The following is a 95076-nucleotide window of genomic DNA, read 5'->3' as shown; positions in this document are numbered from 1 at the left end:
GGGACTGAGCCTCTTTCTTGGGGCTTTGGTCAGCGTAACGTCGTGGGGTGGGTCCCCCCCCCCCCCCCCCCCCCCCCCCCGGCCCGGTGGTCTCAGGCGCTCACTTCACCGGCGTGAAGTCCCGCGCCCCGATGAAGCCCGGCCGGCGCACCGGCGCCGCGAACGGCTCCACCGCCGTGTTCTCCACACTGTTGAACACGATGAAGACGTTGCTGCGCGGGAACGGCGTGATGTTGTCGCCGGAGCCGTGCATGCAGTTGCAGTCGAACCAGGTCGCCGAGCCGGCCTTTCCGGTGAACAGCCGGATGCCGTGCTCGCTCGCCAGGTCGGTCAGCGCCTCGTCGGACGGCGTGCCCGCGTCCTGCATCTGCAGCGACTTCTTGTAGTTGTCCTCGGGCGTGGCCCCGGCGCAGCCCAGGAACGTCCGGTGCGAGCCCGGCATGATCATGAGCCCGCCGTTGGTGTCGAAGTTCTCGGTCAGCGCGATCGAGACGGACACCGTGCGCATGTTCGGCAGGCCGTCCTCGGCGTGCCAGGTCTCGAAGTCCGAGTGCCAGTAGAAGCCGCTCGCGCCGAAGCCCGGCTTGACGTTGATCCGGGACTGGTGGACGTACACGTCCGAGCCGAGGATCTGCCGGGCCCGGCCGACCACCCGGGGGTCGCGCACCAGCTCCGCGAAGACCTCGCTGATCCTGTGCACCTCGAAGACCGAGCGGATCTCCTTCGACTTCGGCTCCACGATGGAGCGCTCGTCGGCGCGGATCGCCGGGTCGGTGACCAGCCGGTCCAACTCATTCCGGTAGACCTCGACCTCGTCCGGGGTGATCAGCTGGTCGACGGCGAGGAAGCCGTCCCGCTCGTACGCCTGGAGATCGGCCGTCGGGATCGGGCCCGGTGTGTCCGGGGAGCCCCAGACGACCGGGTCCTGGCGGGGGACGGTCACCTCGGCGGTGCCGCGGGTGGGGTACAGGTCGGTGACGGTGGTCGTGGTGGTCACTGGTCGTCACACCTCCTCGGGCTCGGTGAGCAGCGGGTAGACGCCGTTCTCGTCGTGGTCCTCCCGTCCGGTCACGGGCGGGTTGAAGACGCAGATGCAGTGGAAGTCCTCCTTGACGCGCAGCGTGTGCCGCTCGTGCCCGTCGAGGAGGTACATGGTGCCGGGGGTGATCGTGTACGTCTTCCCGGCCTCGTGGTCGGTGAGTTCGGCCTCGCCCCGGGTGCAGACGACGGCCTCGATGTGGTTGGCGTACCACATCGACGTCTCGGTCCCGGCGTACAGGATGGTCTCGTGCAGGGAGAAGCCGACCCGCTCCTTGGCGAGGACGATCCGCTTGCTCTCCCAGGTGCCGGACTTCGCCTTGACGTGCCGGTCGGTGCCTTCGATGTCCTTGAACGATCGGACGATCACGGTGCTGTTCTTCCTCCTGGCTGTAGGGAGCTGGTCAGACGGTTTCCCGGACGGCACGCGCGAGGATGCGCAGGCCCTCGTCCAGCTCGTCGGGGGTGATGGTGAGTGCGGGCAGCAGCTTGACCACCTCGCTCTCCGGGCCGGACGTCTCGATGAGCAGCCCGAGTTCGAAGGCCCGCCGGGCGATCCGCGAGGCCCGGTCCTTGGCGTGGAACTCAAGGCCCCACACGAGCCCGCGTCCGCGGTACTCCCGGACGTCGGCGAGGTTCTCCTCGGTGATGGAGATCAGCGCCTGCTCGACCTGCTCACCGCGGGCGCGGGTCTGCTTCTCCATCGCCGAGCCGTCGGTCCAGTACGTCTCCAGGGCCGCGGTGGCCGTGACGAACGCCGGGTTGTTGCCGCGGAAGGTGCCGTTGTGCTCGCCGGGCTCCCAGACGTCCAGTTCGGGCTTGAACAGGCACAGGGACATCGGCAGGCCGTAGCCGCTGATGGACTTCGAGACCGTGACGATGTCGGGCGTGATGCCCGCCTCCTCGAAGGAGAAGAAGGCGCCCGTACGGCCGCAGCCCATCTGGATGTCGTCGACGATCAGCAGCATGTCCTGCCGTTCGCACAGTTCCTTGAGCGCGCGCAGCCATTCGGGCCGGGCGACGTTGATGCCGCCCTCGCCCTGCACGGTCTCCACGATGACGGCGGCGGGCTTGTTGAGTCCGGAGCCCTGGTCCTCCAGCAGCCGCTCGAACCACAGGAAGTCCGGGACCGTGCCGTCGAAGTAGTTGTCGAACGGCATCGGCGTGCCGTGCACCAGCGGGATGCCGGCGCCGGCCCGCTTGAAGGCGTTGCCGGTGACGGCGAGGGAGCCCAGGGACATCCCGTGGAAGGCGTTCGTGAACGACACGATCGCCTCCCGGCCCTTCACCTTGCGGGCCAGCTTCAGCGCCGACTCGACGGCGTTGGTGCCGGTCGGCCCCGGGAACATGACCTTGTACGGCAGGTCGCGCGGGCGCAGCACCAGGTCCTGGAAGGCCCGCAGGAAGGACCGCTTGGCCGTGGTCGACATGTCCAGGCCGTGGGTGACCCCGTCCCGTGACAGATAGTCGATCAACGCCCGTTTCAGCACGGGGTTGTTGTGGCCGTAGTTGAGTGAGCCGGCACCGGCGAAGAAGTCGAGGTACGCGTGCCCGTCCTCGTCGTACATCCGGCTGCCCTGCGCGCGGTCGAAGACGGTGGGCCAGCCGCGGCAGTAGCTGCGCACCTCGGACTCGAGGGTCTCGAACACGCTGAGGTCGGGCTGGGTGATGGTCACGGTGATTCGCTCCTCAGTGGGGGGTGGAGTCGGTCAGCGGGCCGATGCGATAGAGCACTTCGGGTTCGTGCGGGCCGTCCGGGAACAGGTCGGCGCCGAACAGCACCTCACGGTCGACCTGTGCGCCGTGCCGGGCGGCGAAAGAGGTGAACAGGCGCTCGGAGGCGGTGTTGCCCGGGGTGATGGTGGTCTCCACCTCGGTGATGCCGTGCCCGGCGGTGAGCCGTGCGGTCAGCCCGTCCAGCAGGGCGGCGGCGATGCCGAGGCCGCGGTGGGCGGAGTCCACGGCGACCTGCCAGACGAGCAGGGTGTGGGGGCGGTCCGGCCGCACATAGCCGGTGACGAATCCGACCGGCTCCCCGTCCGCACCGCGCGCCACCGCCGAGGTGCCGGCGAAGTCCCGGCACCACAGCAGATAGCTGTACGAGGAGTTCAGGTCGAGGGTTTTCGAGTCCTTGGCGAGACGCCAGAGCGTGGCTCCGTCGGTCATCGCCGGTCGGTCGATGAGCAGGTCTGCTGGTGCGGCAGTCATGCGGCACGAATTTAGCGAGGCGAATTAGGAAATGCACGGGCGCTGTCGCTGTGCCGCACAGGGGGCGGCGGAGAATGTCCGAAATACCCCCTGGTAAATCGGTACAAAAGTATGCCGTTGTGGAGTGCGTCACAAGGTGGAAACCGACGGAAACAGACCGGAAAACTTGCCCGTTTAGCCTTGCAAAAAGCGGGCAGAAGAAGACGGGAAGCTATCGTCCAGTGAATTGGGCGGGAATTGTGAAGCTAAATTGAATTCAGATTCCGGCGACTCGGCCGATGCGTTCAGGCGGAATGTGCACGCGGCCGCCCGTCCGTGCCGGGCGGCCGCGTCCCTGTGGTGGTCGGCTTGGTGGTCAGCGCCAGGCGGCGTCCACCGCTCGGCCGGCCGCCACCACGTCCACGGCGGCCCCCGCTTCGGCCAGCGCGGCGCCCAGCGCCGTCAAGGACCCCCGCACCGCACCCGGCGTCGCGTCGGCCCCGTAGTGGTTGACCCGGATCATCTCCCCGGCCAGCGCACCCCCGCCCGCGGCCAGCGGCAACGCCGGGTCGCTCGCCAGGGCCCGCGCCACCAGCTCGGAGGCCACCACGCCCGGCGGCACCCGAAGGGTCGTGGCGACCGGTGCCGCGTCCTTCTCCTCGTACACGTACGGCTCGAGCCCCCCGCCCAGCGCCACCGCACCGGCCCGCGTGGCCAGGGCGGCGCTGCGGTGGCGGTCCATCACCGCGCCCAGGCCCGCCGACTCGATGCGCTCCAGGCACGCCTGCAACGCCAGCATCTCCAGCTGTGCGGGGGCGTGCGGCAGCGCCTTGCGGCCGGCGTCGGTCCAGCGTTCCTTCCAGTCGAGCAGGGAGAGGTAGGAGCGGCGCGGGGCGTTCGGGTTCGCCGCCATCCGGGCCCACGCCCGCTCGCTCACCGAGATCGCCGACACGCCCGCCGGGCCGCCCATCGCCTTCTGCGCCCCGATCACGCACAGGTCCACGCCCCACGCGTCCGGCAGTACGGGCTCGGCGCCCACCGAGGCGACCGCGTCCAGGTAGAACAGCGCGCCCTGCTCCCGTACCACCTCGCCGATCTCCGCGACCGGGTTGGTGTTGCCGGTCGCCGCCTCCGCGTGCACCAGGGACACGAAGTCGATCTCCGGGTGCTCGGCGAACGCCTGCCGGATCTGCTCGGCGGTCACCGCGGTGTGGAAGGGCACGGAGAGGTCGTGGACGGTCGCGCCGGCGTCGCGCAGCCAGTTGCCGAAGGTCTGGCCGTACGGGCCCGTGATCACGTTCAGGGCCACCGTGCCCGGACCGGCCGCCGCGCGGATGGCGCCCTCCAGCGGCAGCAGCGCCTCACCCTGCGTGATCAGGACGTCCTGCCGGGTCTCCAGCAACCGGGCCACCCCGTCCTCGATGGCGGCGAAGCGCTCGGCACTCAGCGGGGGCAGGTCGAGGAAGGGATGGGTCACAGCGGTGCTCTCTTCGATCTCGGGGGCAACTCCATCGATCTTAGGTCGAACGACTCGGTAACCATCGGTTTGATTTGAGAGACCCAAACTCTTCCTTATAATCGGAACCCACAGTTCCTTCATAGGAGATTTCCCCCCATGACAACGCTCCTCGGGCGCCGCACCCGCCTCCTGGCTGCCACCACCGCGACCGCCGGGCTCGTGCTCGTGGCCGCCGGCTGCTCCTCGGACGACGACGGGGGGAGCGGCAAGACCACCGTCAAGGGCGTCCACCTCGCCAAGGCCGGTCAGCTCACCACCTGCACCCACCTGCCGTACCCGCCGTTCCAGTCGGAGATCGACGGCAAGGTGCAGGGCTTCGACGTCTCCCTCGTCGACCTCGTCGCCAAGGACCTCGGCGTCAAGCAGGAGATCCTCGACACGCCGTTCGAGAACTTCAAGACCGGCGCCTTCCTGAACTCCGGGCAGTGCGACCTGGCCGCCGCCGGCATGACGATCACCGCCGAGCGCAAGAAGAACGTCGACTTCTCCGACCCGTACTTCGAGGCCACCCAGGCCGTGCTCGTCGACAAGAGCAGCGGCGTCGACTCCCTCGCCGACGTCAAGGCCAAGGGCAAGAAGCTCGGCGCCCAGGCGCAGACCACCGGTGAGGACTACGTCAAGAGCAAGGGCTACGACCCGATCTCCTTCGAGTCCTCCGACGCGGTCCTCAACGGACTGCGCACCGGCCAGGTCCAGGCCGTCGTCATCGACTACCCGGTCGTCCAGGGCTGGCTGAAGGACAAGGCCAACGCGGACAAGTTCAAGGTCGTCGACAACCTCAAGACCGGTGAGCAGTACGGCTTCACCGTGAAGAAGGGCAACAAGGCGCTGCTCGACGCCGTCAACAAGGCGCTCAAGGACGCCAAGGCCGACGGCACCTACAAGAAGATCTACGAGCAGTGGATCGGCCCCTACAACGCCGCCGTCGCCTCTCCCTCGGCCTCATGACCGACACGGACACAGCCCTCCAGCCGAAGAAGAAGGGACTGACCCGGCGGCAGAAGCGCACGCTGTCCCGGGGGCTGCAGTACGCCGTCTTCGTCGCCGCCGTGATCGCCTTCGCGGTCTCGGCGGACTGGGACCGGCTGCAGAACCAGTTCGCCCAGGCCGACATCGCCAAGCAGATGTTCCCGGACGTCATCACACTGGCGCTGAAGAACACCGTGCTCTACACGCTCTCCGGCTTCGTCGTCGGGCTCGTCCTCGGCATGGTCGTCGCGCTGATGCGGCTGTCCTCCGTGGGCCCGTACCGCTGGCTGGCGAGCGTCTACATCGAGATCTTCCGCGGCCTGCCCGCCCTGCTGATCTTCATCTTCGTCGGCGTGGCCGTCCCTCTCGCGTTCCCGGGCACGGAGATCCCGGGCGGGACGTACGGCAAGGTCGCCATCGCGCTCGGCCTGGTCTCGGCCGCCTACATGGCGGAGACCATCCGCGCCGGCATCCAGGCCGTGCCCAAGGGACAGACGGAGGCGGCGCGCTCGCTCGGCTTCTCGCCCGCGAAGGCCATGGTCTCGATCATCATCCCGCAGGCCTTCCGGATCATCCTGCCGCCGCTCACCAACGAACTGGTCCTGCTCTTCAAGGACTCCTCGCTGGTGCTGTTCCTCGGCGTCACCCTGGAGGAGCGGGAACTGTCCAAGTTCGGCCGCGATCTGGCCAGTACGACCGCCAACTCCACGCCGATCCTGGTCGCGGGCCTGTGCTACCTGCTGGTCACCATCCCGCTCAGCCTCGTCGTCCGCCGTATGGAGTCCAAGGCCCAGGAGGCGATCCGGTGAGCCGCCCGGAGATCGAAGTACGGGGACTGCACAAGTCCTTCGGCGACAACGAGGTGCTGCGCGGCATCGACCTGGAGATCGCCCAGGGCGAGGTCGTCTGTGTCATCGGCCCCTCCGGTTCCGGCAAGTCGACGCTGCTGCGCTGCGTGAACCTGCTGGAGGAGCCCACCAAGGGCCAGGTCTTCGTCGGCGGCACCGAGGTCACCGACCCGGACGTCGACATCGACGCCGTACGCCGCCGCATCGGCATGGTCTTCCAGCAGTTCAACCTCTTCCCGCACCTGAACGTCACCGAGAACCTCACGCTGCCGCAGCGCCGGGTCCTCGGGCGGGACAAGGCGACCGCGGCCAGGACCGCCGCCGAGAACCTCGAGCGCGTCGGCCTCTCGGAGAAGGCGGACGCCTACCCGTCCTCCCTCTCCGGCGGCCAGCAGCAGCGCGTGGCCATCGCCCGCGCCCTCGCCATGGGCCCCGAGGTGATGCTCTTCGACGAGCCGACCTCCGCGCTCGACCCCGAGCTGGTGGGGGACGTCCTCGCGGTGATGCGCAGGCTCGCTGAGGAGGGCATGACGATGATGGTCGTCACGCACGAGATGACCTTCGCCCGCGAGGTCGCCGACCGGGTCGTCTTCATGGACGGCGGCGTGATCGTCGAGGAGGGCCGCCCCGACCAGGTCATCGGCAGCCCGCGGCACGAGCGCACCCGGCACTTCCTGTCCCGGCTCCTGGACCCGGCGATGGCCGAGGTGGAGGAGGAGACCTCCGACCAGGTGGGCAAGGACGCGCCGTAGGTCGTTAAGGTGCGGTGCATGAGCGATGGCGCGGTGCTGCACGTGAAGGGCCGGGTCCTGGCCGGACCCGAGGACGTCCGTGACGAGCTGTGGGTGGTCGGGGGGCGGGTCTCCTACGACCGCCCCGCCGGCGCCCGCGACATCACCACCGTCGAGGGCTGGACGCTGCCCGGCCTCGTCGACGCGCACTGTCACGTCGGCCTCGGCGCCGAGGGCCCGGTCGACGCGGCCACCGCCGAGAAGCAGGCGCTCACCGACCGGGAGACGGGCACCCTGCTGCTCCGCGACGCGGGCTCGCCCTCCGACACCCGCTGGATCGACGACCGCGAGGACCTTCCGAAGATCATCCGGGCCGGCCGGCACATCGCCCGCACCCGCCGCTACATCCGCAACTACGCCTGGGAGATCGAACCGGAGGACCTGGTCGCCTACGTCGCCCGGGAGGCCCGGCGCGGCGACGGCTGGGTCAAGCTGGTCGGCGACTGGATCGACCGCGACCTCGGCGACCTCTCCCCCTGCTGGCCCCGCGAGGCGGTTCAGGCCGCCATAGCCGAGGCCCACCGGCTCGGCGCCCGCGTCACCGCGCACTGCTTCGCCGAAAGCTCGCTGCGCGACCTGGTCGAGGCGGGCATCGACTGCATCGAGCACGCGACGGGCCTCACCGAGGACCTGGTCCCGCTCTTCGCCGCGCGGGGTGTCGCGATCGTCCCGACCCTCGTCAACATCGCCACCTTCCCGCGCCTCGCGGCCGGCGGCGACAGCAGGTACCCCCGCTGGTCCGCCCACATGCGACGGCTGCACGAACGCCGCTACGACACCGTGCGCGGCGCCTACGACGCCGGCATCCCCGTCTACGTCGGCACGGACGCGGGCGGCTCGCTGGCCCACGGCCTGGTCGCGGCGGAGGTGGCGGAACTGGTCACCGCCGGCATCCCGCCGGTCGAGGCCGTGTCGGCGACGAGCTGGGGCGCCCGCGCCTGGCTCGGCCGGCCCGGCCTGGAGGAGGGCGCCCCGGCCGACCTGGTGGTCTACGAGGGCGATCCGCGGGCGGACGTACGGGTGCTGGCGGCACCGCGCCGGGTGGTGCTGAACGGCACGGTGGTCGAGTAAGGGAACGCCTGTGCCCGGCGATTCGAAGGGGCGTGCGGAATATCCACGTTTGAGTGAAGTGACCCAGGATCGCTGACCGTTCACCCACAGTGCGTACAAGGTTGACGGGTCCCAAGCATGTTTCCTCTGGGGGTCCCACCGCCTTGAACAGCAACAACTTCCGCATGCCCGCACGCCGTCTGGCCGCCGTCGCGGCGGTCACCGCACTCACCGCGGCCCCCGCGTTCCTGGGCGCGGGCGCCGCGCACGCGACCGGTGACCACGGTCGCGCCTCCGCCGTCGTCCTGCGCACCGGGCTCGACGTGTCCCTGCTCAACAAGACCGTCGACGTCCCGCTCACGGTCTCCCTCAACGAGGTCCAGGCTCCGCGGAGCGCCGACAGGACGGCGCTGTCCGCCCGGCTCGACGGCGTGGCCGGCGGCAGACCGTTCACCGTGCTCGGCGCCGATGTCGCCCACTCCCGGGCCACGGTCACCGACCGGCGCGCCGAGGGCTCCGTCCGGCTCGTCCACGCCAAGCTGCATGTCCCCGGCCTGCCCCTGCTCTCCCTGATCGAGGCCGACACGGTCACCGCCAAGGCGACCTGCGAGGCCGGCAGGGCACCGGTCGCCTCCGCGAACGTCCTCGGCGCCGTCACCGTCCTCGGCAAGCGCGTCACGCTGACCGCCGGCGGCCCGACCGAGGTGAAGGTGCCCGGCGTCGGCGAGGTCCGTCTCGACCTCGCCCAGCGGCGCACCACGACCCGCACGGCCGCCGCGACCGCCCTCGAACTCAAGGTCTCCGTCAACCCGTTGAAGCTCAACGTGGCCGACGTCGAGGGCACCGTCACCCTGGCCGAGGCCACCTGCGAGTCCCCGATGGCCCCGCCCACCGGGAAGCCCGTGCCGAGCCACGACCCGGCCGCCGACGTCCGTGCCCAGGGCGCCCCGGCCAAGGCCGACCTCGCCGAGACCGGCGGCAGCTCCGCGACCCCCTACATCGCGGGCGGCGCGCTGGCGCTGCTGCTGGCCGGCGGGGGAGCGGTGACGGTGGCACGGCGCCGCAAGGGCTGACGGCGGCGGATGCGCGGAGCCCGGCCCGGGGGCGGTGGGCACCGCCGCCCCTCTTCGGCCCCGGGTCGTCCGCATCCGGCCGTCACCCCGGGTACGGAGCGGCCTCCCGGCCCGACCGGAGCGTGCCAGCCCACCAGGACAGCTGCTCGAGCAGGGTCTTGGCGTACCCGGGGGCCTCGCCGTCGAGCGGCCGGCCGTCCTCCCACGTCGTGAAGTAGTTCGGGAAGGCCAGACCGTCCCGGATGGTCACCGCGTGCAGCTCCGTCAGCACGTTCTCCAGGTGCAGCACGGCGTGCCGGCCGCCCGCCGCGCCGCCGTAGCTGACGAAGGCGACGGGTTTGGCCGTCCACTGGGTGAAGTGCCAGTCGATGGCCGCCTTCAGCGAGGCGGGGTAGCTGTGGTTGTACTCGGGGGTGACGACGACGAACGCGTCGGCCTCCGCCAGGGCCGAGGTCAGCCTCGCCATCCCGGCCGGACGCGGATAGTCGTCACCGGCGTACTTCGGCGAGGCCGCCGGCAGCGCCAACGGGATGTCGATCTCGGCCAGATCGACGACGTCCACCTCGAATCCGCCGTGCATCCGGGCCTGTTCGGCCACCCATGAGCCCACGACCGGCCCGAACCGGCCTTCCCGGACGCTTCCCACGATGATCAGCAACTTGTTCGTCTTCTCCATGCCCATCACCATCGGGCGTCCGGCACCACGCAACCAGGCCGGGCTCAGGCTGGCCCCCGCAGGGCCACGCTGAGCACTCCGCACGCCCCGGGGCGCCGACCTATCCTCGCTCCATGGGATCACCGCTGGGGGACTTCATCCGGGCCAAGCGCGACAGCATCCAGCCGCAGACGCTGGGCCTGCCGGAGCGCGGCCGCCGCCGCTCGCCGGGCCTGCGCCGGCTGGATCTCGCCGCGCGGGCCGGCGTCAGCGTCGAATACCTCACCCGCATCGAACAGGGCCGGGACCGCAACCCTTCGGTGCCCGTGGTCAACGCCCTCGCCGACGCGCTGAGTCTCGACCCCGCGGAACGCAACCATCTGCGCTACCTCGCGAAGATCACCGGCGGCGAGTGCACCGCCCACACCAGGCCGGCCCCGCCACGGCGCGACGTCCGGCCCTCGGTCCTGCGGACGCTGCGCATGCTGGAGCCGGGCATCGCCGTGGTGACGAACCGGCTCGGCGACCTCCTCGCCCACACCAGCGGCTACGAGACGCTGACCGGCGGCACCGGGCTGCTCGACGGCGACGCCCCGAACCTCACGCGCTACGTCTTCACGGACCCCCGGGCGCGGACGTTCTTCGCCGACTGGGACGAGATCGCCGACGAGCAGGCCTTCGACCTGTGGCTCGGACCGTCCGTCGAGAACTCCGAGTGGCTCACCGCCGAACTCGCCCCGACGGCCGGCCCCGACTTCACGCGCCGCCTCAACCGCCATGTGGTCCCGGAGCGGGGCGTGCTCCGGCTCAACCACCCGGCGGGAGGGGAACTGCGGCTGCTCCGGGAGACCCTGGACGTCTCGGCCGACGCCCAGCAGATCGTCGTACACCTGCCCGCGGACGAGGCGACGGCCGAGGCGCTCGCCGGGCTCCGCGCACAGCCGAGGGTCCGGCTCAGGGCCATCTCGTAGCCGCCGCCACGCCCCCCGTTCCACCGGCCGCCGGGGGGGGGAGGCGGGCGCCGGACGGAGCCCCGGCTACCCGAGCGCGGCGGACAGTGCCTTCAGGAACCCGTCGACCGTGCCGCGGTCCCGTACGGCGACCCGCACCCACTCCTGACCGAGCCCCGGAAACGTGTCCCCACGGCGCACGGCGTAGCCGTAGTCGCGCAACCGTCGTCGTACAGCGGCCGCACCCGGCATGCGGACCAGCACGAACGGTGCCTCCGCGGGCTCCACCACCCGTACGCCACGGTCGGCCAGCGCGACCAGCCCCGCGACCAGATGGGCCCGGTCCGCGGCGATGCGATGTGCCGCATGCCCCGCCTCCGCCGACGCCCGCGGTGCCACGCACGCCCGAGCCGCGGCCAGCGCGGGCGTCGACACCGGCCACAAGGGCTGGGCCCGCTCCAGCGAAGCGATGACGTCGGGTCCGGCCAGCACGTACCCGATGCGCAGCCCCGCCAGCCCCCACGTCTTGGTCAGGCTGCGCAGCACCACGAGACCGGGCACGTCGGTCCGCCCGGCCAGTGCCTCCCGCTCACCCGGCACCGCGTCCATGAACGCCTCGTCGACCACCAGCACCCGTCCGGGACGCGCCAGTGAGGCCATCGCGGCGGCCGGATGCAGCACCGACGTCGGATTCGTCGGATTCCCGATCACCACCAGGTCCGCGTCGTGAGGCACCGCCGCCGGATCCAGCCGGAAGCCGTCCTCCTCCCGCAGCAGCACCCGGTCCACCGTGTGCCCGGCGTCCCGCAGCGCGGCCTCCGGCTCGGTGAACTGCGGGTGCACCACGAGGGGCCGACGGACCTTCAGCGCGCGGGCCAGCAGCACGAACGCCTCCGCCGCCCCCGCCGTCAGCAGCACCCGCTCCACCGGCAGCCCGTGCCGCGCCGCCACCGCCGCCCGCGCGGCCCGCCCGTCCGGGTAGGCCGCGAGCGACGACAGGGACCCGGCGATCTCCTCCCGCAGCCAGGCCGGAGGCGTGTCCGCGCGGACGTTGACGGCGAGGTCGGCCAGCGCGGCCCCGTCGTCCCGCACCTCGGCGTCCCCGTGGTGGCGCAGATCGTGTCCGGTGTCCTCAGTGCGCATGGCTGTGCGAGTGCCCCCCGTGATGGTGGTGCCCGTGTCCGTGGTGGTGGTCGTCGTCGTCCGGGTGGAAGTGCGGCTGCTGCGGCAGGCCCACCTTGTCCTCGAAGCCCGGCAGCGCGATCCGGTAGACGCAGGTGTCGCAGTTCATCCGCAGATCGCCCTTGACGGCCTCCTCGTACCGCTCCAGCACCAGGTCCAGCAGCTCCGGCTCGGGCCCGATGACGTCGGCCGACCGCACGTCGACCTCCGGGTGCGCGGCCGCCCACCCCTCGGTCTGCTGCCGCACCCGGTCCGGCAGGATACCGGTGAACAGGAAGTAGGGCAGGACGACGATCCGCCGCGCCCCCAGCTTCGCGCACCGGTCCAGGCCGCTCGGCACGTCCGGCGCCGCCAGCGACACGAACGCCGTCTCCACGCCGGCGTACCCACGGCCCTCCCACAGCAGCCGCGCCGCCTTGTGCACCTCGGCGTTGGCGTCGGGATCCGTGGAACCCCGGCCCACCAGCAGGACGGTGACGTCCGCCCGGTCCTCGGGGCCGCGCCCGGCGGCACCGAGCGCCTCGTCCAGCCGCCGCTCCAGGACGCTCAGCAGCGCCGGATGCGGGCCGAGCGGGCGGCCGTAGCTGTACGAGATGCCCGGGTGCCGTTCCTTCTCACGGGCCAGCGCCGCCGGGATGTCGCCCTTGGCGTGCCCGGCGGACACCAGCATCAGCGGCACGGCCGCGAACCGGCGTACGCCCCGCTCGACCAGCTCGGTGACGGCCTCGCCCAGCGGCGGCGGGGACAGCTCGATGAAGCCGCCCGCGACGGGCAGGTCGGGCCGGCGGCGCCCCAGCTCCCGTACGAAGTCGCGGAAGGCCTCCGCTCCGGCGTCGTCACGGGTGCCGTGGCCGGCGATGAGCAGGGCGGGCGGGGTGGTCACGAGATCTCCTCAGGCGAAACGGCGTGGTACAGCAGGGCGTTGAGCGCGGCGGCGGCGACCGCCGAGCCGCCCTTCTCGGACACGTTGCTCACCGCGGGCAGCCCGCTCTCGCGCAACGCGGCCTTGGACTCGGCCGCGCCGACGAAGCCGACGGGCAGGCCGATGACGAGTGCGGGGGAGGCGTCCAGGGTCAGCAGTTCCTCCAGGGCGGTCGGCGCACAGCCGATCACCCACAGGGCGCCCGGCCCGACCTGCTCGAACGCGAGCCGGATCGCATGCGCCGAACGGGTCAGCCCCGGCCCGGACCTGGCGTCCTTGAGCCGGCACACGGTCTCCCGCCGGGTGATGCCGGCCGCGACCATCTCCACGTCCACGACGACCGGCGCCCCGGCGTGCAGCGCCGCATGCGCCTTCGCCAGGTCGCCCTCGTCCATGACGAGGTCGCTCGCGTACTCCAGGTCGGCGGCGGAGTGGATGACCCGCTCCACCACCGCCCGGGTCAGCGGCGGGAAGTGCGAGGTGTCCAGGCGGGCGCGCAGCCGCCGGAAGGACTCCTGCTCGATGGGATGGACCACACGGTTCACTGGGTGTCCTCCTGCCTCGCGGCGGAGGTGCTCACCGACGGAGCCTCCTGCCAGCGGTAGCCGCGCGGGGTCACCATGCGCCCCGCGACGGTGCGGGTCGCGGTGTTGCCCACGGTCACGACCGTCATCATGTCGACCGTCGCCGGGTCCAGCTCGGCGAGCGCGGTGACCCGGCTGGACTCGTCCGGCCGCGAGGCGTTGCGGACGACACCGACCGGGGTGCCCGGCTCCCGGTGCTCGGCGAGGATGCCGAGCGCCTTGGGCAGCTGCCAGTCACGCCCCCGGGACCGGGGGTTGTAGAAGGTGACCACGAGGTCCGCCTCGGCCGCCGCCCGCACCCGGCGCTCGATGACCTCCCACGGCGTGTGCAGGTCGGACAGGCTGATGGACACGTGGTCGTGGCCCAGCGGCGCGCCCAGGATCGCCCCGGCGGCCAGCGCGGCCGTCACCCCGGGCACCCCCACCACGTCGATGTCGCCGGAGGCCTCGGCGAGCGCCGGAGAGGCCATGGCGTACACGCCCGCGTCCCCGCTGCCGATCAACGCCACCGCGTGCCCGCGCCGGGCCTCCGCGACGGCCGTTCGGGCCCGCTCCTCCTCCGCGCCGAGCCCCGACTCCAGCACCCGGGTGCCCGGCCGCAGCAGATCGCGGATCTGGTCCACGTACTGGTCGAGCCCGACCAGCACCGAGGCCCGGCGCAGCTCGGCCGCCGCGCGCGGGGTGAGCAGGTCCCGGGCGCCGGGCCCGAGCCCGACCACCGCGAGCCGCCCGCGCCCCGGCCGCCGTACGACGGCGCAGGTCGCCATCGCCGGCTGCCCGTCGGCGCGCCCGGACTTCCGCTTGGGGACGAGGAGTTCACCGCCACGGACCAGCGCGGCCGCCTCCGCGACCGAGGGGGTGCCGACGGCCGCGAGGGGCGCGTCGGACGGGTTGGGCACCTCGACTGCCGCCAGCTCCTCGGCGGACCACGTCACCAGGGGCACCCCGAGCCGTGCGGCGGCCGCGACGATGCCGGGCTCCTCCGCCTTGGCGTCCACGGTGGCCAGTTCGGCCACGGACCGCGGCGAGAGCCCCGCCTCGCGCAGCGCCTCCTCGATCAGCCCGAGGACCTCCTCGGCCGGTGCGCCCTTGGACGCGCCGACCCCGACCACCAGGGACGGCGGCCTGAGCAGCACCTCACGCTCGCCCGGCGTGACGGCCCGGTCGGTGAGCCGGACGCGGTAGGAGCCCTCGGGTGCGGTCGGCAGCGGCGGCAGCGGCCACGCCACCTCCGCCTCCAGCGCGACCGGTTCGCCGTCCAGCAGGGCGCGCGAGACCACGGCGACCGAACCCTCGTACGGCAGTCCGAGCGTGTCCAGGCCGGGCAGTCCGGCGGAGTCCGTCGCGGTCGTCACCACGGGCTCGGCACCGAGCAGCTCCCCGACCTCGCGGGCGAGTTCGTTGGCCCCGCCGCCGTGCCCGCCGACCAGCGAGACCGCGAACCGGCCGCCCTCGTCCACGCACACCACACCCGGGTCGGCCGTCTTGTCGCCGAGCAGCGGCGCGAGCAGCCGGACCACCGCCCCCGTCGCCAGGAAGCACACCAGCTGCTCGCACTCCGCGAACGCGGCCCGTACGGCCTCCCCGACGGGACCCTCGTACACCCGGGTACGGTCCGGCCACGACGCGGCCAGCCGGTCCCGCGCCGCCGCCCCCGCCGCGGTGGCGGAAATGAGGCCGATCACAAGGCAACTCCTTCACTGGACACCGGGGTTCTCTCGCCCCAGAGCAGAAACACAGGATTGGTGGCCGCGAGCCGGGTCACATCCCCCGGCAGCGGCGCCAGACGCGAGGACTGCAGCAGCACCCCGTCGCACTGGAACCCGGCGGCCGTGAGCGCCTCGCGCACCGCCGGCACCCGGTCCAGCGCGGCCATGGCGACGACCACGGTCCGCCGCGCCCGCCGCGCGCACGCGCCGACGATCGCGGGCAGCTCCCGCCCCCCGCCGCCGACGAACACCGCGTCGGGATCCGCCAGCCCCTCCAGGGCCGAGGGCGCCGCGCCGTGCACCACGCGCACCGCCACGCCGTGGGCCCGCGCGTTGGCGCGGACGCGCTCCACGCCGTCCGGGGTCTTCTCGACGGCGACGACGGCCGCGCCGAGCCGGGCGCACTCCACCGCCACCGAGCCCGAGCCGGCACCCACGTCCCAGACCAGGTCGCCCAGGCGCGGCCCCAGCCGGGCCAGGGCCAGCGCCCGCACCTCGAACTTGGTGATCATCGAGTCCCGGTGCGCGAACTCCCCCTCGTCCAGCGCCCACCGGGAGGGCCCGGCCGGCACCCCGGCGACCGTACGCACCATGCCCGGCGTCCGCGCCTCGTCCAGGCACAGCACCACGCTCACCGCCGTGCCCCAGTCCCGGGCCGCCGCCTCGGCGGGCGTCACCCGCTCCACGCGCTCGCGCTCCGGATCGCCGAGCGCGCTCGCCACCACGAGGACACGTCCACCGGACGGCGCGGCGCCCGGCTCGGTGAGGGCGGCGCCCAGCTCGGCCGGCCCGGCCCCCGGCCCGGTGAGGACGGCCACCTTGGGATGCGCCCGGCAGACGTTCACCGCCGTCCGCGGATCCCGGCCGTGCGCGCTGACCACGACCGCGTCGTCCCAGGGCAGCCCGATCCGCGCGAACGCCGTGGCCACCGAGGACACCCCGGGCCGCACGTCCAGCAGCCCGGAGCCGAACCGCTCGGCCAGTGCCCGCACGATCCCGAAGAACCCGGGGTCCCCGGAGGCCAGCACGACCACCGGCAACTCCTTGCCGACGTACTCCGCGATCGTGTCCAGGGCGGGCGCCAACGGGCCGAGCACGACCCGCTCGGCTCCCTGCGGCTGCCGTACGGCGTCCAGGTGCCGGCGGCCGCCGACCACGAGCGCGGCCCCGGCGAGCACGTCCTGCGGCACGGGTGCCCCCGTCCCCGTGCCGACGACCGTGATCAACTGTTCGCCCCGCGTTCGCGCAGCGCCCGCCGGGCCTCGGGGTCGGCCTTGCGGAAGCCGTGGAAGTGCCCCGGGTGGTACAGGTGCGAGCGGGTGCCGTGCGCGTCCAGCGCCGGGCCGACCAGGAAGAGGGTGTGCTTCCAGAGCTTGTGCTCCTTCACCGTCTCCTCCAGCGTGCCGATCGTGCACGTCACGACCAGCTCCTCCGGCCAGGTGGCCTGGTAGGCGACGACGACGGGGGTGCTGGTCGGGTAGCCGCCCTCCAGCAGCTCCCGCACCAGCTGCCCGCTGCGCGCGGCCGACAGGAAGATCGCCATGGTGGTGCCGTGCCGGGCGAACTCGCGGACCTCCTCACCGGGCGGCATCGGCGTCTTGCCGCCGCCCAGCCGGGTGAGCACGACGGACTGCGCGACCTCGGGGATCGTCAGCTCGCGCCGGGCGAGCGCGGCCACCGCCGAGAACGACGACACACCGGGCACGACCTCCGTGGCGATGCCGATCTCCGCGCACCGGTCCAGCTGCTCCTGGGTGCCGCCCCACAGCGCCGGGTCGCCGGAGTGGATACGGGCGACCTTCAGGCCCTCGGCGAGAGCGCGCCGGTAGACGGCGACGACGTCCTCCAGGGACATGGTCGCCGAGTCCAGGATCTCCGCGTCCTCGCGCGCGTGCTCGAGGACCTCCGCCTGGACCAGACTGGCCGCCCAGATCACCACGTCCGCCTCGGCGATCGCGCGCGCGGCACGGAACGTCAGCAGATCGGCGGCGCCGGGGCCGGCACCGACGAACGTCACCTTGCCGGTGGGGGCATCGGCCATGGGAAGGGTCCTCTCGTACGGGAAAGCGACTCGGAAGTGGGTGAAATGTCAGGGCGTGCAGAGGTTTGATCGGTGCCGGATGTGCGCGAAGGCACCTCGATCGGATAGCAAGTGCCTATGGCGGTCTTCGTCGCGCTCGGCGCGTTCCTGATGACGCTGGCCGGCGGCTGGACGGCACAGCGCGTGACCGACCGCAGGCATCTCGTCCTCGGCCTGGCCGGCGGACTGATGCTGGGCGTGGTCGGCCTCGATCTGCTGCCCGAGGCGCTGGAGGCGGCGGGCCGCGAGGTCTTCGGCGTACCCGCGGCCCTGCTGCTGTTCGTGGTCGGTTTCCTCTTCGCCCATCTGGTGGAGCGCCTCCTCGCCGCCCGCCAGGCCGCGCACGGCGGAGAGGAGCACGGGCACCGGGCGCCCGAGGTGGGTCTGACGGCGGCCGCCGCGATGGTGGGCCACAGCGCCATGGACGGCGTGGCGATCGGCGCGGCCTTCCAGGTGGGCGGTGGCATGGGCGCGTCCGTCGCGCTCGCCGTGATCGCGCACGACTTCGCCGACGGCTTCAACACCTTCACCCTCACGACCCTGTACGGCAACGCCCGCCGCCGGGCGATCGCGATGCTGATCGCCGATGCCTGCGCACCCCTGCTGGGCGCGCTGTCGACCGTCTTCTTCCACATCCCGGCGCCGGTGCTCGGCGGCTACCTCGGCCTCTTCGGCGGCGTACTGCTCTACCTCGCCGCCGCCGAGATCCTCCCCGAGGCCCACCACGAACACCCCGCCCGCTCCACCCTGCTGTGCACGGTCGCGGGCGCGGCGTTCATCTGGCTGGTGGTCGGCATCTCCGGCTGACCGGGGTCCCGGCGTCACAGCTTCCCGCCCCGCCCGCAGTCCCGCCGCGGGGGCGCGATCAGCGTCGAAAGGTACGGCAACGGCGTCCCGTCCAGCTCCGCGGCCGGCCGCACCGACTCCTCGGGCAGCCCCAGCGCCGAACCCCACACCGCGTCCCCGAGCCGCCCGGTCTCCTCGAGCGCCTCGGCGACCTCGGCGGCCTGCCGCCCGAACTTGTACGCCACGACCGTTCCCGGCCCGGCCAGCGCCTCCTTCAGCACCGCCGACCCGGCCGTGACCGGGACGAGGGTCAGCGGCTCGGTGCCCTCCGTCAGCACCGCGCCCGACCGCGCCGCGAGATCCTGCATGGCGGTGATCCCGGGCACGGTCTCCACGACGACGCCCGGCACCAGCTCGCCGATGGTCTGCGCGAGGTACGTGAACGTCGAGTACACGTTGGGGTCGCCGATGGTCGCGAAGGCCACGGACCCCCGCCGCCTCAGCAGCTCCGCGACCCGCTCCCCGGCCGCGTCCCAGGCCACCTCCCGGCGCGCCCGGTCGGTCCGCTCGTTCAGCGCGAACACCACCCGGACCACCTTGTCCTCGGGCACGTAGTGCAACACGGTCGCCTCCGCGCGCCCCCGCTCACCGGTGTCCATGACGGGTACGACGACGACGTCGGCCGAACGCAGCGCGTTGACCCCCTTCACGGTCACCAGCTCCGGATCACCGGGACCGACCCCGACCCCTACCAGCCTGCTGCTCATGACGTCCGGCACCTCTCCACGAACCGACGGGCCACACCGGGCTCGGACGCCCAGTGCGTGTGCAGATAACTCGCGTGCACGCCCTGCTGTACGAAACCTTCGACCCGCCGCACCGGGGACCGCATGCCCCAGGCGGGAGCGGCACCGGCACCCGGCTCGACGACCGTGCGGTGGAACTCGTGCCCCCGCATCCGCGTCCCGGCCGGCGCCAGCACACTGTCGCCGACGGCCACGGCGTCCCGGTAGCCGAGGGTCAGCCGCTCGGTCATCCGCGCGGTGGCGTCCAGCACCCCGCACATCGGACGCCCGTCCAGCTCCCGGCACAGATACAGCAGCCCGGCACATTCGGCGGCCACGGGCGCGCCGGACACCGCGAGGTCGGCGACGGCCTTGCGCAGCGGCTCGTTGGCGGACAGCTCGGCGGCGTACATCTCGGGGAACCCGCCACCGACGACCAGCCCGGCGGTCCCTTCCGGCAGCTGCTCGTCCCGCAGGGGGTCGAAGGTGACGACCTCCGCTCCGGCGGCGGTGAGCAGCTCGGTGTGCTCGGCGTAGGAGAAGGTGAACGCGGGGCCACCGGCGATGGCCACACGCGGCCTCGGCTCGCGGGTGGGCAGAGCTTCGGGGGTCCAGGGGGCGGAGCCTCCCGGAAGCGGGCCGGCGCTACGGGCCAGCGCCTCCAGCGCGGCCAGGTCGCAACCGCGAGCCACCTGCGCGGCCATGGCGTCCACCGCGTCGACCGCGGCCGAGCCGCGCTCGGCGACCGGCACCAGTCCCAGATGCCGCGACGGTGTCTGCACCTGGGCCGTCCGCCGCAGCACACCGAGAACCGGCACCCCCGCCGCGTCCAGCGCCTCCCGCAGGAGCGACTCGTGCCGGTCCGACCCCACCTTGTTCAGGATCACGCCTCCGACCCGCACCTGCGGATCCCAGGACGCGAACCCGTGCACCAGCGCCGCCACCGACCGCGACTGCGACGACGCGTCCACGACGAGCACCACCGGCGCCCGCAACAACTTGGCGACCTGGGCCGTGGACGCGAGTTCCCCCTCGCCCGCGGCCCCGTCGTACAGCCCCATCACACCCTCGACCACGGCGAGGTCACACCCCCGGGCACCGTGCAGGAACAGCGGTGCGACCAGCTCCGGCCCGCACAGGTACGCGTCGAGGTTGCGCCCCACCCGCCCGGTCGCGAGCGCGTGGTACCCGGGGTCGATGTAGTCCGGCCCGACCTTGTGCGGGGACACGGCGAGCCCCCGCGCGGCGAACGCGGCCATCAGCCCCGTGGCGACGGTGGTCTTGCCGCTGCCCGAAGACGGCGCGGCGATGACCAGCCGAGGCACCGACGACGTCACCACTCGATGCCCTTCTGGCCCTTCTGCCCCACGTCCATGGGGTGCTTGACCTTGGACATGTCGGTGACGAGGTCGGCGAAGTCCACCAGCTTCTCCGGCGCGTTCCGCCCGGTGATCACCACGTGCTGGGTGCCCGGCCGGTTCCGCAGCACGTCGACCACCTCGTCGGTGTCGACCCACCCCCAGTGCATCGGGTACGCGAACTCGTCGAGCACGTACAGCCGGTACGTCTCGGCCGCCAGGTCCCGCTTGACCTGCTCCCAGCCCTCCCGGGCCTTCTCCTCGTTGTCCAGCTGCGCGTCGCGCTGCACCCAGGACCAGCCCTCGCCCATCTTGTGCCAGTCGACGGTCCCGCCCTGCCCGGAGGCGCCGAGCACCCGCAGCGCGTTCTCCTCGCCGACCTTCCACTTCGCGGACTTGACGAACTGGAACACCCCGATCGGCCACCCCTGGTTCCAGGCGCGCAGCGCGAGCCCGAACGCGGCCGTGGACTTGCCCTTGCCGACCCCGGTGTGCACGACGACCAGCGGACGGTTCCGGCGCTGACGGGTCGTCAGGCCGTCCTCCGGTACGACACTCGGCTGTCCCTGCGGCATTACGCGGCCCTCCTCGACGTCCCCTGCACATCCCTGACCAGCCCGGCGATCGAGTCGGCCCGCAGCTCGTCCAGCGTGACGGCCGTACCGCCCAGCTCACCGGCCAGCTGCCCGGCGAGTCCGAGCCGCACCGGCCCCGACTCGCAGTCCACGACCACCGAGGCGACCTCCCCGGCCGCGAACAGCCGCGCCGCCCGCCCGGCCAGAACGACCGGATCCGGACCACCGGTGGCCCGCCCGTCGGTCACCACCACGACCAGCGCCCGCCGCGCCGGATCCCGCAGCCGCTCCACCCGCAGCACCTCGTGCGCCTTCAGCAGCCCGGCCGCCAGCGGCGTACGGCCGCCCGTCGGCAGCGACTCCAGCCGCACGGCGGCCGCGTCGACGGACGAGGTCGGCGGCAGCGCGACCTCCGCGCCGGACCCGCGGAAGGTCACCAGCCCCACCTTGTCCCGCCGCTGGTAGGCGTCCAGCAGCAGCGACAGCACGGCACCCTTCACGGCGCCCATCCGCTGCCGAGCCGCCATCGACCCCGAGGCGTCCACCACGAACAGCACGAGGTTCCCCTCGCGCCCCTCCCGGGTCGCCTGCCGCAGATCGTCCCGCCGGACCACCAGCCCCGGCCCGGACCGGCCGCGCGCCCGCTGGTGCGGGGCGGCGGCCCGCACGGTCGCCGCCAGATGCAGCTTGGTCAGCGCGCCCCGCGGCCGCCGGGACCCGGTCGTCCGCCCGTGCTCGGTCCGGGCCCGCGAGCGCCGGCCGGCGGCACCTTCGCCGATGCCGGGCACGCTCAGCACCTTCGTACGGAACGGCTCGGCGGCCCGTACGGCCGACTGCTCCTGGGAGCCGGCCGCCTGCGGCTGCCCGCCCTCACCGGCCTCCGGCCGCGCGGTGCCGCCGCCGTCGCCCTGGGGACCGCTGTCCGGTGCCGGCCGGCCGCCACCGCCACCGGGCCCGTCAGGTCCGGGATCGTCGTCCTCCGGCCCCGCGGACTGCTCCAGCGTCTCGTCCAGCTTGTCCTCGTCCAGGCCCGGCGCGTCGAACGGGTTCCGCCGGCGCCGGTGCGGCAGCGCGAGCAGCGCGGCCTGCCGCACGTCCTCGGCGAGCACGTCGGTCCGCCCGGCCCACGCGGCCAGCGCGGTCGCCGTACGCGCCATCACGATGTCGGCCCGCATGCCGTCCACCTCGAAGGCGGCACAGGTCGCCGCGATCTGCCGCAGCGCCCCGTCACCCAGCCGCACCTGCGGCAGCAACTCCCGCGCCGCGACGATCCGTTGCCGTACGGCCGCCTCCTCGCCGGCCCACCGGGCGGCGAAGCCGTCGGGGTCGTCGTCGTAGGCCAGCCTGCGCCGTACGACCTCCACCCGCTGGTCCGGCTCCCGGGAGGCGGCGACCTCCACGGTCAGCCCGAAGCGGTCCAGCAGCTGCGGCCGCAGCTCGCCCTCTTCGGGGTTCATGGTGCCGACGAGCAGGAAGCGGGCCGCGTGCCGCACGGAGACGCCCTCGCGCTCCACGTACGAGGCACCCATCGCCGCCGCGTCCAGCAGCAGGTCGACCAGGTGGTCGTGGAGGAGGTTCACCTCGTCCACGTACAGGATGCCGCGGTGCGCGTCGGCCAGCAGGCCCGGCTCGAAGGCCTTCACGCCCTCCGCGAGCGCCCGCTCGATGTCGAGGGCGCCGACCAGCCGGTCCTCGGAGGCGCCGACGGGCAGCTCGACCATGCGGGACGCGCGCGCCGTACCGGCTCCCGGCTCGTGCGGACCGTCCGGGCAGGACGGGTCCGGTGCCGCCGGGTCACAGGAGAACCGGCACCCGGGAACGACGGCCACCTGGGGCAGCAGCGCCGAGAGGGCACGGACGGCGGTGGACTTGGCGGTGCCCTTCTCGCCGCGCACCAGCACGCCGCCGACGGCCGGCGAGACGGCGTTCAGCAGCAGCGCGAGCCGCAGGTCGTCCTGGCCGACAACGGCCGTGAAAGGAAAGGGAGTCGTCACTGGTCGCCCTCCAGGTCGCCTTCCAGCTCGAGGTAGGTGGCGCGCAGCCGCTCCAGCGTGTCCGCGTCCGGCTCGGCCCACAGCCCGCGGTCCGCCGCCTCCAGCAGCCGCTCGGTGATCCCGCGCAGCGCCCACGGGTTGGACTTCTTCATGAAGTCCCGGTTCTCCGGGTCGAAGACGTACTCCGCGCTGAGCTTCTCGTACATCCAGTCGTCGACCACGCCGGCCGTCGCGTCGTAGCCGAACAGGTAGTCCACGGTCGCGGCCATCTCGAAGGCGCCCTTGTAGCCGTGCCGGCGCATGGCCGCCATCCAGCGCGGGTTCACCACCCGGGCCCGGAAGACCCGGTGGGTCTCCTCGCCCAGCGTGCGGGTCCGCACCTGGTCCGGTACGGCACTGTCGCCCACGTACGCCTCGGGGTTGGCGCCGGTCAGGTGCCGGACCATGGCGACCATGCCGCCGTGGTACTGGAAGTAGTCGTCGGCGTCGACCAGGTCGTGCTCGCGGGTGTCGACGTTCTTCGCGGCGACCGCGATCCGCTTGAACGCGGTCTCCATGTCGCCGCGCGCCGCCCGTCCGTCGAGCCCGCGCCCGTACGCATAGCCGCCCCACACCGCGTACACCTCGGCCAGGTCGGCGTCGGAGCGCCAGTTGCGGGCGTCGATCAGCGGCAGCAGACCGGCGCCGTACGCGCCCGGCTTCGAGCCGAAGACGCGGGCCGTGGCGCGCCGCCGGTCACCGTGCTCGGCGGTGTCCTCGTCGGCGTGCGCCTTGACGAAGTTCCGCTCGGCCGGCTCGTCCAGCTCCGCCACCGACCGCACCGCGTCGTCGATCAGCCCGACCACGTGCGGGAACGCGTCCCGGAAGAAGCCGGAGATACGGACCGTGACGTCGATGCGCGGGCGTCCCAGCTCCTCGAGCGGGATCACCTCGAAGCCGGTCACCCGGCGCGAGGCCTCGTCCCACACCGGGCGGCAGCCCAGCAGCGCCAGGATCTCGGCGATGTCGTCGCCCTGGGTGCGCATCGCGGAGGTGCCCCACACCGTCAGGCCGACCGACTTCGGGTACTCCCCGGTGTCCTGCAGATACCGCTGCACGAGCGAGTCGGCGAGCGACTGGCCCACCTCCCAGCTCAGCCGGGAGGGAATGGCCTTGGGGTCGACGGAGTAGAAGTTGCGGCCCGTCGGCAGCACGTTGACCAGACCGCGGGTCGGCGAACCGGACGGGCCCGCCGGTACGTAACCGCCGTCCAGCGCCCGCAGGATGTGCCCGATCTCGTCGGTGGTACGGGCGAGGCGCGGCACGACCTCGGCGCAGGCGAACTCCAGCACGGCCACCGCCTGCGGGAGCGCGGTGCCCAGGACCTCGCGGACGAGCGGCGCGCTCTCGGCGACCGCCCAGTCGCGTGCCTCCATGCCCTCCGCGATCCGCCGGCACAGCTGCTCCAGCAGGTCGATCGCGTCCGCGGCCGTGCGCGCCGGGCCGTCGACCAGGTCCGTCAGCTCGACCGGCACCTTCAGCGGCGCGCCCGGCTCGGCGAGCAGCTCCTTCTCCACCAGCCCGAAGTGCTCGGCCAGCGCGGCGCGCAGCCCGGGCAGCGCGTTGGCCTGCCCGCCCCACACCTGCGCGGCGCGCAGCACCGCGAGGACGAGGTTCACACGCGGCTCGCCGACCGGACCGCCGCCCAGGATGTGCAGGCCGTCGCGGATCTGGACGTCCTTGATCTCGCACAGATAGCCGTCGATGTGCATGACGAACTCGTCGAACTCGTCGTCGTCCGGCTGCTCGTCCACGTGCAGGTCGTGATGGAGTTCGGCGGCCTTGACCAGGGTCCAGATCTGGGCGCGGACGGCCGGGGCCTTCGCCGGATCCAGATCGGAGACGAGCGCGTACTCGTCCAGCAGCTGCTCCAGCTTGGCCAGGTCGCCGTAGGTGTCGGCGCGCGCCATCGGCGGCACCAGGTGGTCGACCACCGTGGCGTGCCCGCGCCGCTTGGCCTGGGTGCCCTCGCCGGGGTCGTTGACGATGAACGGGTAGACCAGCGGCAGATCGCCGAGCACGGCGTCCGGGGCGCAGCCGGCGCCCAGCCCGAGCCCCTTGCCCGGCAGCCACTCCATGGTGCCGTGCTTGCCCATGTGCACGACGGCGTCGGCGCCGAAGCTGTTGTCCAGCCAGCGGTAGGCCGCCATGTAGTGGTGGGAGGGCGGCATGTCGGGGTCGTGGTAGATCGCGATCGGGTTCTCGCCGAAGCCGCGCGGCGGCTGGATCATCACGACGACGTTCCCGAACCGGAGGGAGGCGAGCACGATGTCCTCGCCGTCCACGTACAGGCTGCCCGGCGGCTCGCCCCACGCCTCGGTCATCGCGTCCCGCAGCTCGGGGTCCAGCTTCGCGAACCAGGCCCGGTAGTCGGCCAGCGGCACCCGCGCGGGCGCGGTGGCCAGCTGCTCCTCCGTCAGCCACTCGACGTCGTGACCGCCGGCCTCGATGAGCCGGTGGATCAACTCGTCCCCGTTGTCGGGGTACTCGGTGAGGCCGTAGCCGGCCTCCCTGAGCGCGTCCAGGACGCGCACCGCCGAGGCGGGCGTGTCGAGGCCGACCGCGTTGCCGACCCGGGAGTGCTTGGTCGGGTAGGCGGTGAAGACCAGGGCGATCTTCTTCTCCGCGTTCGGCTTGTGCTTCAACTGCGCGTGCCGCAGGGCGATTCCGGCCACGCGCGCGGCCCGCTCGGGGTCGGCGACGTACACCGGGACCTCGTCCGGGCCCTGCTCCTTGAAGGAGAACGGCACCGTGATGAGCCGGCCGTCGAACTCCGGGATCGCGACCTGCATCGCCGCGTCCATGGGGGACAGGGCCGCGTCCGACTCCTCCCACGCGTTACGCGAGGAGGTGAGACAGAGCCCCTGCAGCACGGGGACGTCGAGGTCGGCGAGCGCGCCGATGTCCCAGGCCTCCTCGTCGCCGCCCGCCGACGCCTGCGAGGCGTGCGTGCCGCCGGCCGCGAGGACGGTGGCCACCAGCGCGTCGGCCCTGCCCAGCAGCTCGTACAGCCCGGGGTCCGCGCCGCGCAGCGAACCGCAGTACACCGGCAGGGCGTTGGCGCCCTTCGCCTCGATCGCCTCGCACAGCGTGTCGACGAAGGCCGTGTTGCCGCTCAGTTCGTGCGCCCGGTAGAAGAGCACGCCCACGGTCGGCCGGCCCGCGCGCAGCTCGTACGCCCCGTGCACGCCGTACTCCGGCATGCTGTGCGGCTCCTCGAAGCCCTCACCGGTCAGCAGCACCGTGTCCGACAGGAACCGGGACAGCTCCAGCAGGTTCGCCGGCCCGCCCTCGACGAGGTACTTCAGCGCCTCCGCCACCACACCGGCCGGCACGGACGAGTCGGCCATCAGCTCGGCGTCCGGCACGGCCTCTCCGCCCAGCAGCACGGTCGGCACACCGGAGGCCCGCAGCGCGGCCAGTCCGTCCTCCCAGGCGCGCTTGCCGCCCAGCAGCCGTACGACGGCGACGTCCGCGCCCTCGATCAGACCGGGCAGTTCCCCGGCCACGTCGACCCGGGTCGGGTTGCCGATCCGGTAGTGGGCGCCGGAGGCCCGGGCCGCCAGCAGATCGGTGTCGGCGGTCGACAACAACAACACTGTGCTCATGCGGGCGCTCCCGGTGGAATGAAAGGCAGTCCTTGCGGCGCGCCCGACTCGATGAGCCGCCACAGCGCGTCCGTGTCCGCGTGCTGTTCGATCAGGTCGCCGAGCCGGTCGAGCTGCTCCTCGCGCAGCGCGGCGAAGGACGTGTCCGGGGCCGGCACGAAGCGGCGGCCCGCGGCGGCGGCCACCTCGCGCAGGAAGGCCCGCCGGAAACCGTCCGACTCCAGGGAGCCGTGCCAGTGGGTGCCCCAGGTCTGGCCGACCCGGCAGCCGTCCAGGAAGGCATCGCCACCGGTCACTTCGGCGACCCCGTGATGGATCTCGTACCCTTCGACGTGCTCGCCGAGGGCTTCCCCGACGGGCCGGGTGAGCGTCTTCTCGCGGGCGAACCGCACCCGGACCGGCAGGACGCCGAGCCCCTCGACGTCCCCGCGACGGCTCTCGACCTCGTCCTCGATGTGCTCGCCGAGGATCTGGAAGCCGCCGCAGATGCCGAGGACGGGCCTGCCCTCGTGCGCCCTCCTGACGATGGCCCGCGCGAGTCCCCGCTCCCGCAGCCACTCCAGCGCCCGGACGGTGCCCCGGGTCCCCGGCACGACGACGAGATCGGCGTCCGCCAGCTCCTCCGGACGGTCCACGAAGCGCACCACGACCCCCGGTTCGGCGGCCAGCGCGTCCACGTCCGTGAAGTTGGACATGAGCGGGATCGCGCACACGGCGACCCGCAGCACGTCCTCGCCGACCGGGGGAGCGACGGTGGACTCCCGGACGGTCCCGCGCAGCGACACCCGCAGCCCGTCCTCCTCGTCGATGCCGAGCCCGTGCCGGAACGGCAGCACGCCGTACGTCCGCCGCCCGGTGAGGCCCTGGAGCATGTCCAGCCCCGGTTCCAGCAGGGAGACATCGCCCCGGAACTTGTTCACCAGGAACCCGGCGACCCGTTCCTGGTCCTCGGGCGAGAGCAGGGCGACCGTGCCGAAGAAGGAGGCGAAGACGCCCCCGCGGTCGATGTCCCCCACCACCAGCACGGGCAGCCCCGCGCCCCGGGCGATGCCCATGTTGACGATGTCGGTCCGTCGCAGGTTGATCTCGGCCGGGCTCCCCGCCCCCTCACAGATCACCGCGTCATACGTGCCCCGCAACTCGGCCAGGCACTCCAGCACGGTGCCGAGCAGCCGCTGCTGCCGCCCACCGTGGTACCCGCGCGCGCTCATCTCGCCCACCGGCTTGCCCAGCAGCACCACCTGGCTGCTCTGCTCGCCACCGGGCTTGAGCAGCACCGGGTTCATCAGCGCGGTCGGCTCGACCCGGCAGGCCTGCGCCTGCATCGCCTGCGCCCGCCCGATCTCCGCGCCCTCCCTCGTCACGAACGAGTTGAGGGACATGTTCTGCGCCTTGAACGGCGCGACCTTCACACCCTGCCGCACCAGCCACCGGCAGATCCCGGCCGTCACGACGCTCTTGCCGGCGTCGGAGGTGGTGCCGGCGACGAGGAGACCCCCGTTCACTTCCCATGCCCCCCGTTCACTTCCCACGTCCCTTCACGAGTCGGCGCGCGGCGACCGTGACGCCGAGCGCGAGCAGGCCGACGCGGCGGGAGAGCCGCACGGCCCGGTCGATGTCGGTCACCTCGACGGCCCGCCCGGCTTCCCCGCCCAGCACGGGGCGGTGTTCGACCCGGCCGCCGTAGGAGAGCGTCCCGCCCAGGCGCACCCCGAGGGCGCCCGCGAAGGAGGCCTCCACGGGCCCGGCGTTCGGGCTCGGGTGCCGGGACGCGTCGGCCCGCCAGGCTCGTGCGGCACCCCGCGGATCGGGGCCGGCGCACACGGCGAGGACGGCGGTCAGCCGGGCCCCCGGCCAGCCGGCGAGGTCGTCGAGGCGGGCGGAGGCCCAGCCGAAGCGCCGGAACCGGCGGGACTTGTGACCGACCATCGCGTCGAGGGTGTTGACCGCACGGAACCCGAGCAGCCCCGGCACCCCGCCCACGGCACCCCACACCAGCGCGCCCACGACCGCGTCGGAGGTGTTCTCGGCGACCGACTCGACCACGGCCCGGGCGATCCCGTCGGCGTCCAGCGCCTGCGGGTCGCGGCCGCACAGATGGGGCAGCCGGGCGCGGGCCGCCTCGACGTCCCCGGCCTCCAGGGCACGCCCGATGGTGCGGGCCTCCCGGGCGAGCGAGGTGCCGCCGACGACCGCCCACGTGGCGGCGGCGGTCAGCGCGGCGGAGGCGGCGGGGGAGGGGCGTACGGCGCGTGCCGCCAGCGCGCCGAGCGCGGCGGCGCCACCGGCGCACACGGCGGTGTGCAGGGCGCCCCAGCCGCGGTGGTCGTGCCACAACACGCGTTCCACGGCCGCGGCCGCCCGGCCGAACGCGGCGACCGGGTGCCCCCGGCGTGGATCGCCGAGGAGCAGGTCACCGAGAAGACCGGCGGCGGCGCCGTACGCGTAGGAGCGATCGGCACCCATCGGCTCAGCCGGCCGTGGGTACAGGAGCGGGCCTGGTACGGGTCCTTCGGCAGCCGAGCATGGCGATCTAGGTCCTCACTCAGGGTGTCCGCGCCCTGGTTCGACGAGATTCGGCGGTGAGAGTTCCTGGCTCCCGGGGGTTCTTCCCCGGTCACAGTGGCGGGACCGCGCCGGATTCGCACCGGCTTCCTCTCTTGCCGCCGTACATGGCCTGGGCAGTCCACCACGCGCCCGGAACGGCCGTCAACTTGCTGTTGACCTGCGTGGGGAGAGTGTGCCGATCCCCACACCGTGGGGCGGGCGGGCATGCCAGAGGCTCCCCTTCGCAACAGCTGGAGGGGAGCCTCGGAGTGCTCGGTCAGGCCTGCGCCGACGGACGCCGGGTCAGGCCTTGCCGACGATCAGGTAGATGCCGTACGCCACCGCCGCCGCGCAGGCCGCGAAGCAGACGTAGGCGCCGGTGACGGCGAGGGTCGCGGAGCCGCCCTGGGCCGCGGCCTTCTCGCGCCGCGACAGACCGTTGATGCCGAGGGTGAACAGGGCCACCAGGCCCACCGTGAACACGAGGCTGACGCCGAAGACGGAACCGAGGGCCGCCCAGTCGATCTTCATGATGCTTCCTTGGTGAACGAGTGCTCGGGGTCAGACCGCGGCGGCCGGCGGGGCCGCCGGGGCGGCGGGGGCCGGTTCGGCGACGGGGGCGGGGATGGTGGCCGTCAGGCCCTCGGTGACCGTGCCCACCGGGGGCGGGGTCACGGCGGCGATGGCGGTGGTCACCACGCCGGCCGGCTCCTCGGTCTCGGTGACGACGTTGGTGTGGTCGACGACCTCGCGGCGGGAGATCTTCCAGATCGCGGCGCTGGCGGCGATCAGGAAGACGGCGACGGCGGCGGTGCCCCAGTCACCCAGGTCGGTGACGGACTCGGCGCCCGCGCCCACCAGGGCGGCGGCCGGCAGGGTCAGCGCCCAGGCGGCGAACATGCGGGTCGCGGTGGACCAGCGGACCACACCGCCCTTGCGGCCCAGACCGGCGCCCATCACCGAGCCCGAGACGACATGGGTGGTGGAGAGGGAGAAGCCGAGGTGGGAGGAGGCCAGGATGGCGGTCGCGGCGCTGGTCTGGGCGGCGAAGCCCTGGCGCGGCTCCAGGTCGGTCAGGCCCTTGCCCATGGTGCGGATGATGCGCCAGCCGCCGATGTAGGTGCCGAGCGCGATCGCCAGGCCGGCGGAGAGGATCACCCAGGTGGGAGGGTTCGAGCCGGGGGCGAGGGAGCCGCCCGCGATGAGGGCGAGGGTGATGATGCCCATCGTCTTCTGGGCGTCGTTGGTGCCGTGGGCGAGGGAGACCAGGCCGGCGGAGGCGATCTGGCCGGCGCGGTAGCCCTTGCGGGTGGCCTCGCCGTCGGCCGTGCCGCCGATGCCGTAGGAGAAACGGGTGGCCAGCAGTGACGCGAGGCCCGCCACGATCGGCGCGGCGACCGCCGGCAGCAGCACCTTGGTGACCAGGACGTCACCGTGGACGGCGCCGAAGCCCGCGGAGGCGACGGTGGCGCCGACCAGGCCGCCCATCAGGGCGTGGGAGGAGCTGGAGGGGAGGCCCACCAGCCAGGTCAGCAGGTTCCAGAGGATCGCGCCGACCAGGGCGGCGAAGATGACCTCGGGACGGATGCCGGTCTCGTCGACGAGACCCTTGGAGATCGTGTTGGCGACCTCCACCGAGAGGAAGGCGCCCCCAAGATTGAGGACGGCGGACATGGTCACCGCGATCTTGGGCTTCAGAGCGCCTGTGGAGATGGTGGTGGCCATCGCGTTCGCGGTGTCGTGGAAACCGTTCGTGAAATCGAACGCGAGTGCGGTCACCACCACAATCGCGAGGATCAGCGAGAAGCTTTCCATTTACCCAGGCAATCGTTCGAGGTCATTGGCTGGTCGAACGTAGGCAACCTGGGTGAACGGAAGATGAACTGAGTCGGGCACGGGGGTGTCAGTAACGCGCGGGAGAGGTTCCGTTTGTCTCCGCCGACCCAGGCGCCCCTTGACTACCGGCCCCCGCGAAGGTCCGCAGCCGGGCCGCCGGCCCGTTGAAGAGATTCTGGTCACCCGGCACCCCGCCCTCGGTGCCGTACTGCCAGAACGTCCAGTGCCGCCAGCCGCCTGGCAGCGTCCCCGGCCGCGAGGTGCCGTGACGGGCGATCCACAGAGCGTGGGTGGCGGAGAAGGCGCGGCTGTTCCCGGTGCAGAGCTTCCACCAGTGGGTCGTCGTGTAGATCACCGGGCGGCGGCCGGTCTCGCGCTTGATCTCGTCGCTGAAGGACCGGATCCAGCGGACCATCCGCTTCCTGCTCAGTCCGTAGCAGATGTGCTGCGCGCCGTAGGGGTTGTACTCGATGTCCAGTGCGGGCGGCAGCGTCCAGCCGTCCGCCCGCCAGTCGCCGCCGTGCCGCACGAAGTACGCGGCCTGCCGGGCGCCGGAGGACTCGTCCGGCCGCGCGAAGTGGTACGCGCCCCGGATCAGGCCGGCCCGGCGCGCGCCGCCGTACTGCTGCGAGAAGCGGGGATTGCGGTAGTCCGTGGCCTCGGTCGCCTTCACGTAGACGAACCGCACGCCCTTCGACCGGGCGGCCGGCCAGTCCACCCGCTTCTGGTGGGACGACACGTCGTGCCCCCGGGGCAGCGGCGCGGCAGCGGCCGGGGGCCGTGCCGTCCCGGGTCGCGGCTCCCGCCGCCCCGCCTCCGCGGGGCCGGCCGACGCGGTCGCGGTGCCCGTGAGGGCGAGCGCCGCCGTGGCCGCCGCGAGGACACCGGCGCGGCGACGGAGTGGGGTGCGTTCACAGGCCATGCGTCGTCTCCCCGGGGTGGCGGGCGAAGGATCGCCGGGCGGGCGAGAGGGAACCCGGGCGAGCAAGAGGGAACATTGAAGGCTCCGCGATGACCGAATCGGCGCCCCATCGCGGTGATTCGCGACCACATCCGCTCGTTCGGAGGTACACCCTCCGGTTCCGCCCCGCCGACGGCCCCCCCTGGGCACCGGCCGGGCTGGCAGGATCACCGCATGGCTGAGCAGCGACGGGACACGGCGGGGGAAGCGGCAGGCGACGCGGCGGGGCGCGGCGATGCGCGTCAAGCGGCTCGCGGCGGGGCGGCCGAGGGGGCGGCGGAGCCCGTGCCGGGCCGGGCGGCGGGAGCGGCCGGGGACGCGGCGGGCGGCGCGGCGGTGTCGGGCGGGACGGCGGGAGCGGCCGGGGACGTGGCGCCGGTCTGGGAGGCGTTGGTCGCGACGGCGCGGCGGACCGTCGCCGACGGGCTGGTCGTCGGCACCTCCGGCAACGTCTCCGCACGCGTCGGCGACCTCGTCCTGGTCACCCCGTCGGGCGTCCCCTACGACCGGCTCACCACGGACGACGTCACCGGCGTCGATCTCACCGGCCGCCAGGTTCTCGGCACCCTGGTGCCCACCAGCGAGCTGCCCATGCACCTCGCCGTCTACCGCACCACCGACGCCCGCGCGGTCGTCCACACCCACGCCGTGCACGCCACCGCGGTCTCCACGCTCGTGCCCGAACTCCCGCTGGTCCACTACATGGCCGGCGCCCTCGGCGGCCCCGTCCGGGTCGCCCCCTACGCGACCTACGGCACCGACGAACTGGCCGAGAACATGCTCCGCGCCCTCGCCGGCCGCTCCGGCTGCCTGCTGCAGAACCACGGCACCCTCACCTACGGCGCCGGCCTCGACCAGGCCTACGACCGCACCGCCCAGCTGGAATGGATGTGCCGCCTGTGGCTGACGGCGTCCTCGGTGCCGGGCCTGACACCGTCCCTGCTGACGGAGGCACAACTGGGCGAAGCCGGGGCACGTTTGAAGGAGTACGGCCAACGGAGGTGACCCCTTGTCAGCCAGCACCCGGTTCCACCCGCTTCGGACTCCGCCCCTCCTGATCCGGCGCATCCTCCCCAGCCGCCGCGCTCGGGCCCGCGGCGTCCTCTCCCGCCGGCGCCTCCGGGCCCGCGGCGCCCTCGCGGGCCTGCTCCCCCTCGTCCGTCGCGACGGCACCCCGCCACGACGGACGAACGCGCCGGTGCCCCACCGTCCCGCGGCACCGGCACTCACGCCGCCCGCCCTTCCACTGGCCGGTCGCGGCAACCCCCACGACACTGGACCCGTGCGCCCAGTCAAAGCGACCGCCACCGCGCTCACCGCCGTCGTCGCCGCCGGCATGGCATCCGTGGCCGCCGGCCGGCTGGCGAGTGACGCCGCGCTGAAAGCGCCGGCGGGCCGCCCGCTGCCCACCGAGCCACGGCTCACCGTGCACGGCGCGGACTCCGGCCGGATCGCGCTCACCCGCGACCTGGCCTCCCTGCGCCCCGGCACCTACGGCCTGGCCGGCGACGGCTCCCACGCCGTCGTCGGGCCCGTCCTGGAGACGGCCCCGCACACGGCCGACACCGTCGTCCGCCGCCTGCACCGCGTCACGCACGGCACCCTGGCCCCCGGCGACAGCGTGTGGCTCACCCCCAACCTCTACGTCGGCAACCCGGGCGCCGCCCTCGGCCTCGACCACGCCGACGTCGACGTGCCCGGCGAACTCGGGGCCCTGCCCGCCTGGTTCCTGCCCGGCCACCGGGACACCTGGGTGATCGCCGTGCACGGCCTCGGCGCCACCCGCGAGCACGCCATGAACGTCATGGGCTTCCTGCACAGCCGCCGCCTGCCGGTCCTCGCGCTCGCCTACCGCGGCGACCTCGGCGCCCCGCGCCCGCCGGACGGACTGAACCACCTCGGCGAGACCGAGTGGCGGGACGTGGACGCGGCGATCCGCTACGCCGTCCGCTACGGCGCCCGCCGGGTCGTCCTCCTCGGCTGGTCCACCGGCGCCACCATGGCCCTGCGCGCCGCCGAGCACTCCGCCGTGCGCGAGCGCGTCGCAGGGCTGGTCCTCGACTCGCCGGTGCTCGACTGGGAGGCCACGCTGCGCGCCCTCGCCAGGGCCCGGCACACCCCGCAGCCGCTGCTGCCGCTCGCGGTGCGGGCCGCGCAGGGCCGGGCCGGACTGCAGGCCGACCGGGCCGCCGAGATGACCGACCCCGTCAGGCTCGCCGTGCCCACCCTGATCATCCATGGTCCGGGCGACCGGGTGGCACCGTGGGAGTACTCCCGCCGTCTCGCCCGGCACCGTGCCGACCTGGTCGCCCTGCACACCGTCCGGGACGCCCCGCACGCGGCGATGTGGAACGCGGACCCGGAGGAGTACGAGGAGCGCCTGCGCCGCTTCCTCACCCCGCTGATGTAAGGGCGGGCCGACCCGGGCCCGGACCGGTCCCGGCCATTCCGTTTAAGGCTGTACGGCTGGCTTGATCACGCCTGCTCGGCCCGCACCGGAAGCCGTGCATTGGCCAGCCCCGTAGCCCGCCGTGACATTCCGTTTGGGTTTTCGGACCGTCAACCGGAAGACTGCACCCGTGACGTCCCGTATCCCGCGCGACTCCAGGCTTCGACTCGTCCGACCGCGACCCCTGGCCGCCGCCCCCAGAGCTGTGAACCAGCGGCGCCCACGCCGCCCCGCACCCCGGCCGCCGGAGGGCACCCCCGCCCCCGCCGAACTGGCCAGAATGGCACGCGTCCGCCTGGCCGGCCCGGTCCGCGTAGCCCGCTGGGCCGACGCCGCCCTCGGCCCCGGCAGCGAAGGCGCCACCGCCGACGGCAAGGCCACCCTCTCCGACGCGACCGCCGGACGGGCCGCCGCCGACCTCCGCCTGACTGCCGCTCAGGTCCGCGCCGACTGGGACACCGCCCGCCTCGCCGGACTCGTCGAGGTACATGGCGACAGCGCGCGCCCCGGCTGGCGGCTGCGCGCCTGGGACCGCGACGACAGCGCCGTGCTGCGCGGCTGGGTCGCCCTCTTCGACGCCTGGTCGCTCGCCCACCCCGAACCCGAGGGGCACGAGCCGGCCGCCGTCGCCGAGGTCGTCTCGGCCATGCCCCAGGTGCTCTCCTTCCTCCAGCTGTCCGCCGGGCCCGTCCCGGTCGAGCAACTGCTCGACCTGCTCCAGCAGCGGGTCACCGAACTGCGCACCGAACGCTGCGAGGTCGTCTACGAGCCCGGCACCGAGCAGCCCGCCGGCACCCCGAGCCCGGCCGACCCCGCCCCCGCCGCGCACGCCCCGCTCGCGCCCCTGCTCGACTGGGCGCTGGGCGCCCTCGCCTCCGTCGGCGCCCTGACCTACGGCGACGGCCAGGCCACGCTCACCCCGCTGGGCAGCTGGGCGGTCTGGGTCAAGCTGGAGCAGATCTGCGTGGCCGCACAGAGCCCCGCCGGGAACATCGAGCAGTCCGCCGAGGACATGCTCCGCGGCTGCGCCCAGCTCCGCCCCAACGCGGCCCGCGCCGAGTACCGCGCCTGGCTCGCCGCCCGCCCCGTCGGCAGCGCCGTCACCCAGCTGATCGACGCCGCCCGCGGCGAGGACGCCCTGCTGCGCGGCCTGGCCTTCGAGGCGCTGCGCGTCGTCGGCGCCCCCGCCGAGCCCGACGTCCGGGCCGTCCTGGACGAGCCGACGCTCAGGCCGTACGCCCTGCTCTGGCTCGCCGAACACGACGGCGTCGACCCGGAGGACGCCCACGAGGCCCTCACCCGCGAGGAGGCCACCTGGCTGTGGGTGGACACCGCCGCGGCCGTCGCCGACCACGGCGAGGCACCCATGCTGGTCCGGCATCTGGAGTCCGCGGTGCAGCCCACCGTCCCCCGGCTGCTCGACGAGGTCCGCGCCGTCGGCCACCCGCGCACCGTGCAGGTCCTGGTCGCCCTCGCCGCCGCGCATCCCGACCCGGCCCTGGCCAAGGCCGTGCGCCGGGCCGCCTTCCAGGTGCACACCGGGGGATGAGCACACCGGGGGACGGCCGACGTGCCCCCGGAGGCGGGGCTCAGGAACCGATCTCGGGGGCGTACGTGCCGAAGCTCCAGATGGTGCCGCCGGTGTCGCGGGCCATGTAGTCCCGCGAGCCGTAGTCCTGGTCCGTCGGGGGCATCAGGATCTCCACCCCGTGCTCCACGGCCCGCTGGTGGTGGGCGTCCACGTCGTCCACCACGACGTACACCCCGGCGGGTCCCGCGTCCTTCATCGCCGCGTCGAAGAGGCCGCCGCGGCCCTTGGAGCCGATCATCACCGCGCCGTTGCCCTGCACCAGCTCGGCGTGCATCACCTTGCCGTCCTCGGTCTCGTACACCGACAGCTCGGTGAAGCCGAGGCCTTCCGTCAGCTGCTTGATCGCCGCCTGCGCGTCCGCGTACAGCAGCGTGGGGTAGACGCTCGGCCGCCCCGCGCCCGTGCCTGCCATACCGATCACTCCCTCGTGCACCGGTTCCGTGGCCCGCCGTTCAGTCTCGCAGCCCGCACCGACAACGGCCCAGCGGAACGTGTCGCACTGCTTGAAGTCACCGGTCCGGTACCCCTGCCGGAACCCCTGCCGCCGCTGCCGCGCCGACCCGTGCGTCCACGTCTCCGGCGTCACCCGGCCCGGCAACCGCTCGCGGCAACCGCTCCTGGAACCGGTCGTCGCCCACGGCCGCCGCCGCGTCCAGGCCGTCGCGGCCGCCGCCCCCACCGCCGGACGGCCCACCCGAACGAGCGACTTCCCGGCCCGGCCCGCCCCGGCACCCCGCCCCACCCACCGGGCGCGGCTACGCTCTGCGCCTGATCCGTGGCCGTGGACAGCGAAGGGGGAGCGGTGGGCGTTCCACCATGCGGGACACGTCCACCCCCCACCGGGCCGGACACCGCCCTCCCCCCTCCCCGCGACCGCCCGGGGAGTGCCACCGGCGTGCGCGCCCACCTCCCGCGGCCTCCCCGGGAGCGGCCCGCGCACGTCCGCCGGGCCGCCGGCCTCCTCCTCGCGCTCTGCCTCCTCGGCGCGGCCCAGCACATGCGGTCCGCCCCCTACGGAGACCGTCTCGTGCGCTTTGCGCACGCGGAGCGGCAGCCGCGGGCCGTGCCGTGGACGCCGGGCGTACGAGGGACCGCCGTGGTCGCCCACGACACCCGCAACGGCGCGCCGCGGTGGCGGTACACCCGCGCAGGCCACCGGCCGGTCGCCGTGCTCCACGCGCGCGCGGAGGTGATCGCGCTCTGGGACGACGGGCTGCTCACCGACACCGACGGCCGCTCGGTGCGCTGGCACCGCGCCCTGCCCGACGCGGCCGAGTGGCTCCCGGCCCAGGGCGGCACCGGCGTCCTGCACTCGCTGGGGCGCGGCATGCTCGCGGTCGTCACCCCGCGCCGGGTCGCCGCGTACCGCACCGCCGACGGCGATCTGCGCTGGCTGCTGCCCGCCCGGAAGGGCTGCGCGTTCCGGGCCGAGCACGCCCTGCGCCGCGGGCCGGCCCTGCTCGTCGCCCAGCCCTGCGCGCACGGCGCCTGGACCGGGCAGCTCGTGGCCCTGGACGACCTGGGGCGGATCACTCCCCACCGCGCACCCCTGAGCAACGATCTTCCGGAGCGCGGCCCGAACACGCGGACGTAGAAAAACCGCTTGCACGACCCCGTTAGAATTGCCTCCATGGCCATTCTCCTCGCGCATTAGACGGCGGGAACGTCCTCAGCCGCCCACCCGTCAATCCCTGTACGCCCTGGAGTCTGTCCTTGATCTCCGCCTCCGGTATCGAGCTGCGCGCCGGTGCGCGCGTCCTCATCGAGAACGCCACCTTCCGTGTCGCCAAGGGTGACCGCATCGGCCTCGTCGGCCGCAACGGCGCGGGCAAGACCACCCTCACCAAGTGCCTGGCCGGCGAGGGCATCCCGGCCGGCGGCACGATCACCCGCTCCGGCGAGGTCGGCTACCTCCCGCAGGACCCCCGCACCGGCGACCTCGACGTCCTCGCCCGCGACCGCGTCCTGTCCGCGCGCGGCCTCGACGTGCTGATCCGCAAGATGCGCGAGAACGAGGAGCGCATCGCGAGCGGCAAGGGCGCCACCCGCGACAAGGCCCTCAGGCAGTACGAGCGCCAGGAGACCGAGTTCCTCACCAAGGGCGGGTACGCCGCCGAGGCCGAGGCCGCCACCATCGCCGCCGCGCTCAACCTGCCCGACCGCGTGCTCGGCCAGCCCCTGCACACCCTCTCCGGCGGTCAGCGGCGCCGTATCGAGCTGGCCCGCATCCTGTTCTCCGACGCGGACACGCTGCTCCTCGACGAGCCGACCAACCACCTCGACGCGGACTCGATCACCTGGCTGCGGGACTACCTGAAGACCTACCGCGGCGGCTTCATCGTGATCTCGCACGACGTCGACCTGGTCGAGACGGTCGTCAACAAGGTGTTCTACCTGGACGCCAACCGCTCCCAGATCGATGTCTACAACATGGGCTGGAAGCTGTACCAGCAGCAGCGCGAGGCCGACGAGAAGCGCCGCAAGCGGGAACGCGCCAACGCCGAGAAGAAGGCCGCCGCCCTGCACTCGCAGGCCGACAAGATGCGCGCCAAGGCCACCAAGACCGTCGCCGCGCAGAACATGGCGCGCCGCGCCGACAAGCTGCTCTCCGGCCTGGAGGCGGTCCGCCAGTCGGACAAGGTCGCCAAGCTGCGTTTCCCGGAGCCCGCGCCCTGCGGCAAGACCCCCCTCATGGCCGAGGGCCTGTCGAAGTCGTACGGCTCGCTGGAGATCTTCACCGACGTCGACCTGGCCATCGACAAGGGCTCGAGGGTCGTGATCCTCGGCCTCAACGGCGCCGGCAAGACCACTCTGCTGCGTCTGCTGGGCGGGGTGGAGCAGCCCGACACCGGCGAGGTCGTCCCCGGCCACGGCCTCAAGCTCGGCTACTACGCCCAGGAGCACGAGACCCTGGACCCCGACCGCACGGTGCTGGAGAACATGCGCTCGGCCGCCCCCGACATGGACCTGGTCGAGGTCCGCAAGGTGCTGGGCTCCTTCCTGTTCTCCGGCGACGACGTCGACAAGCCCGCGGGTGTCCTCTCCGGCGGTGAGAAGACCCGTCTCGCCCTGGCCACCCTGGTGGTCTCCTCGGCGAACGTCCTCCTCCTCGACGAGCCGACCAACAACCTCGACCCCGCGAGCCGCGAGGAGATCCTCGGCGCCCTGCGCACCTACAAGGGCGCGGTCGTGCTCGTCACCCACGACGAGGGTGCCGTCGAGGCGCTCCAGCCGGAGCGGATCATCCTGCTGCCGGACGGCGTCGAGGACCTGTGGGGTTCCGACTACGCGGATCTCGTCGCCCTGGCGTGATCGAAAGCCTGATCCACTGCGTATGGATCATTCGGCCGATCAGTGATCCATCATCTGTGTGAGATCTCCTCGTATCGGGGTGTGTCCTACACGGATTCCCGGCCGATCCCTTGGCAGCCAAGGGATCGGCCGTTTCGCGTCTCTGACCTGGCACTTCGCGAAACCACCCGTTCGGCCCCGCCGATCGCACTCCCCGGAATTCCTGATTCCTCTTGTGGGGACGGGCTCCTGTCGTCACAACGATGTCTCACGGACCTTGCCGAATGGGTGGCCATCACGCCCCGGAGGGGTGATCATGAGGAGACCAGAGCGCACTTCCCATGAGGAGGCACGGGTGGCCGAGACTCTGAAGAAGGGCAGCCGGGTGACCGGCGCCGCGCGCGACAAGCTCGCGGCAGACCTGAAGAAGAAGTACGACTCCGGTGCGAGCATCCGGGCGCTGGCCGAGGAGACCGGCCGCTCGTATGGCTTCGTACACCGGATGCTCAGCGAGTCGGGCGTCACGCTGCGTGGGCGTGGCGGAGCGACCCGGGGCAAGAAGGCCGCGACGTCCTGACTCCGGGCGGCCCATCGGCTTCGATGGTGGCCACCCGGTCGGCGGACTGACCGGCCGGGTGGTTACTGTGCAGTCACTTACGCGTGCTCCCCGCACGCGAGCGTGCCCACGGCACGTGTTGCTGACCGCACCCATCGGAGGCGCCCCATGGCTTCGCCCGACCAGGACCTCGCTGCTGTACTCGACAAGGACGGCGTACGGCTCACCGTCGACGACGCGCTCGCCACGGTGACGCTGGCCAACGCGGCCAAGCGCAACGCGCAGAGCCCCGCTCTGTGGCGGGCGCTCGCCGAGGCCGGGCGGCTGCTGCCGGGCTCCGTCCGGGTCGTCGTGCTGCGCGGCGAGGGCAAGTCCTTCTCCGCCGGGCTGGACCGGCAGATGTTCACCCCGGAGGGGATCCCGGGCGAGCCGACCTTCACCGATCTCGCGCGCCGTGACGACGCCGGGCTCGACGCGACCATCGCCGAATACCAGGAGGCGTTCACCTGGTGGCGGCGGAACGACCTCGTGTCCATCGCCGCTGTCCAGGGGCACGCCATCGGTGCCGGGTTCCAGCTCGCGCTCGCCTGCGACCTCAGGGTCGTGGCCGACGACGTGCAGTTCGCCATGCGCGAGACCAGCCTGGGCATCGTCCCCGACCTGACCGGCACGCACCCGCTGGTCGGTCTCGTCGGGTACGCGCGCGCGCTCGAGATCTGCGCGACCGGGCGGTTCGTCGGAGCCGAGGAGGCGGTGACCAGCGGGCTGGCCAACCTCGCGGTGCCCGCGGCCGAACTCGACGCCGCCGCACGCGACTTGGCGGCGGCGCTGCTCGCCGCGCCGCGGGACGCGGTCGTGGAGACCAAGGCGTTGCTGCGGGGCGCCCTCGGTCGTACGTACGACGACCAACGCGCGGCGGAGCGGGCAGCCCAGGCCCGACGCCTGCGGGATCTGGCCGGCGTCGGCGAATGAGCCCACCCCCGGGCGCTGCGCGGGCGTGAGCGGCGGGTTGCCGTGGTGCGGGTGAGCGGCTGCCTGCGGCCGGGCTCGTGAAGGGCTGTCCGGGGCCGCTCGGGCGCCTGCCCGTAGCGACGCATGTGACCGGCTCGCCGCGGGGGGGGGCGTGAGCGGCCGTTCGTGGTCGGGACCGTGAGCGGCCCCCCGCTGGGGCGGGTGTGAGTGGGGGCCGCGGTGGGTGGTCAGCCGGCCGTTGTCACCAGTACCGACACCGTCGGGCGGTCCTCCAGCGCCTCCCGTGCGGCCGCGCGGACCCGCCGGGCCACGTCCAGGGCCCGGTGGTCCGCGCTCGTGGCCAGCTCCACGCGCACGTGCCGGTGCGGCAGGGCGGCCCCCGCCGTGCGCTCCTCCAGGTGCACCGCCCGGCCGAGGCCGCCGAGCGACCCCGTCAGTCCGGTCACCCCGGGGACGGCCAGCACAGCTGCGGCCACCCGGACCTCGTCCGGGTCCGTGGCCTCCCGGGCCGGCGCCGGCCGCGGCGCACGTACCGCCGTGGCGCCCGCACCGCCCGCCTCCAGCAGGTCCGTCACCCGCAGGTCCACCTCCGTCACCACGAGCCCGAGCCGTTCCGTCGCGGCCGTGGCCAGCGCCAGCCGCAGCCTGGACGCGACGGCCGGCAGCGGCTCGGCGGCCGTCGCCGCGAAGTCCGCCGTCACCCGCAGCGCCCCCGGCGGCAGCGCCGCCGGCGGAGCCGGTACCACGGGCTCCTGCGTCTGCGCCGGATCGGCGAGCGCGATCCGCAGCGCGCCCAGCCGCACCTGCGGCACCCCGTCCGCCACCGCGCGCTCGAGCACCGCCGCCGCCGCGCCTTCCGCGATCCACGCGCCGTCGCGCGGTCCGCCGAGCGCCAGCAGTCTGCCGAGCGCCACCTGTTGCCGTACTGCCTGGGTCCACCGGTCCGCCGTCATTCCTCCAGCCTGCCGTATCCCTGGCGCGCATCCGAGGAACCTTGCTTACCGTGGTCGGAGGACGACCGAAGGGACGTACGGCGATGACCGACATGACGACGACCGCAGAGGGAGGCCCCGAGCCGCAGGTCCCGACCCGCAAGGCCACCCGGCGTGGCGGAGGGGATCCGGCGACCCGGGGACGGACGACCGTCGCCGACGGTGTCGTGGAGAAGATCGCCGGTCTCGCCGCCCGGGACGTCCTCGGCGTCCACGCCATGGGCAGCGGACTCGCCCGCACCTTCGGTGCCGTGCGCGACCGGGTGCCCGGCGGCGGCAAATCGGTGACGCGGGGCGTGAAGGCCGAGGTCGGCGAGGTGCAGACCGCGCTCGACCTGGAGATCGTCGTGGACTACGGCGTGGCCATCGCCGACGTCGCCCACGCGGTGCGGGAGAACGTGATCGCCGCGGTGGAACGCATGACCGGACTCGAGGTCGTCGAGGTCAACATCGCCGTGAGCGACGTCAAACTCCCGGAAGAGGCGGAAGAAGAGGAACCGGAGCCGCGGATCCAGTGAGACCCGGCACCGGATTCCGCCCGACGAACTGAGGAGCGCTGCATGAGCATGGCCGTGGTCGGCATGATCGCCGGAATGGCGCTGGGTTTCGCCGGCTACTTCGGTGGATTCGGTGCCTTCCTGCTGGTGGCGGCGCTGGGCGCCGTCGGGTTCGTCGTCGGCCGGTTCCTGGAGGGCGACTGGGAACTGGGTGACTTCTTCCACACCCGGGGTGACCGGCGCGACCGGAGGCGGTGACCGCCGTGAGCGAGGAGACCGGCACGGTACGCCGCCCCCCGGCCCTCGTGCCGCCCGGCGAGCGCGGCGCCACCCGGATCGCCGACCGTGTCGTCGCGAAGATCGCCGCCCAGGCCGCACGCGAGGCGCTCGCCCCGCTGTCCGCAGGCGCCGCGGCCCCGCACGCCACGGTCGTCGTCCACCAGGAGACGGCTCGCGTCCGTGTCCACGTCGGCCTCGGATACCCCGCCGACATCGGCGCCCGCTGTGCCGCCGTGCGTCGCCGAGTCACGGAGCGGGTAGGCGCGTTGGTGAGCATGGAGGTGCCGGAGGTCGCCGTCCAGGTCGAGCGGCTGCACCCGACACCGGCACCCGGCACGGCCGGGAGGACGGCATGAGCGAGCCCCGGCCACCCGAGAACACCACACGACGACTGCCCGTCCTCGACGGCGACGAGAACCCCGACGCTCCACCGCCCCTCCTTCCCGAGGGCAGCGGCCGCTTCTGGTCGGCGCGCCGCGTCCCGGCGGGCATCGTCGCCCTGTGCCTGCTGGCCGGTGCGGGTGTCCTCCTCTACGACGTCGTCGCCGTACGCGCCCACCACCCCGCGATGCACTGGCGCCGCGTCCTCGCCCGGCAGTTGGCCGAACGGCCCCTGGACGACATCTGGGTGCTGGTCGGGGCGGGCGTCACCGCCGCCCTCGGGCTGTGGTTGCTCGTACTCGCCGGCACCCCGGGCCTGCGGCATCTGCTGCCCATGCGGCGCCCGCGTCCCGAGGTCCGTGCCGGACTGAGACGCGAGGCGGCCGCCCTGGTGCTGCGCGACCGGGCGATGGAGGTCTCCGGCGTGCGGGCGGTACAGGTGCGGATGCGCCGCAGGAGGGCCGTCGTCCGGGCGGTCTCCCACTTCCGCGACCTCGACGACGTACACGCGGACCTGGACGCCGTGCTCACCGACGCGGTCGGGGGGCTCGGACTGAGCCGCCCGCCCGCGCTGTCGGTGCGCGTCCGGCGGCCCGGACGGAAGGGGTGAGGCGGATGCGCAGGGGCAGCGTGAACCGTGTACTGACCGGCCTCGTGGGGCTGTTGCTGCTCGCGCTGGGCGGCGCGGTGCTGGCGGTGGGCCTGGGCGTGCCGCCACCGCACCGGTGGCTCCACACCGGCCCGCACGACGTCCTGCTCAGCAGGGCCGAGCGCACCCGCTGGCGGGACGCCGACTGGTGGTGGCCCACGGTCATCGCCGTTCTGGCCGTCGTGTTCCTGCTCGCCCTGTGGTGGCTGGCGGCGATCCTGCGCCGGCGCCGCCTGACCGAGATCCTGGTCGACACCGGCGACGGCGCGGGCGCCCTGCTGCGCGCCAGGGCCCTGGAGTCGGCCCTGGCGCAGGAGGCGGCCCGGCAGGAGGGCGTGGCCCACACCGAGATCCTGCTGACGGGCCGCCGTACGGCGCCGGCGGCCCGTGTCGGCCTGCAGGTGGAGCCCGCGGCGGACCCCGCGACGGCCCTGAGCGACTTCACCGATCGGTCCCTGCGGCACGCGCGGGAGTCGGCGGGCCTGGAGTCACTGCCGGCGGAGGTACGGCTGAGGCCCGTCAAGCACCGCGCGGGGAGGGTCACCTGACGACGGGGAGACCCAGCCCCGGAAACCCGCCCCCAAGACCGGCCCCAGCCCCCGGAGGCGCGCCCCACCCCGGAGCCCGGCCCCTCAGAAGCCGTGCCTCATGCCCCCGTCCACGGGCACCATGATCCCGGTCAGATAGGAAGCGGCGGGAGACAGCAGGAACGCCGCCACCCGACCGAACTCCTCGGGCGCGCCGTACCTGCGCAGGGGAATCCGGGACTCGTTGGCGGCCCGGGTCGCCTCCGGGTCCGCGGACAACCCGTCCAGCTCGCGCACGCGATCGGTGTCGATGCGGGCCGGCAGCAACCCCACGACCCGGATCCCGCGCGGCCCCAGCTCGTCCGCGATCGACTTGGCGAACCCGGCGAGCCCGGGCCGCAGTCCGTTGGAGACGGTCAGCCCGGGAATCGGCTCGTGCACCGACCCCGACAGCACGAACCCGATGACACCGCCCGCCTCCAACTCGGCCGCCGCCGCGCGAGCGACCCGTACCGCGCCGAGGAACACCGACTCGAACGCGACCCGCCACTGCTCGTCGGTGTTGTCGGCGACGAACCCCGGCGGCGGTCCGCCCACGCTCACCAGCACCCCGTGGAAGCCGCCGAAGTGCTCCCGGGCGGCCGCGATCAGCCGCTCGGCCGCCTGGGCGTCGGCGTTGTCCACGGTCACGCCCACCGCGTTCGGGCCCAGTTCGGCGGCGGCGTCGGCGACCCGCTTCTCGTCCCGCCCGGTGATGACCACCTTCGCCCCGTCCGCGACGAGTTCCCGCGCGGCCGCGTTGCCCAGCCCGCGCGTCGCTCCGGTGACGACGTACACCCGGTCCTTAAGTCCAAGATCCATGGTCCCTATCCTGCCTCGCCGCCCCCGAACAGCGTGAGAGCGGTGTTCACCAGGGCGATGTGACTGAAGGCCTGCGGATAGTTGCCCAGCTGACGGCCCAGGTCCGGGTCGTACTCCTCCGCCAGCAGTCCCACGTCGTTGACGAGGCCCATCAGCCGTTCGAACAACTCCCGCGCCTCGTCCTTGCGGCCCGTCACGTGCAGGGCCTGTGCGAGCCAGAACGAGCAGGCCAGGAAGGCGCCCTCGCCGCCGGGCATCCCGTCGACGCCGACCGCGTCGGTGTCGTAACGGCGCAGGAGACCGCCGTGGTCGAGGTCCGCGCGGATCGCGTCGATCGTGCCGGCCACCCGCGGATCGTCGGGCGGCAGGAAGCCGACGCGGGGGATCAGCAGCAGGGCGGCGTCCAGCTCGCGCGAGCCGTAGTACTGGGTGAACGTGTTGCGCGCGGTGTCGAAGCCCTTGTCGCACACCTCCCGGTGCACCTCGTCACGCATCGCCCGCCAGCCGTCCAGATCGCCGTGCAGCTCCGGGTGCTCCTCCAGCGTCCGTACCGCACGGTCGGCGGCCACCCACACCATGACCTTCGAGTGCACGAAGTGGCGCCGGCCGCCGCGCACCTCCCACAGGCCCTCGTCGGGCTGCCGCCAGGCCGACTTCAGGAACTCCATCAGCGAGCGCTGCAGCGCCCACATGTGCGGCTTGGTGGGCAGGCCGCCGACGCGGGACAGGGACAGCGAGTCCATGACCTCGCCGTACACGTCCAGTTGGAGCTGGCCGACGGCGCCGTTGCCGACCCGTACGGGCGCCGAGCCGGCGAAGCCGGGCAGCCAGGGCAGTTCCCACTCCGGCAGTCGTCGCTCGCCGGCCAGTCCGTACATGATCTGCAGGTCCGCCGGGTCACCCGCGACCGCGCGCAGCAGCCAGTCCCGCCAGGCCTCGGCCTCCTTGTGGTACCCGGCGGCCAGCAGGGCGCCGAGGGTGAGGGTGGAGTCGCGCAGCCAGCAGTAGCGGTAGTCCCAGTTGCGCACCCCCTCCAGCTCCTCGGGCAGCGAGGTGGTGGCCGCGGCGACGATCCCGCCGGTGGGGGCGTAGGTGAGCGCCTTGAGAGTGATCAGGGACCGTACGACGGCGTCCCGGTACGGCCCGTCGTACCGGCAGTGTCCCGCCCAGCGACGCCAGTCGTGGACGCTGGTGCTCAGTGCCTGGTACGGGTCGATGAGCGGCGGGCGCCGCTCGTGCGAGGGGTGCCAGGTGAGGACGAACGCGACCCGCTCGCCCTCCGAGACGGTGAACTCGGAGTGGGTTCCGAAGTCCTCGCCCCAGGTGCGTACGGCCGGCTCGGAGCGCAGCCACACCGAGTCCGGGCCCGCGACGGCCACCCGGTGGCCGTCCGAGCGGCGCATCCAGGGCATGATCGAGCCGTAGTCGAAGCGCAGGCGCAGGGTGCTGCGGACGGTGACCCGGCCGCTGACCCCTTCGACGATGCGGACGACGTCGGGGGCGCGCTCGCGCTGCGGCATCAGGTCGGTGACGCGTACCGTGCCGTCGGCGGTCTCCCACTCGGTGTCCAGGACCAGGGTGTCGGACCGGTAGGCGCGGCGGGCGCAGGTGTCCGCTCCCTTCGGGGCGATCCGCCAGTGGCCGTGGTCCTCGTCGCCCAGGAGTCTGGCGAAGCAGGCGCCGGAGTCGAAGCGGGGCAGGCACAGCCAGTCGATCGAGCCGTCCTTGCCGACCAGGGCGGCGGTCTGTTCGTCGCCGATGAGGGCGTAGTCCTCGATGCGCGCGTTCACGGGATCCGGTTTCCCGGCGGGCCAGGGGGCCAAGCAGGTGGTGCGCCGGGGGAGTGACCTTCCGCGGCGGGAGCCGATCCCCGTTCAGACCGTGGCGGGTTCGCTGTCCTCCGGCGTCCGCTCCGCCGCGGCCGCCTCCTCCCGGTCGCGGATCTCGCGCCGGACGAGGAACCACCAGCCGACCGGAACCGCCGCCGCGAACAGCCACCACTGGATCATGTACGCGTAGTTCAGCGGCGCGTCCTCGCTGCCGGGATCGGAGATCTGCTCCGGGGAGCCGCCCTTGGGCGTGGGTGCCGTCTGCTCGACATAGCCGCCGAGCACCTGCGCGCCGAGCCGCCGCGCCTCCTGCGCGCTGCTGATCAGCATGATCTGCCGGTCGGGGAGCCCCTTGACGTTCTTGATGCCGCTCGCCGCGGTCGTCTCGTCGGCCTTCAGCCGTCCGGTGATGGTGGTGCGGCCGGCCGGCGGGGCGGGGATCTCGGGGAAGGCGGTCTGCACGCCGCCCGCGGGGATCCAGCCGCGGTTGACGAGGACCACCTTGCCGTCGGTGAGGACGAACGGGGTGAGGACGTGGAAGCCGACCTCGCCGTCGGAGTTGGTCCGGCGCCGGACCACGACCTCCTTGGCGGTGTCGAAGGTGCCGGTCGCGGTGACGGTGCGGTACTTCTCGGTGCGGGTCACGGCGTGCCCGGGGGAGGTCAGCCGCTCCACCGGGACCGGTCCCGCGTGCAGCGCGGTGGAGACCAGGTCGTTGCGCGCGGTGCGCTCCTGGTACCGGTGCTGCTGCCAGAAACCCAGCCTGATCATCGTCGGGATCAGCGCGATCGCGACGAGCGTGAGGATCACCCACTGGCGGGACAACAGGAAGCGGTAGCGGTGCACCCCACGACGGTACCTCCGGGCCGTGGGGTGCGATCAGGCGGGTACCGGGTCACACGCGGTCGACGACTCCCGTCCTCCCCTCCGCCCGGGCGCAGTGGGCGCCGCAGTACCAGTGGCCCTCCACCTCGACGCCCTGCCCGATGATCTGCACCCGGCAGTGCTCGCAGAGGGGGGCCATGCGATGGATCGCACAGGAGAAGCAGTCGAACACGTGCACTGCGCCCTGTGCGTGGACCTCGAAGGTCATTCCGTAGTCATTGCCGCAAACTTCACATGTCGCCATGCGCCACAGGGTGGGCCGTCGTCGACGCGCGGGCGAGCGGCCACCGGGTGAGTCGTACGCCAATCACCCATTTATACGATTACCTGTCGGTTTCACCGTGGGTGCAAGGGGGCCGCGCGGCCCTGCCCGGCCCGTGCGGTCACTCGCCGGCGGGTTCCACATCCCTGAGCAACTGCCCGAAGGCCGCCTCGTCCAGGACCGGCGTGCCGAACTGCCGCGCCTTGACCGTCTTGGACGTGCCCGAGTCGGGGTCGTTGGTCACCAGCAGGCTGGTCAGCCGGGAAATACTGGAGGCCACGTGCAGTCCGGCCTCGGTCGCCCGGTCCTCCAGCAGCTCCCGCTCCGTGGAGGTGTCGCCCGAGAAGGCCACCCGCATGCCCTGTTTGAGTCGTTTGCCCTCTTCGTACCGGCCAGGGTTGGGGTAGGGGCAGGCGGGCCGCTTCCGGGAGGGGCGCCAGCCGCCGGTCCGGTAGCCGCCGTGGCCGCCGGACGACTGCCGGGGCACGGGACGGTCCGACCACTCCGTCAGCGGCCGGCACTCCAGCAGGGGCAGTCGCACGCCGCCCGCCGCCGCCGCGCGCAGACTGGGCCGGAACGCCTCCGCCAGCACGCGCGCGTCGTCCAGCGCGTGGTGCGCCCGCTGCTGCACGACCCCGAAGTGCGCCGCGAGCGACTCCAGTTTGAAGTTGGGCAGGGGCAGGCCCAGCTCCTTCGACAGGGCGATGGTGCACAGCCGCTGCCGCACCGGGGCCTCGCCGCTCACGCGCGCGTACTCGCGCGCGATCATCTGCCAGTCGAAGACGGCGTTGTGCGCGACGAGCACCCGGCCGTCCAGACGGGCGGCGAACTCCTCGGCGACGTCCGCGAACAGCGGCGCCCCTTCGAGCACCTCGCTCGTCAGGCCGTGTATCCACACGGGTCCCGGATCGCGCTCCGGGTTGACCAGCGTGTACCAGTGGTCCTCGACCTCGCCGCGCGCGTCCAGCCGGTAGACGGCGGCCGAGATGATCCGGTCGTCCCGGGCCAGGCCGGTGGTCTCCACGTCAACGACCGCGTATCCCTGGGGATACGCGGTCGGCCACTGGGTGGGGGAGGACACTGCGGTCGCACGGTCTTCGAGCATGGTCACTGAGGATACGGGCCGCGACTGACAGCGCCGTCCCTCAGGGGTGGTCCCGCCCCCTCGGGCCCGTCCTCCCGCTCGATCGCCGCACGCGCGTGCGTGCCCCGTGGGGGTGCGGTCGCCGCTCCTTTCCCGCGCGGCGCGAGCAGCGCCCGTACCAATGCCCGCACGGAGGTGACGAACAGCCGCTCCGTGTCCACGGGGCGGGCCAGAGCGCGGGCCAGGGCGGGGTCGTCGCCGGCGGCCTCGGCGCTCCACAGCTCCTCCTCGCCGGGCCGCTGCACCGGGGCACGCTCGCGGTTGCGCTCGACCAGCACATGGCCGACGACCTGGAACTGCACCGCCCGCACGAACTCCGCCGCCGGGGCGCCGCGCAGTCCCGCCGCGCGCGCCTCGCCCACCAGCGCCCGCTGGGCGGGCAGGAACATCCGCTCGGTCAGTCCGCGTTCGTGCACCAGCGCCACCAGGTGAGGATGGGCGCGCAGCTGCCGGCGCAGGGCGCGCGCCACGGAGACGACCCGCTGTTCGGGTGTGCGCCCGGACGGACGGATCTCGCCGAGGCCGGCCACGGTCCGCTCCACCAGCGCGTCCAGCAGCGCCTCACGGCCCCCGACGTGCCAGTAGATCGAGGTGACGGAGGTGCCCAGCTCGGCGGCGAGCCCCCGCATGGTCAGCGCGTCCGGGCCGTGCCGCCGCACCAGCTCGGCGGCCGCATCGAGAACGTCCTCACGGCTGAGCGTCCCTCTCGGCATGGTCCTCCCGACTCCGGTCCGCGCACACGTATTTACCCACCGCACCGACTGCTGTAACGGTGTTACAGGTGACGGTCCGTCAGAAGAAGGGCGGTACGGCGTATGGCACGCGTACGGTACGGCGCACGGACCGAGCGGGAGACCGCCGCCACGCGCACCGCGAGCGCGCGGCCCCCCGAGATCTGGTCCACGGGGGTGGTGGCCGTCTGGGAGACGGAGCCGGACGCGGTCGCCGCGGTGCTGCCCCCACCCCTGAAGCCCACGGGCAGCCCACTCGTCCGGGTGAACATCAGCAAGGTCGACCTGCGCGGGTACCCGCTCGGCGCGGGCTCCTTCGCGGTCGCCGCCGCCCATGGCGAGGTCGACGGCTGGTACCCGCTGGTGATGCCGATGACCCACGAGCGCGCCCTCACCGGCGGCCACGAGGTCTTCGGGGAGCCCAAGAAGCTCGGCGAGGTGACCGTCGAGCGCGAGGGCCTCGTCGTGCGGGCGTCGATGGAACGGCACGGCATCGCCTTCGTGGAGGTGCGCGGCGCGGTGAGCGCCGAACTGCCCCTTCCGGAGCCGTCGCGCAGGACCGACTTCTACTTCAAGTTCCTTCCCGCGGTGGACGGCTCCGGCTTCGACGGCGACCCCGTCCTGGTGCACTGCGTACGGCGCGAGAAGGTGCGCCGACTGGAGCGGCTCACCGGGGACGTCGTGCTCCGCGAGTCCCTGTACGACCCCGTCGCCGACCTCCCGGTGCTGCGCCTGCGGGAGATCACCCTCGGCGAGAAGACCAGCGACCAGAGCGGCCGGGTCGCCGAACGGGTCGACGCCCGGGCGCTGTTGCCGTACGTCCACCAGCGCTACGACGACCCGCTGCAGATCCTGGACGCGCCGCCCGCGGGGAGCCGCTGATGGACCTCGAAGCGGGACAGGTCGCCGTCGTCACCGGCGCGGCGAGCGGCATCGGGTACGCGCTGGCCCGACGGTTCGCGGCCGAGGGCCTGAAGGTGGTCCTCGCCGACGTCGAGGCGGCGGCCCTGGACGAGGCGGCGGCCGGCCTGCGCGCGAACGGCGCCGACGTGCACGCGCGCGTGGTCGACGTCGGCGAGCGCGAACAGGTCATGCGGCCGGCCGAGGCGGCGTACGACACGTACGGCGCCGTGCACGTCCTGTGCAACAACGCGGGCGTCGGATCGGGCGCCGAGGGCCCCATGTGGGAGCACGAGCCGAACGACTGGCGGTGGGCCTTCGCCGTCAACGTGTGGGGCGTCTTCCACGGCATCCAGGCGTTCGTGCCCCGGATGATCGAGTCGGGTCTGCCCGGTCATGTCGTCAACACGTCCTCGAGCGACGGCGGTATCGCGCCGCTGCCGACGGCCTCCGTGTACGCGGTCACCAAGGCGGCCGTCGTCACCCTGACCGAGTCCCTGTACGCCCACCTCAGGGCCGAGGGCGCGCGCGTGGGCGCCTCCGTGCTCTTCCCGGGCCCGCACATGCTGCGCACCGGCCTGTGGGAGTCGCACCGCAACCGCCCCTCCCGCTACGCCAAGCGACGCCCGCGCCGAACCCCGTACCGCAGCCTCGAGCAAGGGGAGGCGGCGATGCGCGCGGCCGGACGGGAGGTCCGCTTCACGCCCGTCGAGGAGGTCGCCGAGCACGTCGTGGCCGGGATCCGGGAGGACCTCTTCTGGCTGCTCCCGGCGAGCGAGCACAGCGACGACCGCATCCGCGCGCGGGCCCGCTCGATGCTGGACCGCGCGAACCCGTCGTACCTCGAAAGCTTCATACTCGACTGACCGGGAGGCTGTTGTGACCAGCCAGGACCCGTACCTGATCATCTCCTCCGACTGCCACGCCGGACTGCCCACCGAACAGTACCGGCCCTACCTGGAGACCCGGTTCCACCGGGACTTCGACGAGTTCCTCGCCGGCCGCGACCGGCGTCGCGAGGAGATGACCCGGCTCGGCATCCGCGACGAGGCGTTCGCCGACCGGTGGTTCCACGACCACGAGGAAGGCCTGCGCGGCGGCTGGGACACCGCGCAGCGCCTGAAGGAGCTGGACGGCGACGGCGTGGCCGCCGAGGTCGTCTTCCCGGACGCCGACGCCGTGGACAGCCGGACCGCCGCCCCCTTCGGCGTAGGTCTCGGTCTGACCGGCGACCAGGACCCGGAGCTGGGCCTGGCGGGCGCCCGGGCGCACAACCGCTGGCTCGCGGACTTCGTGTCCGAGCATCCCGAACGGCACTGCGGAGTCGCCCTGCTGCCCGTCACGGCCCCCGTCGAGCGGGTCGTCGCCGAGATCCACCGGGCCAGGGAGTCCGGCCTGCGCGCCCTGATGATCCCCGCCATGTGGGGCGGCCGGGAGCCGTACCACGACCGCCGCTACGACCCCGTGTGGGCGGCCGCCGCCACGTCCGGGATGCCGGTGCTCACCCACTCCGGCGCGGCCCCGCGCGAGGAGTACGGCGACCACCTCGGCATCTACGTGAGCGAGGTGACCTGGTGGCCGGCCCGGCCGCTGTGGTTCCTGCTCTGGTCCGGCGCCCTCGAACGCCACCCCGGGCTGCGCTTCGGCGTCGCCGAGTCGGGCTGCTGGTGGCTGCCGAACCTGCTGTGGTTCATGGACCGCCTCTACCTCGGCGCGCACGGCGGGAAGAAGCTCTCCCCGTTCCAGGAGCTGAAGCGCCCGCCACACGAGTACCTCGACCGGCAGGTGTTCATCTGCGCCACCAACACCAAACGGCGCGAACCGGCCCAGCGGTACGAGATCGGCGTCGACAACATCCTCTGGGGCAGCGACTTCCCGCACCCCGAGGGCACCTGGCCCGACACGCGCGCGTGGCTGCGCCGCACCTTCCACGACATCCCGGTCACCGAGACCCGCCGCATGCTGGGCCTCGCCGCGGCCGAGGTCTTCGGCTTCGACACCGAGCGGCTGACGCCCCTGGCCCGCCGCATCGGGCCGACCCCCGCGGACCTCGGCCAGCCGGCCGACCAGACGGCCGTGGAGGCGTCCTGGGCCCGCTCGCGCGAGACCGGCCGGCACTGGCTGACCGGCGAGGACTTCCCGGTACTGGGGGTGACCCGATGAGCGACGACCGCTTCACGGTGATCTCCGCCGACTGCCACGCCGGCGCCGACCTGCTCGACTACAAGCCGTACCTGGACAAGCGCCACCACGACGACTTCGACGTCTGGGCGGCCACCTACGTCAACCCCTACGAGGACCTGCTCGCCGACTCCGCCGACCGGAACTGGAACTCGGAGCGGCGCCTGGCCGAGCTGCAGGCGGACGGGATCGTCGCGGAGGTGATCTTCCCGAACACCATCCCGCCGTTCTTCCCGTCCGGCTCGCTCATGGCCCCGCCCCCGAACGCGGAGGACTTCGCGCGGCGCTGGGCGGGACTGCGCGCCCACAACCGCTGGCTCGCGGACTTCTGCGCGGCGGCGCCGGGCCGCCGGGCGGGCGTCTTCCAGATCCTCCTCGGGGACGTCGAGAAGGCCGTCGAAGAGATCCGGTGGGCCGCCTCGGCGGGTCTGAAGGGCGGCCTGATGCTGCCCGGCACCCCGCCCGGCTCGGGCCTGCCGGAGCTGTACTCGCGGACCTACGACCCCCTCTGGGCCGCCTGCGCGGAACTCGGCGTCCCCGTCAACCACCACGCCGGCTCGGCCTCACCGCCGCTCGGCGAGGAACCGGCCGCCCGCGCGGTCTTCATGGTGGAGACGACCTGGTTCTCCCACCGCGCCCTGTGGCACCTGGTCTTCGGCGGCGCCTTCCGCCGTCACCCGGACCTGAAACTGGTCCTGACCGAACAGGGCTCCGGCTGGATACCCGGGGTGCTCGGCATGCTGGACTACTACCACGGCCGCCTGGTCGCGGCCCGGTCCAGGGCGGCCACCGCGGAGGCGAAGTTCGGCGCAGGCCTCGCCGACGGCATGGGCAGGCCCCCTTCCGAGGTCTGGCGCGACAACTGCTTCGTCGGCGCCAGCTTCATGCGCCCCCACGAGGTGGCGCTGCGTGACCGCATCGGCGTCGACAAGATCATGTGGGGCAGCGACTACCCGCACGACGAGGGCACGTTCCCGTACACCCGGGAAGCGCTGCGCTTCGCCTGCGCGGGTGTCCCGCGCGAGGAGCTGGCGGCCGTGCTCGGCGGCAACGCGGCCCGCCTCTACGGCTTCGATCTCGGTCTCCTCGACCCCATCGCGGCGAAGGTGGGCCCGACGGTGGCGGAGATCGCCGAGCCCCTGGAGGAACCACCGGCCGACGCGACCAGCCCGGTCTTCGCACGCGGGGCGTCGCTGCGGGTGTGGTGAGGCCGGGGCGTCGGTGCGGCGCGGCCGCCCCCGGAGTGCGATCCTCCCTGCTGTGACGGAACCCACCCACGACGAGGCCCACGGGGGCGCCCTCGGCTCGCGGCTGAACTGGCTGCGGGCCGCCGTGCTGGGCGCGAACGACGGCATCGTCTCCACCGCGGGACTCGTGGTCGGCGTGGCCGGTGCGACCGAGAACCGGGCCGCCCTGCTCACCGCCGGACTGGCCGGACTGCTCGCCGGGTCGATGTCCATGGCGGCCGGCGAGTACGTCTCCGTCTCCACCCAGCGCGACTCGGAGATGGCCGCGCTGGCCATGGAGAAACGGGAGCTGAAGGAGCAGCCCGAGGCCGAACTCGAGGAGCTGACCGAGCTGCTGGAGGAGCGCGGACTGTCCCGGGAGGTGGCCCGGGAGGCCGCCGAGCAGCTCACCGCGCGGGACGCGCTGCGGGCCCACGCGCGCGTGGAGCTGGGCATCGACCCGGACGAGCTGACCAACCCCTGGCACGCGGCCTGGGCGAGCTTCCTGGCCTTCACCGTGGGCGCGCTGCTGCCCCTGCTGGCCATCGTCCTGCCCCCGGCCGCCTGGCGGCTCGCCGTAACCGTGGTCTCCGTCCTGGCCGCCCTCGTCCTCACCGGCTGGAGCAGCGCCCGCCTCGGCGCGGCGAACCCGAGACGAGCGGTCCTGCGCAACGCGGCGGGCGGCGCCCTGGCGATGGCGGTCACCTACGCCGCGGGCAGCCTGCTGGGGGCGGCGGGGGTCTGACCGACACGGGGGGTACGACCGGCACGGCGGGGGTCCGGCCGCCACGGCAGGGGGCGGTCGGCACGGCGGCGTTTGACCGGTGCGGCGGTGGCCCGGTGGGTCCGGCGGGGCCTGAGCGATGCGGCGGCGGTCCGACCGATGCGGCGGGGTCCGGCCGGCACGGTGGGGGTCGGTCGGTACGGCGGGGTTCGGCCGGTGCGGTGGGGATGTGGTGGGTCCGGTTGGTACGGTCGGGGCCGGTGGGCAGGTAGGGGGCCCTCGGCGCGCGGTCCGTCGGGGCCGCGGCGTACCGTGAAGTGCGCTCGACCACCCCCCGAGCACACGCACGACATCCCGCACGAGAAGGACCCTCGCCATGCGCGCCACCACCATCCACGCCCCGTACGACATGCGCGTGGAGGACGTGCCCGAGCCCGTGGTGCAGCTGCCCACCGACGCGGTGGTGCGGGTGCTGCGCGCCTGCATCTGCGGCAGCGACCTGTGGGCCTACCGGGGCGAGGCGGCCCGGCAGCCGGGGCAGCGCATCGGGCACGAGTTCCTCGGTCTCGTCGAGGAGACCGGCTCCGAGGTGGGCACCGTCAGGCGCGGCGACCTGGTGGTCGTGCCCTTCATGTGGTCCGACGGCGTCTGCGACTACTGCCGCGAGGGCCTGACGACGTCCTGCGAGCACGGCGGCTTCTGGGGCTCCGTCGGCTACGACGGCGGCCAGGGCGAGGCCGTGCGGGTGCCGTACGCCGACGGCACCCTCGTCCAGCTGCCCAAGGAGGCGGCCTCCGACGACCGTCTGCTGTCCGCCCTGCTGACCCTCTCCGACGTCCTCGGCACTGGCCACCACGCCGCCCTCGGCGCGGGCGCCCGTCCCGGCGCCACGGTCGCCGTGGTCGGCGACGGCGCCGTCGGCCTGTGCGGGGTGCTGGCCGCCAAGCGGCTGGGCGCCGAGCGGATCATCGCGCTGGGCCGGCACGAGGCCCGCACCGACATCGCGCGCCGGTTCGGCGCCACCGACGTGGTCGCCGAACGCGGGGACGCGGCCGTCGAGGCCGTCCGGGAACTCACCCGCGGCCAGGGCGCGCACGCCGTCGTCGAGGCGGTCGGCACCGAGCAGTCCATGCGGACGGCCGTCAACATCACACGGGACGGCGGCGCGATCGGCTTCGTGGGCGTGCCCCACGGCAGCGGCACCGGCCTCGACCTCGGCGTCATGTTCGACCGGAACATCGCCCTGCGCGGCGGTGTCGCCCCGGTCCGCGCCTACATCCCCGACCTGCTGCCCGACGTCCTCGACGGCACGATCGACCCGTCGCCGGTGTTCGACATGACCGTCGGCATCGAGGGCGTGCCGGACGGCTACAAGGCGATGGACGAACGCACCGCCCTCAAGGTGCTCGTCACCAACGACCGGTGACCGGCTAGGACCAGCGGATCGGCAGCGGCAGGGCCGTGAGCAGGCCCGAGACCGCGACCACCGCGCCCAGGGCGAACACCTCGGCCCGCGCGGGCACGTACGCGGTCAGCGGGTCGGCCGCGCGGGCCAGCCGGACCCGCGCGCACACGGCGAGCAGGGCGACGACGGCGACCAGGACCACCTTGGCCAGCAGGGTGCGTCCGTACGCCGTCGTCGTCAGCTGGTCCAGGATCGTGTCCGGCGGCATCCGGCGCAGCGAACTCCACACGCCCGTCGCCGTGATGGCCGCGAGCAGAACGGCCGCCACGCGCGCGTAGAGGCCGAGCAGCACCGCCCCGGCCGCGGTGCCGCGCCACCGCCGCAGGGTGCGCAGGGTGTGCAGGAGACCGCCGGTCCACAGGGCCGCGCACGTCAGGTGGACCAGCGTCAGGCCCGAGCCGATCAGCGGGCTGTGCTCGGTCGGGGGGTGGGCGCGCAGCGCCTCGGCGACCACCACCGCGGCGAGCGGCCACACCTGGGCCGCGGGACGCCGCGAGAGCAGGGCGGCCAGCAGGAAGGCGTTGACCTCCAGCAGGGCCAGCCTGCCGTCGCGGGAGTCGTACAGGCCGCCGACGTCGATCTGGCCGGGACTGTGCGGGATCAGATTGCCGGCCGACACCACCGACGCCAGCGCCAGCGCGGCGACGAAACCGACGGCGCTCGCGAACGCCGCCCGGCTGCACGGCCGTTCGGGCGGGGCAGCGGGCAGGCGCCGGGCGAGCCGGTGCACGAACAGCTCGCCGAGGGGCACGCACAGGGCCGCGAACAGCACCGTGCGCAGCAGGGCTATGCCGCCCACCCCCGGAGCGGCGGCCTCCCCGGAGCCGTGCAGCGCCGCGGACGGCCCGAGCAGCGGTATCAGGGCGCCCAGGGCCACCAGGACCAGGACGGCCACGGCCCGGCCGGTGCCGGGCCGCCGGGCGGTGCCGCTCGCGTCGGTGGTCTCGGCAGTCGGTCGTATCGAGGTCACCCCGTGATCTTCCCCAGCCGTCGCAGAACCGGGCAAGTCAGGGAAAAGAACCGGCGCAACGGCGTTCCGCCCGCCCGCACGATTCCGGCCGCCCCCCGCGTTCAGCGCCAGTCCGCCGAGTCGGACCCCCAGGGCACCGCAGGCCGCTCCCAGTCCGCCGGACCGCCCGCGAACGACACGGGCGGCCGGGGGTGCCGCAGCCGGCCGAGGGGGCTGTCCGTCTCGGTCAGCCAGGCGTCCGGACCCTCGTACGGCGTCCCGGGATCCGGGGCCGGCCGGATGCCGTCCGTCAGCCAGAGGGCGGTCCGGGCCAGCGCCAGCCGTACGCACCGGCTGTGTCCGTCGTACGACTGCTCGGTCAACGCCCGCAGTACGGCCGCCGCCAGCAGATAGCCGGTGCCGTGGTCCAGGGCCTGCGCGGGCAGCGCGCCCGGCTCCCCGGCCGCGCCCTCGGTCGCCGCGATGCCGGTCGCGACCTGCACCAGGCTGTCGAAGCCGCGCCGCCCGCCCCAGGGACCGTACGCACCCCACGCCGAGACCTGGGCCACGACCAGGCCCGGCCGGCGCGCGATCAGCGCCTCGGGGGAGAGCCCGAACCGGTCCAGGGCGCCCGGCCGGTAACCGGTGACCACGACGTCCGCCGAGCCGAGCAGCTCCTCGAACCCGGCCCGGTCGGTGGCCAGATCGAGGGTCGCCGACCGCTTGCCGAAGCCCGTGTCGGCATGCTGGTCCGGCAGCTCGGGCAGCCACGGGGCGTCCACGCGCAGGACGTCCGCGCCGAGCAGGCCGAGGGTGCGCGTGGCGACCGGGCCCGCCAGGACCCGGGTCAGATCGAGGACGCGCAGCCCGGCGGCGGGCAGCAGGGGAGCGCCGGCGGAGTCCAGCGGCGGAAGCACGCGCGCGCGGGCCGTGTCCAGCCGGTCGTGCTCGACCAGCGGCCGGGCGGCCACCGCGGCGGCCTGCCCGTGCGCCTGCCACTCCTGCGGGGTGCGCAGGGCGACGGCGAGGCCGCCGGCGCCGTACACGGTCTCCTCCGCCTCCAGGGCGGGGAGTTCGGCGAACCGCGCGGCCGCCTGTGCCACCGAGGCGTCCGCAGGCAGGCCCAGCGCATCGAGCAGGCGCGTCCGGTGATGCGGGTAGTTGGCGTGGGTGCGCATCCAGCCGTCGGCCGTCCGCCAGAACCGCGACAGCGGCGCGAAGGCGACCGGTGCCCGCCCGTCGATGCGGAGGAGACGCTCGCTGTGGAAGGCGGCGGCGACCGCGCCGTCGTCGACCCGGACGCCGGGCACCTCCCCGAGGCCGGCCCGGCGGGCCGCCAGCTCCGCGGCCGCCAGCGCGCACGCGCCGACGCACGCCCGCGCGAGCTGCCGTACGGGAAGGCGCGCCTCGAGCGCGCCCTCCCGCACCACGGTCGTGAGCCGTGCGAGGTGGGCGGGATCGCCGCCCAGGGCGGACCACGCGAACTTGATTTCAGTCATGACTGCACTATGCAGTATTGACTGAATCAATATATGGACCGGACCCGGTGAGCCGGCTCCCCGTGGGCCCGGGTCCTACTTCGTCACCGCGGCCAGCGCGTCCGCCGTCCCCCAGCCGTAGAAGCCGTTGTGGTTCTTCGACCCCTCGCACACGGCGTCGACCTTGCCGTCACCGTCGATGTCGTACGGGTCGGTGCACGGCGTGGCGTTGGCCTCCGCGTACAGCAGCGCCTTCACCAGGGCAGCGGGGGCGTGCGGATGAGTCGACTTGATCAGTGCGGCGACGCCGGCGACGTGCGGGGTCGCCATCGACGTACCGGCCATGTAGCCCCACTTGCCGCCCGGCAGCGGGCCCAGGATGAGGCCGCTGGTCGCCGGGGGCTCCGGCTTCTGGTAGGCCGTCGAGTCGCCGCCGGGCGCGGCGATGTCGACTACACCGAGGCCGTAGTTGGAGAAGGACGACTTCAGGCCCTTCGCGCCGGTCGAGGCGACCGTCACCACGCCCGGCAACTGGGTCGGTATGTCGTAGCACTCGTGCGGGTCGATCACCCGGTCCGACGGGGTGCCGTCGTTCGGGGAGACCGGGTCGGTGATCGAGTCGGACGCGAGGTCGTAGCTCTCGTTGCCGGCCGCCGCGACGTTGACCGCGCCCTTCTTCTCCGCGTACCGCGAGGCCCGGGTGATGGCGTCCACGAGCGCCTTCTGGTCCGGGTCGGTCTTGCAGTTGAAGTACCACGGGTCGGTGTAATAGCTGTTGTTGGTCACGTCGACGTGGTGCTCGGCCGCCCACACGAAGCCGCAGACCACGGCCTCCGTGTAGAAGTACCCGTTCGGGTTGGCGACCTTGATGCCCGCCACCTTGACGCCCGGTGCCACACCCGTGACGCCCACCCCGTTCTTCGCGGCGGCGATCTCGCCGGCCACGTGCGTGCCGTGCGGGCTCTCCGACGCGCTCGGCCGCCAGGCGCCGTCCGTCGTGTCCGGCTTGCCCGACACGCAGTTGGCGGACGCGTCACGGTCGAAGTTGGGCGCGATGTCCGGGTGGGTGTCGTCGACGCCCGTGTCGATGACGGCGACCGTCACGTCCCGGCTGCCCAGGGTCTTCTCGTGCGCCTTGTCCGCCTTGATCGCGGGCAGGTCCCACTGGAGCGGCTCCAGCGGGTCCTGGCCGTCGGCCGCCTGCGCGTCGGCGACCTCCTCGGCGCTCAGCACCTGCGGCGCGCCGACGTCGGTGGTGGACTGGGCGGGCAGCGGCGCGTTGCGGGTGGCGCCGGCCGAGTCCACCCCGTGCACGGTGCGGATCTTCTGGGCGAAGCCCGGGTCGGCCGAGTGGACGACGATCACGCCGATCCGGTCGTACGCGATCACCACCGAGCCCCCGGCCTCGGTGATCGCCTTCCGCACGTGCGCCGAGACGCCGTGTCCGGGGCGGACGTTGACGACATAGCTGAGCGCGGGCCCGTCGGCGGTGGCCGCCGGAGCGTTGTCGGCGGCGGAGGCGCTGACATCGGGCAGGAACGCGAGTGCCGTCGCCAGGGCCATCCCGGCCGGGATCGCGAGGGCGCGGCGGTAGCGCGGCTTGGGCGCTGTCATGGGTCAGTTCTCTCCAGTTCGTTCGCGGTACGAGCGTGCCGGGCGGGATGCCCTCACGGGACGGCGTTCGCCTGGCTGCTACTTGACTGCACGCAGCGCGTCGACGACGCCGAAGCCGTAGAAGCCGTTGACGCGCTTGCCTCCGGCGCAGGTCGCGTCCACGACCCCGTCGCCGTCACCGTCGTAGGGGCCGGCCGGGCAGCCCGGGTTGTCCGCCTGGGCCTTCAGCAGGGCCTGCAACTGGGCGGGCGTGGCGTGCGGGTGGGCCGATTTCAGCAGCGCGGCCACCGCGGCCACGTGCGGGGAGGCCATCGACGTGCCCTGGAGGAAGCCGTACTGGTTGTTCGGCAGCGTGGACAGGATGCGGCCGTTCTTCGACGGGGTGTCCGGGATCTGGTACTTGTCGCCGCCCGGCCCCGCCACGTCGACGACGCCCTGGCCGTAGCTGGAGTAGTACGACTTGGTGCCCTTCACCCCCACCGCGCTCACGGTCACCACACCGGGCAGCTGGGTCGGTATGTCGAAGCACTCGTGCGGGTCGACCGTCCGGGTCGCGGGCGTCGAGTCGTCGGGGCTGGAGTCGTCCACGATCGCGTCCGAGTCCAGGTCGTCGTTGGAGTTGCCCGCCGAGGCCACGTTGAGCGTGCCCTTGTCCCGGGCGTACAGCTGGGCCCTGTCGACCGCGTCCACGATGGCCCGTTGATCGGGGTCGTCCATGCAGTTGTACAGCCACGGGTCGACGTAGTAGCTGTTGTTGGTGATCTCGATGCCGTGGTCGGCGGCGAACACGAAGGCGCAGACCACGCTCTCCGGGAAGAACAGCGAGCCGGCGTCCGGCTGGGCCACCGTGATGCTCGCGACCTTCACACCGGGCGCCACGCCGGCCACGCCGATGCCGTTGCGGGCCGCCGCGATCTCACCTGCCACATGGGTGCCGTGGTAGTGGTCCGCGTCCACCGGCCGCCACGCGCCGTACGTCGTGTCCGCCTTGCCGCTGACGCAGTTCGCCGACTGGGAGGGGGAGAAGTTCGGCGCGATGTCCGGGTGGGTGTCGTCGACGCCCGTGTCGATCACACCGACGGTCACGCTCCTGCTGCCCGGGTCGATCCGAGCGGCCCGGTCGGCGCCGATCGCCCGCAGGTCCCACTGGTCCGCCTCCAGCGGCTCCTCGCCCGCCGCGGCGCCCCGGGCGAGCTGCGCGGCCTGAGCCCGGGACAGGACCTGCACCGCGCCCTCGTCCGTCGTCCCCGCCGCGCTCAGCGCCGACGTGCGCGTGGCACCCGCCGACTGCACCCCGCGCACCGCGCGGATCCGCGGCCCGAAGTCGGGGTTCGCGGAGTGGACGACGATCACACCGATCTTGTCGTAACCGGCCACCACGGTGCCGCCGTTGCGGGTGATCTCCCGCCGCACGGACTCGATCGTGCGGCGGTCCGTACGGGTGTTGACCACGTACGTGAGGTTCGGGCCGTCCGCCGCCCGCGCCGCCGTCGCCTTCGTGGGAGCGGCAAAGGCCGCCGTCGGCAGGAAGCCGAGCGAGGCGGTCAGCGACAGCACGACCGGCACGGCGAGCGCGAGCCGGCGTCTGGAGCGCAGATGAACCATGGGATCTCCACATCATCCGGATACGAAACCGCCCGAGACACAGGTGGCGCTCGGGCAGGTACATGACGGGTGGTGCAGGCCGAAGCTATCTTCCGCGCCCCGTCTCCGAAAGAGCCCGACGGACTTGAACCGCTCCCCGCGCGGCGCCGTGACCGTGGACGGAGGGCCCGTCAGGATCGCGGCCCCCCGCCGGTATCACGCAACGGAGTCGGGTTGCGACTGCCGGTAACGTGTCCCCGTCCTGTGAGGCCGGACAGCGCCTGTCCGCGACGCGAGGAGAGCCCGTGGCTACCGAGACACCGCCACCCGCGAAACCCCAAGCTTCCCTTCCCTCCACCGAGGAGTTCACCGAGGTGCAGCAGAGCGCGGAGTTCGGTGAACTGCGCCATGCCCACCGCTCCTTCGCCTTTCCGCTGACCATCGCCTTCATCGCCTGGTACCTGCTGTACGTCCTGCTGTCCAACTACGCGGGCGGCTTCATGGGCACCAAGGTGGCCGGCAACATCAACGTCGCCCTCGTCCTGGGCCTCGCCCAGTTCCTCACCACGTTCCTCATCGCCTGGTGGTACGCGCGGCACGCCGCCGCCAAGCTCGACCCCAAGGCGAAGGCCATCAAGTCCCGGATGGAGGGCGGAGCATGAGCCCCGCACAGCACACCCTGCTGGCCGCAGGCGAGGCGAGCGAGCACCGCACGCTGATCATCACGCTGTTCGCGGTGTTCGTCGCCGCGACCCTCGTCATCACCGTCTGGGCGGGTCGGCAGACCAAGGACGCCGCCGACTTCTACGCCGGCGGACGGCAGTTCACCGGCTTCCAGAACGGCCTCGCCGTCTCCGGCGACTACATGTCCGCCGCGTCCTTCCTCGGAATCGCCGGCGCCATCGCCCTCTTCGGCTACGACGGCTTCCTGTACTCCATCGGCTTCCTGGTCGCCTGGCTGGTCGCCCTGCTCCTGGTCGCCGAGCCGCTGCGCAACTCCGGCCGCTACACGATGGGCGACGTGCTGGCCTACCGGATGCGCCAGCGTCCCGTCCGCACGGCCGCCGGCACCTCCACGATCGTCGTCTCGATCTTCTACCTGCTGGCCCAGATGGCAGGCGCCGGCGTCCTCGTCTCGCTCCTGCTGGGCATCACCAGCGACGGCGGCAAGATCGGCATCGTCGCCCTGGTCGGCGTCCTGATGATCGTGTACGTCACCATCGGCGGCATGAAGGGCACCACCTGGGTCCAGATGGTCAAGGCGGTGCTGCTGATCGTCGGCGCCCTGCTGCTGACCTTCCTGGTCCTGCTCAAGTTCGACTTCAACATCTCGGACCTGCTGGGCGAGGCCGCCGACAACAGCGGCAAGGGCTCGGCGTTCCTGGAGCCCGGCCTGAAGTACGGCGCGACCGGCACCACCAAGCTGGACTTCATCTCGCTGGGCATCGCCCTGGTCCTCGGCACCGCGGGCCTGCCGCACATCCTGATCCGCTTCTACACCGTCCCCACGGCCAAGGCCGCCCGCAAGTCCGTGATCTGGGCGATCGGCCTGATCGGCGCGTTCTACCTGATGACCCTCGCCCTCGGCTTCGGCGCCGCCGCGCTGATCAAGCCGGACGAGATCATCGCCTCCAACAAGGCGGGCAACACCGCGGCCCCCCTCCTCGCCCTCCACCTCGGGGGAGTGGACTCCAACTGGGGCGCCGTCCTGCTGGCCACCATCTCGGCGGTCGCCTTCGCCACCATCCTCGCGGTCGTCGCCGGCCTCACCCTGGCCTCGTCCTCCTCCTTCGCCCACGACATCTACGCCAACGTCATCAGGAAGGGGCAGGCCACCGAGAAGCAGGAGATCGGCGCCGCCCGCTGGGCCACCGTCGGCATCGGCGCGGTCTCGATCGTCCTCGGCGCCCTCGCCCGCGACCTCAACGTGGCCGGCCTGGTCGCCCTGGCCTTCGCCGTCGCGGCCTCCGCCAACCTGCCGACCATCCTGTACAGCCTGTTCTGGAAGCGGTTCACCACCGCGGGCGCCCTGTGGTCGATCTACGGCGGCCTGGTCACCGCGGTCGGCCTGGTCCTGTTCTCACCGGTCGTGTCCGGCAAGCCGACCTCGATGTTCCCCGACGTCGACTTCCACTGGTTCCCGCTGGAGAACCCCGGGATCATCTCCATCCCGGTCGGCTTCCTGCTGGGCGCCGTGGGCACCCTGCTGTCCAAGGAGGTCCCGGACACCGGCAAGTACGCCGAACTGGAGGTGCGGTCCCTGACCGGCACCGGAGCGCACTGAGCCTTCGTACGGACGGCCGCGTCGACGAGGACTGTACGGTCCTACGACGCGGCCGCGTCGTACCTCGTGGGATCGGGCCGCTGTCGATGTCAGCGGTGTCACGTAGGCTCGCAGGTGACGGATGACTCACGCGTGACCGAATATGAGTGATCGGGAGAGGGAGGGGGCCCACGTGCTCATCGACACCTACGGCCGGGTGGCCACCGACCTGAGGGTCTCGCTGACCGACCGGTGCAATCTGCGCTGTACCTACTGCATGCCCGAGGAGGGCCTGCAGTGGCTGGCCAAGCCCGACCTGCTCACCGACGACGAGATCGTCCGCCTCATCGACATCGCGGTCCGCACGCTCGGCATCGATGAGGTCCGCTTCACCGGCGGCGAGCCCCTGCTGCGCCCGGGCCTGCCCGGCATCGTCGAACGCGTCGCGGCCCTCGACCCGCGCCCCCAGATGTCCCTCACCACCAACGGCATCGGCCTCAAGCGCACCGCGACCGCCCTCAAGGCGGCGGGCCTGGACCGGGTCAACGTCTCCCTGGACACCCTCCGCCCGGACGTCTTCAAGACCCTCACCCGCCGGGACCGCCACAAGGACGTCCTCGAAGGCCTGCAGGCCGCCCGCGACGCGGGCCTCACCCCGGTCAAGGTCAACTCGGTCCTGATGCCGGGCCTGAACGACGACGAGGCCCCCGACCTGCTGGCCTGGGCCGTCGAACACGACTACGAACTGCGGTTCATCGAGCAGATGCCCCTGGACGCCCAGCACGGCTGGAAGCGCGAGGGCATGGTCACCGCAGGGGACATCCTCACCTCCCTGCGCACCCGCTTCGACCTCACCCCCGAGGGCGCGGACGAGCGCGGCTCGGCACCGGCGGAGCGCTGGCTGGTCGACGGCGGCCCGCACCGGGTCGGCGTGATCGCCTCGGTCACCCGCCCGTTCTGCGCGGCCTGCGACCGCACCCGCCTGACCGCCGACGGCCAGATACGGACCTGCCTGTTCGCCACCGAGGAGACCGATCTGCGCGCCGCCCTGCGCTCCGGCGCCCCCGACGAGGAGATCGCCCGGATCTGGAAGCTGGCGATGTGGGGCAAGAAGGCCGGAGCGGGCCTGGACGACCCCTCGTTCGTCCAGCCGGACCGGCCCATGTCCGCGATCGGCGGTTGACCGACCCGCTCAGGGAGGCGGGGAGACGACCTCAGTCGCTCCCTTTCTCCCACTCCGCGAGCAGCACGACATCCTTCAGGAACCCGCGCACCCCGAGGAACTGCGCCAGGTGTTCGCGGTGTTCCTCGCAGGCCAGCCACGTCTTGCGCCGCTCCGGCGTATGGATCTTCGGGTTGTTCCACGCCAGCACCCACACGGCATCGACGCGGCACCCCTTGGCCGAACAGACAGGCGTCTCACTCACAGGCTGGTCACTGGCTCCGTCTCACAAAGCCCCGTAAACAAGGCGACGCCGAGCAGCCACGGGGGGAGCTGCCCGGCGTCGGTCCGTCGCTCCGACGGGGGATGCGGAGCGCGTACGCAGTATGTCACGGGTAACCCGTCGCCCGGCACTGGAACTGCACGATTGATCTGAGCTTTTCTTGAGCATCCCGGTCATGCCGGGCGGGGCGGCTCACCGCGCACTCCGGCCGCCGGATTCGGCGGCGCGTCTTCCGCCGTGGGCGCCGCCGGTCCCTCGTCGGCTCGCGACGGCGTGATCATCGGGCGCATCGGCGTGGTGACGAACGTGGAAGGCAGGGACGGCGGCCGCTCCCGGCCCGCGTTCGCGATCACCACGGCGACGTAGGGCAGGAGCGCACCGGCCACCAGCGCCACGATCGCGACGTGCCGTTCGACGTTCCAGAGCGTGGCCGCGAGAATCACCGACACGGTGCGGACCGACATCGAGATGACGTACCGCCGCTGCCGACCCCGTACGTCCTCCGCGAGTCCCGTCCGGGCACCGGTGATCCGAAACACCTGGACGCCGCCGTGCTGTTTCCGCATCACAGTCCACCATCCGCCCGCATCGGACTCTCCCCCGGCCCGTACCGTCGTCCATGCCCGGCGGGGAACCGGGCCGGGACACCTCCACGTTACGCCGCGCCCCCGCCGCCCACGAGACCGGGTCGCCCGTCGCTGCCAGGGGCAACGCCTTCTGCCTGCCGCGCACGGGGGAACCCGACATGCGCCCTACGGCGGGCCGACCCACACTGGCCGTAATGCTCACGTCGAGCTGTACGAGGAGGCAGCCATGGGCTGGTTGTGGGCGATCATCGTGGGATTCGTGCTGGGCCTGATCGCCAAAGCGATCATCCCGGGCAAGCAGCACAGCCCCCTGTGGCTGACCACCATCTGCGGCATCCTCGGCGCCATCGTGGGCAACGCCGTCGCCCGCGCCGTCGGCGTCGAGGCGACCCCCGGCATCGACTGGAGCCGGCACCTCTTCCAGCTCGTGGCCGCGATCATCATCGTCGCAGCCGTGGACGCCCTCTACATGGCGACGCTGGGCAAGAGGAAGCAGCAGCGGGTCGGCGCCTAGAGAGAACCGAGGGGGCGCGAGCGACCGGGAGACGGCCGCAGCCGCGGATCACCCACGCCCCCGCGGGCGCACGTCAGATCACCCGCGCCCTCAGGGCGCTAGGCGGAAACGACCTCCACCGCGGCGAGGTTCCTCTTCCCTCGACGCAGCACCAGCCAGCGCCCGTGGATCAGGTCCTCCGCCGCGGCGACGGCGTCCTCGGCGGCCACCTTCACGTTGTTCACGTAGGCCCCGCCCTCCTTGACCGTCCGCCGCGCGGCGGACTTGCTGGCCACCAGGCCGACCTCGGCGAACAGGTCGGTGACCAGGCCCAGCTCGGCGACCTGGATGTGCGGCAGCTCGGACAGCGCCGCGGCCAGCGTCCGCTCGTCCAGCTCCGCCAGCTCGCCCTGGCCGAACAGCGCCTTGGACGCGGCGATCACCGCCTCCGTCTGGGCGGCGCCGTGCACCAGCGTCGTCAGCTCCTCGGCGAGCGCGCGCTGCGCGGCCCGGGCCTGCGGGCGCTCCTCGGTCTGCCGCTCCAGCTCCTCGATCTCCTCACGGGACCGGAAGCTGAAGATGCGCAGGAACTTGGAGACGTCCCGGTCGTCCGCGTTGACCCAGAACTGGTAGAACGCGTACGGCGTGGTCATCTCGGGGTCGAGCCAGACCGTGCCGGACTCGGTCTTGCCGAACTTGGTCCCGTCCGCCTTGGTGATCAGCGGCGTGCCCAGCGCGTGCACCACGGCGTCCGGCTCGACCCGGTGGATCAGGTCCGTGCCCGACGTGAGGTTGCCCCACTGGTCGCTGCCGCCGGTCTGCAGCGTGCAGCCGTGGCGCCGGTACAGCTCCAGGAAGTCCATGCCTTGCAGGATCTGGTAGCTGAACTCGGTGTAGCTGATGCCCGCGTCGGAGTTGAGACGCCGGGAGACGGCCTCCTTGGCGATCATCTTGTTGACCCGGAAGTGCTTGCCGATGTCCCGCAGGAACTCGATGGCCGACATGCCCTGGGTCCAGTCCAGGTTGTTGACCATGATCGCCGCGTTCGGCCCCTCGAAGTCGAGCAGCGGCTCGATCTGCGCGCGCAGCCGCTCGACCCAGCCGGCGACGACCTCGGGGGAGTTCAGCGTGCGCTCCGCGGTCGGCTTCGGGTCGCCGATCAGCCCCGTGGCGCCGCCGACCAGGCCCAGCGGGCGGTTGCCCGCCTGCTGGATCCGGCGCATGGTCAGGATCTGCACGAGGTTGCCGAGGTGCAGACTGGGCGCGGTCGGGTCGAAGCCGCAATAGAACGTGACGGGGCCGTCCGCGAACGCCTTGCGCAGTGCGTCCTCGTCCGTGGAGAGGGCGATGAGCCCACGCCACTTCAGCTCGTCGACGATGTCCGTCACGGTTCTCGTGTCTCCTCGATGATCTTCGGGCGGTCGGGTGACAGCCGACTACGAGGTTATACGCCCTGGCTGACAGAACTCATGTTGAAATCCGGGATGCGCAGCGCGGGCATCGCGGCCCGGGTGAACCAGTCGCTCCACTCGCGCGGCAGCGTCTTCTCCGTGCGGCCGGCCTCCGTGGCCCGGCCCAGCAGGTTCACCGGCGACTCGTTGAACCGGAAATTGTTCACCTGCCCGGTCACCTCGCCGTTCTCCACGAGGTAGACCCCGTCCCTCGTCAGGCCGGTGAGCAGCAGCGTCGCCGGGTCGACCTCACGGATGTACCACAGGCAGGTCAGCAGCAGCCCTCGCTCGGTGCTCGCGACCATCTCCTCCAGGGAGCGGTCATCACCGCCGTCCAGGATCAGGTTGCCGAGCACGGGGGCGACCGGCAGCCCGGTCAGGCCCGCGCTGTGCCGGGTGGTCGTCAGGTGCCTGAGCACACCCCCGGAGACCCACTCGGTGGACCGCGTCGGCAGCCCGTTGTCGAACACCGACTGATCGCCGCCGGAGGAGTGGGCGACCACGAAGGGCGGGCACTCCAGGCCCGGCTCGTTCGGGTCGCTGCGCAGGGTGAGCGGCAGCTCGGAGAGCTTCTCGCCGATGCGCGTGCCGCCGCCCGGCTTGGAGAACACCGTCCGCCCCTCGGCCGCGTCCCGGCCCGAGGCCGACCACAGCTGGTAGATCAGCAGGTCCGCGACCGCGGTCGGCGGCAGCAGCGTCTCGTAGCGGCCCGCGGGCAGTTCCACGCGCCGCTCGGCCCAGCCGAGCCGCACGGCCAGCTCGGCGTCGAGCGCGCCCGGGTCGACGTCCTTGAAGTCCCGCGTGGACCGGCCGGCCCACGCCGAGCGCGTGCGGTCCGGGGACTTGGCGTTCAGCTCCAGCGTGCCGGTGGGCTGGTCGTGCCGGAGGCGCAGCCCGGTGGACGTGCCCACGTACGTCGAGACCAGCTCGTGGTTGGCGAAGCCGTACAGCTCCCGGCCGCCCGCACGCGCGCGTGCGAAGGCCTCGCCGAGCGCCGGGGCGAAGTCGGCGAACACGGCGGAGGAGGTCTCGGCGGGCGCGTCCGTGAAGTCCGGGGACTCCGGCACCCCGCCGACCAGGGGCTGCGCGTCCTCGGCGGGTCCGGCTCCGCGCGCGGCGGCCTCCGCGGCCCGCACCAGCGGCTCCAGCTCCTCCGCGGTGACCGCCGACCGGGAGACGACACCGGAGGCGGTGCCCTCCTTGCCGTCCACCGTCGCGATCACGGTGAGCGTACGGCCGCGCGTCACCCCGTTCGTGGTGAGGGCGTTGCCGGCCCAGCGCAGGTTGGCGGTCGAGTGCTCGTCGGCGATCACGACACAACCGTCGGCCCGGGACAACGCCAGGGCCTGCTCGACGACCTCGTGCGGCTTGTTGGTGCGGGCGGTCATCGGCCGGCCTCCTGGGTCGTGTTGAGGATGTTGACGCTCTTGAAGAGGGCGGAGGGGCAGCCGTGGGACACCGCGGCCACCTGTCCCGGCTGGGCCTTGCCGCAGTTGAAGGCACCGCCGAGAACGTAGGTCTGCGGGCCGCCGACCGCTGCCATCGACCCCCAGAAGTCGGTGGTCGTGGCCTGGTAGGCGACGTCCTTCAGCTGCCCGGTGATCCGCCCGTTCTCGATCTTGAAGAAGCGCTGGCCGGTGAACTGGAAGTTGTACCGCTGCATGTCGATCGACCAGGACCGGTCGCCGACGACGTAGATGCCCCGGTCGACGCCCCCGATCAGGTCGTCGGTGGACAGCCCGGCCGGGTCCGGGAGCAGGGACACATTGGCCATGCGCTGCACGGGCACATGGGCGGGGGAGTCGGCGTACGCGCACCCGTTGGACCGGTCGAAGCCGGTCAGCCGGGCGATCCGCCGGTCCAGCTGGTAGCCCACCAGCGTGCCGTCCTTCACCAGGTCCCAGGACTGCCCCTCGACGCCCTCGTCGTCGTAGCCGATCGTCGCGAGCCCGTGCTCGGCGGTGCGGTCGCCCGTGACGTTCATCAGCTCGGAGCCGTACTTCAGCTTGCCGAGCTGGTCGAAGGTGGCGAAGGAGGTGCCGGCGTAGGCGGCCTCGTAGCCGAGGGCGCGGTCCAGCTCGGTGGCGTGCCCGATGGACTCGTGGATGGTCAGCCACAGGTTGGACGGGTCGACCACCAGGTCGTACAGGCCCGGCTCCACGCTCGGCGCCCGCATCTTCTCGGCGAGCAGCTCCGGGATCCGCTCCAGCTCGGCGTCCCAGTCCCAGCCGGTCCCGGTCAGGTACTCCCAGCCGCGCCCGACCGGCGGGGCGATGGTCCGCATGGAGTCGAACTCGCCGCTCGACTCGTCCACGGACACGGCCGTCAGCTGCGGATGCAGCCGCACCCGCTGCTGGGTCGTCACGGTACCGGCGGTGTCCGCGTAGAACTTGTTCTCGTGGACGGTGAGCAGCGAGGCGTCGACGTGGTTGACGCCGTTCGCGGCCAGCAGCCGCTCGCTCCACTGCGCCAGCAGCGCGGCCTTCTCCTCGTCCGGCACCGAGAACGGGTCGATCTCGTACGACGAGATCCACGTACGGTCCGCGTGCACCGGCTCGTCGGCCAGCTCCACCCGCTCCTCGGAGCCCGCCGCGCTGATGACCTGGGCCGAGAGCTTGGCCATCGCCACCGCCTGCGAGGCGACCCGCGCGGCGGCGTCCATGGTCAGGTCGACCCCGGACGCGAAGCCCCACGTACCGCCGTGCACGACCCGGACCGCGTACCCGAGGTCGGTGGTGTCCGACGACCCGGCCGGCTTGGCGTCACGCAGCCGCCAGGACGCGCTGCGCACCCGCTCGAACCGGAAGTCCGCGTGCTCGGCCCCCAGCGCACGCGCGCGTGCGAGCGCGGCGTCCGCGAGGGCCCGTAGGGGAAGCGCCGTGAAGGCTTCGTCGATGGAATGAGGCACCGAGGTCTCCCTGCTGTCGTGGCCTGTCGGCTCCGATCATGTCGCGGGACCGGCCCGGCGGACCACACCTTTGGCTCCCCGGAGGGGGCCGTTCTGTAGGGATCCGACAGTGACACCCCCGAGCCACTGTCGGTGCCCGATTGCCCACGGCAGGGGCGCTACCGATAGGTTTTCGATGAAGCCGCCTGCCATCCAGGTGTTCGGGCGGGTTGTCCGACCGCATCAGACCGCTATCGAAAGGGTGATCCGTTGAGCCGCTCGGTTCTCGTCACCGGAGGCAACCGGGGCATCGGCCTCGCCATCGCCCGCGCATTCGCCGACGCCGGCGACAAGGTCGCGATCACGTACCGCTCGGGTGAGCCGCCGGCCGGCTTCCTCGCCGTCAAGTGCGACATCACCGACCCGGAGCAGGTGGAGCAGGCCTACAAGGAGATCGAGGACCAGCACGGTCCGGTCGAGGTCCTGATCGCCAACGCGGGCGTCACCAGGGACCAGCTCCTGATGCGCATGTCCGAGGAGGACTTCACCTCGGTCATCGACACCAACCTCACCGGCACCTTCCGCGTCGTCAAGCGCGCCAACCGCGGCATGCTCCGCGCCAAGAAGGGCCGCGTCGTCCTGATCTCGTCCGTGGTCGGCCTGCTCGGCTCGGCGGGGCAGGCGAACTACGCCGCCTCCAAGGCCGCCCTGGTCGGCTTCGCGCGCTCCCTCGCCCGTGAGCTGGGCTCGCGCAACCTCACCTTCAACGTCGTCGCGCCCGGCTTCGTCGACACCGACATGACCAAGGCGCTCACCGACGAGCAGCGCCAGAACATCGTGTCCCAGGTGCCGCTCGGCCGTTACGCGCAGCCGGAGGAGATCGCCGCGACGGTGCGGTTCCTCGCCTCGGACGACGCCTCGTACATCACTGGAGCCGTCATCCCCGTTGACGGCGGACTGGGAATGGGTCACTGATCACCATGAGCGGAATCCTCGAGGGCAAGCGCATCCTGATCACGGGTGTGCTGATGGAGTCCTCCATCGCCTTCCACGTCGCCAAGCTCGCCCAGGAGCAGGGCGCCGAGATCATCCTGACCGCCTTCCCGCGGCCCACGCTGACCGAGCGCATCGCCAAGAAGCTGCCGAAGCCGACCAAGGTCATCGAGCTGGACGTGACGAACGAGGAGCACCTCGCGCGTCTGGCCGACGTCGTCGGTGAGGAGCTGGGCGGCCTCGACGGCATCGTCCACTCCATCGGCTTCGCCCCGCAGGACGCGCTCGGCGGCAACTTCCTCAACACGCCGTTCGAGTCGGTCGCGACCGCCATGCACGTCTCGGCGTTCTCCCTGAAGTCGCTGACCATGGCCTGCCTGCCGCTGATGCAGAACGGCGGCTCGGTCGTCGGCCTCACCTTCGACGCCCAGTACGCCTGGCCGCAGTACGACTGGATGGGCCCGGCCAAGGCCGCCCTGGAGGCCACCAACCGCTACATGGCGCGCGACCTGGGCAAGCAGAACATCCGCTGCAACCTCATCTCGGCGGGCCCGATCGGCTCCATGGCCGCCAAGTCCATCCCGGGCTTCAGCGAGCTGGCCTCGGTCTGGGACACCCGTTCCCCGCTGGAGTGGGACCTGAAGGACCCGGAGCCGGCCGGCAAGGGTGTCGTCGCCCTGCTGAGCGACTGGTTCCCGAAGACCACGGGCGAGATCGTCCACGTCGACGGTGGTCTGCACGCCATCGGCGCGTGACCCGCGTCTTACCTCGACGCCCCGTTCCCCGCAGTGCGCGGGAGCGGGGCGTCACTCGTTCGGCGTACCCGATCGGGCAGGGCGAGGAGCCGACCGCGCACCCTGGATTACGCGGCACCTCGCGATTTCCCTCCGCAGCCCGGCCGAGGAGGTCCCCTTGTGCGCCTGTCCCGCAGCCTGGCCCCGGTGACCGTGGCCGTGGCCCTCGTGCTCTCACTGCCGTACGACGCGATGTCGCACGCGCGCGGGGGTGACGGAAAGCCGCCCGCGCCGAGCCTGTTCGGCGCCGCCTGCCGCACGTCCGTCCGCGGCTCCCAGGTGGTGGCCTACTGCCACAATCCCTATGTCGACACCGACCGCGTCCGGCTGCACATCGAGTGCGCCCGCTGGTGGGACATCGACACCGACAGCGCTCCGGCGGACGCCGGGCCCGCCATGACCGTACGGCTCACCGGCCGGTGCTGGAAGGACGTCGCGTCGGTCTGGGTCAGTCACCAGAGGGCGCGCTGAACCTGTCCGGCCGGCACAGGAACGGATAGCTCGCGGCCTCCGCCGCTGCCGCCACCGCGTCCCCGGCGCGGATCGCGTCCACCAGCCGTGTGTGGTCCATGTGCGTCTCCGGTGTCAGCTCCGCGCCCACGTCCGCGCGCAGCCAGTCCCGCAGCACCTCGCCCAGGTCGGCGTACATCGCCGTCATGACGCCGTTGTGGGAGGCGGCCACGACGGCCAGGTGGAAGGTCGCGTCGGCCGTCACGAAGGCCTCCGCCTCGCCCGTCTCCCAGGCCTCCTCGCGCCGGGCCAGCAGCGCGTCCAGTTGTTTGAGGTCCCGTTCGGTACGCCGTTCGGCGGCCAGCTTCGCCGCCGCCGACTCCAGCGTGGAGCGCAGCTCGGCGATGTGCCGCGGGTCGGCGTCGGCGAAGCGGCGGTGCATCACGCCGGCCAGTTCGCTCGTGGCGACGACATAGGTGCCGGAGCCCTGGCGGATGTCCAGCAGACCGTTGTGCGCGAGCGCGCGGACCGCCTCGCGCACGGTGTTGCGCGCGACACCGAGCTGCTCGACCAGCTCCGGCTCGGTCGGAATGCGTGAGCCCACCGGCCACTCGCCGGACGCGATCTGGTTCCGCAGTTCGGCGATGACCTGCTCGGACAGCGCCGAACGGCGCGGGTGGCTCAGGGGCATGGCCCACCTTCGCACGACGGGCCCGGCCTGGACCGGCCGGGGAATGGACAACCAATCATCCCATGATTCTATGATGGGTGCCATGGCTAGTGAGGAAACCCGGACAGTGGAGACCCGTACGGCGATGTCACCGACCGGACGCGGTACGGCCGCCGAAGCGAGCACACCCGAGACGACCCGCGGCGCGGGCCGCACACGCGCGTGGGCGACCCGGCTGGTCGTCGTCGGCATCATGCTGTCCGCGCTGAACCTCCGCCCGGCCATCACCAGCCTCGGCGCGCTGCTGGAGGAGGTCCGCGACGGGCTCGGCATGAGCGGCAGTGTGGCCGGCCTGCTCACCTCCGTGCCCCCGCTGTGCTTCGCGGTCTTCGGTGTCACCGCGCCGCGCCTGGCCCGCCGGTTCGGACCGGCCGCCGTGGTGTGCGCCGGCATGGCCGCCATCGCCGCGGGCCTGCTGATACGCCCGTACGTGGGCGGTACGGCAGGATTCCTGGCCGCCAGCGCGCTCGCCCTGATGGGCATCGCCGTCAGCAACGTCCTGATGCCGGTCATCGTCAAGCGCTGGTTCCCCGACCGGGTCGGCTCCATGACGGGCCTGTACTCGATGGCCCTCGCCCTCGGTACCTCCCTCGCCGCCGCGGTGACCGTCCCGCTGACCGACGCGTTCGGCGGCAGCTGGCGGTCCGGCCTCGCCGTCTGGGCGACCATCGCCGCGGCCGCCGTCCTGCCGTGGCTGCCGCTCGTACGCGACCGTGACGCAGCGCCCGCGCAGCAGCGGGAGCAGGGGCACGGTACGGCGGAACAACAGGCTCCGCTGCGCGTCACCCGGAGCCGCACCGCGTGGGCGCTCGCCGTCTTCTTCGGCCTCCAGGCCACCGCCGCCTACATCACGATGGGCTGGATGCCGCAGATCTTCAGGGACGCCGGAGTGCCGGCGGGCACCGCGGGCCTCCTGCTCGCCGTCACCATGGTGATGGGCGTGCCGCTGGCCTTCGTCATCCCCCGGGTCGCCACCCGGCTGCCCCATCAGGGGCCGATCGCCCTGGTGCTGGGCGTCTGCGGCCTCGCCGGATACGCCGGCCTGTACTTCGCGCCGGCCGGCGGCGCCTGGGCCTGGGCGCTGCTGCTGGGCGTCTCCAACTGCGCCTTCCCGCTCGCGCTGACGATGGTCGGCATGCGGGCCCGCACGGGCCCTGGCGTGGCCCAGCTGTCCGCCTTCGCGCAGAGCGCCGGCTACCTGCTCTCCATCCCCGGCCCGCTGCTGGTCGGAGTGCTCTACCAGCAGAGCGGCGGCTGGGGGCTGCCGATCGCCCTGATGGCGGGCCTGATGGTGCCGCAGATCGCGGTCGGCTTCCTGGCGGGCCGCGACCGCACGGTGGAGGACGAGGCGGCCGCGCGCTGACCGCCCACCCCGGCGGAGCGCTCCGGACGAAGGGTGCGAGACTGGGCGCATGCAGCCTGTGCTCGACCCGAACCCGAAGAACGGCCAGAAGAAGATGCTGCTCGTCTTCGGCTCGTTCTTCGCCATCTTCGTCGTCATCGCGATCATCGCGACCATCGCGTCCCCGTGACACCCGCCCCCGCAGCCGGATGGTGGAGCTAGCCCCCCCATCCCCTAGGGGGTCAGGGTCAGGGTCAACTGGGTGGACTTCCGGATGGGTTGGCGACCCCCCGATCCGTAGCTTCGAGATGTGCCCGCGTCAGGCGGTCACGGACCCGCTCGAAGACCCACGGAGGCGACCATGCCGGCCCGCACCCACTCCCGGCCCCACCCGGCGACCACGGGCGGCGTCGACATCCGGCTGCCCTGGTGGGCCCTCGCCCTGCCCGCGCTCGCGTTCATCGCGCTGCTCTCGCTGATACTGAACCCGTCGGACGCCCACGCGGCGAGCGGCGACCCGGCGATCACCCATCTCTTCGAGCGCGCCCAGCAGCTCCTCGCGCGCTGAGACGGAGCCCCTTCACGCGGTGAATCCGCATGTCAACTCCCTGCGCCGCATGGCCTGTTTCATGCGAAGCTGGGTCCCATGAGCGCCGCAGAACCCCGCAGGATCGTCCTCTTCCGGCATGCGAAAGCCGACTGGCCCCAGGTGTCCGACCATGAGCGCCCGCTCGCCGAGCGGGGTCGCAAGGACGCCGCAGTCGCCGGACGCAAGCTGGCCGACACCGGCATCCCCTTCGACCAGGCCCTGTGCTCCACCGCCGTCCGGACCCGCGAGACCTGGAAGCTCGCCGTCCATGAACTGGCGCACCGGCCGAAAACCCTCTACGAGGAGCGGATCTACGATGCCTCGCCCGGCGAGCTGATCGCCGTGCTCAACGAGACCCCGGACGACGTGCGGAACGTGATCCTGATCGGCCACAACCCGGGCGTGCACGGCCTGGCCGACATCCTGGCCGGCCAGTCCGAGGGCGACGCCCGTGAGCGGATGGACCGCCGCGGCTTCCCCGCCGCCGGGTTCGCCCTGCTGTCCTTCGAAGGTCCCTGGAAGGGCCTGGAACCGGGCGTGGCCACACTCACGGACTACTGGGCGCCCTCCGAGTGACGGCACCCACGGCAGCGGGGCCCGCCACCGCCGCGGTGCCGGGCCCTCGCCGTGCGCGGCGTCCGCAGCGGCTCAGCCCTCGTCGTGCGTGTCGGCCGCCTCGACCTCTTCGCGGGTGACGCCGAGGAGGTACAGGACCGTGTCGAGGAAGGGGAAGTTCACCGCCGTGTGGGCCGCCTCGCGGACCACCGGCTTGGCGTTGAAGGCGACGCCCAGACCGGCCGCGTTCAGCATGTCCAGGTCGTTGGCACCGTCGCCGATGGCCACCGTCTGCGACAGCGGTACCCCGGCCTCCGCGGCGAACCGGCGCAGCAGCCGCGCCTTGCCCGCGCGGTCCACGATCTCCCCGGTGACCCGGCCGGTCAGCTTGCCGTCGACGATCTCCAGCGTGTTGGCCTGGGCGAAGTCGAGCCCCAGGCGCTCCTTCAGGTCGTCCGTGACCTGGGTGAAGCCGCCGGAGACGACCCCCACCTGGTAGCCGAGCCGCTTCAGGGTGCGGATCAGGGTGCGAGCGCCGGGGGTCAGCCGGACCTCGCTGCGGACCTTCTCCACCACCGAGGCGTCCAGCCCCTTCAGCAGGGCCACGCGGGCGTGCAGCGACTGCTCGAAGTCCAGCTCCCCGCGCATCGCCGCCGCCGTCACCTCGGCGACCTCGTCCTCGCAGCCGGCGTGCGCGGCGAACAGCTCGATGACCTCGTCCTGGATGAGCGTGGAGTCCACGTCCATGACCACCAGCCGCTGGGCGCGCCGGTGCAGGCCGGCCGAGACGACCGCGATGTCGACACCCAGTGCCGCCGCGTCCGAGGCCAGGGCCGTGCGCAGCGGCTCGGTCTCCACGCCGGAGACGGCGAACTCCACCGCGGTCACCGGGTACTTCGCGAGCCGGAAGATACGGTCGATATTGCCGCCGGCCTTCGCGATGCGCGCGGCGATGGCAGCCGTCGACTCGGCGGTGAGCGGATGACCGAGAACGGTCACCAGGGACCGGCCGAGGCCGCGCGGCCGGTTGTCGCCGTGCCCGGAGATGATCTCCGCCTGCATCTTCACCGACTCGGCCCAGCTGTGCACGGTGGACCGCAGGTCGCCCTCGAGACCGGCCGGCGGCTGGGTGACCAGCACGCACAGCACCAGGCGGCCCCGGGTGACGACCTGCTCGATGTCGACCACGTCGACGAGGTAGGCGGCCAGGGTGTCGAAGAGGCCCGCCGTGATGCCCGGCCTGTCCTTGCCGAAGATCTTGACGAGGAGAGTGGGGACCTCGGGGGTCTGCGAAGCGGAGGTCTGCGAAGCGCTCATGGTGTCACCACCGTATCCGGCACCCAGTGCCTCGCGCCGCCGAGGTCCGCCTGACGGACACGGAACAATGGATGGCGGGCGGGTGTCGGGAATCTTGCCGCCGGGAGGCGGCGCGCCCACCCACGCGCACACCCGGCTCCACCACGACTGTCCCACGGGACGCCGAGGAGAGCAGGCGCAGGAGACCGCCCCCCTCGCCCCGCCCCCGGGCCCGCGCCGGCTTCACCCGCCTTGCCCCGGCTTTCCCGGCCGCGGCGGTGGAGGCGGTGGAGGGGGCGGCGGCCACTCGGAGCCGTGCGGCCGCGGCGGGTGGTCACCCGAGGGCGGGGCGGGGCGGTTGCGCGGTTGCGGGGGAGCCGGGTCGAGTGGCCGGGCGATGGTCGGGGCACCGTACACGTCGTCCCCGGCGGCCGGCGGCGGCGCGTCCCGCGGCCGCTCCGGCACCTGGAGATAGGGATTGGTGTCGGGGTTCGGCGGCCGGTAGGGCCGACCCGGCGCGTACGGCCCGGCTCCGCCGCCGGGACCGGGGCCCCCGACGCTCCGACCGTGCCCGCCGTCGCCGTACCCGGAGCTTCCGTCGCCGTACCCGGTGCCCGCATCACCGCTCCCGGACGCCGCGCCGCCCTCGTCCCGCGCGCCGTACCCGCCCTCGTCCCGCGCGCCGTACCCGGGGCCGTCCGCCCAGCCGGTCCCTGGATCCGGGCTGCTGTGGGCCGCGTCTCGGGCGGCCCGCGCCGCCCGGGTCCCCGCCACCCCGGTCGCCCGGGCCGCCAGTGCTCCCGCGGCTCCCGCCGCCGCACCCCAGACCGCCCCCAGGAGCAGGGCCATGACCAGGTGACCGTGCAGGTCGACGCCCGCGCCGAAGGCGTCGAAGCCGAGGACGGACAGGGAGGCGTTCACGGACACGTCCGTCAGCCAGGCGAGCAGGGGCAGGGCGAGCGCGGTGGTGATCCCGAGCCGCAGTGCGCACCGCCCGGCCAGGCCCAGGGCGCCGTCGGCAGGCCGCACCACGGGGAGCCGGCCCGGCTCCGAGGCTCGTGCCACCGGCGTCCGTACTGCCGTCAGCACCCCTGCCAGCAGCATCGCCAGCGCGGCCGCCACCGTCAGCAGCCACACCCGCCCGTCCAGCTCGGCCAGCCGGCCCAGCGTCACGGGTCGGTCGGAGGGCGCGCTGAGGAGCCGGTCCAGTGGATGGGGCAGCAGCGTGCCGAGGACGCCGGTGGCCCGGCCGTCCCACGGGACGAACAGACCGAGCGGAAGGCCGAGCCAGACCCCGTTGGGCGCGCCGAGCAGGGCCGCGCCGGCGATCCGCTTCGGATGGTCGTCGCCCGTGGCCGCGTACGCCGCCGCCGCGAGCCCGGCCAGCACGGCCAGCAGCAGAACGGAGACGAGCGCGGACGCGGCCGGCCGGACGACGCGGTGGACGGCGGCCCAGCCGGGCGGCAGGGGAGCGCGGCGCGCCGCGAGCAGCGCGATCACCAGGACGCCCGCGCACCAGCCGAGTCCGCCGAGGAGCGTGGCCGAGGTGTCCACGGTGAAACCGACCGCCGCCCTGGCGTCGATCAGGTCGCCGATCCGGTCCGGCAGCAGTCCGCCCACGTCCCCGAGGCCGGGGATGTCCAGCCCGCCGTCACCCTCGCCGCCCCCGCCGGGCAGCCGGTCCAGGCCGAGCGAGCCGCCGTCGATGGTGACGACGTCGTGCCCCGCCCACGCCAGCAGGCCCAGCATCGCCACGAAGAGGACGACCACCGTGCCCGCGCGCGCCAGGAGTTCGGCGGGCGCGATCACAACTCCGGCCGCACGCAGGGACCGTAGGAAGAACCACGACAACAGCAGCGCACCGACCAGGCTCACCCCGAGTGGCGTGATCTCGATGCTGGTGTGGGCCTCGGCGCCTTTCAGTCCGAAGGCGGACACATCGCCCGACGGTGCGACCGAACCGCCGGCCCCGAGCGCCACAACGGCCGCCGTCATGGGGCCCAGTGAGGCCGAGGCGTCGGCCCGCAGCAGGTGCAGACCGAGCGCGGCGGTGCCGGCCATCCCGATCAACGCCCAGCTCACCGCGGCGATCGCGGACACCACGATGTCCGTCCAGGGCAACCTCGTTCCGTGGTGTGCGGTCCCGACGTCCGTGGCAGCGCTCATGGCAGACCCCCCCGATCCGCGGCACCGCAGCCGCGCTTGTCCCCCCTCGCGGGGGATTACCACTCTCCGGCCCGGTTTCAACCCCGTCAACGGGGCGAGTTGAAGCGTGCGACGGCGCCCTTGGCAAGGCCCGGGTTTCGGTCAGAGGGCCGAGCCTGAAATAGTTCCCCACGATGTTCGACATCCCTAGACTCCCTGTGATGGGGGTAACTCGGGGGACAACTCAGTGGGGCATGGAGTGCCGGAACTCGTACTGGAAACAAATGGACGGACCTGGACGCTCGATCCGTCCAGGCCTTACACCCTGGGCCGCGATCCGCAGGGTGACATCGTCTTCGATGACGCCAGGGTCTCCTGGCGGCATGCCACGGTCAGCTTCAACGGCCGCAGTTGGGTCATCGACGACCACGGCAGCACCAACGGCACGTTCGTGCAGGGCCGGCGGATCCAGCAGGTGGAGATCGGCCCCGGCTCGTCGCTGCACCTCGGCAACGCGACCGACGGACCGCGGCTGAACCTGTCCGCGACCGCGGCCCCGGTCGGCGGCCCGGGCGGGCAGCCGCAGGCGGCGGCGCCGTACGCGGCTGCCCAGGGCGCCGGCGCGCCCGGCTGGGCCCAGCAGCAGGCCGCGCCGCAGCAGGCGGTGCCGCACCAGGCACCCGCGCACCAGCAGGCGCCGCAGCCCGGCTGGGAGCAGCCGCAGCAGGCGCCCGCGTTCCCGCAGCAGCAGGCCGGTCCCGCCGATCAGTTCGTGCAGAAGACGCCCGGTGGTGGCGCGGGGGCGCCGCCGGTCTACGGTGACCGCAGCCCGACCACGTTCCACCAGTTCTCGCTCGGCCGCGTGATGCGTATCGGCCGTTCCCTGGAGAACGAGCTGGTCGTCTCCGACCTGCAGGTCTCCCGGCACCACGCCGAGTTCCACGCCACGCCCGACGGCCGCTTCGAGATCCGCGACCTCGGCTCGCACAACGGCACCTACGTCAACGGTCAGCCGATAGCCAAGGGCGGCTCGCAGCTGCTCGGCCCGAGCGACATCGTCGGCGTCGGCCACTCCACCTTCCGGATCGTCGGCGACCGCCTCGAGGAGTTCGTCGACACCGGTGAGGTCTCCTTCTCCGCGCGCCACCTGACCGTCACGGTCGACGGCGGCAAGCAGATCCTGAAGGACGTCTCCTTCGGCGTCCCGGAGAAGTCGCTGATCGCGGTCATCGGCCCGTCCGGCTCCGGCAAGTCGACCCTGCTCAAGGCGCTCACCGGCTACCGGCCCGCCAACCAGGGCGAGGTCCTCTACGACAACCGGAACCTGTACAAGCAGTTCGCCGAGCTGCGCCAGCGCATCGGTCTGGTCCCGCAGGACGACATCCTGCACAAGGAGCTGACCGTCAAGAAGGCCCTGAAGTACGCGGCCAAGCTGCGCTTCCCGGCCGACACCACGGCGCAGGAGCGCGACGCCCGCATCGACGAGGTGCTGCGCGAGCTGAAGCTGGACATCCACAAGGACAAGAAGGTCACGTCCCTGTCCGGCGGTCAGCGCAAGCGTGTCTCGGTGGCCCTGGAGCTGCTCACCAAGCCGTCGCTGATCTTCCTGGACGAGCCGACCTCCGGTCTCGACCCGGGCATGGACCGCGACGTCATGCAGCTGCTGCGCGGCCTCGCCGACGACGGCCGTACGGTCCTCGTGGTCACCCACTCGGTGGCCGAGCTGGCACTGTGCGACAAGCTGCTGGTGATGGCGCCGGGCGGTGCGGTGGCCTACTTCGGCCCGCCGGAGGAGGCGCTGAACTTCTTCGGCTACGACAGCTGGGCCGACGTCTTCTCCGCCTTCGAGAACTACCGGGACTACGACTGGGCCGGCCGCTGGAAGGGCTCGCAGCACTACCAGATGTACGCCGCGGACATCGACGCCGTCGCCCCGCAGTCCGTACACATGCCTCCGCCGCAGGCCATCAGGCCGCCCAAGCCGCAGGGCTGGGGCTCGCAGCTGCTGACCCTGATCCGGCGCTACGTGGCGGTCATCGCCTCGGACAAGGGCTTCCTGGCGCTGACGGTGATCCTGCCCGCGGTGCTCGGCGCGGTCAGCCTGCTGATCGACTCGGACAAGGGCCTGCTGGTGAACCCGGTCAATCCCAAGACCGGCGTGCCCGTCCCGAACGGCACCGCCACCACCGTCCTGCTGATCCTGGCCGTCGGCGCGTGCTTCGCTGGTGCCGCGAACTCCGTCCGTGAGCTGATCAAGGAACGGGTCATCTACGAGCGCGAGCGCGCGACCGGCCTGTCCCGCTCGGCGTACCTGATGTCCAAGGTGGTCGTGCTCGGCGCCGTCACGGTGCTGCAGGGCCTGATGGTCGGCCTGATCGGCTTCTCCAGCCGAGAGATCCCCGGCGAGGGGCTCGTGCTGGGCAGCTCCACCCTGTTCGAGCTGTGCCTGCCGATCATGGCGCTGGGCTTCACCTCGATGATGTTCGGTCTGGTGATCTCCTCGCTGGTGAAGACCGCAGAGAAGACCATGCCGCTGCTGGTGATGTTCGCGATCATCCAGGTCGTGTTCACCGGCTGCCTCTTCACCCTGCACGGCACGCTCGGCGTGAACGAGTTCTCGTACCTGATGCCGTCCCGCTGGGCGGTGGCCGCGGCCGGCACCACGCTGGACTTCAACAACATCGCCCCGAACACCGACGACCCGACCAGCACCGACCCGCTGTGGGACCACGCCGCCTCGGCCTGGGGCCTGGACATGGTCGCGCTGATCGCGCTCGGTGTGGCCTGCGGCTTCCTCGTGGCCCGCTTCCTGCGCCGCCACGAGCCGGAGGTCATGCGGAAGTAACCGCGCCCGTACGACGCGAAGGGCGGCACCCCTCGGGGGGTGCCGCCCTTCCGCGTTACGTCAGAGGTCCGCGCCGACCTCAGTACGCGCTGTTGACGTTGTCGATCGAGCCGTACTTGTCGGCCGCGTAGTTGGCGGCGGCGGTGATGTTGGCGACCGGGTCGTAGATGTTCCACGAGGTGCCGGCGACGTGGTACGCGTTGAAGGTCGGCGGGATGACCTGCAGCAGGCCCTTCGACGGGATGCCGTTGATCGCGTTGATGTCCCAGTTGTTGATGGCCTGGGGGTTGCCGGAGGACTCACGCATGATGTTCTTGTGCAGGCCGTGGTAGCTGCCCGGGATGCCCTTGGACTTCATGATGTCCAGGGCCTCGCGGATCCAGCCGTCCAGGTTGTTCGCGTACGTCTTCGCGGCGACCGGCTGCATCGCGACGCGCTGCGTGGAACGGCTCGCGGCGGCGTCGGCGGCGCGCTCCTGCGCGGCCTTCTTGGCGGCGGCGGCCTCGGCGGCCTTCTTCTGCGCGGCGGCTACGGCGGCCTTCTGCGCGGCGGCTTCGGCGGCCTTCTTGGCGACGGCCGCGTCCGCGGCCTTCTTCTGCGCCGCGAAGGTGTCGAGCTTGACCGTCTCGGTGGCGAGCTGGTCGGTGACCGTGCCCTTCACGTTCTGCAGGGTGGTGCCGACGGCGACCTGGGCGGTCGTGGCCGGGGCGCCGGTGGTGACGGTCTCGGCGTTGCTGGGGGCGGCCGAGAGGGCGAGGGCGGCGGTGCCGAGGGCGGCGACACCGGCGACGGCGATCTTGTGCTGCTTGGTCAGGCGACTATGAGCTCGGTTGAGGATGTTCTTGGGCATGGCTGATGGACCTCTTCGTGTAGCGCGGAGGTCGCTCCTGCGTCCGCCGGGGGAATCGGCTCCTCCCGCACGAACGCCGCGGGCCGGAAACCCACGGCGCTGAGCGACGGAAGCAATTCTTAGCTGGCGCAAAATCCCCAGGCAAAGGTGTGACGTACGATGCCCGATAGTGGATCAGGGATGGGCAAAACGGGACAGACAGGGCCGTCTGTCCCGTTCATCTGGGGCGCTTTATCTCCTATGCCCTTTCGTACGTGATGTGCGCCCTATGCGCGGGCTCACACCGGACGCACAGCGGTCTCACGAGGAGTTGCCGCCGCAATCCTCTGCGTAAGGGCTCTCCTCCGGCAGGATGAGATGGAGGTCGCCGAACTCGTGCCACAGATAGAGCCCGCGCAGCGCCTCCTCGTAGGCACGGCCGACCGCGGCCCGCCCCGCGACCGCCTCCAGCATCAGCAGATGCGAGGCCTCCGGCTCGTGCAGCCCGGTCAGCAGCCCGTCCACCACCCGCACCCCGCGCTCGGGCGTGACCACCAGATCGGTCCACCCCTCCGCCGCCCGCACCACCCCGTCCGGCCCCGCCGCCGACTCCACGGCCCGCACGGCCGTCGTCCCCACGGCGATCACACGGCCGCCCGCCCGGCTCCCGCCCCCGCCCTTCCGGCGCAGCGCCTCGCGCCCTTCCCGATCGGACCGCACCGCGTTGATCGACCGCGCCGACGCCTCCGGCACCACGAACCGCTCCGGGTACGGCGGCTCGTGCGCCTCCGCCGACGCCACCCCCGTGTGCAGCGTGATCGGTGCGAACCGCACCCCCCGGCTCACCAGCTCCGCCACCAGCCGCGCGGTGAAGGGCCGCGCCGCACTCGGCATCTCCGCGCTCCCGGCCCCGTCCGGAGAAGGGAGCGCGAACACCGTCTGGTACGCCGACAGCGGCTGGTCCCGCTCCGTGTAGGAGTAGCGAATGGGCCGCCCGTGCTCCCGCAGCACCCGCCCCACGTCCGTCCCGGCGGACCGCGCCCACCACAGCCGCTCCCCGAGCGCGCTGAGCGGCTCCTCCAGTACCAGCCGGCCCCCACCCGGCAACCCCACCTCTGTCCCCGCGTGCCCACCCGCACGCGCGCGTGTAGTACCCCGCCCGTCCGGTTCCCGCAGCTCGACCACCCACCGCCCGTCGTCCCCGCGCGTGGAGAAGTGCACCACCACACGCGCCTGCCCGCTCCGCCCGTCCACCGCGGCGGCCAGCGTCGGCGAGGTGTTCACCACCAGCAGGTCCCCGGCGCGCAGCAGCCGCGGCAGCTCCCGGAACGAGGCGTGATGCGTCACCTCCGTACCGCGCGACACCAGCAGCCGTACGGCGTCCCGGTCCAGCCCCGGCCCCCGCTGCTCGACCGGCACCCGCGCGGACAGCTCCCCGGGGACCGGCGCCACGACCGTCACAGCGCCTCCAGCAGGGCCGCCGCGGTGTACCGGCTGCTCGCCGGCCGCCGGTCCAGCAGCCGCAGGAAGGCCGGAGCGATCTCCTCGGGCGCCGGCGTCTCCGAGAGATCCTCGTCCGGCTCGGCGGCCGCCAGCATGTCCGTCCGTATGCCGCCCGGGTCGACCCACCAGACCCGCAGCCCCGGCTCCTCCACCGACAGCACGGCGGAGAGCTGGTCCACGGCCGCCTTCGTCGCGCCGTACGCGCCCCACGTCCGGTACGCCTCCACCGCCGCGTCCGAACTCACGTTGATCACCGCACCCGCCGAAGCTTCGCGCAGCAGCGGCAGCGCCTCCTGGAGCAGCCCGAGCGGAGCCACCACATTGGTCTCCAGCGCGGCCCGGAAACCGTCCAGCGGCTGGCCGCCCAGCGGAACCAGCGGCTCGGCGCCCAGGATCCCCGCGTTGTTCACCACCAGGTCCAGTCCGCCGAGCCCGCGCGCCGCCCCCACCAGCTCCGCCCGGTGACCCGCGTCCGTGACGTCCCCGGGCAGCGCCCGCACCCGCCCACCGTGCCCGGCGACGCCCTTCGCGGCCTCCTCGAGGGCATCGGCGCCCCGGGCGTCGAGCACCAGATCCCAGCCGCGCGCCGCCAGTGCCTCCGCGAGCGCCCGACCCAGCCCCTTCGAGGCCCCCGTGATGATCGCTACCGGCATGACTACCGTCCCCTCGTCGCTCACCGCCCCGGCGGACGGCGGTGACCACAACGTAGGAACGGCACCGCCCCGGCCGCCTCGGACGCGGGCCGCAAAGCGGAGGGTCCCTTCGGCGTACGTCGTGCGCCCCGGGCCGGGGGACCTACCCCGCCCGCCCGGGGCCGGGGGACCTACATCACCCGTCCTAGGCCCAGCGGCCCAGGGCCCGCCGCCACAGGTCCGATCCGCGGTGTCGGACCCCGCCGGTACCGTGAGGACATGAGTCAAGGCCCCCGGTCCGGCCTCGCCGCGGTCAGTTCCGCGTTGCTGGCCATGAGCAGGCATCTGGAGGTGCGTGACGTCCTCAAGACGATCGTCGCCTCCGCCCGCGAGCTGCTCCACGCGCAGTACGCCGCCCTCGGTGTTCCCGACGACCACGGCGGCTTCGCCCAGTTCGTCGTGGACGGCGTCAGCGACGCCCAGTGGAAGGCGATCGGCCCGCTGCCCCGCCAGCACGGCATCCTCGCCGCGATGCTGCGCGACGCCCGCTCCGAGCGCCTCGCCGACGTGCGCAAGGATCCCCGCTTCGAGGGCTGGCCGTCCGCCCACCCCGACCTGGTCGACTTCCTGGGCCTGCCCATCCGCGACGGCGACGAGGTCCTGGGCGCCCTGTTCCTGGCGAACAAGGACTGCCCCAAGCCGGAGGGCAGCTGCGGCTTCACGGAGGAGGACGAGGAACTGCTCGCCATCCTCGCCCAGCACGCCGCCATCGCCCTCACCAACGCCCGGCTCTACGAGCGCAGCCGCGAGCTGACCATCGCCGAGGAACGCTCCCGGCTCGCCCACGAACTGCACGACGCGGTCAGCCAGAAGCTGTTCTCCCTGCGCCTGACCGCCCAGGCGGCGACCGCCCTCGTCGACCGCGACCCGGCCCGCGCCAAGGGCGAACTCCACCAGGTGGCCGCGCTCGCCGCCGAGGCCGCCGACGAACTGCGCGCCGCCGTCGTGGAGTTGCGGCCCGCCGCCCTGGACGAGGACGGCCTGATCGCCACCCTGCGCACCCAGACACAGGTCCTCGACCGCGCCCACACCGCGCGCGTGACCTTCACCAGCAACGGCTTCCGCGCCCTGCCCGCCGCCCAGGAGGAGGCCGTGCTGCGGGTCGCCCAGGAGGCACTGCACAACGCCCTGCGCCACTCGGGTGCCGACCACGTCGACGTGAGAGTGGAGCGGCGCGGCTGCGGGGCCGTCCTGCGCGTCACCGACGACGGCGGCGGCTTCGACCCGCAGGGGGTCCGCCGCGCCGGACGCCACCTGGGCCTGGTGTCCATGCGGGACCGGGCGAGCGGGGTCGGCGGCAGGCTGACCGTGGAATCGGCGCCCGGCAAGGGCACCACGATCGAGATGGAGGTCCCCGGTGGGTGAAGCGATCAAGGTGCTGCTGGTCGACGACCACCAGGTCGTGCGCCGGGGTCTGCGCACCTTCCTCGAGGTGCAGGACGACATAGAGGTCGTCGGCGAGGCCGCCGACGGCGCCGAGGGGGTCGACCGCGCCGAGGAACTGCGGCCCGACGTCGTCCTCATGGACGTCAAGATGCCGGGCATGGACGGCATCGACGCCCTGCGCAAGCTCCGCGAACTCGGCAACCCCGCGCGCGTGCTCATCGTCACGAGCTTCACCGAGCAGCGCACGGTCGTCCCCGCCCTGCGCGCGGGCGCCGCCGGGTACGTCTACAAGGACGTGGACCCCGACGCCCTCGCGGGCGCCATCCGCTCCGTGCACGCCGGGCACGTCCTGCTCCAGCCCGAGGTCGCCGGCGCCCTGCTCTCCCAGGAGGAGGTCAACTCCGGACAGGGCAGAGGAGGTTCGCTCACCGAGCGGGAGCGCGAGGTGCTCGGCCTGATCGCGGACGGCCGCTCCAACCGGGAGATAGCGCGGGCCCTCGTCCTGTCCGAGAAGACCGTCAAGACGCACGTCTCCAACATCCTGATGAAACTCGACCTCGCCGACCGCACCCAGGCCGCGCTGTGGGCCGTACGCCACGGTGTGACCAGCTGAAACGCTCTCCGCAGGGATTCACTCACGGCAACCCGGACGGTTCCGTTCCGGACTGAGATTCATACCGTCGTGGGAATGTCACCCGGATGGCGCATCCTCCGGCGATCTCCGCCGTTCTCCAGTGCGTGCTGCGGCGAACCGCCGTGGTGAACGCCTAGGAGGGGTTGAAAGTGAAGAACCTGAAGAAGGCAGCGGCCGTGGCGATGGTGGCCGGTGGCCTGGTGGCCGCCGGTGCGGGGATGGCCTCCGCCACGGACGGGGCCTGGGCCGGCGGCGAGGCCCACGGCTCCCCGGGCGTCGTCTCCGGCAACCTCGTCCAGGCCCCGGTGCACGTCCCGGTGAACGTGGTCGGCAACAGCGTGAACGTCATCGGTGTGCTGAACCCGGCCTTCGGCAACCTCGGCCTGAACCACTGAGTTCCGCTTCTCGACGCCGGCCGGGCGGAGAACAGCCCGTCCGGCGTCCGAGGGCGAGCCCCGGTCAGGGCCGACGCGGGGGCTCGGGGGCGGCAGCCCCCGGGTACACCCACGGCAGCACCGGGACCGAAGGCCCGAGGCTCACCGGACTCCCCGCTCGCGCTCCTCCACGATGGCGTTGTACGCCGCCACCTGTGCCCGTCGCGCCGTCCGCTCGACAGGCCGCAACGCCTCGGACCGCGCGGCCATCTCCGCGGAACTGACCGCACCCCCGTGCCCGCGGCCGTACGCCAGCGACACCAGCAGCCCCACCCGCTGTGCCAGCTCCAACACCCGAACCGCACGCGGCGGGTACCCCGGCGCCAGCACCTCCCGCCCCCGCTCGGACCGCGCCCGGTACGCGTCGATCGCCGCCTCCGCCACCGGACCGGACCCGGCGACATCCAGCTTCGACAGCACCTCGGTCGCCTCCCGCAGCGCCTCCGCCAGCTCCCGCTCCGCCTCGCCCAGCGAGGGCACATCGGCCGGCGGTGCCTCCCGCACCGGCAGCACATGCCAGACCACCTCGGCATGCACATCACCCGCGGGCCCGGCCTCGTACACCTCCGGCACCAGCCCGAACGCGGCGCCGTGGCAGACCGCCGCCTCCTCGGCCTCCAGCGCTCGCGCGTTGAACTCCGGCGGTCCGCTCAGCCCCAGCGGATGGCCGGGCGCCGGCAGCGCGACACGCAGACCGGTCACCCCCAGCGCCCGCAGCCGGCCCAGCGCGAGCGTGAGCCCGACCGGCGCCGGCTCACCCGGCAGCCCCTCCACCCGGTGCACGACGTCCTCGCCCACGATGGCGAGCGCGGCGTCATCCGGAGAGACAAGTCCGGCCAAAAGGGCATTTCCCCAAGCGGCGAGGCGTCCTGAACGCGGTTCCGTGAGCATGCTCCCACCCTAAGGACCGGACCGATGGAATGGAGCGGGGCACTCGTGGCGTAGATTTCATAAGGGCTGCGCCCACCGGCGCGGCGGACCGAGCCACAGGCGTACGCGACAGCCGAGACCGGCCACACTGCAAGGGGAGACAACGCGCTCATGAGCGATGTTCTGGAGCTTCAGGACGTATCCGTGGTCCGCGAGGGCCGGGCTCTGGTGGACCAGGTCTCCTGGTCGGTGAAGGAGGGCGAGCGCTGGGTCATCCTCGGCCCCAACGGCGCCGGCAAGACCACCCTCCTGAACGTCGCCTCCAGCTACCTCTACCCCAGCAAGGGCACCGTCGGCATCCTCGGCGAGACCCTCGGCAAGCCCGGCACCGACGTCTTCGAACTGCGCCCCCGCGTCGGCATGGCCGGCATCGCCCTGGCAGACAAGCTCCCCAAGCGCCAGACGGTCCTGCAGACGGTCCTCACCGCCGCCTACGGCATGACCGCCGGCTGGCAGGAGGAGTACGAGGACGTCGACGAGCAGCGCGCCCGCGCCTTCCTCGACCGCCTCGGCATGAGCGAGTACCTCGACCGGAAGTTCGGCACCCTCTCCGAGGGCGAGCGCAAGCGCACCCTGATCGCCCGCGCCCTGATGACCGACCCCGAGCTGCTCCTCCTCGACGAGCCCGCCGCCGGCCTCGACCTCGGTGGCCGCGAGGACCTCGTCCGCCGCCTCGGCCGGCTCGCCCGCGACCCCATCGCCCCCTCGATGATCATGGTCACGCACCATGTCGAGGAGATCGCCCCCGGCTTCACCCACGTCCTCATGATCCGCCAGGGCAAGGTCCTGGCCGCGGGCCCGATCGAACTGGAACTGACCTCCCGCAACCTCTCCCTCTGCTTCGGTCTCCCGCTCGTCGTCGAGCAGGTCGGCGACCGCTGGACCGCCCAGGGCCTGCCCCTGTCCTGACCCGCTCCGCTCCCCCCTTGCGCCCTGTCCGCCGCCCGACAGCGGCCCTACCATGACCATGTGAACGACATCGACGCATGGGTGTGGTGGCTCGTCGGCGCGGCGGCGCTCGGAATCCCGCTCGTCGTCACCGCGATGCCGGAGTTCGGCATGCTCGCGGTGGGGGCCGTCGCGGCAGCGGTCGCCGCCGGCCTCGGCTTCGACGCCGTCATCCAGGGCCTCGTGTTCGTCGTCGTCTCCGTCGCCCTCATCGCCGTCGTCCGGCCCATCGCGGCCCGCCACGGCAGCCAGCGCCCCCGACTCGCCACCGGCGTCGAGGCGTTGAAGGGCAAGCAGGCCGTCGTGCTCGAGCGGGTCGACGGCTCCGGCGGCCGTATAAAGCTCGCCGGAGAAGTCTGGTCCGCCCGCGCCCTCGACACCGGTCGCGCCTACGAAGTGGGCCAGGAGGTGGACGTCGTGGACATCGAAGGGGCCACCGCGCTCGTCATCTGAGGCATCCGGCCCACGAGTTGGGCGACGGTCTGTCAGACTCGACCAGCAAGATCTTCAACAACCACGAGATCTGCCGAGAGCGCCGAGGCGGAGAGGGGTACGGGGAACACGATGGAACCGGTCATCATCGTCCTGGTCATTCTGGTGGTGTTGGTCTTCATCGCCCTGATCAAGACCATCCAGGTCATCCCACAGGCCAGCGCCGCCATCGTCGAGCGCTTCGGCCGCTACACGCGGACACTGAACGCGGGCCTGAACATCGTGGTGCCGTTCATCGACACCATCCGCAACCGCATCGACCTGCGCGAACAGGTCGTACCGTTCCCGCCCCAGCCGGTGATCACCCAGGACAACCTGGTCGTGAACATCGACACCGTCATCTACTACCAGGTGACCGACGCCCGAGCCGCCACCTACGAGGTCGCCAGCTACATCCAGGCCATCGAGCAGCTCACCGTCACCACCCTGCGCAACATCATCGGCGGCATGGACCTCGAGCGGACCCTGACCTCCCGCGAGGAGATCAACGCGGCCCTGCGCGGAGTCCTGGACGAGGCCACCGGCAAGTGGGGCATCCGCGTCAACCGCGTGGAACTCAAGGCCATCGAACCGCCCACCTCCATCCAGGACTCGATGGAGAAGCAGATGCGCGCCGACCGTGACAAGCGCGCCGCGATCCTCACCGCCGAAGGCACGCGCCAGGCGGCCATCCTCACCGCGGAGGGCGAGAAGCAGTCCCAGATCCTGCGCGCCGAGGGTGAGGCCAAGGCCGCGGCCCTGCGCGCCGAGGGCGAGGCCCAGGCGGTCCGCACGGTCTTCGAGGCCATCCACGCCGGCGACCCGGACCAGAAGCTCCTGTCCTACCAGTACCTCCAGATGCTTCCGAAGATCGCCGAAGGCGACGCCAACAAGCTCTGGATCGTCCCCAGCGAAATCGGCGACGCCCTCAAAGGCCTCTCCGGCGCGATGGGCAACTTCGGCCCGCTGGGCGGCGGTTCGGGCAACGGCGGCGGCTCGGTCCCACCGCAGAACAACGGCTCGGACCGCCGCGAGAAGCCGAGCATCGACTGAGGGTCGTCCCTGAGCGCCGGGTTCCCCCGCGCCCTTCAGGGCGCGGGGAACTGCGCGAGCGACAAGGACGACCCGCAGCCGCCGTCGAACGGAGCGCGGCAGACGCTCAGGCCGCTTCCCGAGCGAGCCACGCAGGAAGCGCGGCGAACTCCTCCTGCCCCAAAGCCAAGAGCATCGCATCGGCCGGCGTCGGCTCGAACGGCTCCCGCAGCAGAGCCATCCCGGCCTCCTCCGGAGTCCGGTTCGCCTTCCGGTGATTGTCCTCCGCACACGCGGCAACCGTATTCAGCCACGTGTCCTGCCCACCCTGCGACCGCGGCAGCACATGGTCCACGGTCGTGGCCCTACGCCCGCAGTACGCGCACCGGTGCCGGTCCCGGACCAGTACCCCCCGCCTCGACCACGGCGCTCGTCTTCGGAACGGCACCCGTACATAGCGGCACAGCCTGATCACCCGGGGCGCGGGTATGTCCACATCGGCACCCCGCATACGCAGTTCGGGATGGGCCTGCTCGACGACGGCCTTGTCCTGCATCACCAGAACAACGGCGCGGTTCAGCGTCACCGTCGACAGCGGCTCGAAGCTCGCGTTCAGAACCAGCGTGTCACGCATCCAGCCCACCTCCCGTGTGCACCTGCCCACCCCCCGGCGGGCTTGGATCAACTCTGGACGGGCGCGCCGAGATGGACAACGCAATAAAAAACTGCCCGCCTCCGATCACTTCCAAGACCAGAGGCGGGCAAACGTTCAATGAACGCTCGGCTGGATCCGTGCGCTGCGCTCAGCCCTTCGCGGGGTTCTCGTACTCACCGATGAGCTGGGCACGCGCGATCGCGTGGAACCGCAGGTTGAAGCCGACGACGGCCGGAGAGGCGTCCGCGTCCGGACCGAGCTTCTCCTGGTCCACCGCGTACACCGTGAAGACGTACCGGTGCGGACCGTCCCCGGGCGGCGGAGCGGCACCGCCGAAGTCCTTCGTCCCGTAGTCGTTGCGCGCGTGCACGGCCCCGTCGGGCAGCCCCTCGAACTTTCCGCCGCCCGCGCCCGCTGGCAGCTCCGTCACCGAGGCCGGGATGTCGAACAGGACCCAGTGCCAGAACCCGCTGCCGGTCGGCGCGTCGGGGTCATAGCAGGTCACGGCGAAGCTCTTGGTCTCCGCCGGGAAACCCTCCCACCGCAGCTGCGGCGAGGTGTTGCCCTCCGCGTGGACCTGGTCGCTCCTGAGCGTCGCGCCCTCCTCGATGTCCTGGCTCGTCACCGTGAACGACGGCACGGGCGGATGGAAGTCGTGGGGGAGCGGCCGCCGCTTGAGCTGGGTCACCTCGGTACCTCCTGATCGATGATCTGGAATCAGCAGTTCCCGAGCCTAGAACCAGTTCCGCTTGCTGCCGACCTCGGACAGCCACTGGTTGAGGTACGCCGCCCAGTCGGTCCCCTGGAAGTCGTTCAGACCCACCTGGAAGGACCGGTAGGTGTCCGAGCCCTCGCTGAACAGACCCGGCTTCTTGTCCATCTCCAGCACGACGTCCATGGCGTGCTCGTCGGCGACGAAGCTCAGCTCGACCTGGTTCAGGCCGCGGTACTGCGACGGCGGGAAGAACTCGATCTCCTGGTAGAACGGCAGCCGCTGCCGCGTACCCCGGATGTGGCCGCGCTCCATGTCCGCGTTCTTGAAGCGGAAGCCCAGCTGGATGAAGGCGTCCAGGATCGCCTTCTGCGCCGGCAGCGGGTGCACGTTGATCGGGTCCAGGTCACCGGAGTCGACGGCCCGGGCGATCTCCAGCTCGGTCGTCACACCGATGTGCATCCCGCGCAGCGCCTGCCCGTCGATCATCGTGACCGGCGTCTCCCAGGGGATCTCCAGACCGAACGGCACCGCGTGGACGGCACCGGCCTGCAGCTCGAAGGCACCACCGAGCCGCACCTTGGTGAACTCGATGTCCTGCTTGTACTCCTGGTCGCCGCTCTCCACCTCGACCTTGGCCTGCAGGCCCACGGACAGACCCTCGATGTTCTGGTTCACGGACCCGCCCTGGATCCGCACCTCGCCCTGGACGACGCCACCGGGTACGACGTTGACCTCGGTCAGCACCGTCTCGACGGAGGCCCCGCCGGCCCCGAGGCTCGCGAGCAGCTTCTTGAACGCCATGACTCTCCCTTTACGAATGGACCCTCGACCCGTACAAACGCGATCCACCCCCGCCCGGTTCCGCCGGCACGGTGACCCGTCTGGACTACCCTCGGACGGCATGATCGCGCCCCCGGACCGTACGCCACTGCCCCGAGAGTTCTTCGACCGCCCGGTCCTGGAGGTCGCCCCCGACCTCCTCGGGCGCATCCTCGTGCGGACGACCCCCGACGGCCCGATCTCGCTCCGCCTCACGGAGGTCGAGGCGTACGACGGCCCGAACGATCCCGGCTCACACGCGTACCGAGGCCGGACCGCCCGCAACGCCGTGATGTTCGGCCCTCCCGGACACGTGTACGTCTACTTCACCTACGGCATGTGGCACTGCATGAACCTGGTCTGTGGTCCGGAGGGCAGGGCCAGCGCGGTCCTGCTCCGTGCCGGGGAGGTGGTGGAGGGCGCCGAGCCGGCTCGCAAACGTCGACTCTCGGCCCGCAATGACAAGGAACTGGCCAAGGGGCCGGCCCGGCTGGCCACGGCCCTGGAGGTCGACCGGACGCTGGACGGCACGGACGCCTGCGCCTCAGGGGAGACGCCGCTGAGGGTGCTGACCGGCACCCCTGTCCCCTCCGACCAGGTACGGAGCGGCCCACGGACCGGGGTCGCCGGCGAGGGCGGCAGCGGCGAGCTGCATCCCTGGCGCTACTGGGTGGCCAACGACCCGACCGTGAGCCCCTATCGGGCACACGTGCCGAGGCGCCGACGAAGTTGACGTGCCCTCCGAAGGTGCGTAATGTATCCCGAGCCGCTGAACCGGGTACGGCGATCGCCTGCAGCCGGAGCGGCCAACCCACTACCTAGCTCAACCCCTCAACGGGGTCGATTCTGGTGCGCTCGCGTACCCGAATTCGACTACGCGGGACTCGATTATGAGTCGCCGAGGGAATCCGCTAACGTAGTGAATGTCGAAAGGCCGACGGGCGAAAGCCCAAAGCCCAAGACAATCCCGCCGACCGGGAATCGGACGCCGAAAGGATCTGATAGAGTCGGAACCGCCGGAAAGGAAACCGCGAGAGCGGGAACCTGGAAAGCACCGAGGAAATCGGATCGAGAAAAGATCTGATAGAGTCGGAAACACC

General features: G+C 72.6%; 93 protein-coding genes, 1 pseudogene and 1 riboswitch. Of the genes and pseudogenes, 44 read left to right on the top strand and 50 right to left on the bottom strand.

Going from position 1 to position 95076, the window contains the following annotated elements; translation table 11 throughout:
- Nucleotides 1-100: 100 nt before the first annotated feature.
- The 5 genes from thpD to ACZ5CW_RS25155 all read right to left on the bottom strand — a co-directional run bounded on the left by thpD (nt 101) and on the right by ACZ5CW_RS25155 (nt 4702).
- The gene (gene thpD / locus ACZ5CW_RS25175) at nt 101-997 is read right to left on the bottom strand and encodes an ectoine hydroxylase (RefSeq protein ID WP_468605010.1); all 897 of its coding nucleotides are present in this window, start codon (nt 995-997) and stop codon (nt 101-103) included.
- Nucleotides 998-1003: 6 nt separating this feature from the next.
- Nucleotides 1004-1408, bottom strand: coding sequence for an ectoine synthase (locus tag ACZ5CW_RS25170; RefSeq protein ID WP_450865904.1), 405 nt, complete (start codon nt 1406-1408; stop codon nt 1004-1006).
- Nucleotides 1409-1442: 34 nt separating this feature from the next.
- Nucleotides 1443-2714 (bottom strand): diaminobutyrate--2-oxoglutarate transaminase, encoded by a 1272-nt coding sequence (gene ectB / locus ACZ5CW_RS25165; protein ID WP_468605007.1) that lies wholly within the window; start codon nt 2712-2714, stop codon nt 1443-1445.
- A 13-nt stretch (nt 2715-2727) separates the two neighbouring features.
- Nucleotides 2728-3246 (bottom strand): diaminobutyrate acetyltransferase, encoded by a 519-nt coding sequence (gene ectA, locus ACZ5CW_RS25160; protein WP_468605005.1) that lies wholly within the window; start codon nt 3244-3246, stop codon nt 2728-2730.
- A gap of 355 nt (nt 3247-3601) precedes the next feature.
- Complete coding sequence (locus ACZ5CW_RS25155; RefSeq protein ID WP_468605003.1) at nt 3602-4702, bottom strand: pyridoxal-phosphate-dependent aminotransferase family protein; 1101 nt, start codon at nt 4700-4702, stop codon at nt 3602-3604.
- A gap of 138 nt (nt 4703-4840) precedes the next feature.
- Between ACZ5CW_RS25155 and ACZ5CW_RS25150 the strand changes: the two genes are divergently transcribed.
- From ACZ5CW_RS25150 to ACZ5CW_RS25130, 5 genes are all read left to right on the top strand, one after another.
- Entirely contained in the window at nt 4841-5692 is an 852-nt protein-coding gene (locus tag ACZ5CW_RS25150; protein ID WP_468605001.1) for a transporter substrate-binding domain-containing protein, read from the top strand.
- Nucleotides 5689-6522 carry an amino acid ABC transporter permease gene (locus tag ACZ5CW_RS25145; RefSeq protein ID WP_468604999.1) on the top strand — a complete coding sequence of 278 codons (834 nt, stop codon included), beginning with the start codon at nt 5689-5691 and terminating at the stop codon, nt 6520-6522. Before ACZ5CW_RS25150 ends, ACZ5CW_RS25145 begins: the two co-directional genes overlap by 4 nt.
- Nucleotides 6519-7313, top strand: coding sequence for an amino acid ABC transporter ATP-binding protein (locus ACZ5CW_RS25140; RefSeq protein WP_468604997.1), 795 nt, complete (start codon nt 6519-6521; stop codon nt 7311-7313). The genes ACZ5CW_RS25145 and ACZ5CW_RS25140 overlap by 4 nt, the downstream gene beginning before the upstream one ends.
- A gap of 18 nt (nt 7314-7331) precedes the next feature.
- Entirely contained in the window at nt 7332-8423 is a 1092-nt protein-coding gene (locus ACZ5CW_RS25135) for an amidohydrolase family protein (protein ID WP_468604995.1), read from the top strand.
- Between the two features lie 143 nt (nt 8424-8566).
- Nucleotides 8567-9475 (top strand): SCO1860 family LAETG-anchored protein, encoded by a 909-nt coding sequence (locus ACZ5CW_RS25130; RefSeq protein WP_468604993.1) that lies wholly within the window; start codon nt 8567-8569, stop codon nt 9473-9475.
- A gap of 82 nt (nt 9476-9557) precedes the next feature.
- Here the strand turns inward: ACZ5CW_RS25130 and ACZ5CW_RS25125 are convergent, their stop codons facing one another.
- Entirely contained in the window at nt 9558-10157 is a 600-nt protein-coding gene (locus tag ACZ5CW_RS25125; protein WP_468605226.1) for an NADPH-dependent FMN reductase, read from the bottom strand.
- Nucleotides 10158-10264: 107 nt separating this feature from the next.
- On the opposite strand from ACZ5CW_RS25125, the gene ACZ5CW_RS25120 reads away from it, so the two are divergent.
- A complete protein-coding gene (locus ACZ5CW_RS25120) occupies nt 10265-11101 on the top strand; it encodes a helix-turn-helix domain-containing protein (protein ID WP_468604991.1) in 837 nt (278 codons plus the stop codon).
- A 66-nt stretch (nt 11102-11167) separates the two neighbouring features.
- Here the strand turns inward: ACZ5CW_RS25120 and cobC are convergent, their stop codons facing one another.
- The 6 genes from cobC to cobM are packed head-to-tail and all read right to left on the bottom strand — an operon-like array spanning nt 11168 to nt 17518.
- The gene (gene cobC / locus ACZ5CW_RS25115; protein ID WP_468604989.1) at nt 11168-12223 is read right to left on the bottom strand and encodes an Rv2231c family pyridoxal phosphate-dependent protein CobC; all 1056 of its coding nucleotides are present in this window, start codon (nt 12221-12223) and stop codon (nt 11168-11170) included.
- Nucleotides 12213-13145 (bottom strand): sirohydrochlorin chelatase, encoded by a 933-nt coding sequence (locus ACZ5CW_RS25110; protein WP_468604987.1) that lies wholly within the window; start codon nt 13143-13145, stop codon nt 12213-12215. Before ACZ5CW_RS25110 ends, cobC begins: the two co-directional genes overlap by 11 nt.
- Entirely contained in the window at nt 13142-13729 is a 588-nt protein-coding gene (locus ACZ5CW_RS25105; protein WP_468604985.1) for a precorrin-8X methylmutase, read from the bottom strand. Before ACZ5CW_RS25105 ends, ACZ5CW_RS25110 begins: the two co-directional genes overlap by 4 nt.
- Nucleotides 13726-15453: a precorrin-3B C(17)-methyltransferase gene (gene cobJ / locus ACZ5CW_RS25100; RefSeq protein WP_468604983.1), complete on the bottom strand. Its 1728-nt coding sequence runs from the start codon at nt 15451-15453 to the stop codon at nt 13726-13728. Before cobJ ends, ACZ5CW_RS25105 begins: the two co-directional genes overlap by 4 nt.
- The gene (gene cbiE, locus ACZ5CW_RS25095; protein WP_468604981.1) at nt 15450-16703 is read right to left on the bottom strand and encodes a precorrin-6y C5,15-methyltransferase (decarboxylating) subunit CbiE; all 1254 of its coding nucleotides are present in this window, start codon (nt 16701-16703) and stop codon (nt 15450-15452) included. Before cbiE ends, cobJ begins: the two co-directional genes overlap by 4 nt.
- Nucleotides 16700-17518, bottom strand: a complete 819-nt coding sequence (gene cobM / locus ACZ5CW_RS25090) for a precorrin-4 C(11)-methyltransferase (protein WP_468604979.1) — start codon at nt 17516-17518, stop codon at nt 16700-16702. Before cobM ends, cbiE begins: the two co-directional genes overlap by 4 nt.
- Nucleotides 17519-17635: 117 nt before the next feature.
- Here cobM and ACZ5CW_RS25085 point away from each other — a divergent pair, with 117 nt between their 5' ends.
- Entirely contained in the window at nt 17636-18364 is a 729-nt protein-coding gene (locus tag ACZ5CW_RS25085; protein ID WP_468604977.1) for a ZIP family metal transporter, read from the top strand.
- Between the two features lie 14 nt (nt 18365-18378).
- On the opposite strand, the gene cobI is transcribed toward ACZ5CW_RS25085, so the two are convergent.
- The 10 genes from cobI to ACZ5CW_RS25035 all read right to left on the bottom strand — a co-directional run bounded on the left by cobI (nt 18379) and on the right by ACZ5CW_RS25035 (nt 32007).
- On the bottom strand, nt 18379-19110 hold the full coding sequence (gene cobI / locus ACZ5CW_RS25080; RefSeq protein ID WP_468604975.1) for a precorrin-2 C(20)-methyltransferase: 732 nt from the start codon (nt 19108-19110) through the stop codon (nt 18379-18381).
- Nucleotides 19107-20465, bottom strand: a complete 1359-nt coding sequence (locus ACZ5CW_RS25075) for a cobyrinate a,c-diamide synthase (protein WP_468604973.1) — start codon at nt 20463-20465, stop codon at nt 19107-19109. Before ACZ5CW_RS25075 ends, cobI begins: the two co-directional genes overlap by 4 nt.
- Entirely contained in the window at nt 20462-21061 is a 600-nt protein-coding gene (gene cobO, locus ACZ5CW_RS25070) for a cob(I)yrinic acid a,c-diamide adenosyltransferase (RefSeq protein WP_468604971.1), read from the bottom strand. Before cobO ends, ACZ5CW_RS25075 begins: the two co-directional genes overlap by 4 nt.
- Entirely contained in the window at nt 21061-23055 is a 1995-nt protein-coding gene (locus ACZ5CW_RS25065; protein WP_468604969.1) for a putative cobaltochelatase, read from the bottom strand. The genes cobO and ACZ5CW_RS25065 overlap by 1 nt, the downstream gene beginning before the upstream one ends.
- Nucleotides 23052-26702, bottom strand: a complete 3651-nt coding sequence (gene cobN / locus ACZ5CW_RS25060) for a cobaltochelatase subunit CobN (protein ID WP_468604967.1) — start codon at nt 26700-26702, stop codon at nt 23052-23054. Before cobN ends, ACZ5CW_RS25065 begins: the two co-directional genes overlap by 4 nt.
- On the bottom strand, nt 26699-28207 hold the full coding sequence (locus ACZ5CW_RS25055; protein ID WP_468604965.1) for a cobyric acid synthase: 1509 nt from the start codon (nt 28205-28207) through the stop codon (nt 26699-26701). The genes cobN and ACZ5CW_RS25055 overlap by 4 nt, the downstream gene beginning before the upstream one ends.
- Before the next feature lie 16 nt (nt 28208-28223).
- Nucleotides 28224-29168 (bottom strand): cobalamin biosynthesis protein, encoded by a 945-nt coding sequence (locus tag ACZ5CW_RS25050; RefSeq protein ID WP_468604963.1) that lies wholly within the window; start codon nt 29166-29168, stop codon nt 28224-28226.
- Nucleotides 29169-29266: 98 nt separating this feature from the next.
- Nucleotides 29267-29408: riboswitch (cobalamin riboswitch) on the bottom strand.
- A gap of 144 nt (nt 29409-29552) precedes the next feature.
- On the bottom strand, nt 29553-29780 hold the full coding sequence (locus ACZ5CW_RS25045) for a hypothetical protein (protein ID WP_468604961.1): 228 nt from the start codon (nt 29778-29780) through the stop codon (nt 29553-29555).
- 30 nt (nt 29781-29810) lie between these two features.
- Nucleotides 29811-31064, bottom strand: a complete 1254-nt coding sequence (locus ACZ5CW_RS25040) for an inorganic phosphate transporter (protein ID WP_468604959.1) — start codon at nt 31062-31064, stop codon at nt 29811-29813.
- Nucleotides 31065-31152: 88 nt separating this feature from the next.
- On the bottom strand, nt 31153-32007 hold the full coding sequence (locus ACZ5CW_RS25035; protein WP_468604957.1) for a lysozyme: 855 nt from the start codon (nt 32005-32007) through the stop codon (nt 31153-31155).
- Nucleotides 32008-32220: 213 nt separating this feature from the next.
- Between ACZ5CW_RS25035 and ACZ5CW_RS25030 the strand changes: the two genes are divergently transcribed.
- The 3 genes from ACZ5CW_RS25030 to ACZ5CW_RS25020 all read left to right on the top strand — a co-directional run bounded on the left by ACZ5CW_RS25030 (nt 32221) and on the right by ACZ5CW_RS25020 (nt 36044).
- Nucleotides 32221-33051 (top strand): class II aldolase/adducin family protein, encoded by an 831-nt coding sequence (locus tag ACZ5CW_RS25030; protein ID WP_468604956.1) that lies wholly within the window; start codon nt 32221-32223, stop codon nt 33049-33051.
- 277 nt (nt 33052-33328) lie between these two features.
- Complete coding sequence (locus ACZ5CW_RS25025; RefSeq protein WP_468604954.1) at nt 33329-34456, top strand: alpha/beta hydrolase; 1128 nt, start codon at nt 33329-33331, stop codon at nt 34454-34456.
- A 319-nt stretch (nt 34457-34775) separates the two neighbouring features.
- Complete coding sequence (locus ACZ5CW_RS25020; RefSeq protein WP_468604952.1) at nt 34776-36044, top strand: hypothetical protein; 1269 nt, start codon at nt 34776-34778, stop codon at nt 36042-36044.
- Between the two features lie 40 nt (nt 36045-36084).
- Here ACZ5CW_RS25020 and ACZ5CW_RS25015 read toward each other — a convergent pair whose 3' ends face one another.
- Together ACZ5CW_RS25015 and ACZ5CW_RS25010 are read right to left on the bottom strand one after the other, a co-directional pair.
- Nucleotides 36085-36498: a VOC family protein gene (locus tag ACZ5CW_RS25015; protein WP_468605224.1), complete on the bottom strand. Its 414-nt coding sequence runs from the start codon at nt 36496-36498 to the stop codon at nt 36085-36087.
- Nucleotides 36499-36585: 87 nt separating this feature from the next.
- Nucleotides 36586-36672 (bottom strand): annotated as a pseudogene (locus ACZ5CW_RS25010) (hypothetical protein); the annotation flags it as partial.
- Nucleotides 36673-36981: 309 nt separating this feature from the next.
- Between ACZ5CW_RS25010 and ACZ5CW_RS25005 the strand changes: the two are divergent.
- From ACZ5CW_RS25005 to ACZ5CW_RS24990, 4 genes are all read left to right on the top strand, one after another.
- Nucleotides 36982-37680: a hypothetical protein gene (locus tag ACZ5CW_RS25005; RefSeq protein WP_468604950.1), complete on the top strand. Its 699-nt coding sequence runs from the start codon at nt 36982-36984 to the stop codon at nt 37678-37680.
- Between the two features lie 119 nt (nt 37681-37799).
- Nucleotides 37800-39398: an ABC-F family ATP-binding cassette domain-containing protein gene (locus ACZ5CW_RS25000; RefSeq protein WP_468604948.1), complete on the top strand. Its 1599-nt coding sequence runs from the start codon at nt 37800-37802 to the stop codon at nt 39396-39398.
- Nucleotides 39399-39732: 334 nt separating this feature from the next.
- Nucleotides 39733-39954, top strand: a complete 222-nt coding sequence (locus ACZ5CW_RS24995; protein ID WP_010355597.1) for a helix-turn-helix domain-containing protein — start codon at nt 39733-39735, stop codon at nt 39952-39954.
- A 147-nt stretch (nt 39955-40101) separates the two neighbouring features.
- A complete protein-coding gene (locus tag ACZ5CW_RS24990; protein WP_468604946.1) occupies nt 40102-40905 on the top strand; it encodes an enoyl-CoA hydratase/isomerase family protein in 804 nt (267 codons plus the stop codon).
- 227 nt (nt 40906-41132) lie between these two features.
- Here ACZ5CW_RS24990 and ACZ5CW_RS24985 read toward each other — a convergent pair whose 3' ends face one another.
- The gene (locus ACZ5CW_RS24985; protein WP_468604944.1) at nt 41133-41858 is read right to left on the bottom strand and encodes a nucleopolyhedrovirus P10 family protein; all 726 of its coding nucleotides are present in this window, start codon (nt 41856-41858) and stop codon (nt 41133-41135) included.
- Between the two features lie 83 nt (nt 41859-41941).
- On the opposite strand from ACZ5CW_RS24985, the gene ACZ5CW_RS24980 reads away from it, so the two are divergent.
- From ACZ5CW_RS24980 to amaP, 5 genes are read left to right on the top strand one after another with little or no spacing between them, the layout of a single operon-like run.
- Nucleotides 41942-42415, top strand: coding sequence for an Asp23/Gls24 family envelope stress response protein (locus ACZ5CW_RS24980; protein WP_468604942.1), 474 nt, complete (start codon nt 41942-41944; stop codon nt 42413-42415).
- 42 nt (nt 42416-42457) lie between these two features.
- Nucleotides 42458-42652 carry a hypothetical protein gene (locus tag ACZ5CW_RS24975; RefSeq protein WP_468604940.1) on the top strand — a complete coding sequence of 65 codons (195 nt, stop codon included), beginning with the start codon at nt 42458-42460 and terminating at the stop codon, nt 42650-42652.
- Complete coding sequence (locus ACZ5CW_RS24970) at nt 42649-43029, top strand: Asp23/Gls24 family envelope stress response protein (RefSeq protein WP_468604938.1); 381 nt, start codon at nt 42649-42651, stop codon at nt 43027-43029. The genes ACZ5CW_RS24975 and ACZ5CW_RS24970 overlap by 4 nt, the downstream gene beginning before the upstream one ends.
- Nucleotides 43026-43664, top strand: a complete 639-nt coding sequence (locus ACZ5CW_RS24965; protein WP_468604936.1) for a DUF6286 domain-containing protein — start codon at nt 43026-43028, stop codon at nt 43662-43664. Before ACZ5CW_RS24970 ends, ACZ5CW_RS24965 begins: the two co-directional genes overlap by 4 nt.
- Before the next feature lie 5 nt (nt 43665-43669).
- A complete protein-coding gene (amaP, locus tag ACZ5CW_RS24960; protein WP_468604934.1) occupies nt 43670-44251 on the top strand; it encodes an alkaline shock response membrane anchor protein AmaP in 582 nt (193 codons plus the stop codon).
- Nucleotides 44252-44335: 84 nt separating this feature from the next.
- Here amaP and ACZ5CW_RS24955 read toward each other — a convergent pair whose 3' ends face one another.
- The 6 genes from ACZ5CW_RS24955 to ACZ5CW_RS24930 form a co-directional block, all read right to left on the bottom strand.
- Nucleotides 44336-45091: an SDR family oxidoreductase gene (locus ACZ5CW_RS24955; RefSeq protein WP_468604932.1), complete on the bottom strand. Its 756-nt coding sequence runs from the start codon at nt 45089-45091 to the stop codon at nt 44336-44338.
- A 5-nt stretch (nt 45092-45096) separates the two neighbouring features.
- A complete protein-coding gene (locus ACZ5CW_RS24950; protein WP_468604930.1) occupies nt 45097-46881 on the bottom strand; it encodes a glycoside hydrolase family 15 protein in 1785 nt (594 codons plus the stop codon).
- An 84-nt stretch (nt 46882-46965) separates the two neighbouring features.
- On the bottom strand, nt 46966-47766 hold the full coding sequence (locus tag ACZ5CW_RS24945; protein ID WP_468604928.1) for an SURF1 family cytochrome oxidase biogenesis protein: 801 nt from the start codon (nt 47764-47766) through the stop codon (nt 46966-46968).
- Nucleotides 47767-47815: 49 nt separating this feature from the next.
- The gene (locus tag ACZ5CW_RS24940) at nt 47816-48049 is read right to left on the bottom strand and encodes a hypothetical protein (protein ID WP_190018425.1); all 234 of its coding nucleotides are present in this window, start codon (nt 48047-48049) and stop codon (nt 47816-47818) included.
- A 139-nt stretch (nt 48050-48188) separates the two neighbouring features.
- The gene (locus ACZ5CW_RS24935) at nt 48189-49172 is read right to left on the bottom strand and encodes a DEDDh family exonuclease (protein WP_468604925.1); all 984 of its coding nucleotides are present in this window, start codon (nt 49170-49172) and stop codon (nt 48189-48191) included.
- A gap of 2 nt (nt 49173-49174) precedes the next feature.
- Nucleotides 49175-49924 carry a TetR/AcrR family transcriptional regulator gene (locus ACZ5CW_RS24930; protein WP_468604923.1) on the bottom strand — a complete coding sequence of 250 codons (750 nt, stop codon included), beginning with the start codon at nt 49922-49924 and terminating at the stop codon, nt 49175-49177.
- 102 nt (nt 49925-50026) lie between these two features.
- Between ACZ5CW_RS24930 and ACZ5CW_RS24925 the strand changes: the two genes are divergently transcribed.
- The 6 genes from ACZ5CW_RS24925 (at nt 50027) to ACZ5CW_RS24900 (ending at nt 56399) form a co-directional block, all read left to right on the top strand.
- Nucleotides 50027-50824: an acetoacetate decarboxylase family protein gene (locus tag ACZ5CW_RS24925; protein WP_468604921.1), complete on the top strand. Its 798-nt coding sequence runs from the start codon at nt 50027-50029 to the stop codon at nt 50822-50824.
- A complete protein-coding gene (locus tag ACZ5CW_RS24920) occupies nt 50824-51708 on the top strand; it encodes an SDR family NAD(P)-dependent oxidoreductase (protein WP_468604919.1) in 885 nt (294 codons plus the stop codon). Before ACZ5CW_RS24925 ends, ACZ5CW_RS24920 begins: the two co-directional genes overlap by 1 nt.
- A gap of 13 nt (nt 51709-51721) precedes the next feature.
- Complete coding sequence (locus ACZ5CW_RS24915; protein ID WP_468604917.1) at nt 51722-53005, top strand: amidohydrolase family protein; 1284 nt, start codon at nt 51722-51724, stop codon at nt 53003-53005.
- Entirely contained in the window at nt 53002-54231 is a 1230-nt protein-coding gene (locus ACZ5CW_RS24910; RefSeq protein WP_468604915.1) for an amidohydrolase family protein, read from the top strand. The genes ACZ5CW_RS24915 and ACZ5CW_RS24910 overlap by 4 nt, the downstream gene beginning before the upstream one ends.
- A gap of 52 nt (nt 54232-54283) precedes the next feature.
- Nucleotides 54284-54994, top strand: coding sequence for a VIT1/CCC1 transporter family protein (locus ACZ5CW_RS24905; RefSeq protein ID WP_468604913.1), 711 nt, complete (start codon nt 54284-54286; stop codon nt 54992-54994).
- A gap of 355 nt (nt 54995-55349) precedes the next feature.
- A complete protein-coding gene (locus ACZ5CW_RS24900; protein ID WP_468604911.1) occupies nt 55350-56399 on the top strand; it encodes a zinc-dependent alcohol dehydrogenase family protein in 1050 nt (349 codons plus the stop codon).
- A 4-nt stretch (nt 56400-56403) separates the two neighbouring features.
- Here ACZ5CW_RS24900 and ACZ5CW_RS24895 read toward each other — a convergent pair whose 3' ends face one another.
- The 4 genes from ACZ5CW_RS24895 to ACZ5CW_RS24880 form a co-directional block, all read right to left on the bottom strand.
- Nucleotides 56404-57408, bottom strand: coding sequence for a CopD family protein (locus ACZ5CW_RS24895; RefSeq protein WP_468604909.1), 1005 nt, complete (start codon nt 57406-57408; stop codon nt 56404-56406).
- Nucleotides 57409-57509: 101 nt separating this feature from the next.
- Nucleotides 57510-58886, bottom strand: a complete 1377-nt coding sequence (locus tag ACZ5CW_RS24890) for a CoA transferase (protein WP_468604907.1) — start codon at nt 58884-58886, stop codon at nt 57510-57512.
- Nucleotides 58887-58961: 75 nt separating this feature from the next.
- A complete protein-coding gene (locus ACZ5CW_RS24885) occupies nt 58962-60479 on the bottom strand; it encodes a S8 family peptidase (protein ID WP_468604905.1) in 1518 nt (505 codons plus the stop codon).
- A gap of 78 nt (nt 60480-60557) precedes the next feature.
- Entirely contained in the window at nt 60558-62084 is a 1527-nt protein-coding gene (locus tag ACZ5CW_RS24880) for a S8 family serine peptidase (protein ID WP_468604903.1), read from the bottom strand.
- A gap of 284 nt (nt 62085-62368) precedes the next feature.
- Between ACZ5CW_RS24880 and ACZ5CW_RS24875 the strand changes: the two genes are divergently transcribed.
- The 3 genes from ACZ5CW_RS24875 to moaA all read left to right on the top strand — a co-directional run bounded on the left by ACZ5CW_RS24875 (nt 62369) and on the right by moaA (nt 65509).
- The gene (locus ACZ5CW_RS24875; RefSeq protein ID WP_468604901.1) at nt 62369-62725 is read left to right on the top strand and encodes a DUF485 domain-containing protein; all 357 of its coding nucleotides are present in this window, start codon (nt 62369-62371) and stop codon (nt 62723-62725) included.
- On the top strand, nt 62722-64347 hold the full coding sequence (locus ACZ5CW_RS24870) for a solute symporter family protein (RefSeq protein ID WP_468604899.1): 1626 nt from the start codon (nt 62722-62724) through the stop codon (nt 64345-64347). The genes ACZ5CW_RS24875 and ACZ5CW_RS24870 overlap by 4 nt, the downstream gene beginning before the upstream one ends.
- 172 nt (nt 64348-64519) lie before the next feature.
- Nucleotides 64520-65509: a GTP 3',8-cyclase MoaA gene (gene moaA, locus ACZ5CW_RS24865; RefSeq protein WP_468604897.1), complete on the top strand. Its 990-nt coding sequence runs from the start codon at nt 64520-64522 to the stop codon at nt 65507-65509.
- Nucleotides 65510-65540: 31 nt separating this feature from the next.
- Here the strand turns inward: moaA and ACZ5CW_RS24860 are convergent, their stop codons facing one another.
- A complete protein-coding gene (locus ACZ5CW_RS24860) occupies nt 65541-65753 on the bottom strand; it encodes a hypothetical protein (RefSeq protein WP_468604895.1) in 213 nt (70 codons plus the stop codon).
- 191 nt (nt 65754-65944) lie between these two features.
- A complete protein-coding gene (locus ACZ5CW_RS24855) occupies nt 65945-66337 on the bottom strand; it encodes a DUF3099 domain-containing protein (RefSeq protein ID WP_468604893.1) in 393 nt (130 codons plus the stop codon).
- 247 nt (nt 66338-66584) lie between these two features.
- Between ACZ5CW_RS24855 and ACZ5CW_RS24850 the strand changes: the two genes are divergently transcribed.
- Nucleotides 66585-66872, top strand: coding sequence for a GlsB/YeaQ/YmgE family stress response membrane protein (locus tag ACZ5CW_RS24850; RefSeq protein WP_468604891.1), 288 nt, complete (start codon nt 66585-66587; stop codon nt 66870-66872).
- A gap of 98 nt (nt 66873-66970) precedes the next feature.
- Here the strand turns inward: ACZ5CW_RS24850 and tyrS are convergent, their stop codons facing one another.
- From tyrS to ACZ5CW_RS24835, 3 genes are read right to left on the bottom strand one after another with little or no spacing between them, the layout of a single operon-like run.
- A complete protein-coding gene (gene tyrS / locus ACZ5CW_RS24845) occupies nt 66971-68239 on the bottom strand; it encodes a tyrosine--tRNA ligase (protein WP_468604889.1) in 1269 nt (422 codons plus the stop codon).
- Between the two features lie 56 nt (nt 68240-68295).
- On the bottom strand, nt 68296-69690 hold the full coding sequence (locus ACZ5CW_RS24840; RefSeq protein WP_468604887.1) for a metallopeptidase TldD-related protein: 1395 nt from the start codon (nt 69688-69690) through the stop codon (nt 68296-68298).
- The gene (locus tag ACZ5CW_RS24835; protein ID WP_468604885.1) at nt 69687-71210 is read right to left on the bottom strand and encodes a TldD/PmbA family protein; all 1524 of its coding nucleotides are present in this window, start codon (nt 71208-71210) and stop codon (nt 69687-69689) included. Before ACZ5CW_RS24835 ends, ACZ5CW_RS24840 begins: the two co-directional genes overlap by 4 nt.
- A 249-nt stretch (nt 71211-71459) precedes the next feature.
- Here ACZ5CW_RS24835 and fabG point away from each other — a divergent pair, with 249 nt between their 5' ends.
- The 3 genes from fabG to ACZ5CW_RS24820 all read left to right on the top strand — a co-directional run bounded on the left by fabG (nt 71460) and on the right by ACZ5CW_RS24820 (nt 73447).
- Complete coding sequence (gene fabG / locus ACZ5CW_RS24830) at nt 71460-72164, top strand: 3-oxoacyl-[acyl-carrier-protein] reductase (protein ID WP_468604882.1); 705 nt, start codon at nt 71460-71462, stop codon at nt 72162-72164.
- A gap of 5 nt (nt 72165-72169) precedes the next feature.
- Nucleotides 72170-72937, top strand: a complete 768-nt coding sequence (fabI, locus tag ACZ5CW_RS24825; protein ID WP_468604880.1) for an enoyl-ACP reductase FabI — start codon at nt 72170-72172, stop codon at nt 72935-72937.
- 159 nt (nt 72938-73096) lie between these two features.
- Nucleotides 73097-73447, top strand: coding sequence for a hypothetical protein (locus ACZ5CW_RS24820; RefSeq protein WP_468604878.1), 351 nt, complete (start codon nt 73097-73099; stop codon nt 73445-73447).
- Here the strand turns inward: ACZ5CW_RS24820 and ACZ5CW_RS24815 are convergent.
- Nucleotides 73425-74117 (bottom strand): FadR/GntR family transcriptional regulator, encoded by a 693-nt coding sequence (locus ACZ5CW_RS24815; protein WP_468604876.1) that lies wholly within the window; start codon nt 74115-74117, stop codon nt 73425-73427. The genes ACZ5CW_RS24820 and ACZ5CW_RS24815 overlap by 23 nt on opposite strands.
- Before the next feature lie 82 nt (nt 74118-74199).
- Here ACZ5CW_RS24815 and ACZ5CW_RS24810 point away from each other — a divergent pair, with 82 nt between their 5' ends.
- The 4 genes from ACZ5CW_RS24810 (at nt 74200) to ACZ5CW_RS24795 (ending at nt 76663) form a co-directional block, all read left to right on the top strand.
- Nucleotides 74200-75519, top strand: coding sequence for a CynX/NimT family MFS transporter (locus ACZ5CW_RS24810; protein WP_468604874.1), 1320 nt, complete (start codon nt 74200-74202; stop codon nt 75517-75519).
- A gap of 49 nt (nt 75520-75568) precedes the next feature.
- Entirely contained in the window at nt 75569-75688 is a 120-nt protein-coding gene (locus tag ACZ5CW_RS24805; protein ID WP_468604872.1) for an SGM_5486 family transporter-associated protein, read from the top strand.
- Nucleotides 75689-75859: 171 nt separating this feature from the next.
- Nucleotides 75860-76066 carry a hypothetical protein gene (locus tag ACZ5CW_RS24800; RefSeq protein WP_468604870.1) on the top strand — a complete coding sequence of 69 codons (207 nt, stop codon included), beginning with the start codon at nt 75860-75862 and terminating at the stop codon, nt 76064-76066.
- A gap of 78 nt (nt 76067-76144) precedes the next feature.
- The gene (locus ACZ5CW_RS24795; protein ID WP_468604868.1) at nt 76145-76663 is read left to right on the top strand and encodes a SixA phosphatase family protein; all 519 of its coding nucleotides are present in this window, start codon (nt 76145-76147) and stop codon (nt 76661-76663) included.
- Nucleotides 76664-76735: 72 nt separating this feature from the next.
- Here the strand turns inward: ACZ5CW_RS24795 and serB are convergent, their stop codons facing one another.
- Both serB and ACZ5CW_RS24785 read right to left on the bottom strand, forming a co-directional pair.
- On the bottom strand, nt 76736-77959 hold the full coding sequence (serB, locus tag ACZ5CW_RS24790) for a phosphoserine phosphatase SerB (RefSeq protein WP_468604866.1): 1224 nt from the start codon (nt 77957-77959) through the stop codon (nt 76736-76738).
- Nucleotides 77960-78181: 222 nt separating this feature from the next.
- Nucleotides 78182-80104 carry a streptophobe family protein gene (locus ACZ5CW_RS24785; protein WP_468604864.1) on the bottom strand — a complete coding sequence of 641 codons (1923 nt, stop codon included), beginning with the start codon at nt 80102-80104 and terminating at the stop codon, nt 78182-78184.
- A 238-nt stretch (nt 80105-80342) separates the two neighbouring features.
- Here ACZ5CW_RS24785 and ACZ5CW_RS24780 point away from each other — a divergent pair, with 238 nt between their 5' ends.
- Nucleotides 80343-82928, top strand: a complete 2586-nt coding sequence (locus ACZ5CW_RS24780; RefSeq protein ID WP_468604861.1) for an ABC transporter ATP-binding protein/permease — start codon at nt 80343-80345, stop codon at nt 82926-82928.
- A 79-nt stretch (nt 82929-83007) separates the two neighbouring features.
- On the opposite strand, the gene ACZ5CW_RS24775 is transcribed toward ACZ5CW_RS24780, so the two are convergent.
- The 3 genes from ACZ5CW_RS24775 to ACZ5CW_RS24765 form a co-directional block, all read right to left on the bottom strand.
- The gene (locus ACZ5CW_RS24775) at nt 83008-83778 is read right to left on the bottom strand and encodes a transglycosylase SLT domain-containing protein (protein WP_468604859.1); all 771 of its coding nucleotides are present in this window, start codon (nt 83776-83778) and stop codon (nt 83008-83010) included.
- A gap of 300 nt (nt 83779-84078) precedes the next feature.
- The gene (locus ACZ5CW_RS24770; protein ID WP_468604857.1) at nt 84079-85218 is read right to left on the bottom strand and encodes an S-adenosylmethionine:tRNA ribosyltransferase-isomerase; all 1140 of its coding nucleotides are present in this window, start codon (nt 85216-85218) and stop codon (nt 84079-84081) included.
- Nucleotides 85215-85913, bottom strand: a complete 699-nt coding sequence (locus ACZ5CW_RS24765) for an SDR family NAD(P)-dependent oxidoreductase (RefSeq protein ID WP_468604855.1) — start codon at nt 85911-85913, stop codon at nt 85215-85217. Before ACZ5CW_RS24765 ends, ACZ5CW_RS24770 begins: the two co-directional genes overlap by 4 nt.
- 258 nt (nt 85914-86171) lie before the next feature.
- Between ACZ5CW_RS24765 and ACZ5CW_RS24760 the strand changes: the two genes are divergently transcribed.
- The 3 genes from ACZ5CW_RS24760 to chpE all read left to right on the top strand — a co-directional run bounded on the left by ACZ5CW_RS24760 (nt 86172) and on the right by chpE (nt 88367).
- On the top strand, nt 86172-87317 hold the full coding sequence (locus ACZ5CW_RS24760; protein ID WP_468604853.1) for a GAF domain-containing sensor histidine kinase: 1146 nt from the start codon (nt 86172-86174) through the stop codon (nt 87315-87317).
- On the top strand, nt 87310-87951 hold the full coding sequence (locus ACZ5CW_RS24755; RefSeq protein WP_468604851.1) for a response regulator: 642 nt from the start codon (nt 87310-87312) through the stop codon (nt 87949-87951). The genes ACZ5CW_RS24760 and ACZ5CW_RS24755 overlap by 8 nt, the downstream gene beginning before the upstream one ends.
- 170 nt (nt 87952-88121) lie before the next feature.
- Nucleotides 88122-88367, top strand: a complete 246-nt coding sequence (gene chpE / locus ACZ5CW_RS24750) for a chaplin ChpE (RefSeq protein ID WP_468604849.1) — start codon at nt 88122-88124, stop codon at nt 88365-88367.
- A 141-nt stretch (nt 88368-88508) separates the two neighbouring features.
- On the opposite strand, the gene ACZ5CW_RS24745 is transcribed toward chpE, so the two are convergent.
- Entirely contained in the window at nt 88509-89297 is a 789-nt protein-coding gene (locus ACZ5CW_RS24745) for a hypothetical protein (protein ID WP_468604847.1), read from the bottom strand.
- A gap of 150 nt (nt 89298-89447) precedes the next feature.
- On the opposite strand from ACZ5CW_RS24745, the gene ACZ5CW_RS24740 reads away from it, so the two are divergent.
- The 3 genes from ACZ5CW_RS24740 (at nt 89448) to ACZ5CW_RS24730 (ending at nt 91808) form a co-directional block, all read left to right on the top strand.
- A complete protein-coding gene (locus ACZ5CW_RS24740; RefSeq protein ID WP_468604845.1) occupies nt 89448-90245 on the top strand; it encodes an ABC transporter ATP-binding protein in 798 nt (265 codons plus the stop codon).
- A gap of 60 nt (nt 90246-90305) precedes the next feature.
- Nucleotides 90306-90737 (top strand): NfeD family protein, encoded by a 432-nt coding sequence (locus tag ACZ5CW_RS24735; protein ID WP_468604843.1) that lies wholly within the window; start codon nt 90306-90308, stop codon nt 90735-90737.
- 111 nt (nt 90738-90848) lie between these two features.
- Nucleotides 90849-91808 carry an SPFH domain-containing protein gene (locus tag ACZ5CW_RS24730; RefSeq protein WP_468604841.1) on the top strand — a complete coding sequence of 320 codons (960 nt, stop codon included), beginning with the start codon at nt 90849-90851 and terminating at the stop codon, nt 91806-91808.
- Nucleotides 91809-91914: 106 nt separating this feature from the next.
- On the opposite strand, the gene ACZ5CW_RS24725 is transcribed toward ACZ5CW_RS24730, so the two are convergent.
- The 3 genes from ACZ5CW_RS24725 to ACZ5CW_RS24715 all read right to left on the bottom strand — a co-directional run bounded on the left by ACZ5CW_RS24725 (nt 91915) and on the right by ACZ5CW_RS24715 (nt 93958).
- Complete coding sequence (locus ACZ5CW_RS24725) at nt 91915-92421, bottom strand: HNH endonuclease (protein ID WP_468604839.1); 507 nt, start codon at nt 92419-92421, stop codon at nt 91915-91917.
- Between the two features lie 169 nt (nt 92422-92590).
- Nucleotides 92591-93130 (bottom strand): YbhB/YbcL family Raf kinase inhibitor-like protein, encoded by a 540-nt coding sequence (locus ACZ5CW_RS24720; RefSeq protein ID WP_468604838.1) that lies wholly within the window; start codon nt 93128-93130, stop codon nt 92591-92593.
- 45 nt (nt 93131-93175) lie between these two features.
- Entirely contained in the window at nt 93176-93958 is a 783-nt protein-coding gene (locus ACZ5CW_RS24715) for a sporulation protein (protein ID WP_468604836.1), read from the bottom strand.
- Nucleotides 93959-94058: 100 nt separating this feature from the next.
- Here ACZ5CW_RS24715 and ACZ5CW_RS24710 point away from each other — a divergent pair, with 100 nt between their 5' ends.
- On the top strand, nt 94059-94709 hold the full coding sequence (locus tag ACZ5CW_RS24710; RefSeq protein ID WP_468604834.1) for a DNA-3-methyladenine glycosylase: 651 nt from the start codon (nt 94059-94061) through the stop codon (nt 94707-94709).
- The last annotated feature ends 367 nt before the right edge of the window (nt 94710-95076 follow it).

It is taken from the genome of Streptomyces sp. NPDC031379 (assembly GCF_055569615.1).
This window is presented reverse-complemented; position numbering and strand designations above follow the sequence as displayed.

Excerpts from the sequence above, each read along its gene's own strand:
- ACZ5CW_RS24805 (WP_468604872.1), top strand. The coding sequence starts at position 75,569 with ATGCAGCCTGTGCTCGACCCGAACCCGAAGAACGGCCAGAAGAAGATG.
- ACZ5CW_RS25020 (WP_468604952.1), top strand. The coding sequence starts at position 34,776 with ATGGCACGCGTCCGCCTGGCCGGCCCGGTCCGCGTAGCCCGCTGGGCC.
- ACZ5CW_RS24850 (WP_468604891.1), top strand. The coding sequence starts at position 66,585 with ATGGGCTGGTTGTGGGCGATCATCGTGGGATTCGTGCTGGGCCTGATC.
- ACZ5CW_RS25015 (WP_468605224.1), bottom strand. The coding sequence starts at position 36,498 with ATGGCAGGCACGGGCGCGGGGCGGCCGAGCGTCTACCCCACGCTGCTG.
- ACZ5CW_RS24725 (WP_468604839.1), bottom strand. The coding sequence starts at position 92,421 with ATGCGTGACACGCTGGTTCTGAACGCGAGCTTCGAGCCGCTGTCGACG.
- ACZ5CW_RS24870 (WP_468604899.1), top strand. The coding sequence starts at position 62,722 with ATGAGCCCCGCACAGCACACCCTGCTGGCCGCAGGCGAGGCGAGCGAG.
- ACZ5CW_RS25040 (WP_468604959.1), bottom strand. The coding sequence starts at position 31,064 with ATGGAAAGCTTCTCGCTGATCCTCGCGATTGTGGTGGTGACCGCACTC.
- cobO (WP_468604971.1), bottom strand. The coding sequence starts at position 21,061 with ATGCCGCAGGGACAGCCGAGTGTCGTACCGGAGGACGGCCTGACGACC.
- ACZ5CW_RS24920 (WP_468604919.1), top strand. The coding sequence starts at position 50,824 with ATGGACCTCGAAGCGGGACAGGTCGCCGTCGTCACCGGCGCGGCGAGC.
- ectA (WP_468605005.1), bottom strand. The coding sequence starts at position 3,246 with ATGACTGCCGCACCAGCAGACCTGCTCATCGACCGACCGGCGATGACC.
- ACZ5CW_RS24955 (WP_468604932.1), bottom strand. The coding sequence starts at position 45,091 with ATGGATCTTGGACTTAAGGACCGGGTGTACGTCGTCACCGGAGCGACG.
- ACZ5CW_RS25135 (WP_468604995.1), top strand. The coding sequence starts at position 7,332 with ATGAGCGATGGCGCGGTGCTGCACGTGAAGGGCCGGGTCCTGGCCGGA.
- ACZ5CW_RS25035 (WP_468604957.1), bottom strand. The coding sequence starts at position 32,007 with ATGGCCTGTGAACGCACCCCACTCCGTCGCCGCGCCGGTGTCCTCGCG.
- ACZ5CW_RS24985 (WP_468604944.1), bottom strand. The coding sequence starts at position 41,858 with ATGACGGCGGACCGGTGGACCCAGGCAGTACGGCAACAGGTGGCGCTC.
- ACZ5CW_RS24800 (WP_468604870.1), top strand. The coding sequence starts at position 75,860 with ATGCCGGCCCGCACCCACTCCCGGCCCCACCCGGCGACCACGGGCGGC.
- ACZ5CW_RS24990 (WP_468604946.1), top strand. The coding sequence starts at position 40,102 with ATGGCTTCGCCCGACCAGGACCTCGCTGCTGTACTCGACAAGGACGGC.
- ACZ5CW_RS25030 (WP_468604956.1), top strand. The coding sequence starts at position 32,221 with ATGGCTGAGCAGCGACGGGACACGGCGGGGGAAGCGGCAGGCGACGCG.
- cobN (WP_468604967.1), bottom strand. The coding sequence starts at position 26,702 with ATGAGCACAGTGTTGTTGTTGTCGACCGCCGACACCGATCTGCTGGCG.
- ACZ5CW_RS24715 (WP_468604836.1), bottom strand. The coding sequence starts at position 93,958 with ATGGCGTTCAAGAAGCTGCTCGCGAGCCTCGGGGCCGGCGGGGCCTCC.
- ACZ5CW_RS25050 (WP_468604963.1), bottom strand. The coding sequence starts at position 29,168 with ATGGGTGCCGATCGCTCCTACGCGTACGGCGCCGCCGCCGGTCTTCTC.
- ACZ5CW_RS24815 (WP_468604876.1), bottom strand. The coding sequence starts at position 74,117 with ATGCCCCTGAGCCACCCGCGCCGTTCGGCGCTGTCCGAGCAGGTCATC.
- ACZ5CW_RS25045 (WP_468604961.1), bottom strand. The coding sequence starts at position 29,780 with ATGAAGATCGACTGGGCGGCCCTCGGTTCCGTCTTCGGCGTCAGCCTC.
- ACZ5CW_RS24710 (WP_468604834.1), top strand. The coding sequence starts at position 94,059 with ATGATCGCGCCCCCGGACCGTACGCCACTGCCCCGAGAGTTCTTCGAC.
- ACZ5CW_RS25120 (WP_468604991.1), top strand. The coding sequence starts at position 10,265 with ATGGGATCACCGCTGGGGGACTTCATCCGGGCCAAGCGCGACAGCATC.
- ACZ5CW_RS24965 (WP_468604936.1), top strand. The coding sequence starts at position 43,026 with ATGAGCGAGCCCCGGCCACCCGAGAACACCACACGACGACTGCCCGTC.
- ACZ5CW_RS24745 (WP_468604847.1), bottom strand. The coding sequence starts at position 89,297 with ATGCTCACGGAACCGCGTTCAGGACGCCTCGCCGCTTGGGGAAATGCC.
- ACZ5CW_RS24940 (WP_190018425.1), bottom strand. The coding sequence starts at position 48,049 with ATGGCGACATGTGAAGTTTGCGGCAATGACTACGGAATGACCTTCGAG.
- ACZ5CW_RS24980 (WP_468604942.1), top strand. The coding sequence starts at position 41,942 with ATGACCGACATGACGACGACCGCAGAGGGAGGCCCCGAGCCGCAGGTC.
- amaP (WP_468604934.1), top strand. The coding sequence starts at position 43,670 with ATGCGCAGGGGCAGCGTGAACCGTGTACTGACCGGCCTCGTGGGGCTG.
- ACZ5CW_RS24840 (WP_468604887.1), bottom strand. The coding sequence starts at position 69,690 with ATGACCGCCCGCACCAACAAGCCGCACGAGGTCGTCGAGCAGGCCCTG.
- ACZ5CW_RS24975 (WP_468604940.1), top strand. The coding sequence starts at position 42,458 with ATGAGCATGGCCGTGGTCGGCATGATCGCCGGAATGGCGCTGGGTTTC.
- ACZ5CW_RS24760 (WP_468604853.1), top strand. The coding sequence starts at position 86,172 with ATGAGTCAAGGCCCCCGGTCCGGCCTCGCCGCGGTCAGTTCCGCGTTG.
- fabI (WP_468604880.1), top strand. The coding sequence starts at position 72,170 with ATGAGCGGAATCCTCGAGGGCAAGCGCATCCTGATCACGGGTGTGCTG.
- ACZ5CW_RS24910 (WP_468604915.1), top strand. The coding sequence starts at position 53,002 with ATGAGCGACGACCGCTTCACGGTGATCTCCGCCGACTGCCACGCCGGC.
- cobM (WP_468604979.1), bottom strand. The coding sequence starts at position 17,518 with ATGGCCGATGCCCCCACCGGCAAGGTGACGTTCGTCGGTGCCGGCCCC.
- ACZ5CW_RS24885 (WP_468604905.1), bottom strand. The coding sequence starts at position 60,479 with ATGACAGCGCCCAAGCCGCGCTACCGCCGCGCCCTCGCGATCCCGGCC.
- cobC (WP_468604989.1), bottom strand. The coding sequence starts at position 12,223 with ATGCGCACTGAGGACACCGGACACGATCTGCGCCACCACGGGGACGCC.
- ACZ5CW_RS24930 (WP_468604923.1), bottom strand. The coding sequence starts at position 49,924 with ATGCCGAGAGGGACGCTCAGCCGTGAGGACGTTCTCGATGCGGCCGCC.
- ACZ5CW_RS24740 (WP_468604845.1), top strand. The coding sequence starts at position 89,448 with ATGAGCGATGTTCTGGAGCTTCAGGACGTATCCGTGGTCCGCGAGGGC.
- ACZ5CW_RS24795 (WP_468604868.1), top strand. The coding sequence starts at position 76,145 with ATGAGCGCCGCAGAACCCCGCAGGATCGTCCTCTTCCGGCATGCGAAA.
- ACZ5CW_RS24785 (WP_468604864.1), bottom strand. The coding sequence starts at position 80,104 with ATGAGCGCTGCCACGGACGTCGGGACCGCACACCACGGAACGAGGTTG.
- ACZ5CW_RS25145 (WP_468604999.1), top strand. The coding sequence starts at position 5,689 with ATGACCGACACGGACACAGCCCTCCAGCCGAAGAAGAAGGGACTGACC.
- serB (WP_468604866.1), bottom strand. The coding sequence starts at position 77,959 with ATGAGCGCTTCGCAGACCTCCGCTTCGCAGACCCCCGAGGTCCCCACT.
- ACZ5CW_RS25125 (WP_468605226.1), bottom strand. The coding sequence starts at position 10,157 with ATGGGCATGGAGAAGACGAACAAGTTGCTGATCATCGTGGGAAGCGTC.
- cobI (WP_468604975.1), bottom strand. The coding sequence starts at position 19,110 with ATGAGCAGCAGGCTGGTAGGGGTCGGGGTCGGTCCCGGTGATCCGGAG.
- ACZ5CW_RS25150 (WP_468605001.1), top strand. The coding sequence starts at position 4,841 with ATGACAACGCTCCTCGGGCGCCGCACCCGCCTCCTGGCTGCCACCACC.
- ACZ5CW_RS24925 (WP_468604921.1), top strand. The coding sequence starts at position 50,027 with ATGGCACGCGTACGGTACGGCGCACGGACCGAGCGGGAGACCGCCGCC.
- ACZ5CW_RS24890 (WP_468604907.1), bottom strand. The coding sequence starts at position 58,886 with ATGACTGAAATCAAGTTCGCGTGGTCCGCCCTGGGCGGCGATCCCGCC.
- ACZ5CW_RS24880 (WP_468604903.1), bottom strand. The coding sequence starts at position 62,084 with ATGGTTCATCTGCGCTCCAGACGCCGGCTCGCGCTCGCCGTGCCGGTC.
- ACZ5CW_RS24765 (WP_468604855.1), bottom strand. The coding sequence starts at position 85,913 with ATGCCGGTAGCGATCATCACGGGGGCCTCGAAGGGGCTGGGTCGGGCG.
- ACZ5CW_RS24775 (WP_468604859.1), bottom strand. The coding sequence starts at position 83,778 with ATGCCCAAGAACATCCTCAACCGAGCTCATAGTCGCCTGACCAAGCAG.
- ACZ5CW_RS24810 (WP_468604874.1), top strand. The coding sequence starts at position 74,200 with ATGGCTAGTGAGGAAACCCGGACAGTGGAGACCCGTACGGCGATGTCA.
- ACZ5CW_RS24900 (WP_468604911.1), top strand. The coding sequence starts at position 55,350 with ATGCGCGCCACCACCATCCACGCCCCGTACGACATGCGCGTGGAGGAC.
- ACZ5CW_RS24730 (WP_468604841.1), top strand. The coding sequence starts at position 90,849 with ATGGAACCGGTCATCATCGTCCTGGTCATTCTGGTGGTGTTGGTCTTC.
- ACZ5CW_RS24855 (WP_468604893.1), bottom strand. The coding sequence starts at position 66,337 with ATGCGGAAACAGCACGGCGGCGTCCAGGTGTTTCGGATCACCGGTGCC.
- ACZ5CW_RS24935 (WP_468604925.1), bottom strand. The coding sequence starts at position 49,172 with ATGCTCGAAGACCGTGCGACCGCAGTGTCCTCCCCCACCCAGTGGCCG.
- ACZ5CW_RS25085 (WP_468604977.1), top strand. The coding sequence starts at position 17,636 with ATGGCGGTCTTCGTCGCGCTCGGCGCGTTCCTGATGACGCTGGCCGGC.